This is a genomic window from Pseudoalteromonas sp. T1lg24, from assembly GCF_002964745.1.
Classification (GTDB): Bacteria; Pseudomonadota; Gammaproteobacteria; order Enterobacterales; family Alteromonadaceae; genus Pseudoalteromonas; species Pseudoalteromonas spongiae.
Map to the genome: position 1 here is coordinate 738,152 of NZ_PQCB01000006.1, position 115,343 is coordinate 853,494.

Sequence of the window (115,343 nt, forward strand, 5' to 3'; positions counted from 1 at the left end):
AATCGCATGCGCGATAGCTTGATAGCGATCATGCTCAACCACAGCTCGTTCAGCAGCTGCAAATCCAGCTAAAATGTCTGCGGTAATTGCTTTTTCATCCTCTGTACGCGGATTATCATTAGTAACAATTACTTTATTTGCATACTTTTCAGCTATTTGCGCCATAAGTGGGCGTTTACCTTTGTCTCTGTCACCACCACAGCCAAACACACACGTGATATTGCTGCCAACATGTTCCGACAATGCAATCAATGCTTGTTCAAGGGCATCTGGTGTATGGGCATAATCGACAATACAGGTAGGTTTATTATCTGCGCTGAAAGCTTGCATTCTTCCGACTACCGCATCTAATTGGTCAATTTTATCAATTAACCAATTAAAGTCATATGTTAAATTCAGTAATGTCGCGAGTGCTGCGGTTAAGTTATATAAATTAAACTTACCAAACAAAGGTACAGTAACTTTGTGGCTTCCCCAGCTCGAGCGAATATCACAACATAAGCCTTGTTTTGAATACTTTGCATTATCAAATGAGACAAACGGATAGCTAATATCGGTTGGCAGGTTTTCACCAAATAGAACCGGGTTAGGAATACGACCTTCTGCCAGCCATTGCTTTACTTGCGCATCGTCAAAATTAACGACATTACATCTCGTTGAGAAATTGGTTAGTAGTGATAATTTTGCCTCGCCATACGCGAGCATAGTGCCATGATAATCAAGATGATCACGACTTAAATTAGTAAACACCGCAATATCAAATGCACTATGCGCCACTCGCTTTTGCACTAAACCATGAGACGACACTTCCATTGCCACTAATTCATAGTCGCGCATTTGCCAAAATAAATCTTGTAGGTCAATGGCTGAAGGCGTGGTGTTAGCCAGTGGCGTAAGCTTTTCGGTTTGACCCCAGCCAAGTGTACCAATAACACCTGTTTTTTGCTCGGGTGCACTGGCCAGATTTGCGATCATACTCGTTACGGTAGATTTACCATTAGTGCCTGTAACGCCAACTAATTTAAATTGCGTACTCGGCACGCCATAAAAAGCACTCGCAAAAAGACTCAGTTTGTTCGCTAAGTCATCAATAACGTATACATTCGCTAGATTTGGTTGATATTGACATTCGCTATCAACAAGCACTAGCGCAGCGCCAGCTGCCAAAGCGTTATCGATAAAACGTGAACCATCGAGTTGATGACCTTTAATCGCAATAAACGCAGTACCGGGCGCTATGGCCCGGCTGTCTAAAGTCAGTTTATGTGTTTTAATGCCGCAGCTAGGTTCACCTATTGCGAGCAATGCGCGATCAATAGGTAACATAGTCCCGCCGTTGATTTAGTTGCGCGACAGCTTCAAGATCTGGTGCAACATTTAAGATTCGCAGCGATCCCGACATAATCTCAGAAAACGCAGGGCCGGCAACATCACCACCATAATAAACGTCACCGCCCGGTTCATTGATCATCACAACAACCGCTAAACGCGGATCAGATACTGGCGCAATACCTGCGAAGTAACCGACATATTCATCACCATAGCCGCCAAATGCAGCTTTTTTCGAAGTACCTGTTTTGCCACCAACGCGATAACCATCTAGTTTTACACGTGTAGCAGTTCCGCCTCGCTCAAAAACGCTTTCCATCATTTCTAGTACAGCAAAAGCATTACGCTCTTCAAACACACGTTCACCGTGTACTTTGCCTTCTTGTTTTAAAATCGTCAGCGGACGGTTAATACCACCAGAACCGATAGCTGCATAAGCACGTGCCATTTGCGCAGTACTTACTGAAATTCGGTAGCCATATGCTAATGTTGCCACCTCAAAATCAGACCAACGGCCGTGCGGTGTAAATAAACCATCACTTTCACCAACCATACCTGTGCCAGTTTCCTCGCCAAACCCTAAACGTTGGAAGAAACCAATAAAGTCTTGCTTAGGCATAGTTTGCGCTATTTTTGATACACCCACATTTGACGATTTTTGCAATATTGTACGCAGATCCATTGGACCATTGTTCTTACCGTCAGTAACAATACTACCGCCAACACGCATCCACCCTTTGGTTTTTATCACGGTATCAAAATCGATGGTGCCATATTCTAGTCCAGCTAAAACTGAAATAGGCTTTAACGTTGAGCCTGGCTCAAATAGGTCGGTAATTGCGCGGTTACGGCGTTTATGTGGCGCCGCATCTTTTAAATTATTTGGATTGAACGACGGGCTATTCACCATCGCCAAAACTTCACCGGTCGTTACATCAACAACCATAGCGCTACCCGATGTTGCTTTATAACTCAGCACCGCTGATTTTAAAGAACGATAAGCCAGTGATTGAATGCGCTGATCAATGCTCAGTTGGATATTTTCAGGTTCAATACGCGCGCGTTCATCAAGAATTTCAATTTCTCGACCTTGTGCGTCTTTGCGAATGGTACGTTTACCCGCTTCACCGGTTAACGCTTCATTATAGAGTTTTTCTATGCCTTCGATGCCTTCACCATCGATGTTAGTAAAGCCAAGTATGTGGGCAGTGACTTCACCCGCTGGGTAGAAGCGTTTTGATTCGTCGAGTAAGTAAATTCCTGGCAATTTCAATTCTGAAATATAGCGTGCTACCGGCGGAGTCACCTGACGCTTTAAATACACAAAGCGACGAGTATTGTCGCTTGTTAGTTTTCCATCAATTAACGGCTTTTGCAGGCGTAATACTTCAGCGAGATCCTGCCAGCGTGAATCGCTGTTATAGATTTCAATTTTTTCTTTTGCGACGCGCGCGGGATCACTATCTAATGCTTTGACCGCTTGTTTAATATCAAGTTGATTTTCTCTCGCATGCTTGCGCGCAAGACTATAAACCTTGGCTGTTAAGGCCTTATCAAGTTGTTTTGGGTCACCATAAACACTTACAACCGGTACGCTAATCGCTAGTTCGTTACCATGGCGATCTAAAATTAAACCACGCTGTACATTAACCTTTTCTACGCGTACCGTACGTTTATCATTTTCAGACACGGCAAAATCAGGTTCGATAACCTGAATATAAGCGGCACGTGCAACCAGTGTTGCAAATACGGCAAAAATCGTGGCACATACCAATAAGTATCGCCAGCGGATTAAGCTGCCTTGTTTTGGTTTAGTACTATGTCGTTTCATGGTAATACCACCAGCTTTTCATCCTTGCGTTCTGGTCGTTTCATATCAAGTTTTTTCTTGGCAATATCTTCAACTCGGGCATGCTGTGCGTAGAATTCACTTTCTACAACCAAGTAGCCCCACGCCAAATCTAATTCATCTTTTTGTTGTAACAACGTGTCTTGTTTGATCACTTCTGCGCGTGATGCATCGGTAACCATCACTACGGCAAATGCCGAAGCAAAAATAGAAAAAAGCAGCCCCAAAGTGACTTTCTCCCTAAAAAGTCCCTTAGTGATCTCGATAAACAGGTTTGGCTGACGTGTATTATTTTTACTAGCCACTACAACCTCTTAGCGATCCTAAGTACGGAGCTGCGCGCACGGCTATTACGAGCTATTTCTTGCTCGCTCGGTTTAATAGCCTTACCTATCGCTTTTAACGTTAGGTTTTGTTTTAACTGTTCATCAGTAAGCGGAAGGCCTCGCGGTACTGCTTCGCCTTTGCTTTGCTTTTTAATAAATTGCTTAACAATGCGATCTTCGAGTGAATGGAACGAAATTACCGCTAAACGGCCATCTTGCTTGAGTACATCAAGCGAGCCTTGTAATGCTGTGGTGATTTCTTCAAGCTCACTGTTGATATAAATTCGAATTGCCTGAAACGTACGCGTTGCTGGGTGCTTGTGCTTATCTTTTACCGGTACTGCTTCATCAACTAACTTTGCTAATTGCTTAGTCGTTGTGATTGGATGCTCATCGCGCGTTTCAATAATTTTGGTCGCAATACGGCGGCCAAATTTTTCTTCGCCATATTTCTTAATTACAAAAGTGATGTCTTCTAGTTCCGCTTCTGCCAACCACTGCGCTGCACTGCGGCCAGAACTCGGGTCCATACGCATATCCAGTGGACCATCATGCATAAAGCTAAAACCACGGTCCGCTTCATCAAGCTGCGGACTTGAAACACCAATATCTAGCAAAATACCATCAACCTGATTTAACAAATTGAGGTTTTCAGCTACCTGACGGATATTTGAAAAGCGATCATGCACAATCTGAAAACGCGCATCATCGGCAAATTTTTTCGCCGCTTCAATTGCCGTTGGGTCGCGATCTATCGCAACTAGTCGCCCTTGCTCACCTAGGCGTTTTAAAATTTCGCCCGAATGACCGCCACGACCAAAGGTACCATCGATGTAAATACCGTTTGGCTTAATATCTAAAGCCTCGATCGTTTCGTCGAGTAACACGGAAATATGCTGTTGGCTTTGAGACATAGGGCGCCTATTATTAAAAATTGAAATCTTGTAGTCGTTCGCTAACGGTCAGATCTTTTTGCTGTTCCTGGGCGATATCTTGTTGTAGTTTTTCATTCCAAGTATCTTCATCCCAAAGCTCAAACTTATTGAGTTGACCAACTAACATTAATTTTTTATTGAGCCCTGCATGTGCTCGAAGTGGAGATGACAATAAAATTCTGCCGTTTTTATCAAGCTGACATTCCATCGCACTACCAAGTAAAATACGTTTAACGCGGCGTTCCGCTTCAACCATATTCGATAACTGACTCAGTTTTTGCTCAACTTCTTGCCATTCACTTAGCGGATACAACAAAAGACAGGGATCTTTTAAGTCAATCGTGCACACTAACTGGCCTTCGCAATCTGCCTGCAATAAAGCACGAAACTTGGTTGGTATTGCCAAGCGCCCTTTATCGTCGAGGTTAATTGCATGTGCGCCACGAAACATGTAAGCGTTCCCATTTTGTTATTAGTGCCGATCCACTGAGATCCATTTTTTACCACTTTTCTCCACAACGTTAGAGTCTAGGGCTTGACACAGGTATTTGTCAAGAATTGTAACAATAATATTTTTCTCGCTAGCCCTTTGTTGATAAGGGCTAGAGCAAAGTTAATGAATTTAGTGGAAAAATGTGGAGAGAGATCTTAGATCAAGCCTTTACTAGCCTAGCATTGAAACTTTTTGCACAAAAAGCGATCAAATATTTATGGTTTAAGAAAATAAAGCATACGTATAACAGATCGTGCTTTTACAAACTTTAACTGTAAACAGTTGTTGTTATTTTGACCCTCTGATATTTTGTTACGATAAATTGCGATCTTATTTAAGGAAATATTTATGAAGTTCAGCAAATTGCAAAAAGGAATTACCTTAGCGTTATCAATGTCGATGTTAGTAGCCTGTAATGGTGATTCAGACTCAGATAATGATATTGGTAGCGGCGATAATTCATGGGTTGCCGGTGAATTTAAAGCAAAAGAGATATTTGCGAATAAATGTGCCGTTGTTCGTACAGGGTCTGATCCTTATACCAATGAAGTATATAAAGATCGTGCTGGTACACTCACAGATGAAAAAATGTGGTTACGTTCATGGAACCATGAATCATACCTCTGGTTCGATGAAGTGGAAGATGTCGATCCTGCCGATTACAGTACACCACTGGCTTATTTCGACGTACTTAAAACGTTTGCCAAAACTAGCTCAGGTGCAGATAAAGATAATTTCCACTTCGCGCAAGATACCGCTGAATACCGTAAACGCACGCAAGGCAGTGCATCTTCAGGATATGGTATTCGCTGGCAAGCGCGTAACCTCGATGCAGACGGTCGTTTCACGCTTCCACGCACATTGTATGTGGCAACTATTGAGCCAGGTTCACCTGCAGATACAGCAGGCTTTATACGTGGCGATCAGATCATCAAAGTGGATGGTGCTGATTTCTTAAATGGCAATGATGTTGAGACGCTTAATGCCGGTTTATTTCCGACAAATAATGGTCAAAGCCATGACATCACAGTAAAAGATGTATTTGGCGCAGAAAGAACCATTACAGTTACATCTGGCAGTTATGATCTTTCGCCAGTTAAAGCGACCAATACCTTTGTCCATGCAGGTAAAACGGTTGGCTATATTCAATTCGATACTTTTAATATCAGCGACGCGCAAGATGATTTAATCAACAAGTTCACCCAGTTTAGGAACCAAAATGTTAGCGAGCTGGTAGTTGATTTAAGATACAACGGCGGTGGTTTGCTCGCGCTTTCTTCACAGCTGGCTTATATGATTGCCGGTGATGTGAATACGCAAAACCGAGACTATTATACACTTAAGTATAATGGCAAATGGTCTAACGATGAAACTATCGGCTTCTATGATAAAAAAATTGATTGGCAAAACGGTAATTTAACTAACATCGATTTACCAACCGTAGGCCTAAATAAGGTATACGTGTTATCGAGTGATTCAACTTGTTCAGCGAGTGAAGCACTAATTAACGGATTAAAAGGTATTGATCTCGATGTTGTGTTAATTGGTGGCCAAACTTGTGGTAAGCCTTATGGCTTTGTTCCAACCGATAATTGCAGCACAACTTATTTCACAATTCAGTTTAGCGGTGTAAATGATAAAGGTTTTGGTGAGTACTCTGATGGACTAATCCCTAAGCAAAATCCTAACTTCCAAAACGAAGTGCGCGGCTGTACGGTAAGTGATGACTTAACTCGTCCACTCGGTGATATTTCAGAAGGCATGCTATCAGCTGCGCTTTACCACATCGAACGTGGCAGCTGCCCGCCAATTGCTGCAAACTATGCACCGAAGACATCAACAACGGCTAAACAAGTTGTTGGAGAGCCTCTTAAAATGCCACAAGATCGTACGCAACAAATGATTGAAAATAATGCGATCTTTACGCCTCTTGAGACTACAAATAAATAAACGGCGGTTTATTTATTAACGCTAGAAAAAGGTGGCCATGCCACCTTTTTTATTCATATATCTTCTTCACAGCATTTGTTTTCATACCAATTACCGGAAAATAAAAAACAACGAAATCCCGCCAACCGCAAGCACAGTGCCAAACAGCGTTTTTCCAGAAGGGATTTGCCCTTTTAAAATTGAAAACAACAAAATAAATAAAGGTGATGTGGCAATTAACGTTTGCGCTACAGCCGGATTCGCATATTTAAGTGCAATTTGCTGCAACCAAAGCGTTAAAAAGGTCCCTACCACAATGGCAAGTAACAGTAATACAAACTCACGCTGCGCCATTTTTGAAAAACCTGTAACTAGCTGGGCCAACTGTTGTCGTTTAATCAGTACAAGGGTTAAGAGCAGCACGCCCACACCTGCAAGTAGTCTAAGCACTGCTCCTAGTAACGGCTCAATATCGCCAGCGACAAGGGCATAATGAGAAATCACCACGCCCGAGGCTTGGCAAACACTGGCTAGTAAACCAAACCCTATGCCAGCTGCATTCACTTTTTGGGTATGGGTTTCAGGCTGCATTACCACCAAGGCTACCGCAAAGGTCGTTACCAACACTCCTAACCAACTCTGCCAACTTAATAAACTACCAAGTATTAATACCGCTAAAATACCGGAAAGTGGCGGAGCGATAGATTCAAGCAAGAGAGTTTTATTTACGCCTATGCGCTTTAATGATGCAAAATAAGCACTATCACCAATAGCAATACCTATCACACCTGAAAATAACAAAATCCCTATATGCTCAGGCGATAAAGAAAATTCCACATTTGGCAGTAAAGGCAGCGTAAGCAACATTAATGATGCAGCAATAACACCTTTAACCAAATTAAGCTGCAAAGCACTAAAGTGATGACTAAAGCGACCATACAGCAGGCTTGCTAAAGCCCAAAAAAAAGCCGCTGCTAACGCTGCCACTTCACCTAACATACTATTTCCTCAATAAAATTCTTTCCACTAGATTGAAATTCTCAGCGCAGCTGCCACAGTTAAAGTAGCCCCAAATAAACGTTGAGAGCAAATTATGGCAAATTGGATTGATGGACAAGTTACTCATATCAAGTGGTGGAACGACAAGCTATTTAGTTTAACCGTGTCTGCATCATTACCAAGTTATAAAGCAGGGCAATTTACTAAACTTGCAATGACAATTGAAGATAAAAAAATCTCCCGTGCATATTCTTTCGTCAATACCCCCTCAAATAACAACCTTCATGAGTTTTTACTGGTTACTGTGGAAGACGGATTACTTTCACCGCCGCTTTCGGATTTAAAAAAAGGGGATACATTGCAAATCGCTGAGCAAGCCTCTGGTTTTTTTACGTTAGATGAGGTGCCAGAATCTGACACATTATGGCTATTAGCGACAGGCACGGCGATTGGGCCTTTTTTATCTATGCTAGGTGATGATGCGATTTGGCAAAAATATAAACATGTTGTGCTTGTTCACGGGGTACGTAAACACACAGACTTGGTTTATCAGCAGCAAATTTGCGATCTGTGTAACAATCATCCACTGACGTTTGTGCCCGTTATCAGTCAAGAGAAGTGGCCCGATGGGCTGCAAGGTCGCATTACTAATGCGATAACCTCAGATGAGTTGTTTAGCCATGTTGAAATAACGCCAACACCACAAAACAGTCAGTTTATGCTTTGTGGAAATCCAGAAATGGTCAAAGAAACAACGCAATTACTATTAGATTTAGGCTTTACGCGAAATCGCCGTGCAAAGCCTGGAAATATTACCGTGGAGCAATATTGGTAAGGTGTCGTAATTAAGGCCGACTACTCACCGGCAATAGACATACTCTCAATCAAAATTGAGCCTGTTTGAATGCTGCCGCGCACATCAACATCACCGCCAATTGCCGCCACTTTTAAGAACATATCTTTTAGGTTTCCGGCAATGGTAACTTCACTTACCGGGTATTGAATTTCACCATTCTCTACCCAAAAGCCAGCTGCACCGCGTGAATAATCGCCGGTAACAATATTAACACCTTGCCCCATAACTTCAGTTACTAACAAACCTGTGCCCATTTCATTAAGCACATTTTTTAAATCTTGATGTGAAGCTTCTACTAACCAGTTGTGAATACCACCAGCATGACCTGTTGCCTGCATACCAAGTTTGCGTGATGCATAACTTGCTAATAAGTAAGTTTGTAACTCACCACCTTTAATGATTTCACGATCTATGGTTTTTACCCCTTCACTGTCAACAGCTGAAGACGCTAAGCCACCTAAAATATGCGGACGCTCTTGAATATTCACTTTATCGCTAAACACTTGGCTACCTAAGCTATCGAGCAAGAAACTCGATTTGCGATAAAGTGCACCACCACCAATGGCTGAAACTAAATGACCAAATAGCGAGCTGGCGATATCAGCGCGAAACACAACTGGATACTTACCCGTTGGAATACGACGACAATTTAAACGTGCGATTGTTTCTTCTGCCGCTTCAATACCAACACTTTCAGCGCTACTTAACCCTTCTTGTTTACGTGCGATGGTATACGCTGAATCGCGTTGCATCATGCCATTTTCTTCGCCAATAACCATACAGCTAATGCTATGACGACTGCGCGGAAACCCCACTAATTGACCATAACTATTGCCATATACACGCAGGCCATTGTGGCTAGAAAAACTAGCGCCATCTGAATTACTAATACGACTATCAAACTGCATTGCCGCCGCTTCAGCTTGTTTACACAAGTCAATTCCTTGTTCAGCGGTTACTTGCCATGGGTGATACAAATCAAGATCTTGCGGAGCAAAATCAAGCAGCTCTTTATCTGCGATGCCATTACATGGATCTTCTGAAGTATATTTGGCAATCTCAACTGCTTTCGATACAACCGTTTTTAGCGCTTCAGGGCTTAAATCTGCAGTTGACGCTGAGCCTTTTTTATTTCCTACATAAACACTAATGCCAAGGGCACCATCTTGGTTATATTCAATCGTTTCAAGTTCGCCTAAACGGGTTGAAACAGATAAACCTGAGGTACTCGACATTGCCGCTTCAGCAGAGCTTGCGCCTAACTGTTTTGCGTAATCGAGCGCTTCGCTCACCGCTTGCTTAACTTCATTAAGGCGCTGAAAAATTGGATCGTTAGAGTCTGCTTGCATAGGAAAATGAGTTTAAATTTAAATATTTTTTTAAGCATATCAAAAATACCGCCATAAGGCAGAGCATCGAAACAGATTTTTCACGTATAATATAAAGAAATTACGCAATTAGACTTGGGTAGATTGACCCAAAACAGACTAACAATGCGTGACATTACTAATTTGTGGAGAAACCATGGCCAAAAAGAACAAAGTTGATTTCGATACGCCAGAGGAAGAAATTATTTACGTATCACGTGCAGAACTTAAACGTGATGCCAAAGAGTTACATGGACTTGGTGCCGATATTGCTGGACTAAGCAAAAAGCAACGTAAAACAATTCCATTAAACGATGAATTGATTGAAGCTATGGAGCTTGCAGATCGCCTTAAAGAGAAAACAGAAGCTTACCGCAGACATTTAAACTACATTGCTAAATGTTTACGCTTAGCGGCAAATATTGAAGAGATCACCAAAGCGGTAGATATTCTGAAAAACAAGCATGCGCAAGGCAATGTGTTGTTTCATAAACTTGAACATATTCGCGATGAGTTAATTGAAGTTGGCGACAATAAGATCAATGAGTTAGTATCAGAATATCCCGAACTTGATAGACAGCGATTACGTCAATTAACACGCCAAGCAAAAAAAGAAAAAGAAGCAAATAAGCCAGCTAAAGCTTATCGCGAAATTTTTCAGTGTTTAAAACAAGTAATCACGCACTAATAAAACAAACAGCAACGGTTAAGGATAAGCATGAGAACAATAAGGCAACTTGGTATTTTACTCACTGCATCTGCGCTTGCAGCGTGTAATGGCTCATCGGGTAAAAACGATGAAGTGACACCGCCAGACCCAAATGCGCCAACGCTATTGACGCTTTCGGTACTTGATGAAAACTGCCAAGCACTTACCACACCTTCTCTCGTTGCTGGATCAACATTTTGTGTACAGGCTTTTCTAAGTAAAAATAGCGAAGCCATAAGCAATACCAGTGTTAGTTTTGAAACCGCGCTAGGCACATTGTCGCCAAGTAGTAAATTAACCAATGTTGATGGCATTGCACAAGTATTACTCAGCAGTACCCCTTCTGATATTGGCGCAGCGGACATCACAGCAACATCGCAAGATGCGAGCGCTAGCACAAGCTTTGAGTTTTTACGTGACACTAGTCAAACAACGCTTCTTCCTGTTGTAACACTTACCAGCTTAGTTGGCGATTTAGCGGTAAACAATGCTAAGCAAGGCGAAGTTATCACCTTAAAAGCCAACTTACTCGACAACCTCAACAACCCAATTAGCCAAGTACCGATTAGTTTTTCTGCTGAGATTGGTGAACTTAATGCCGCATCTTGGTTAACCGACGCAAATGGTAATGCCAGTGTACAGCTAACGCTCGCTTCCGACAGTCCTATCGGTGCGGCCACAGCCGTAGCAACGTACCAAATTGATGAAAGTAATAGCGTAAGTTCGCAAATAAACTATCAAGTATTAAGTGCCGATGATATTGATACACCAGTTGTACAAGCCGGTTACTTTGATAGCAATGGTAATTTTGTTGCTAACCAATTGAAACTAAGCGTTGCGCGCCAAAGCGATGGCTCGGTAGATTTAGCGGCAGGCGGTACTCTCGGCCTATCACTAGTATTAGTAGACGAAAACCAGCAAGTAATCACTACGCCAACGGCTGTTAATTTTAGCTCCAGCTGTGTAATTAATGGCACAGCTAGCATTGACCAGCAAGTTCTCACAATAAACGGTGAAGCTAATTCAACGTACAGAGATATTAATTGCGCTGGAGCTAATGGTAATCAAGATCAAATAATCGCAAGCGTTACCGTAAACGGCGAAAATATTATTTTAACGCAAGATGTAAACCTCTCTGGCGAAGCACTCGGTGCCATTGAGTTTGTATCAGCAGATCCGACGTCAATCGTGATTAAAGGTACTGGCGGCGTAGGCAAACAAGAAATTTCAACCATCACTTTCCGCGTGAAAGGCAAACAGGGTAATTTACTGGCTCAACAGCTAGTTAATTTTAGAGCAAGTACCTATGTTGGTGGTCTAGAAATATCTCCCACTTCCGCAATTACTAACTCACAAGGTGAAGTGAGTACCAAAGTAATCTCGGGGACTGTGCCAACACCGGTTCGCGTTACCGCAAGTGCCACAACAACTAACGATGCAGACGAAAGCGTCGAGATTATCAGTCAATCTGACTTGCTCTCGGTGAATACCGGTCTTGCCGATCAAAACAGTATTTCTTTATCCGCAGAAATTCTTAACCCTGAAAGTCACAATACAAATGGCGTAACAAGTGAGATTACTGCATGGCTAGCAGACAGTTTCAATAACCCCGTGCCCGATGGCACTACAGTGAACTTTACCACTGAAGGCGGTCAAATAGAGCCAAGCTGTCAAACTACCAATGGTTCATGTTCAGTTACTTGGCAAAGTAGCAACCCTCGCGTGTTTAACCACAGATCTACCATTCTGGCTACCGCCATTGGCCATGAAACCTTTTTCGATACCAATGGTAATAACCTATTTGATAATCAAGATGGTAACGCTGTAACAGATGCAGCTGTATCAAGCGGGTTTGGTCGTGCAGAATATTTACCTTCAGGTTTTATCGATATGTCTGAAGCCTGGCGCGATGACAATGAAAACGACCAATACGACCAAGGCGAAACCTTTATCGACTTTGATAACAATAAAATATTTGCCAGCGCTGACGGCATGTTTAACGGCCCACAATGTTCTGGCGATTTATGCTCAACAAAAAGCTTAATTAATGTGCGTAAGTCATTGGTGCTAATTATGGCAAGTGGCACAAGTAAATGGGCATTATATGAAACAGTGGAAACAGACCCCGGCCAATTTAGTGAAACGATTGTTGCCAGTAATCGGGATGCTGTTAGTCAATTTAGAACCCCAATTGCACGTGGTGAAAGCCAATCTTATTCACTAAGCTTTGCTGACACTGCATTACAAACCTTACCCCAAGGCAGCACAGTGAGTGTAAGTACCGATGTTGGCGAGCTCGTTGGACAAACAAGCTTTACTGTAGGGAATACTAATGGTGGCGCCAGAACACCTATCAGCCAAGCAGAGTTAAATTCAAATACAGGAATTACAATATCAGAAGCAAAGATAAGAAAGGTGTTCGGCGGCGATACTATAGGCTTTACGCTAAAAAATACGCTCGCTGAAGGTGATGATGCAACTACCGCGAACTTAACGATTGAAATAACAAGCTCCGGTGGCGTGGTCACATCGCAGTTTATTACGGTCGACTTACAATAAAGCGAATAAAAAAACGCTGCAATTGCAGCGTTTTTTGTTTTCTAAAATCAGTGTAACAATTTAAGCAGCTGTACCGCCAACTGTAAGTTCATCAATTTTAAGACTTGGCTGACCCACGCCAACTGGCACACTTTGACCATCTTTGCCGCACACGCCAACGCCATTATCAAGTGATAAGTCATTACCTACCATTGAAATTTTATGCATTACGTCTGGGCCGTTACCAATTAGGGTAGCCCCTTTGATTGGTTGCGTTACTTTACCATCTTTAATCAAATACGCTTCTGATGCAGAGAACACAAACTTGCCTGATGTAATATCAACTTGACCACCTGCAAAGTTCGTCGCGAAAATACCGTTTTCAACACTTTCTAAAATTTCTTGTTGCGTACTTTCACCCGCTAGCATGTACGTATTCGTCATACGCGGCATAGGTAAATGAGCATATGATTCGCGGCGACCGTTACCTGTAGGCGCTACGCCCATTAAACGCGCATTAAGCTTATCTTGCATATACCCTTTCAGCACACCGTTTTCAATCAGCACGTTGTAACCCGCAGCAACACCTTCATCATCAACGTTTAATGAACCACGGCGGTTGTCCAGTGTACCGTCATCAACCACAGTACATAAGCTAGAAGCCACTTGCTGGCCTACTTTACCACTGAAGGCCGAAGACCCTTTACGGTTAAAATCGCCCTCTAAGCCATGACCTACGGCTTCGTGTAGCAGCACACCAGGCCAGCCACCACCGAGTACCACAGGCATAGTGCCCGCAGGCGCTTCAATTGCGGCAAGGTTAACATTTGCTAAACGCACTGCTTCGTCGGCATAAGTCATCCAACGTGGTTTGCCATCAACCATTTCATAAAAATAACCATAATCTAAACGCGCACCGCCACCAGCACTGCCACGCTCACGCTTGCCATCTTGCTCAAGTAGTACCGATGCGTTTAAACGAATAAGCGGGCGCACATCTGTTGCAAATGTGCCGTCACTCGCGGCAATAAGCACCTCTTCATAAACCGCTGCCATTGAACACACAACTTGCGATGCATTTGGCGCAATTTTGCGGATGTACGCATCAATTTGTTTTAACAAATCAATTTTTTCGCCATCCGTTAAGCTGCTAATTGGCATAATCGGCTGAATAATATTCTTATCAAGCTCCACTACCTGGATTTTGCTGGTGCTTAGGGCTGCACTATTTTTATCAGCAACACTTCGTGCTGCCAAAGCCGCCTGTGTAATAGCATTTTTATTAATTGCATCAGAATACGAGAAACCAGTCTTTTCACCAGATACAGCTCTTACACCAACCCCACGCTCAATGTTGTAGCTACCATCTTTAACAATGCCGTCTTCGAGTACCCAAGATTCATGATGACTTGATTGAAAATACAGATCAGCATAATCAATTTGGTGTTCTTGAATTAAAGACAAACTATCGAGCAAATCTTGGCGTGAAAGGCCGCTTTGCGCTAGTAAATGCTGTTCTACGTTATTGCTCATGTTTAAACTCATAATTAAATTGGTTATGTGACAACAGTGGCATTTTTTGCCTTACGTCTGTCAATTTATCCATATTGGGTAAGTATACGATATTGTTAGCTTCATCACCTAACATCGCCTCTATCTCACCCCAAGGTGAGATAATCACGCTATGGCCATACGTTTGTCTGCCATTGTCATGTGTGCCTGTGGTAGCAGCAGCAACTAGGTATACTTGATTTTCAATCGCTCGCGCTTGTAGCAACGGCAGCCAATGTGCTTTGCCAGTAGGTACGGTAAATGCCGATGGCACTAAAATAATCTCTGCACCTAAAGCTCTAAGTGCGCCAAACAAGCCCGGAAAACGCATATCATAACAAACCGTTAAGCCGATTTTACCAAACGGTGTGTCAACTACGACTAAGTCTTTGCCGGCGATTGTGGTGTTAGATTCACGATAATTTGCTTTGCATCATCAACATCTACATCGAATAAATGGATTTTGTTATAGCGTGCAACCACTTCACCTAACTGGTTAACCATTAAAGAGGCTGCGTAATATTTTGTCCCTTCGGCGATTGGGATAGTGCCGGCGCTTATCCAAACGTTAAACTGTTTTGCCAGCTGACATACTTCATCAATAAATGGCACACTATTATTGGCAAACGCCATTAAGTCATGGGCTTTGGCATCAAAACAAGCAAACCCTTCTGGCAAACAAACCAGCAAAGGATCATTTACATGCTCGTCGCGCAAGGCAATTAACTGCTGGCGCAAATAATCCAAGTTGCTACGTGGTTTAGCGCTTACCGTCCATTGCAAAACAACAATCATTGATTTTGACCTTCTGTTTTATCAACTTTAGATTGCTCATTTGGCATAGTTGCATCACTTAGCGGCACTATTTTCTTTTCAGCTGGCAACACATCTTGTTTGGGTGTACCAGGCAAAGTCGATTGTGGAATTTCAATTTCACGGCTCTTCTTGCCTTTTTCTGTAACAACTGGTTGCTCAAAGGTGCCGGTAATGGTGTATTCAATTTCAGAAATAACGCGCGCTGAATGCAGTACTTTATCTATCGCGAGTGCAGCTAAACCTGTTACTGGGTTTACCATCCATGCAACAATTACTGGAATGCTTGAAGTCACCTCTGGCGCAACCCACATGGTGTAATCAATTTTTTGCGTATTGAGGTCTGCATAACCTTTAATGGTTAAATCTGCAGGCACACCATTTAGCTCAGTATCTTTGGTATACGCCACGCCCTTATCAACCTGCATACTGCCTTGCATGCTGTTGTAGAAAAATCCTTTGGCAAATACATCTCGAAAATCCAGCTTTAACTTACGCACTAACGAATCTAAGCTTAACAATGAAAATACACGTGCCCCGCCATCGCTAATATCGGTAATATAGCCATCGCCTAAGCGCCACTTTAAATCACCAGAAAGCGACTGCGTATTAAACTGATAAGGCGTACCATACCAGTACAAATCAATATCAATTTCGGCGTTAGATTCTTTAATTGAGCTGGTGAGATCGAATTCGTCGGTTAGCTCACCGATATCCTTACTTACTAGTTTACCGCTTAAGTTAGTTTTTTGCTTTTGCCAGCTGCCTTCACCGATAAATAAGTGCTTACCTTTATCGACAGTCAACTTACTGATCAGCAAACCGTTGTCAGCCGGATCTAAATCGAGCGCAAGCTTATCTAACTGATAGCTATCCACTTTACAATCGGCACAGTTAAATCGAATCGCCGGTAAATGGGTTAACCATTCATTGTCTTGTGGGCTACCAAAGTCATCAATTGGCTTTAAACTAACACTAGGTTGTGGCTCTGTTTCTTCAGGTTTAAAGTTAAGCCGTAAATAATCCGCTTCAATAAACACAGGTCGCTGCGCAAGAATACGTGGAATACTCACTTCTGCGCGTACTTCTTTACCATTAATTTTCAGCTGGGTAGACTGCGCTAATGCGCTAAGGTTTATCTCAAGATCATTAAATTCAATTTCCGATAGTGTCGCATAATCGATATTGGCATTTACTTCTTTTAACTTAGGAAATACTTGATTATCCGAAGTCGACTCGGTTGGTGTAGCAACCAAGTGATCAATAAACGGGATCCATTCCACGATATCGGCTTTTGCAAGGGCTACCGTCACATCGAAACCACTGGCGTTAATACCAAGGTCATTTTCACCGACGATCAAGTGTGCATTACTTACCTTACCCAAGCGATTATCAACAATACTATTAAAATAGAGTTGCTGATTAATATTGGCGGTGATCAAGTTCGAGATTTCATCGCCTCTTACATTTAAGGTAAGTGGCCATACTTGATCACGCTTTTTACTGTATGGCGTTGGTAATGCTGTACTTAAGCCAATTAAATCTGACGATGCACTGGCAGTATAATTAAACCCTTGCGGCTTTAGCTGCATATTAAACGCAATATCAAACGGCACAACACCACTCATGTAACCACTCATAATGCCTTGCGTATGCTTAACAATGTCACTCACTTGCCAGCTGGCATCACCTGTCACTGACAGGTCGTAGTTTTCGCCCTGCTGCTTGCCTTGCAAATTAAACTTAAACGGCATATCGAGCCAACTAGCCGTCGCATTTTTGAGCTGAATATCGCTGTTGTTAAAGGTTAAAGTACCAGTAACCTTATCGAAAGGAATACCCGGCTTTGCAATAAAAATCGGGGTGTTTTTAAGGTCAACAGAACCGCTAACGCTCACTTCGCCTTTACTTAACGGTACTTGAATGCGTGTTCTACCAATTACCTTACCCTGCCCTTGCACGGTTTCAAGTACCGCACCAATAGAGTCTTTTAGTGGTGTGGCTGCAAAGAAAGGCTGTAATTCTTGTGCTTTTTGCTGTGTTTCAATATCAACATTTAGCGTACTTGCGTGTGATAAGTCGTCAATACTAACAACAACACCGTTACCTAACTGCAATCCAGCAAGTACACCTTGCTGCGACACAATGTCCATGCGTTCATTTGAAAAAATTAAATCAGCTTCAAGGTTAGTAATATCTGGCCACGATTGATTAAAGTTAAATGTTGCGTCGGTCACTTTAGCGTCAACTAAAAAGCGGCCGTTGTGCTCTTGATATGGGAAGTCGCTTAATTTGCCTTGCCACAACACTTTTGCCATATCTATTTTACCGCCTCGCAGTGAGCGATTGAGGTAATCAATTGTGCCCTGCGGCATATAACCGCGTGGAAAATAATGACGCGCTTTAAGTACTTCTGGCCCCTGCATCTCTGCATATAAACTAAGTTCGCTTTGCTCAAATAAATTAAGAGAAAACTCTGCGGCGAAGGTCAGCTCATCATTATCTAACCAAATAGTGTCACTTTCGAGTCTCCAGCCTTGCGCTTGTTTAAGAAAATCAAGGTTAATGGTTAACTGCTTGTACGGAATAGCACGCGTAAACAGCTCGCCTGTCATGATGTAGTCTTCATTACCTTGAACTGACAACTTAGCTGCTGACTGATCACCTACCAGCGTGAGCGATAAGTTTTGCACCCCAGGAATGCCGTTATAGTGCTGCCATGACAAATCGCGCACTGAGGTAGTAAAGAAATAATCTTCTGAGTTGTGATATTGCACATAAAGGTCTGAAACTGAGCCTTTTAGCAATAGCTGTTCAACAATTTTAGTTTGCTCAAATGGGAGCAAAGGCGCTACATCACTTAATAATGCCAGTGGAAAGTCACGCCATTGCGTCGTAATACGGCCATTGTTGTAGTCAATTTTACCACCAAAGCTTGGCCATTGATTTTGATTAGCACCAATATCAAGTTCAGACGTTTCAAATCGCCAACCATCGTTGTGCGGTCGCACTCTTAACGTACCTGCATTGATTTGTAACGACTCTCTTTCGTTTTCTTGTTGCCAGCTAATCTCGCTTGGTTGCCAATCTAGTTGAATGTTTTCAACTTTAAACTCTTTAAATCGCGCCCATGCTTTAAAGTTAATATCGCTTTTAACTTGGGTCACATCATCCGAAAGCACATCTCGCAACCAACTGCTCGCATTTAGCTGCTTACTTTCAACAAATAAAGAACCAAACGATTCAGAGAAATGTTCACCGTATAAATCGAGAATAATCTCTAATCGATTATCAGAAATACCCGGCAAGGTGATGTAACCTACGCCTTGATGCTGATTGTTACGGTTTTGCCAAGTTACACGCTCAATCGCAATAACGCGCTTTTCATTGCGCTTGGTGTTAACTAAAAATTGGCTATCTTCTACAGCAAAGTGACCGCTTTGCGCTAAAAATAAGGTTTCGAGTACATCGATTAAATTAGCACCGTCGGTGCTTTCATCACTGCTTGGGAAAGGCTGGGTTAAATCAACTTTGGCATTAAGCCCTGACAACACAAAATAATTTGATACTAACCTGCGCTGCAGCACAGATTGCCACACATTAACATGCAAACGCGATTGTTCAACATAGAGTCCAAGAGCTAGTGGCTGGTTTTTGCCGAACGATACCTGATTAAGTACCAATGCGGGGCCTGTGTGCTCCCAACCAGCAGAAATAGAACCAATAGCGATATTAGTGCCAACTTGTTCGGTAATCAGTGCTTCAATTTCAGCTTTGTAATCATTGGCATAGGGCAGGCTATATTTTAGCAACGACACAAGCACAGCGACCAGCACAAGGCTGATCGCGAATATTTGCCAAACTTTACGTAAACACCAAAAACAGGTGTGCCTTACTTTTTGCACTACATCATCACCACATCAAACTGCTCTTGATTATACAAGCTTTCCGTTTGAATACTGACTTGTTTCTTAATAAAAAGTTCAAGTTCAGCTAAGTTGTGATACTCATCATTTATCAGTGCCTCGCTCACAGCTGGCGAAGCGTAAACAACAAATTTAGTCGCATCGTAAGCACGATTAACACGCACAATTTCACGTAAAATTTCATAGCAAACAGTTTCAACTGTTTTAAGTGCGCCTCGCCCTTTACACACTGGGCACTCGCCACACAGAATATGCTCTAAACTCTCTCGCGTACGCTTACGCGTCATTTCTACTAAGCCAAGTGCTGAAAAGCCGTTGATATTGGTTTTGGCACGATCTGGCGCCATAGCAACTTCTAAGCAATGAAGCACACGACGTTTATGCTCGGCACTGGCCATATCAATAAAGTCGATAATGATAATGCCGCCTAAATTACGCAAACGTAGCTGACGAGCAATCGCTTGAGTTGCTTCAATATTGGTATTAAAGATGGTTTCTTCAAGGTTGCGATGGCCAACAAACGCACCGGTGTTAACATCCACCGTTGTCATTGCTTCGGTTTGGTCAAATATTAAGTAACCACCCGATTTAAGCTCAACCTTACGTTCAAGAGCTCGTTGAATTTCATGTTCAACGCTAAACAAATCAAAAATTGGGCGTTCACCTGGGTAATATTCCAATGCTTTGGCAAGCTCTGGCACAAACTCTTCGGTAAACGCAGTGAGCTGCTGATAAGTGAGCTTTGAATCAACACGAATACGCTCCATATCTTCACCGACATAATCACGCAGTGTGCGAAAAGCAAGTGTTAAGTCTTCGTGTAGAATCGACTCTTTACGCGTTTTTTTGCGTTTTTTTGCTATTTTGTGCCACAATTTTTTTAAGAATTTAGCATCGTGCTCTAATTCAGCTTCGGTTGCGCCTTCAGCTGCAGTGCGCACAATAAAGCCACCTTCCTGATCATGAAATGGTGCAACGATCTTTTTTAAGCGCTCGCGCTCTTCTTCACTTTCAATACGCTGTGATACACCAACATGGGTGGCATCTGGCATAAATACTAAATAACGCGATGGAATAGTGATATCTGTTGTTAAGCGCGCACCTTTAGTGCCCAGTGGATCTTTAACCACTTGCACCATAATAAACTGACCCTGCCTCACTAGTTCTCGAATATCCTGAACTTTTTTGATTGGCTGATCATCCACACCTTCGGCAATGGAGGTGCTATTTACAATATCAGATGCGTGTAAAAACGCGGCTTTTTCAAGGCCAATATCAACAAACGCAGCTTGCATACCCGGCAACACGCGGCTCACTTTGCCAAGATAAATATTGCCGACAATACCAAGATTGCCTTCACGCTCTAGCTGCACTTCTTGCAGCACGCCGTTTTCAATTAATGCAACGCGACTTTCACTAGGTGTGACGTTAATTAATAACTCTGAGCTCATGCAAATTCCTTTAAAAATTGCGCTAATAATTGCTCGGTTTCATACAGTGGCAATCCCATAACAGCAAAGTAACTGCCATTAAGCTTAGTAACAAATCTACCTGCCCCGCCTTGAATACCGTAGCTTCCTGCTTTATCAAATGGCTCGTTTGTTGCGCAATAATCGTTAATTTCTTGTTGTGACAACTGTTTAAATGTAACGTCAGTAACGACTAACTGCGACATTACCCCTTGCTGATTAGCAAATGCAATGGCGGTCATCACTTGATGGGTTTGACCTGACAATGACGAAAGGGTTGCAATTGCATCTGCCAAATCTGCTGGCTTACCCAATACCTTGTCGTTTAATACCACGACAGTGTCAGAACCCAGTACAGGGTAATTATGAGCAGCTATTTCAACACCTGCTAACGCTTTTTCTTCAGCAAGGCGACAAACAAACTGTTCAGCTGACTCGCCTGTTTGTTGTGTTTCATCAATATCTGTTGCGAACTGTTCAAACTCAACATTCAGTTGAGCAAGCAATTGTTTGCGTCTGGGAGAAGCAGACGCTAAATAAATTTTAGTCAAAATTAGCGTATCCTAAAGTGACGTCGATATTTTCTTAGCAGTAAAAACAACCATGGCCACGCCAATGCGCCCGTTAATACCGGCCATAAATATTGTGGTAAAAAATAAATATCGAGTAAAAAGTGATTCAGCCAAAACACCAAAAGATAATAAAGCGCTAAAAACAACGCCACTAACATCGCTTGCTGCCAAACACTAAAATTACGAATTTTCTGGTAATTACTCGCCGTAATATAAATCACTATTGAGTAAGTAAGTGATCGCACACCAAGTGGAGATCCAAGCGCTAAGTCAATAATCAAGCCGGCCATCCAAGCAAAGCCTATGTTTACCCTATGGGGTAAGGCGATAGACCAATACATAATTACCAACAACACTAAGTCAGGGCGATACATTTCAAATGCAATTGGCAATGGCATTAATGCAAGTACTAAAGAGACAAATACCGAGAGTAAAATAAATCCTAAATGCCTAGTCATTGGCTACCTCGTTGCGCCAAAGCAAAATCAGCAAACGAATGCGGTCGAGCTCGGCAATTGGACTGGCATAGACTTCAGAAAAAGGCCTACCCTCGTTACGATTAATACTCGTGACAGTGGCAACCGGATAACCTTCAGGAAACACGCCGCCCAAACCCGAACTTACCAGCACATCGCCAATACGAATATCCATGCTATGCGGCACATGAGATAGTTTAAGCTGATCAATTTTACCAATACCTTCCACCACAGTACGCACATTATTGCGCAATACACGCACAGGCGTAGCGTGTTGTGTATCGGTGATTAATAACACTCGACTCGTTGTGCTGCCAACCTGAGTGACTTGACCAACAATGCCTTTGTCATCAATCACTGCAAGGCTTTCTTTTACATCATCAAGTAAACCGCGATTAATTAACACCTGATGGCTGTACGGGTTGGAATGAACTGATAAAACCTGAGCAACCAACTTACGTTCTTCAAGCTTATTTGAAGAACCGAGCAAGGCTCTTAGCTTTTGGTTTTCGAGCTGTAAGAACTCATATTGCTGCAATTTTTGATTTTGCACCAATTGCGCTTCGCGTAAGGCATCGTTCTCAACCATTAAACGCTGGTGAGAAGAAAGGTTTTTACTGCCTTCGCGGAACATTTCATAAGGGAGGTTTGCAAGGTAAAACAAAGGGCTAACTATGGTGTTTAAGCTAGCCCTTACTTTGGAACCGCCATCCGTGTAGCGATCGCCGATAATCAGCACCACACTCAATACGATGGCAATTACCAAACGTAATTGCAACGAGGTATTTCTACCAAAAATTAAATTCATTGCGCCCTCAAAGAGCAGTAAAACAAGTGTATTTAGCTACTTAATCGTAGCTAAATACATCACCACCATGCATATCAATCATTTCAAGTGCTTTACCACCGCCACGCGCTACGCAGGTTAATGGATCTTCCGCAACAACAACCGGAATGCCCGTCTCTTCCATCAATAAACGGTCAAGATCTTTTAGCAATGCACCACCACCGGTTAATACCATACCGTGTGCTGAAATATCGGAAGCCAGCTCAGGCGGTGATTGCTCTAACGCAACCATTACCGCACTTACAATACCTTGTAACGGTTCTTGCAGTGCTTCTAGAATTTCACTTGAATTTAGCGTGAATGAGCGCGGCACACCTTCAGCAAGATTGCGACCACGTACTTCAATTTCTTTTACTTCTTCGCCATTAAATGCAGAACCAATTTCATGTTTAATGCGCTCAGCAGTTGCTTCACCAATTAAACTACCGAAATTACGACGTACATAGTTAATAATTGCTTCATCGAACTTATCACCACCAATGCGAACTGATGATGAGTAAACAATACCGTTTAAAGAGATAATAGCGACTTCAGTTGTACCACCACCAATATCAACAACCATTGAACCAGTTGCTTCAGATACCGGTAAACCAGCACCAATCGCAGCGGCCATTGGTTCTTCAATTAGGTAAACTTCGCGCGCACCTGCACCCATTGCTGATTCACGAATCGCACGTTTTTCAACTTGTGTTGCACCACACGGTACACACACTAAAACACGTGGACTTGGACGTAAGAAGTTATTGTTGTGCACTTGTTTAATAAAGTGCTGTAACATTTTTTCGGTTACGTAAAAGTCGGCAATAACGCCGTCTTTCATTGGGCGAATTGCTTTGATATTACCAGGTGTACGGCCAAGCATTTGTTTTGCTTCTTGACCTACTGATGCAACACTTTTAGGGCCACCTGGTTTGTCGTGGCGAATTGCCACAACCGATGGTTCATTTAAAACAATGCCCTGATCTTTCACATAGATAAGTGTATTGGCAGTTCCGAGATCGATTGATAAATCGTTAGAAAAAAGACCACGTAATTTTTTAAACATGGAACTGGGGTATCCTTGTAACGTATGAGGCTCAGTTTTATTTTTAATCGAATAACTAAACGCTCAAATAATAAATATAAAGTGTCTAGCGCTCGCGCACTAGACGAAAACCGATGTAATTAGCACGAAAATCCGTTGCTAAAATTAGGCGTGTCGACGCACGCGCTAAGGTAGGTGCAAAATTCCATGCACCGCCACGAATCGCAACATCAGAACGACCAGCCGTTTTTTGGGTCCACTCCCACACATTACCAACGGTGTCATAAACGCCAAAACGGTTAGCGCTAAACGACCCTACAGGTGCGGGGCTCTGATTTGACCACTCACTACCACACCAACCACAATTAGCTAAGTTATTGCCAATATCATTACCCCAAGGGTAATCGGTTTTTGTGCCGGCACGTGCCGCATATTCCCACTCCACCTCAGTTGGCAGGCGATATTCGTTGCCTGTTTTCTCACTTAACCAATCAGCATACGCTTTAGCATCTGAGTAAGTTAAGCACACAACTGGAAAATTATCTTTTTGCTCGTAGCCTGGGTTTTGCCAATTAAGCGACGCTTCCCACACTGGCTCACCATTTAAATAGTAAGCACAGCCTTGGCCACTTTCTGCTTCTGTTTTATAAGCAGTATCGGCAACAAATTCGTTGTATTCGCCTACTGTTACTTCTTTCTCGTTCATCGCGTACGAATCACTCAGAATCTTTTTAACAATAGGTTGCTCGTTTGCTAAACCGTTACCGGTTAAATCACCCATTTCAAACTCGCCTGCTGGGATCACAATCATGCCAGCTGAATTTGCAATCGTGCTGCGAGTTGAAAGGCTTGGTGTAGTCGTTGTTTGGCGAGTGCGCGTTTGATTATAGTTAGACTGGGTAATCGTCTCTTTTCTTAAATTTGCGCGTAATGTTTGCGAGCGTTTTAAATTAATATTTCGCGTATAGGTTTGATAACCTTGTTTGCGAATTTCAATGTCATAGCTACCTGATGGCAATGACACATCTAAACGAGTTGAGCCGTAGCTTACACCATTAATAAACACTTCATCATCGCGCACGTTAGAGCGCAATGTGAGCTGGAACAATCGCTCCTTTTTTGGCGTATTTACCTCTACCGTATCACGGTTAGTTACCATGCTTGCTGATGAGGGTGCGCTTTTATTATCTTTAAAACGCACTACTGGTTCATCGTAGCTTGCACTTATAACTGGCTGATACACATTAGGAATTGCTGAGCCATAATCAGAACAGAAGCTGTTATCTAGATTAAGCAAGTTACATAAACGGCTGGCGTTTACTTCTCCGCGCATGGTTACGCTTAGGTTGGTATTGTAATTACCTTGCCCGCTAAATGAGCTGTTAACCACATGACTGCTTAGTACTTGAACCTGCGCACCTGACATATTGCGCTTTGGTTCAACCACTCTCTGCTCGGTAATATTGGCAAAAATTTGGTCCATAAAGCGTTTTGTGGCTTTTTGTAAACCTTGTGATTGACCACGTTGCTCACACGCCGCCAGCGTTTCTGTGCGCTTACAGTTTACTGTGTGATTCACTTCAACAGTGCCTTCACGGGTAAACTCATTACGTAAACGCTCAACACGTGCGGTATTTTTTTGCTGCTTTAAGCTTTCGAGGGTGTTAACTAAGGTATGTTTTGAAACGCGGATTGCTTCAATATCTTTGCGATGAGATGAAATCGCTACAAGCTGTAGGTCTATATCATCTTTATTTTGCTTTAGATCCGCAATCGCTTTTTGGTAGCGCGTTTGCGCCGCACTAATATCCAATGTTGGGTCTTCAATTAAACGGCGATACAAATCATTCATCGCGTCTAATGATTGGTTGCGTTCTTTCTCTAGCGAAATAGAACGTGAACGAAGTAATTCCAATTGCTCTTGCAATTGTTTTTCTTGTTTTAGATGTTTATCTAAAACACCAGATAACTCTTTGAATTCAGACTGCTTAATATCTATTTCAGCTTGAATGCTTGATACTGTATTAGTGTCTTGTCCATGCGCTTGCCATGTAAATAGGCTAAGCGAGATCACCAATGACAAAGGTGCTAGTCGCATATAATTATTCCCAAAACGGCCGATTTTTGGTTTTCTTGTTTTCGTTTTTATCGTAAGGGCACTTGCCCTAATGCTTTATGCTATTTTTTTGTCATGCAAAACACAAGCTTTGTCTTACCTTAAATGGCAAATTTTCAATTAAATAGTAAAACTAAAGGTTGTTGTTGTTTGTTGATATAAAGATATATTAAAAATAACCTGATTTAATCCGGCGAAATTACAGTATTAAAGTAAGCTACAGAATTACATTTTTTGCTGACTGTAACTCTTTCTATCCCTTGGTTCTCAAAATCGTTATTGACTGTGAGGGTATTTTTTGTTGCTATAGCGCGCACAATAGATGTTTCTTTTACTTAGGAATAGACAGAAACACTCATATTATTTTTGTATCAATGGACTGATATAACACACCTCACTGCGCGCTTGGGCATGTTTTAGTGCTCCAATTTCTCATAGCCAGTTAATCTGTTCCTTGATGCTCATTTCTCTACCACTAGAGCTCAGTTAACAGGAACATAAAATGAAGCCCCCACTTTTAATTACAACCTTATTGCTTTCATCCGCAGTATTCGCTTCAAAGCCGGCAAAGGTTTATCACGCAATAAAAGCAGAGCATTATGGGGAAATTATCGTTGCACCAGCAGAAAACCCCGAGCACTATTACATTAACTTTGCAGGCTTTAATAGCGGTTACGATGGGCAAACCCTGCTTTACAAAAAACAAAAGAATGACATCGGTGAGCTATTCCATTTTAAACAACTTGGAACAGGCTATATTAATTTAATTAATGAAGGCGGGAGTACGTTAATTTCCGGCACTTATGTTCCGTATCAAACCGTTAAACTAACAGGCATAGCAAACTCTAAAGTGACTTTTTCTGGCTATGCTGAAGAACGGAATGTAACTAAGCTAATAGAAAAATATAAAGAGTTACAAGGTTTAACCGAAAGCAAAGTTTCAACAATTAAGCATATTGAAAACGCCAAAGAAGTATTGATTAAAAAATGTAACCAGCCAATTACTATCGAAATTGATTGGCCGCAATTCGAGCAAGCTCAGCAAAAAACCACTCCAGGAATGCTGGGTTCTTACCTCACGTCACTAAGTAAAATCTGTGAAATTGATGATGATTATTTAGCCGCTGTTAATGAAATCTCAACCATCAAACTATCGCTCTCTAAAAAAGCAGGGACCGCCGATATTAAACTGAATGGAGCGACTCTTTACATTGGTTTGAATAGCTCCGTACCAAATGTGTTTGCGTCCAGCTATGACACAATCTTAAATATTTTATAACCCCAAAAACAAGGAAAGAAAATGAAACCGACATTAATTACAGCAATCGTACTAGCAAAATTATCAACGGGTGCTGTTGCTGGCGTAAAAGAAAAAAAAGCAATGCGTGCGGCAGATGCAAAAGTAGCAGAGCAAATCGTTACGACTAAGCAAGCATGTGGTAATAGTCAGCTAGATGTCACTATTGACTGGGAAAAATTCAACATAATGATCGCCGAAAACGAGACAACTCTTAAAGAAAAGCGCTATCAAGAGCAATGGGTGCTAAGCCATGCTGGTGATCGCACGGCGAGTGTAATTGAAGCTCTTGGTAAAATTTGTAACAGCGATGCTGACTACAAAGAAGAACTGGCTAAACTGACTAAGGTAGTTGTTCAGCCTTTACCTAAATTTAGCGATTACAGAAGTAGCTTTAAGCTTGACGGAACGACAATTCAGGTTGCATCAGGTCATTATATGACACGTAATGCCGATGATTACACTAAACCAATTAAAGCACTGTTTTAATCTTTTAACCTTTAGGCTTAGCTAATGATTCATGCTAAGCCTTAGTTTTCTCGCCAGTAAATTACGCGGTCATTTCCTCTAAAACGGCCAAACTGTAGCACGGCATTAGGATTATCGTTGACATCGTTATAGTTGCCATCGTTATTCCAATCAAACTGCAACCACTTTTCTGGGCTTACGTAATCAACATTATAAGTACGCTGCTCTGTTGGCGTTGGCGCAGTCAAAAATAACTCTCGACCCGATTTATAGATACCTGCGGCAAAACTATCACTTACATTAACTTTAAGCGGTTGGTTATCTTCAATCACTAAATTAGCAAAGCTATATGCGCTACAAGAGTCTGACGTATTAACTACAAAGTTAGTGCCATCCCAATATTCAACTTTCATTGGAATTTGTAGCGGTTCATATTCACTGCCATAGTTATTGCTAAGTGTTAACCGACCATAGCGCATTTCCATCGGCGAAATAATTTCAACACCGCCAATTACATTAGTGTTAATAGCGCGACTATCGGCTGTACCAGCAAGTTGATTAGCATTTTGATTTAAATCGTTGAGTACTTTGCCATCCGAGTCGGTTAAACGCACTAATGGAATCACTTGCGTCATTGGAATTGACGGCGCACTATCACGCTCTAACGTGGCATTGTTTACATTCACCACATACAAACCTTGCTGCCAGTCGACACCATCATCAGCACTCAAACTGTAACGCGGCGCAAGTTGTGTTGCCGATTTATAATTCGCAGCATCATCATTTTCAATTAAGTTTTCAATGCGCGCTTTGGCAAAATTAAGCGTACTAGTTGCATTATAAGTGTAATTGTATAAGCGGTTACCTAATACATCTTGCGCTGTAATGGTGTAACTTAATTCATCAAACGGCTGGCTGTAATAGGTAAAACTATTGCAAGCACTTGTCATTGATTGCTCTGTCATTTCAAATTGCGCTGGGATAAAGCGCCCTACATTGGCTTTACTGCCAGAGATAGCTCCACCATCACTATGGTTTAAGTAATTACTGCTCGAAAGGTTAGCAAGTAGCTCAATAATCCCAACTTCATTAAATTTTGCATCAGTGATTGTCGCGACACCCGAGACAAAACCATTAGCCGGCACAGCATTAGGCGATAATACACCGTCAATACCCCCTTGCGGCGCCTGTAAGTTATGCGTTAACGCAACTGTTCCTGTGATATCAGCACTTCGAAAATTACGCGTTATCGCCCCATTGGCATTGTGAGCCTCGACTTGAATATTGAAATCTTCCGACGCCATTTTAAATACAGGGTCTTCCGCATCAGACGCGTTCGGATCGCCGGCTACAATGACGTTAAACCTTTCAGGACGCACCACATAATTATTACTGGTGTCAGTTAAACTCGCTCCATTAGGTGCTGATGCAAATGCCGACAAACTAATTCTACCGGCATCAAGATAATTTAACGCCAAATTCGCTTTATAGTTATTAGTTGGATCAAAATTAACGGTTACAGGTGTGTTGTTTGTTACTGGCGTATTATTTACAGTAAACGCCATCGATGATGGGTTACTTGGTTGTACAAAATTATTGGTAAAGTTGACTGTTTGTGGGCCACTAAAAATGTTTTCACACGCGCCTGTATTATCGTTTTTTCTTACCGCCATTAATTCCGCGCTATATGGCACACCAGATATTTGATCGCTAATGGCACTGATTTTAAATCCCGTATCCACAAATTGGGTATAACAATTAGCAAGCGACACTTCGTTTGCACCGACAAAACATCTAAACCCTGAACTTGGATTCGTTACATTAGTGTTTAACGCGTAATTAATGGTACTTGCTTGGGTATTATTTAAGCTAATATTTGCTCGACCATTTACCGTAAATGGGTTACTTGGCGACCAACTTAACGCGCCACCACCTGAGGTGGAAAGCGATACAGTAGCTGGGTTTGGATAATAACTACTGCAAGTATCGTCAGCACATGCCTCAATTGTCATGGTTTCAGCTTCGCATGTTAACCCTGTATTATCACTTAGCGTAAGGCGATAATGGTCAACACTCGGCGCATTGTCACACGTACGTACCGTATTCATATCACTTAAAATTTCAGACTGTTGTAACGCACGTGAATAAATTCTTACTTCATCAAGCTTACCTTTAAAATAACGATCGCTGCGAATGCCGCCACACTGTGTTGAAGTATTCGTGCCTACATCAACGCCAATAAAAAACTTACACGGTGAATCAGCTAACCCATCGCTGTAACTACGTGAGGCATCGGCAATTCCATTAATGTACATAATTTGCGAACCTGATCTGTACACAACGGCAACATGAGTCCATTGATTAAGCGGTATAGTGCGCGAGCTGGTAAATGAACGCGTTTGTCGAGCGGCGTTTTGCCACCACCAAAATAATCGATTATTTGAATCTAAATGGAATTCAAAATGCTCATCTTTAGATACTAAACTTCGCAGGCCACCGCGATTTTCGGTGGGATAAACCCACGTACTTACGGTTAGCTCTTGATAATTAAAATCACCACTGTCATCAACTGATGCGTAGTTGGTTCCATCAAATTCTGCATATTCACATGTACTTTGGCTGCCTATGGTGTTTGCCGGGCCAGGTGAGCTTATTGAAAATGTGGGACTTCCCGAAGGGGTTAAATCATGGGGATCAGTTAAATTGGCGTCTAAAAAATCACGATCAAGTTGCCACCAACCATTGGCGTCACAATATTGTTCGCGCGCGGCTCCATCCCAGCCTAAGCCTTGGTTTTGGTTTTGATAGATGGTTTGAATTTGTGTATCACCAATCGCTTTATCAAAAATAAGTAGTTCATCAACTAAGCCTCGAAAGCGCTGGCTAGCATCAAACCCACCACCTAAATTATCTTGTTCTTGCCCTAACATTAGGTAGTTAATGTTTAATGAACCACTATCGTGATTTGATACACAGCCTTGTTGTTGCCCATTAACAAAGAAGCACGATGTTGAACCGTCACGACGCCAAACAAAATGTCGCCAAACATTATCTGAAAAGTTTGGAATGCTAATGCGTGAGGCGCGATCTTGTTTGATCCAAGGCTCAAATAATGTACTGCTTGGATGCCACCAAATTAATTCATTAGCATTATTATTGTTACGCGCCCCTGAAATTAGTACTTGGCTACCTGAAAAACTACTTTTAACCCACGCCGAAATCGTAAACTCTCTGCCACTGAGTAAATCCTCATCAATATCAATTCGCCCATTGCTAACACCGTAATCAAAAAATGCGGCATTACAAATTTTTCCTTCTGCGGGTTGAATATTAAAAGGCGTGCCATGTTCACTGTTAATTGATTCTATGACTTGGTTATTTACACCGCTTAACCATGAAAATTCATCAAAACGAAATTCCGCGATAGGTGACGCATTTGGGTCTACCGTTGTCGCACCACAAATACCCGTAAAATTATTTAATATACTTGGTGCTACGTAGCTTACTTCGGCACTGTTGCCCACACTAACCGACGCGCCTGATGTAAGCGCACCTTCGAATTCAGCACCAAATGCAAGATCTATTTGGCTTTGTGAATAAACAAATCCGCCAAACTCAACATTATTGGCAGTTGCAACACTGCCAGCTACGTAAATAATTAAATCATCCGGGCGCGGTACATCAATATCACTAAAAATAGATAAAGATCCTCTTACAACTATGCGTGTTGGCCCGGTAACACGTAAGTTTGGACGGTTAAGTGATAAAGAACCTGTAAATAAATAATCGCCAGAGAGCTTACCGTTCCTTGGAATACTGGTTTGAGGGTTAAATAAACTTGGTTCTTGAATGGTTTCAGCATTCGTGCCCGAAGCGATACACTTTGAACCACACGCATCGGGGTTACTATCTACCAAATTGGTCGTAACAATTACACTATTAGCTTGGCCGCTAATTTCTGCATTATTTAAAATAATTGCACTGCCGTTATTAAACGTTGCAATTCCTGAAGGAAATACATCTTCACAGGCAGGTAAATTTGCCCAAACTAAATTAGGAAGCAACAGCAATAGATAGAAAAAGCTAGTTAAGTGTTTTTGCTTCAACATTGATACTTCTCTGCGTTGTCCACTGGCCAGAATCACAACTTACTGTACTGGTTATCCGATACACAGTCACCTTAGAGGTTGGAGAATTTGCATCCGCCACATTATTTACCGAGCTACATGAGAGCTCTACAAATTGGCAATTTTCCATATACTTAGTTGCATTAAAATGGTTTGGCGGCACATCAGCATTACATACGCCGTTTGGCGCATTCAGCGGAAACAACTGTGTGAGTTTCCATTCAACACCACTTTGCGCTGACAAAAACGCTTTAGAGCCATAGTACTCTACCGCATTTGATTGCGCGCCCCCTTCAATCACACGGGTAAGCGCTAATCCAAGTGCCAACAATACAATAGCAACAAATAACGATGTAATTAATAAACTGCCTTGCTGTTTAAACCTTAACGTCATACATTTCTCTAGGGCACGTTTGGAATATGCACTTCATGGTTAAATACCAAGGATTCAGAGCTATTAAATCCCATCGCCAGCCTTATATTAACAATAGCATTTCGCGTTAAGCTTGCGTCATTAAACTCAAAAGCTAAATGATCTGAAATGTATTTTGCTAATAACTGGCCCTTCACTCCATCAAGCACATGCAAAACCGAAGGTGTTGGCTGATTCACTTCAAAATCATAACCTTGATAATAATACAAACTATCACCTTCAACACAAAAGCTAATTGGGCTGTTATTCAATACAAACAATCGCTGCGTGGGTGAGGCAACTGCAAAGCCATTATCAAATGACCAACGCTGTGTTTTATTTGTCTCTTCTTCAACCGGGTCTGCCGATAACAAGCGAACGCGATTATTACTCAAATCATAAATATCGGCAGGGCTTTGTGGATACAAGGTGACACGATCATTTTCAAACGCTTTATCTTCATTATTAAACGCCACAACAATTAAATCACCTGCACTTGAGGTATCAAGCGGTGGGTTATTGACATAAATACTGCTAGCTTTAAACGGCGTAAACTCTAAACACTGGAACGCTTGACCTGAAACATTACCAGCTTGAACTCGAATCGAATTAGGCGTTGCTTGGCGTAACTCTTTACTTAACCGCAGTAAGGCAAAACGCGCTTGTGCAACCACTTCATCACGCTCTGTGCCCGTTGCATAAATTTGTGCACCAAACTTTATAAACTGCATCGTGCTAATGCTCACAATGCCGATAATAACAATCACAATTATCAGCTCGACCAAGCTAAAACCCTTTCGTTTAGCGCGGTTCATTAGTAATTACCTTTGTAGGCAGAAAAACCATATACATCGCCTGTTGGCGCTGTCACAGTTACCGTGATTAGTTTTAAGGTATTAAAATCGCCAGATGTATCTGCTACACCATTAGCATCATCATCGTAAACCACAGTAACTGACAGGCTAAAGCCAGGATATAGATCTTCAACTGGTTGACCTAAGCTATTTTGTAAATCTGCCGCTTGGTAATTGCCAATAAAGTCATCTACATCGTTAAGTTTGTTACGAATACATTTTCCGTTAATATCTTTTTCTTCGGGGTCATTACAACCCAAATCACTTGGCAAAGTACATGAACTTGATGCTATACCACATTGAGTATAAGGAGGACTGCGTCGTGATTTCTCGTCAAATGAACGCCCCAAAATCTCGTTCATCATCGCCTGACCTAGTTCATTAGCTTTGACTTGAATTACGGGATCGGCGCTTTGCTTTGCTTGTGGTGCTAACAGGCCTGTTACTATGGTAAGCACAATCGCCATTAACACTATGCCAAAAATCACTTCAACTAAGGTAAAGCCCTTAAGCCTATTCACATGCATAAATGCCACCTTGTGCAGAAATGCAAATATCCGCCTCACCAAAATCGATTTTGCAATTTGCGGCGCAATTTAAATTTGGTCTACCAAAATCATCAAACTCTAGCTCAGTAAAACTGGCACTATTTGAATCAAGAGTTTGAATACGTGTTGCTGTGCTATTAGTTGGAATATTGACAACAAGATAGGCAAAGTCGAGCGCTAAGTTAGCGCAATTATTGGTCATTGCAGGTGCTATTTGAGCGCTACTAAAACACACTTTGTGGGATAAAGTATTATTAGTATTTTGCATTGCGCGAAGTTGCATAGTGCGCAATACAGTAAGGGTTCTGTCGCGGAACTCAAAGCTATCAAAACTTTCGTTTGTAAAAAATTTAGGCACCACGGTTACCGCCAAGGTGCCTAAAATTACCAAGGTTATAATTAGCTCGACAAGACTAAAACCTTGTTGTTTCATTTAAAATCACAAAGTCGATTAACAATCGTTTGTTTGAACCGTTGTAGTTGCGGCATTATAAACAAAGTTAGGTGTAGTACCAGTACGCGTAGCTGGTGCATACCAAACAAAACAACCAGCATCAGTCACAGCTGTTGGCTCTGTTGAACCATTAGCATAAAAAACACCTGCACCACTAACCACATTAAAATTAAAATCAGCAGAGTTTGCAGTTCCACCATTGTTTAAATCAGCAACATTCACGTCCATTGCTACTACAATGCCCGACGCCGCACTACCTGTTAGGTCAACGTCTGGATAACCATATACCAAGCCGATCGATTCACCTGTGTCAGCCGTGATAGTACCTGTAGCTTGCTTCTGTAAGCCTGCAATCACAGATTTACCGTAAACGATTGAGCTTGCACTGTCTGCTGCACCTGCAACACCTTGAATAGTCGAAGCATTAGCATCGCCTTGTAAATCTAAAAATTTAGGTGCAGCTGTTACTGCTAAAATACCTAAAATTACAATAACGATAATTAATTCGACTAATGTAAAACCTGTTTGCTTTTTCATATTACTTACCTCTTTAAAGCCTATAATTAGTTACCAAAAACTCGCACTACGCCAGTTGCTGGAGAGTATTCAATACCACGTAAATTAGTGTCTAACGCGTTACCAGGTAAGGCTGTTAAGTCTAACGCACTAACCAAGTAATATAGGCAAGTATCACTTGCACCATCAACCGAGCCATTATTAACAAAACGCACTAAATACGTATTTTCTTCAACTGTCGCAGCGGCCGCAGATGTTGTACTTGACGGCGCACTTTGCAGTACAGAATTAAATACTGCTTGGCATTTTGCTGTATTTAACGCAGTTACTTCAGTTGAACCTGCAACTTCATTATTTGCAGCGTCCACACCTGATGTTGGGTAGCCAATATCTGGGTCAATACCGACACGCGTTGTATCATAATCAATAAAGTTGATGGTGGTGTTATTGTCAGGACGACCTAACACTTCCCATTGACCACGTACTAGGCCAACTGCAGCGGCTAAACCACCAGCAACGCCTTCAACCGTTGAGCGCTCCGCTTCTTCTTGAATATCAATAAAGCGCGGCAATGCCGTCACGGCCAATAAGCCTAAAATTATCACTACAATAATCATTTCGATTAATGTAAAACCTGTGTTCTTTGCTAGATTTTTCTTCATTTGACGCCTCGACGACTTAATTGTAACCAAAGTTTACATTTATGCTCTAACTATTGCTCACTATGCCATTTAAGAACATGTACTTAAATAGTAAAACTGAATTTTTATAGTATTTACAGCCAATTATTTGACCGTGATCTAATATTTCTACACTGTTAACATCCGACAACGCAATCGACTGTAAGTTTTCGAACAAACCATCACATTGCGCTTTGGATGATGTAACTACATGGGTTACAAATCCATTACGGTTAACACGAGCTTTTAACACCCCTTCGCGACTTAGCGATGACTGTGCGACCAACGACATTTCAACTTCGCTTTGCTTATCTCGCATCCATTGATGCCTAATATGATTGATGCTAGTTACAAACTCATCTTTAGATTTCTTTGCAACTACTTGTTCTACTTCATCATATAAGCCTAGCATTTTTCCTGCCAACACCCAGTAAAGCAGGCAAAAAACAATCAGTATGATAATAAAGCGATATAACCCTGTGCTAGATTCCTGCGTATCTGCCACATTTATCGTCCTTTAATTGCCGACATCATATCCCACATTGGCGTAAAGATACCTAAGGCTAAAACAAGCACCATACCGGCCACAATTGAAATTAAAATTGGCTCAATTTTGGCGGTTAAACTCTTTAAATCAAAATCCACTTCACGCTCGTAAAATTCCGCGGCTTCTTGCAATAACTCCTCGACTCGCCCGGTTTCTTCACCTACAGCAACCATTTGCAATACCAATTGAGTAAACAGTTCGCTGTTTTTCGATGCTCGCAGTAAACTTTCACCTTTTTCAATACTGCGTCGCATATCAATTACTTTCTCTTCCATGAAGGCATTATCAATCGCTTCTGCGACAAGTGAAAGGCCTGTTGTCATGGGGACGCCTGCGCGCAAAATCATAGCGAAAGAGCGGCTATAGCGCGCCAGTAATGAGCGTTCTATAATACCGCCCACAATGGGAATTCTAAGCTTTACTCTGTCCCATTTCAGCCTACCTACCGGTGTTTTTAGGTAACTTCTAACGCCTATAAAAACACCTAAAATACCAAGTAAAAGCACATGCCAATACGTTACAAAAAAGTTAGATGTGCCAATTAAAATTCGCGTCATTAATGGCAGCTCGGCATTAAATTTTGCAAACATTTCAGCAAAGGTTGGAATAACGAAAATATTTAGAATAAACATCGCAATTGCCAACGCAATAACCACAAACGTTGGATAGCGCATAGCTGCTTTAATGCGTTTACGAGTTTCGTGCTCTTGTTCAAAATACGTCGCAAGTTGCAAAAACGCATCTTCTAACTTACCTGTGCTTTCACCCACTACCACTATCGATACCATTAAGCGGTTAAATATCTTTTTGTGACTGGCAAATGCCGCGGATAAATTGCGACCTTGTTCAAGTTGTTTTGCGACATCGAGCAAAGCATCGCGAAAAACGGGGTGTGTAGTGGTTTCAGCAAGGCCAACAATTGCCCGAATAATCGGAATACCGGCTTTCATTAACGAGTACATTTGCCTTGAAAAAACAATCAACTCATCAAGGGTTACTTTAGGCTGGAAAAACGCCATTATCGGCGAGTTTTCGCCCTCTTTTTCACCAGTGCTAGGTTTAATAGACAGCGGTATTAACCCACGCCTCAATAGTACATCTGCAGCCGCATTATCATCATGCGCCTCAAGCTCACCGTTAACCGGTTTGCCCTGTTTATCTTTTGCTTGATAGGCAAAAAACGGCATCGGCTTAACCTACTAACTCAGGCAAACTTTCAGCCACTCTAAACACCTCTTCAAGTGAGGTAATGCCTTGACTTGCATAATCCAATGCCATCACTGATAAAGGTTCAAACTCTGGGTTTGCGCGTGCCGCTTCTGAGAATGCTTGTGTATCAGCTAAACGCAGAGCGTCCATCATAGGCTCGTTCATTTCTAGTAATTCGAACACACCAATCCGGCCACGATAGCCAGTTTGGTTACAACTGTTACAACCTTTGCCTAATTTAAACTGAGCACCGCTAAAGCGAGGATTGATATGATTTACCCAAGCAAGTTCTTGTGCATCAGGCGTATAATCGCTGGCACATTTATCACATACACGACGCACTAGGCGCTGCGCTAAAATCGCACGTAAAGAGCTTGCTACCAAATAACTCGGCGCTCCCATATCAATTAAACGCATGGCGCTGGTAATCGCATCATTGGTGTGCAATGTTGATAACACTAAGTGACCGGTTAACGCACCGCGCAAACCGATTTCAACCGTTTCTTGATCCCGCATCTCACCTACCATCAAAATATCAGGGTCTTGACGAAGTGTGGTACGTAATACAGATGCAAAACTTAGCCCAATTTTACTATTTACCTGAACTTGGTTAATGCGTGGTAATCGATATTCCACAGGATCTTCAACGGTAATGATTTTTTTGCTTGATTGGTTTAACTCACTTAATGCACCGTAAAGTGTTGTGGTTTTACCCGAGCCCGTTGGTCCTGTAACTAAAATCATGCCGTGCGGTCGCTTTAGCGCAGTACGCATTTTATTGAGCACTTTTAAAGGCATACCGGTTTCATCTAAGGTTAATAGGCCCGCTGACTGATCGAGCAAACGCATTACTACTGACTCACCATGCTGCACCGGCATGGTTGAAACACGCACATCAATATTGTGACCCTTGATGGTGATATTAAAGCGACCATCTTGCGGTAAACGCTTCTCTGAAATATCAAGGCCCGACATTAACTTAAGGCGCAGTACCAATGCCGCTGAAATAGCCACTTGATCAAGGGTGTTTTCATGCAAAATGCCATCTATGCGCTGACGAATGCGTAAAATGCCTTCATCAGGTTCAATATGAATATCCGACGCACGCATTTGCACCGCATCTTCAAAAATCGACTGCAGTAATTTTACAACCGTGGCATCTGAGGTGTTTTCGTCTAGCGCATTAAGCTCAAACTCTTCGGTCTCTTGATACTCTTCTTGCAGCTGTGATGCAAAGCTTTCTATGTCTTGGGTACGGCGATATAAATTATCGAATGCATTAAGAATTTGCTGCTCTTGTGCAACAACGATTTCAATTTGTTTTGGCGCAATAATAGGTGCCAACTGATCTAAACTCGATAAATCAGCCGGATCACTCATTGCAATTTGAATCGACTCACCAAGGTCTGCTAATGCCAGCGCTCTAAAGCGACGAGCGTAAACCTCAGGGATCAGTTTAACCACCTTTGGATCGAGCTTTTCATTGTCTAAGTTTACAAACGCAACATTAAGTTGCTGTGCTAAAAAGCGTAGTAACTGAGTTTCTTCAATCACTTGCTGCTCAATCAATGTAGCACCAAGCTTTCGCCCCGTTATTTTTTGTGCTTGAAGCGCATCGTTGAGTTGTTGTTCCGAGATGATATGTTCATGAACCAACAAATCACCTAATCGCATTTTTAACCTAGGACGCATCGAGTCGACCTCTTATAAACTGTAAACGCTCAACAGCATAACGCTGTGATGCAGGCGACAAATTGCCAATTTGCGTCGCTGTTGTGTAATATTGCATCGCATTTTGCCACTGTTGTAAAAATTCAGCGGAACGCGCCATTGCTAACCACCACTTGCCTTGCTCAGGCTGCGATAGCGTTAATTTTTTAAAACTGCGCAAAGCCACTTCGTGTTGCTTTAATTGCTGCGCAGCTAAGCCTTTTAATATCCAAAAATCGTTATCACCTTGGCTTTCATAGCGCTGCGGCAATACACTCAGTACTTCGTTATATTGTTTGTTATCCGCGTAAATGCGCGCCAGTAGAGTGCGCCACTCCATACTGTCGGGTTTTAAACTTAAACCTTGCTCAAGTACATTACTGGCTTTCACGGTTTCTTGGCGGCCATAAAACGCTGCGGCCAATAAGCTACGACACTCAATATGTTCATTAAGTACCGCAATACATTGCTCTAACGCAGCAATTGCCTCGCTCACCAAACCAAACGTGAAGGCTTTTTTTCCGGCTTGAAAATGTTCATTTGCCTGTTGCGTTGCTGTTATCTTAGTAACTTGCTTCATCGTCGTTTGACGTTCAGTTGGTCGCACTTTTTCGCGTTCTACAAGCTGAACGGGCGGTGTTTCCTCCTCAGCAGGCACCACTTTTTGTGACGCTACGCGGGGAGCTTGTGTGGCAGTTGTATCATTACTCACGTCGATAGTTTGCGTTACTTGCTCTGCTTGCGGTAATGATTGAGCTGTTAGCGATTTAGATTGCTCAGCTACTTGCTCATTTCTTTGTTGATTTGCTTGTTCATTTTCCTGTTCAAGCATGCGATTTGGCGTTTCGCTTATGGGCTCACTTACAGCTGGCTTTTCGTTGCTAGCAGTAACCACAGGAGTACTTTCAGCAGCATTTGGCGATTTTACAAAAAAATGCTGAACCAGATCTTTTTTATAAACTACATAACCAACGAGCGATAATGCCACCACAGCTAATACTGGAATTGCTAACTTATGCAGTTTTTCTCCAATATCTGAAATTGGTGTTACATTTACTGTTTGTTCTCGCTCTGCGCTCGATGCGGCTTCGGTTTGCCTTTGCTCTAACCCCTTGAGCGTTTTATTCAGTACACTCATAGTTGTTCCTTAACAATTAACCATGTCGCCGTACCTATTACTAGCAACAAAGCTAAGTACATTGGCCAAATACGTGAGCGGCTTAAGCGACAATCTTCTGTGTCTTGCGCGGCGCTATACACATAGCCTACTTTGGCTTTTTGTGTACCCTCACCATAACCCTGAATAAGCACTTTATGACTTAACAAATTAACCAAACGTGGAATACCGCGACTCGCTTTTGCAATCAGCAAACACACTTTATTAGAAAAAAGCTCTTTCGCTTGCTCGGCTCCCGCAACTTCTAACCGATGTCGAATGTAATAAGCCACTTCAGCATTGGTCATAGCGCGTAAGGTATATGAAAAGCTAATACGCTGTCGTAACTGACGCACTTTTTGATTCGCTAAACGGCTATCGAGCTCAGGCTGGCCAAATAACACAACTTGAATCAATTTGCGTGTTTCGGTTTCTAAATTAGTAAATAGCCGCACCGCTTCCAACGCATCCCAACTTAAGCACTGTGCTTCATCAATAATCAAAACAACGCGTTTGCCTTGATGATTTAATGCTAACAGTTGGTCTTGAATTTTCTGGCTAAGCGATTGCTGATCTAAATCACTGCTAATATCAATTTGTAATTCGTTGGCAATCGCATAACGCAGCTCATCAGGGCTTAAATACGAATTGGCGATATACGCTACTATGGTTGAATCATCAAAGCTATTGAGCAGCTTTCGACATAACAGAGTTTTTCCGGTACCAACCTCACCCGTAACTTTAATAAAGCCCTCACCCATATTGAGTGCGGTAATCAGTACATCCATGGCTTCATTATGAGGAGCTAACGCGCAATAAAACTGCGTATTGGGCGTTAGCGAAAACGGTAACTCGGTCAAACCGAAGTGCGATAGATACATTACTTACCGTACCAAGAATTCAACAACTTAAGGCTACGTTGCTGCTGTTGTTGCCAAGTATCTGCCATCACCACGGTTGGGCGAATAAGAATGACAAGCTCTTTTTTATTTTGTACGCGACGCACGCTTTTGAATAGATTTCCTAAAATCGGCATATCGCCTAAAACTGGCGTTTTCGATTCTTGATCTGTGGTTAAAGTTTGCATTAAGCCACCAATAATCACTATTTCGCCACTGCCTGCGCGGATCACGGTATCGGATTCACGAATGTTACTTTGCGCTAGCGGTAAAACGTAGTCTTGATCGTTTAATGTCACCACTTTGTTTTGCTCTTCGGTCTCGGTCACCGATGGGTGCACATGTAAAATAACCGAACCAAACTCATCAATTTGCGGTGTTACATCAAGTGCAATACCTGAAAAAAACGGCGTTAGTTCAATTTCTGGTGACGTAGTTGTCGCATTGCCCGTTACTGTGGTGCTCGATACTTCTGTAACAAAATACTCATCTTCACCCACTTTAATCACAGCTTTTTGATTGTTTGTTGCAGTTACACGTGGGTTAGAGAGCATTTGCACATCGCCCTGTGTCTCAAGCAAGTTAATCACACCGCTGAAATCAGCATTTTTAAAGACTAAGTTAGTCACACCACCTAATTGCGATGAAATAGTATTGCCAACTTGCGCTGCAGCAGTGGTTGAAAAAGTTAAATCAGTCGCACCAATATGGCCTAACACTTCTGACCAATTAACCCCTTGCTGATATTCATCGTTTAAGGTTACTTCAATAATTTTAGCTTCAAGCACAACTTGGCGCTGCAAGCTATCTTCACTGGCTTTTAAAAACTCTTTTAGCGCTGCAATTTCACTTGGTAACGCGTTGACAGTCACTAAACTTGCTTGCGGACTAACAATAACAAAACGACCACTGCCCTTACCAATTAAAGATTCCATCGCCAGCTTCAGATCTTTCCAAAAATCAGTTTCACTGCTGGTTTGAATGCTTGCACCGTTAATTTGCATATTAGAGCCACCACCAAAGGTGTTATTACCACCCATATTTTGGTTGTTGCTCGAATTATTGCTGCCTGAATTACCATTACCGCCTGAGCCGCCTTGATCAAACTGGCTCACGCCACCAGCAACAACGCTTACCGTAGATAAGCCGCTGCGCTTCATCATTAAATAGTTTACCGGAATCGACTCTGTACGCATTTTTGCTGGCAATACTTGCACTACTTTGCCTTCACGAAATACATCAATGCCGTATAAACGCGATACAATTTTTGTCACTTCATCCATAGTGACGTCTTTTAAAGTAAGTGAAATCTCACCTTCCACCTCTGGATGTAGCGCAACACTATACGGCGTATCGGCAACCAACCCCGCGAAGAATTCATTAATAGACACTTTATTGGCATTTACATCAAAGCGCGTCATTTCAAACTCTTTCGGTAATGAAACACTGGTTCCTACAGAAGCTAGTAACTCTTCTTCAAAACCTTCTGGCGCTTGTTCGGTAGGTAACTGCTCGTTTGCAGTATTTTGTGGTTTCGCATTGAGTTCTTGTTGAATATGCGGCTTTAATGTTGGCTCTGACGTAAGCTCACAACCAGACACCATTAACGCTGAAACTGCCAGCCAACTTTTTAGAATGTTATTTTTTAATTTCATGCTGATAAAGTCTCAATACCTTGTTAGTTTGACCTTGCTCTAGTGTCACCGAGTCCGGTGTTATTTTAATCACTTTATAGCCTTGAACTTGGTCGCCAATTCTTACCATTTGCCCAGCAACAACCGCTAAGTTGCCTGATTTTTTTACAAACACCGATTGCAGCACCAGTGCGTTATCTGCTTGCGTACTGTTAGCAACCACACTACTCGCTTCGTGTGTTTTTGGTCGTGTTGGATCTTGCAGGCTTTTTGCCGACAGCGAAAAGCCACAACACATGCAGATTAAAATAAGGTTATAACGCAATAAATTTATCATTCGCACTTACAGTAGCAATGGTTAATGTCAATTTACCTGTCGGATACTCGTCCACTTGGTAATCAAATTCTTGAATAAATAACTTTTCTTCAATCTTCTTAATTTGTTTTAAATAACTTAATAGCGCGAAATACTCACCCTCTAGCTCTATCAACATAGTGTGTTGATAAAACGCGACTTCTCGCGGTGCTAGAGGTTCTTCACCCTGAGGGTCTTGTGCCGTAGCAGGAGTGCTTGAAGTGACATAAATCGCTTCTACTGGGTTTATTTTAAAACGCGAAAGTTGAATATTTTTATGCTTACGCAGAATTTTTTGCAATACCAATGCCATATCTTCAGGCGAGATGTACGTAAGGCTAAAATCAGCCAGTTGCTGATTAATTTGCTGCAATTCACTCTCAAGAGATTGCTCTTGTTGCAACAACTCTTGCACATAACTTTTGCTCAGCGCGTCTTTCAGCACCACTAATTGTCGCTCACTGTTTTGCTGTTGATTAGTTAAATTAGTGATTCGCTGCTGATTGTTTGAATATGCAGTTTGCAGCGGCGAAATTACAAACCAAATGGTTAAGTAACCAATCAAAAACAAGCCAACTGAAAATACCAGTAATTTTTCACGTTGCTCTAGCGTGCTGAGTTTTTCTGACCACTGCTGCCAAGTATCCTTCATTATTGCACTCCTTGACCGCTATATTGGGTGGCAATTTGAAACTCAACACCGGTTTCTTGCTTATCAAATTCAAGTAACGAGAAGGTTTTTGCCTCAAAATATTCTGAGCGCTTCAGGCCATTCAACCATTCAGGAATAGCCGAGCCATGTGTCGCCTCGCCTACTAATTGAATATCGTTACCAACAAAATGGAACGATTTAAGCCATATTTCGTTGTGCGTATTACTAGCCAAATCAACCATCACTTGTGCGTAGTCAAATTCAGCTTGCTTTGATTTCGCTTGCATAAATTGTAGTAACTTTTGCATTTCAAGCATGTCGTGTTTTTTCTTATCAATGCGGCGTAATACTGGCGATTTATCTTGTTTTCGTTCTAATTCACGTTGCACTTGAGTTAGCTCAGCTTTAGTGCGGTCTAATTTGCTTTGTAGCGATAACAGCTGTTGTTTCGATGTATGTTCAAAACGCGCGAATAATATACTAACAAGCACCAACACAATAATTAGAGCACCCCAACACATCACAATATTATTAAGCGTAAAAAACTCACGCTTCGGTTTTAGCTCATCTAAGTATAAGTTAATGCGAGTCTTCATTGTCACCTCGCAAGTCCTGAGATAATGCCGCCACAATCGCTAGCTGCACTTCAGTGTTTTGCTGTAAACAGAGCGCTAAGCGTGGTTCAAACGCGAGTACTTTTGCTGGAAAAAACTGACTCAACTCTTGCGCTATGCCGTTAATTTCAAAATTTGGAATTGCCAACTGCAAACTTTTGATTGGAGGTTGCTTTAGCTGGCTTTCAAAATAATCGAGTGAGCGCTGTAATTCCAACCCTAGTGCATCAAGTAGCCCGAGTTTCAATTGGTTTAATGGTTGCTCAGCCAGTGGAATTAAGCCACGCAGCTTACGCGATAACAATAGCTCGCCATCACGAATAATATGAATGCTTGGCTCGTTGCCAAATTGCTGCGAAACCAACATATGCGCAGCATTATCTTGCGTCACTAAGTCGCAAAACATCATTTCTTGGGTAGTAATGGTTTGTAGGTCAATATCGTTGTCGTTAATTAATTTAAGCACTGGCATTAACAAGGTACGGCTTGTTACCACCACATTAATTTTATTTTGCCCACCTTGTTTTAACGATGCGTCATAATAATCCGCGATAATATCGGAAGGTTCTAAGCTTACTAATTCTTTAATCGTCCAAGGTAACGATGTCACGATATCTTGTTCTGGTAAGTTGGGCTTTTCAATTTGCACCCATTGATATGCGCTTTCGGGCATAACTAAACACGCTTGTGCACCCGCGGGAAGTTTCGCTAACACTCGATTAAATGCTGGTAGTTTTTCCGTTTCACTTTGAAACGCTTCAACTACCGTATGCTTAATTTCGAAACTATCTGAAACGCGATGCAGAATAACAGATACAACTTTATCGCTCGCAATATAGATGCCAGCTAACAGTGAGCCATCATTATTCTTGTTAAACCACGGAATTCGAGCCAATAAATTCTTCATATTTGTTATTATTTAATATGTTATCTATCAAACGCGCTATTGCTCTTAGTGTAGCAAGCAAACCAACCTAAGCAAGGAGTTTCGTGCTTTGAGCATTGATTTCCAACTAAATATTGATCAAACACCAGTGCAAAAAATTGCGCATCCCATATTAGCTGAAAATAACATCACCCTATTTGTGAAGCGCGATGACCTGACACATCCGTTAATAAGCGGTAATAAATGGCGCAAACTTAAATACAACCTGCACTATGCGCATAAAAACAAAATAACCAACTTGCTGAGTTTTTCAGGCGCTTTTTCAAATCATTTATATGCGTTAGCGGGCGCGTCGCGCTTGTTTGGGTTTAATACAGAAGTAATTGTACGCGGGCCAGAACTTGATGCTAACAACCCCTGTTTAAAATTCGCCAGCGCTTGCGGCGTAAAACTAACGCCAGTTAATCGCATTACTTACCGAAAGCGTTATGATCAAGATTATTTATCTGAGTTACAAACACAGCGCCCAGACAGCCTAATCATTCCAGAAGGTGGTAGCAACCAACTCGCAATGAAAGGTGTAATAGAACTCGCACAAAGCTTGCCACCCACTGATCAAGTTTGGTGTGCTGTGGGTAGTAGCGGCACCTTAGCAGGGTTGATTGAAGGCCTTCCCAACAGTACTCAAATTTATGGTGTTGCGGTATTGAAACAAGCAAATTATTTAAACGATGAAATCCGAAAGCTCAGTCTAAAAGCTAAACAACAAGATAATTGGCATTTATTCACCGAATATCACTATGGCGGCTACGGTAAATTTACAGATGAATTGTGGCAGTTTTGCCAAAGCATGCGCGCGCAGTTGCCACTTGAGCCCATTTACACTGGAAAATTACTATTCACAATTTTCAGCCAAATAAAGCTAGGTATTATTAAACCAAACACCCGTATCATGGCGATTCATACCGGTGGCTTACAAGGATTAACAGGACTGAAATACCGAAAGCTAATTTAACAACCTCAATTGGAGGGATTTAGTTTAATCCCAGTGCAATATTGCTTTCGCCTTGCTGAAAGTAGCGCCCACTAGCACCAGAAAAATGATGTTCTGCAAGCAAGTTAAGTTGGTATTTATTTGCTACGCCATTTGCGTATAACTGCAACTGGTATTGATTGGCAAAATGAGCAACGGCGGTCAGTAAGCTCTCTTGTTGTTCATGAGGCAGCTGAAAGCAATCGCTATCTAAACTTATCCCTGTTAAATAATTCACGCCTTTTTGCACTGCTAATAATGCACCATGACAATGCTCGAGCAAAATAGCAATATTATGCTTTTTAACAAATTTAAGTTGTGCTGAGATTTTATCAAATTCGTTAACGAATACGCTTTCAGGCAATGAAAAACGGATCACTTGGGTATGCCCCACTTGCTCTACCAATTTCACTAGCTCATTTATTGCATTAGCACTTTGCCAAGTAGAAAGATCTAAACACAAAGAGACAGGTTCGCTACCAGGGTCTTGTGCAAGTGTTTTAATTAGCTGGTGCATTAAATGTGAATCGAGCGCAATTAACTTATCTGGCTCAATACAGCCCAACAAACACTGTTTGGCATCACACAATCCAATTTTTTGATGGCGAATCGTAATGCCAACTTGATGAAATAACAAAGCCTCACCATGCACACTAAACACCGGCTCAAAAACCAGTAAAAACTGCTTATTTAACAAGTCACTCAGCATATCTGGCAGCGAATATTGCAATAGCGCAAGATTAGTTTGATTTAGCTTTAGGGTGTGGCAAGGGTCATGCTGTTTTGTTTTCGCAATAGCTAATGCAAGCTCTGCAAGCTGATATACATTCAACTGCTGACACGGCTCGCGATACAAACAAGCACCAAATGCAATGTCGCTATACTGCGCCATAACGTCACTAAAAAGTGTATTAAATCGGCTTTCATCGCACACATTTGGGCATTTAATAGTAATGCTTATACGCTCGCCTTTAAGTTGCTTGCAAGATACAAAGTCACTGGCGAATGCGTTTTTTAAGCGCTCACCTAACTCCTGCAAATTATTAATAGATGCACCACTAACCAATACAAACACATCAAACGCATTGCTGTTTAATGCATAAACAGGGGAAGCTTGGCGTTTAAATGAAATTTGCGGAGGCAGTTTTAATAGCGCGCCGGATGACGCGCGGTGGATAAATAACAGAAGTAATATGGCGGCAATTGCACCGCACACAATAACAGCGGTGAGACTTTCTAAGAACCAATAGGCAACAAAACACGCCCATAGCGCACAAACAACGTAGAGTATATTAAGAATACGACTAAAGTTGTTCCACATTGCACATCCGCCACACCTGCTCACTATACATAAGTGTTAACGAGGTTAGCGAGATGCGCAAGTGAGCAGCAGCGGTTACTTCAAGCGTTCACTGAGTAATTTATTAAGCTCTAGAATTTGCGCTTTTAACTCAAGCACTTCACCTTTGGTGGCTGGCTCATCTAATTCGTCAGTATTTTCTTTTACAAAGTTATCGTGCTCTTGGGTCATTACTTCAAGCACCACACCCACCATCATATTTAAGAAAATAAACGCAGTTAAAAAGATAAACGACAAATAGTAAATCCAACTTAGCGGGTGCACCGCCATGGTTTCGTACATTACATCTGTCCAGTCTTCAAAGGTGGCTACACGGAACAGCGTCAGCATTGAAATCGATACATCGCGCCAAAGGGTTGGGTTAATTTCACTGAACATCATGCTACCAACAGCGGCATAAATGTAGAAAATTACAAACATTAACAGTGCGATGTAACCCATGCGCGGAATCGCTTTAATCAGCGCATTCACTAGCATTCGTAACTCAGGCACCATAGAAACCAAACGCAGTACACGGAAAATACGCAGTAACGCGCAATAAACACCGTTGACCCCGCAACAGGTAACAAGCTACCAATTACAATAATGGTGTCGAAAATATTCCAACCCTTTGAGAAAAACGCTTTAGGCCCTTTTGAAGCAATAAAACGAATTGCTATTTCTACCGCGAAAAATACTGTGATGCCTTTATCTAACAGCAATAAAAGATTTTCCATCCACACAGGCAAGGCATACGTATGCGCACCAACACTCAGTGCCGATACCACAATGACAAAAATAACAAAGGCTTGAAACGCTTTACTGTCGTCGATTCGTTGAAATTGGCTTTGCATGGCCGTGAACATACTGAATTTCTCTTACTGGTTAGCAAAATAAAAAACGCATTATAACCATCCATTAAGCGAAGATCTAACGGATAAATTAACGCACTGCAACAACATGTTATGCGCTAAAAGCAGCAGTTAAAAAATTATGCTTTATGCAGCTTGTTGCCCTTTATGGGTTTTATTAAAAAGTGATAAAGTGAGTTTTTTTGCTATCAAGAACTCTTATGCGCATTATTCACACATCTGACTGGCACCTCGGCCAGAGCTTTTTTAATCAGTCTCGGCAAAAAGAGCACCATTTATTAATCAAATGGCTAGCTGAGCAAATTAAAACGCAGCAAGTAGATGCGGTGATTATCGCAGGAGATATTTTTGATACTGGCACGCCGCCAAGTTATGCGCGCAGCCTTTACAGCGAACTTATTTTGGCGATGCAAGCGGCAAATTGTCAGTTGATTGTTACCGCAGGCAATCACGATTCGGTAGCAACTCTTAACGAGATTAAAAGCTTAGTAAAAGCGCTTAACTGCCATGTGGTATCGCAAGCCAGTGAAAATGTAGCAGAGCAAATCGTCGCTATCACTCAAGCTGAAAAAACACTAGGTTATGTCTGTGCCATTCCATTTTTACGCAGTAAAGACATTATTACCAGCCGCGCCGACGAAAGCATAAAAGAAAAACAAGACAACCTTGCCAAAGGCATTTACGAGCACTTTGAAAATACCTTTAAGGCCGCGCAAACATTAAAAGCAGATCAAGATATACCGATTATTATGACGGGCCATTTAACTGCGGTAGGCGCATCTAGTTCAGAGTCAGTGCGCGATATTTATATCGGCCACCTGTCAGGTATAAACGCCCATCAACTGCCAAACGCCGATTACATCGCCCTTGGTCATATTCATGGCGCCCAACAGGTTGGTAAAGAAGGTAATATGTTTTATAGCGGCTCGCCAATCGCCCTTAGTTTTGATGAATTAAAACACGCAAAATCGGTCAACTTAGTTGAGTTTAACGGGCAAAATGTTTCGCAAATAAGCCAACTTGAAATCCCGCGCTTTCAAGCAATGCAAACCATAAAAGGCAACCTCGCCGAAATTAAAAACGCATTAACCGTATTTGCAGAGCAAACTGAAACAACCTGGCTCAGTATTGAAGTTACCACCGACGACTATATTAGCGACCTGCAAAATACCGTGTTAGATCTCACCAAAGACCTGCCCGTGGAAGTATTACAACTAAAACGTGCGCGCAAACATGTGGCTAAACTTAGCCAACAAAAGCAAGAAAACCTGTCTGAAATAACCCCTTTAGAGGTTTTTGAGAAACGCATCGCACTTGAAGAGTTTACAACAGAGGACGAGCTTGCCCGTAAAGAGCGCCTAACCCAGCACTTTATTTCACTGCTTAATACGGCAAAAGGAGCACAGTCATGAAAATATTGTCACTGCGTTTTGCCAATTTAAACTCGTTAAAAGGCGAATGGAAAATCGACTTTAACAAAGCGCCATTTGCCGAAAGCGGTATTTTTGCTATCACAGGGCCAACTGGCGCCGGTAAAACCACCATTTTAGATGCCATTTGCTTAGCACTTTACAACAGCACACCAAGGCTTGGTGCAATCAGCGCAAGCAATAATGAAATAATGACCCGTGGTACCAGCTACTGTTTAGCTGAAGTTGAATTTGCCGTAAATCAAGGTGTGTATCGTGCTTTTTGGTCAATGCGCCGTGCCCGCAATAAGCCCGATGGTAACTTACAACCAGCGGAAGTAGAGCTGGTTGAAGTGGCGAGCAACAAACCCATTGCCGCGCAAATTAAAAAGAAAGATCAGCTAATCGAGTCACTCACTGGCCTTAACTTTGCCCGCTTCACAAAATCGATGATGTTGTCACAGGGACAATTCGCCGCATTTTTACAAGCCAAAGAAGCCGACCGCGCCGAATTATTAGAAGAACTCACAGGCACCGAAATTTATGGCCAAATTTCGCAATTAGTACACCAACGCTTTGGTGAAGCACGCGATGCACTTAATGTACTAAACGCTAAAACAGAGTCACTCGAACTGTTACCTGAAGAGCGCATAAATGAAATAAACCAGCAATTTAGTGAGCTACAAACACAACAAACTAATTTAAAAAGCGAGCTTACAAGCCTGCAAGCAAAACGCGATTGGCATAACCAAGTCACACAAAACCAACAGCGTTTAGAAAAACTGCAACAGCAAAAAATTCAGCTTGAAAATGAACTTGCTGAAAAACAGCCAGAACTAACACGTCTTGAAACTGCCCTGCCCGCACAAAAGCTCGCAGTTGATTTAGATAAACTCGCATCCTTAAACGTTGCCAAACAAAACCAAATTGCCAGTATTGAAAGTTATCAACAACAAGCAAACACTCACGCAAACGAGCAAGCAAAGGTAGTTGAGTTAACTCACTCATTAGCCACTAAATTCGATACTGCCAAGCAAGCGCAAAAAGAGTTATTTGAGCTTATTGATAACCGAGTAACCCCACTCGATAACCAACTTGCGCATAGCAAAAGCAAATTAAGCGAGTTAAATCAACAGCTAGAAAGCTTGTATATACAAGAGAAAGAATTAACTGAAGCGCTGCAACAAAGTGAAAGTAACATTCATAACCTTGAAGCTGAAAAGCAGCAACTTGCCGCTAGTTTTGATCAAACCGTCGATATAGAGCAATTTGAACACAAGCTTGCAGAGTGGCTTGATGAGCATGCCAAACTGCAACTAAACGCACAGTCTTTGCAGCAGCAACAAAACCAGCTAACCGAGTTAGCCGAAAGCAAAACCACTTTAAAACAAGCAATTGGCGAGCAACAAACAGGTATCGCAAAAGAGCAAACAAAGCGTGAACAGCATCAGCTACAAGTTACGCAGTTACAAACACAGTTAAGTGAATTTTGTGATAACAGTGATATTAATGTTTCTGAAGACACAATTGAATCGCTAAAACAGGCGCTAGATAAAGCCAAAACTGCAAAACAACAGCAAACTCAATGGCAACAAATAACAAACGAAATCTTTGCGGATAAAACGCAAATTAAAACATTACAGAGTGCCCAACCTGAACTGGAAACGCAGCTTGCTTCACAAAATGCACTACTGAAAGCTCAGCAACAAAGTTTAGATACCTCACTTCGCTTACAAGATGCAGAGGCCCAATTAGCACTGCTACGACAAGATTTAGAAGAAGATACTCCCTGCCCACTTTGTGGCAGTGCTCAGCATGACTTAAGTCATTTTGAGGTTGGTAACACGTCAGGTGATGAAAACACACACATCGCAACGCTTAAACAAGAGATAAGTGACTTACAACAAAACATAATTGAGCTTTCCGCAGCACTTAGTAGCAACGCCCAACAAATTGATGCACTCAATACTGCAATCACCAGAAAAACCAAGCAACTAGATTCAATTGCCACAACTTGGGAGATTGAACAAATTGCGATTAGCGATGAAACCGCTTTGCTGACGTTTATTGCAAAAACTGAGCAACACCTTGCAACCGCGTTACAAAACCATGAACAAGTTAAAGCAATAAATACTCAGTTAACTGAGGCGCAACAAGCAGAACGCGAGTTAAGCTATCAAATACAATTACTGGCTGAAAAACTTAATAGCACGACTGAGCAATTACAAAATGTAACGGTCAAAGAGCAAAAGCTATTAACAACCTTTAATGAGCAGCAAAAGGCTTACGGCTCAGCACTTGCAGAGCTTGTATATACAATCAATAAGTGTGGATACCCCTGCCAAGAAGGCGACTTAGCCAACTGGTTTAACGAACAGAAACAACAATTAAATACACTTAAAACACAGCATAAAAAATACCAACATGTGCAACAGCAGCTCGCTCTAGCACAGCAGGCACGCAACCATTTAACACAGCAGCAAATGGATGTTGCAAAGCAAAAAAGTGAATTAAAAAATCAACACGAAACCACGCAGCAAAAAATTGCAGAGCAAGCACACACTCGCCACGAGCTGTTTGGCGATAAATCGACTACAACTGAAAAGCAGTTATCACAAGCACACTTAGAGGCGCTTCACACTGAAGTAAAAGCCGCTGAAACACACGCCCAACAAATTAATGCTGCGCTCACCAAGCTCAACGGTCAGCTGAGCGAAAAACAAGATCAACTTAATGATACCAATGTACAATTAAATGAGGTGCAAACCAAGCTCATAAAATTACTGGAGCAAACCCCTTATGCGACCATTGAAGCGGCGCAACAAGCACGTTTGCCAGCAGATGAGTTTGATAAACTAGCCGAGCTTAAACGCCAATTAGATGCTGCGCTTACACTTAATAGTGAGCAAATAAATACTGTTGAAAATGAATTAAAAACCCAACAAGCACACGAATTTAATACGCTAAACCTAAATAGCCAGCAACTACAAAGTGCCTTTGACGAACTAAACGAAACCCTTGGTCAAACCAACCAACAACTGGGGTTACTAAGCAACCAAATAAATGAAAATGCAGCGCGGCAAGACAAACTTAAAGATTTAAAACACGAGCTCGATATACTTAACCGCGAGTATCAAGATTGGCATTATTTACACGGTTTAATTGGCTCGCAAAAAGGCGATAAATTTAGAAAATTTGCCCAAGGGCTAACGCTTGATAATTTGATTTACCTTGCCAATCGACAACTTGAAAAGCTCACAGGCCGCTACCTATTAAAACGCAAAGAAGATCAGTCGTTAGAAATGCAAACTATCGACCTTTGGCAGGGCGAGCAAGTACGCGATACCAACACCCTATCTGGCGGTGAAAGCTTTTTAGTAAGCCTTGCTTTGGCGCTCGCGCTTTCTGATTTGGTTAGTCATAAAGTGAGTATTGACTCACTGTTTCTAGATGAAGGTTTTGGCACACTCGATAAAGAAACCCTCGATATCGCCCTTGATGCGCTCGATAACCTGCATGCCAGCGGCAAAACCATTGGCGTAATAAGTCATATCGATGCGATGAAAGAGCGCATACCAGTGCAAATTAAAGTGCGTAAAAAGTCAGGTTTAGGCATCAGCGAACTCGACCGCACCTATAAGTTTGATACAATAGCCAGCGAAACCAGTTAAGAGATTTATCCATGTCACAAGCTTTTGTTGTAGAACTTGAAGAGCAACCGATTGAATTATGTAACTTATTAAAGCTACTCGACCTTGTTGAGTCTGGCGGCCAAGCAAAAATGCTAATTGCCGACGGCTATGTTGCTCTTAATGGTGAAATTTGCCTACAAAAACGCAAAAAAGTATACGCTGGTGACACGGTAGAATTCGACGGCCAACTATTCCAAGTAGCCGAATTTTCAGGCGAAAGCGCTGAGAGTGACTACCAAGATAACGAGTCATTTGAAGACGACTATCAGGATGATGACGCAGTTGAACATCAGCCAGTCACTGAATCACCAAAAGCGGCAACACCCGCGAATAATCTGTCGCCATCAAAAGCGAAAAAAGCAGATAAAAAACCAGCCGCTAAAAACGCAAAAGCCAAAGATAAAAAAACGGGTAGAAAACCGATATCGTTTGGGTAAAGGGTTGGGGTTAGCTAATTTTTAATTTTAGCCTCAACCGCAGCATTTAAATCAACTTCAACATTTCCATTTGAATAACTGACGCCATCCATGGCGTCCTCTTGTTCATTTTTGTTACACGACAAAAACGAACCAAAAAACGTGCCCCTAAATCAAACTAATCTTCAAAAGACATTTAAATGTGAACATAAACGCCATGAAGCAACATCCCTGTTGTACATGGCTTGCTCGACCGCTTCGCTCCCTGTCTCGCATTATTCATTTAAATCCCTTTTTCAGGTTTGATTAAAGGGGGAGTATGGACAGACTTAACTAATTTAAAGAAAATGAGTTCGTTGACAGCCAATATAGTCATGTTAATCATCATTAAGTTTGATTGATTAAAAGTCGACTTTAAAAAACTTCATAGGTGAAAGGGAATGCTAGGTTTTGTTAGAGAGTCAAGATTAATAAAAGAACAAAAGCGGGTTAACTCACTTGAAAAGGAACTTCAGCACTCAAAGTCTGAGCTACAAGCCATAAAAAATGAAATTGCAACTACAGAACACCTCCGTGGCTTTGAATTAAAGGATTTAGATGAAAAGTTAGCCACAAATCGTTCAAAAATAGATTCAGCTAAATTAGAGTTTGAAGAAATTATAGCCGCGACTTCAAAAGAAAGGGATAAGATTCTTACATCAGCCTCGCGGGAAGCAACCCTAGTTTTAACTGCCGCTAAAGAGAGCGCTTCGACTATGATCGACAAGGCCCAGGGTAGTGCCAAAGAGATAATAGATAAAACAAATCAAGAATGTGATAACACTAAACTAATTGCAGATAGAGAAAACGAAAAGCTTATTACCACTGCAAAAAGCAAAGCTGTGCAGCTATCACTCAAAGCAATATTGTTTATAACTAAGGCTAAAGAAAACGCCGCCATTATTATCAATAAGGCCGAAGATAGCGCTAATGAACTAATAAATAAAACAGCTAAAGAATGTAAAAAAATTATTGCCTCTGCCAAAAGTAAGGCTGAACAACAGTCACAAGAAGCTCAAGCCAAACTCAGCAGGCTTGAAATTGAAATTAAGACATTGGAAGAGTCTAAATTAAAAGCGTCTGAAGCAATATCAAGACTGGAAAAAAGGCAACAAGAACTTAAAACCGAATCAGAAAACCTAGAAATCGCAGAAACGATTACACCATACAAATATTTAATAGATGGCCCTGTTAGCGACCAAATAAAAGCCAAGTTAGAGAAAGTTAAAGAAAAACAAAAGTCATTAATACTAAAAGGAAAAGGCTTTAGAATTAAAGAATTTATCCGTTGGAATGACAACCTTGCTAGTGGTAAGGCAATGCAGAAACGGCACGGAAAATTTTTGATAACAGCATTTAATGCTGAGGTGGATAACATCATCTCTAACACAACTGCCCGCAACTTTGCGAACAGCGCCAAAAAGATTGAGAAATGGTTTGATCGAGTAAATAAAGATGGGCAAGACAGTTTTATTGAATTGAGTAGAGATTTACTAGCTTTAAGACTAGAAGAACAACGCCACTTTTTTGAATTTAAATACAAAAAGGAAATGGAGCTTGAAGAGCAGCGTTATATGAGAGAAACCTTGAGAGAAGAGGCTAAAGTAAAAAAAGAGATAGAAAAATTTATCGCTGATCGTGAAAAAGAAGAAGTGACATATCACAAAAGCCTAAATGCTGCTCTAAGTAAGATAAAAACTGCTAATCAAGAAGAAATTGAAAAGCTCAACACTCATATTGAAGAGCTTAAATTAAAACTAGAGCGTGCAACAAGTGAAAAAGAAAGAGCGCTTAGTATGGCACAGTTAACTCGCTCAGGTTATGTATATGTAATCTCGAACAAAGGATCTTTTGGAGAGAATGTATATAAAATAGGCATGACCAGAAGACTAGAGCCGTTAGATCGAGTTAGGGAGTTGAGTGGTGCATCAGTGCCGTTCCACTTTGATGTCCACGCCTTCATACCATCTGATGACGCACCTTCTTTAGAAAGTAAATTGCATACCAAGTTTGCTTCAAAAAGAGTGAACAAAGTTAACCAACGAAGAGAATTTTTTAAACTAACAATCAAAGAAATAGAAGAAGCTTTAACTGAATTTGTGGATACGGATTTCAACATATTGAGTGATGTAACTTCAGAACAGTACGAGGAGTCGATGCTTCTGGAAGAGGAGCTGACAGAATAATGGCTAAGATAACTAACGACCTAAAGCGTATTCAACGCATTTCCTCAGTAATAACTAGAGCAATAGAGAATTGCTTTTCAAATGCAGAAATATCGTGTTTATTATGTAAATTCGAGTATGAAGAGTTTACCTTTGAGCTAACATCAACCATTTTTGATTATACAGAGATAAATATCGATGTATCAGATAAAAGCTCTGAAAAGTGTATGTCGCGATCCATTAAACAGTTATTAGATCAAATTAATAAAATCATAAATAACTTAGAAAGTGATGAAAAGGAACTTAGGCGAGACTTAAAAAAATATGGACAGGCATTCAGTGAAAGTCCAGCAGTGCTTTTGTCTTCAATTCAAATGTTCAAGCAAATTATAGAAAGTATCAGATGAATTACTTCAGATAAATCGAGAGCTACTGTTGAAATACATCGTTTAGTTTCACGTCCTACCCCCTTAAATCAAACCCGAAAAGATTGAATTGAAGAGCAATTGCCAGCATGGATGCTGGCAAAAGTATGCTTGAGCCATGGATGGCGATTGCATACTGTTTGCGTTCATTTCAATTTATTCTTTGAGGATTCAGTTTGATTTCGGGGCACGTTTTTTGGTTCGTTTTTGTCGTGTAACAAAAATGAACAAGAGTGCGCCATGGATGGCGCAAGATAAATGCAAGGAGGCAAAGCTAAATAATAATGATCAACTCACTTACTCAATGCCATCCCCAATGGCTTAAAATACGCTAGCAACGCCTCATAAATTCTTTGCCGATGGGTTAAGTCAGGAAACACTGGCATTACATCTGGGTTTGTTGTGCCCGCAACCAAATAGCTGTTTTCAATATCAGGGCAAGTCTCTACTGCAGCTTCAAAAGCCCGAGCCATCATTTCGGTGGGTAATGAAAAGTAGTTTCTTGATAAGGCTAAGTCGGCTTTTACACTGCGTGCAACAAAGTCATTTTTATCTTGGCCGTCGTCGCTTAACAGCATGGCGCTAAAAATATTTATTAGGCGATCATTTAGTGGGTGGGCAATTTGTGTTTTGTTTTTCAGCCAGCAGTCACTGGCGAATAAAATACGGTTTGGAAAGAGTTCAGTATCATTAATATCAAAGGCTTTGTCGGCAATATAATGATCAAAGGCGTGCCAAAACTCATGGGCAAGTGCCCCAGCTCCCGCATTTTTAGCCAGTGCTAGTTCGCGATAATGGGGCGCATAATGCGCTTGCACGCCCTTTCGCCCGCCACTACCAAAGGCAAGATTTAAGTTGCCACGCAGCCCCATAGCTTGTGGCGGCAATGCCAATATGTAAGCTAAATCAGCCAGTGCATCGAATACTAAATTAGCGGCAAGGTCTTTTTCTTCGCGCGTTACCCAGCTACCCACACGAATATTCCCCATGCCAAAAGTGTGTTTAATGTCTAAAAACGACACTTGTTCGCCATGACGATAATCTGGCCCTTTGCGGGTTTTGTATTTAAAGCTGGTTAACTTCAAGTTGGCTCAGTTAGGTTTAGTTGATGCTGGCATTATCCAATAAAAAAGGGTAACTCAGTTACCCTTTTTCACGTTTATGTATTGGCTTGCTTATGCAAGTAGCGGCTCTAATACATCAAAGAAGCGCTCTAGCTCTTCGATTGTGTTGTAGTGCATACAACCAATGCGAATCACACCGCCGTTGTCTAACACGTTAAGCTGTTGGCATAAGCCTTTGGCGTAGAAGTTACCGTCCCACACACATATATGCTCTTTACCTAAGTGCTCAGACACTTGGCGTGGCGTTACACCTGCAACAGTAATTGCAAAGGTAGGTGTACGCTCAGCTAAACGAGACAGATCAGAAATACCGTATAAGGTTACTGATTTATACTTTGCGATGCGTTCAAGGAAGTACTTAGAAAGCGTATCTTCATGCTGCTTAGCATTAGCAAAAGCCACCTCTAAACGCGTGCGCAGTGGCTCGCTTTCAGCCAGCTCGCTTAAGCTTGCTATGTATTCAACGGCTTGAATAAAACCAGCCATAGCTTCAAAGCTTTGCGTACCCGTTTCCCAACGACCAGGAATTAGATCAGTTGCTGGTTCCACTTTGTATGGTGTAAAACCTTCTAGGTGTTCACGTTTACCATAAACCATGCCTAAGTGTGGGCCAAAGAATTTATATGCAGAACACGCTAAAAAGTCACAATCAAGTGCTTGTACATCCACCAGCATGTGCGGCGCATAATGCACAGCATCAACATACACTAGCGCACCTGCTTGGTGTGCCATTTCAACAATCGCTTTAATATCGTTGATAGTACCTGTGGTGTTTGACGCATAAGTAACGGCAACAAGCTTAGTGTTTTCATTGAGTAATGATTTTAACTGCACTAAATCAAGGCTACAGTCTGCGGTATCCACTTCTAATGCGTGAACTTTTACGCCTTTATCGTCTGCCGCTTGCTGCCAGCTAGATACGTTTGAGAAGTGATCTGCATTAGTTACGATAATTTCGTCACCCGCTTGCCAATCGCGGCTAATAGCACGGCTAAAGCTAAAGGTTAGGCTGGTCATATTCGGACCAAACACAATTTGCTCTTTGCTTGGTGCATTTAACAATGTTGCCGCACTTTCACGTGCTTTGTTTACTAGGTCAACCGTTTGGTGGCTTGAGAAAAATGCGCCACCTAAGTTTGAATTATAACGACCTAAATAAGCTGACATGGCAGTTAAAACACTTTGCGGTACTTGTGAGCCACCAGGGCCATCTAAAAACACCGGTGATTTACCTGCTACTTCCTGCATTAACGCTGGAAACTGCTTACGGATTTTAGTTAATTGCATTATCAGTTCCTACGCTGTTAATACAAAGCAGTCTAGGTAGCCTACTTTATCGTTGTCGATTTTGTTCATTGGTGTTGCGTTGTGCCATACCTGACGGTCATTCACCATGGCAAACATGCCATCTTTAATTTCCATTTTGAAACATGGCTCTGCATCGCGTGATTCGTAAACTAGTAGCTCACCACCTTCAATATTGCTGTGTGACACGCCAGCAACACAAACATGGTCAAAACCATCTTGATGAACACCTTCTGGTGCAGGTGGTGTATCTGCATCAATCGCTAACATGCGGAACTGATGAATTTCGATATCAGTATCGCTAGCAATGCCTGACATTTCGATAAATTGGTTAACTAAATGCTGCATACCGTCAGTCGCTAACAGCGACTCTTCAAGGTTTTCGTAAGTACGCTCAATGTTGCCTTGGAATTGGTTAATTGAGTCATCTTGAACAAATGCTTTAGTTGGTTGCAGGCTTAATTTGCCATCAACAAGTTTAATTACAGAGTAACGGCGTAAACGAAATGCACCGTCGGCATATGGGTTTGCCGGTAAGTTATCAAAAGAAGGTTTTAGCTGCTCGATAAATGCTTGCTCAATAAAACGCAATTGCAGCAGATTCTTGGTTGTTTACTTTCGTCATAACACGCTCGCAGATGATGAATTATAAATCGCGGAGATCTTAGACGGTTTTAACAGGTTTTTTGTGGTTTATATTTCACGAATGCAGGACTAATTAGATTAAAAAATCCAATTTAAACGTAGAAATTAAATATTACATTCAATTTAAAATTTAACTACTGAAAACGCTTATTAAGCGAAGCGTTAAATATAGGGTAACAGCGACCATCAATACAAAAATTAGAGTAAGAATTCTAATAAAAATCTTAGCTAATTTATGTTTAACACGTGAGAGCCATGATGCATCGGCGGAAATATGCCCATCATACAAACTAAAGCTGGCGATAAAAAAGTAACCGAGCAAACTCCAGCCAAGTAGCAAAATAAAGCCCACTTGGTAGTTGTTCATTTGTGGATTATTTAGTAGCAGCGAAGCACCTAACAAGGCACCGCCAATAATGGCAAATAAAACCATAATGCCTCGCCAAGCATTTAAACGCTTAGCGAGGTTTACAAAATGATGTTTTAGCTTAGTTACACTCATCGCTGAGCGACTTTTTGTCAACTACAGGAGATTTGCTCTCTACACCATGTTCATCATTTTTAATCAGGTTTTCATGATTATCAACGCGTTGCTGCCATTTTTCCTTAGCCATGGTCTGCATGTTAAAGGTTTGATCGCGTTCATCCACAATTTCCATACCCATTAGGCTTTCAATCATGTCTTCTAGCGTAACAATACCTTGTACATCACCGTATTCATCTACGATCAGGCTAATATGAATGCGTTTTTCTAATAACGTATGAAGCAAAGTGTGAACATGCAAGGTTTCAGGCACGGTATAAATTGGCTTAACTAGCTTGGCAATTTTGTAGTCTTCACCTAACCGATGATACGCCAGCATGATGTCATTTTTGTGCACAAAACCAATGATGTCGTCAGAATCTTGGTCAAACACGAGTACGCGTGAAAATGCCACGCTACCGTGTTGTTTAAGATACTCATCTACCGTTAAGTCTTTGTGTACTTTAAACAGTACTGTGCGCGGAGTTAATAAAGTATCTAACTTTAAATGGCGGAATTTTAAAAGACTGCGAATAAGCTCGCTTTCTTCTTGATGAAGTGCACCTGCTTCGCTGCCCATTTCAGCCATCGCTTCAATTTCAGCACGAATATAATGGCTTTCGCTTTGCTTGCTGCCGAGCATTTTGGTAATTATGTCTGAAAGCCAAATAAACGGCTTTAATAAGCGAACCATTACTACAAGTGACGACGATACAATTGGCGTAAGCTGACGCCAATAGTTTGCACCTAACGTTTTAGGAATAATTTCAGACAGCACCAACACCAGTAGTGTCATTACCGCAGACGCAATACCAATTGCCGCATCACCAAATACCGCTGCAGCTTGTGCACCTACACCTGCAGCACCGGCTGTGTGTGCAACCGTATTTAAAGTAAGAATCGCCGCTAACGGCTGATCTACTTTTTCTTTTAATGAGTTAATGCGCGCAGCAAGTTTTGGTTTTTGCTTTTTTAAACTGGCGACATAGCTTGGGGTAATACTTAGTAATACCGCTTCCATTATTGAACATACAAACGAAATGCCTATAGCTAACAGCATATAGGTAATTAACAAAGCCACAGTAACCTCTCGAATCATGGCGAATAATAATTTCAGTCACTAGTTTACCCAATTAAACCAGTGCTGCGTATAACAACCGCATTTTAATTGTATTAATTTATAAACAGCGATAAACCATAACAATTAAAGCCCGTTACAAAATCGATTAACAATCGTTTTCGTTGTTCACCATAATTGGGCTGCAACTCAACGAGTTCAAGCATACATTCATACTTTTTTTCGCTATGATTTCGTCACGCATTTTCATAAGGACTTACAATGAAAAAATCATTTTTAGCAGCAATGCTCGGCGCTTATTTTATTTCTCCTGTAGCGCATGCTGAAGCAATTGATGCAAGCAAGATTAACTACTTAGGCCCAATTGCGCCGCAAAACGCACTCAAGCCATTTGAAACAAACCGTAAAAACGCCATTTTAACCAACCTAAAGCAAAGCTTAACAGCCGACCAAAAGTCAGTTTCGTTTTTTGGTAATACACTAAAATGGCAAAGCTTAAGCAAGGTAAATGCATTAACTGAACCTGGCCTACAAGCCCTTAAGTTCACATTAACAACAACGCGCTTTACACCTGCAACACTTAAGTTAGATGGTGTTAAAGAGGCGAGTTTTTATCTTAATGGCGAGTTGCTCTCTAAAAAAGGCGACGCTTATAAACTACCGCTAACAACAGGACAACACCAAGTAATCATTATTACTGAAAGTGTTGAAGATTGGGGCAAGGTAGCTTTAGATTTAACCAGCGAAATTGAAGAGAGCACAATCAGTGTTTCTAGTGATGCGCCAAATACACTAAGCGCAAAACAATTATTTGATAGCAAAACCGTAAGCAACCTAAGTATTTCACCAAATGGTAAGCACTTAATTTGGCAAACGCGCAGCTATAACGATAAAAACGCCAATAAGGCAATTAGAGAGACTGTTATCAAGTCGGTTAAAGACAACGAGATTGTTTACTCATTACCAGCTAACGCCAGCAATTTTGCTTGGTCAGATGATAACACTCACCTTGTATACACAAGCAATAAAGTGCTTTATAAACTAAACCTTAAAACGCTAACCACCAGCGCATTAAGTGAAGATCTATCTGGTATCAGCAATGTCGATTTTTATGATAACGACACGCTTATTTTTACTTGGGTTAAACGCCCTGAAAAGTCGACATCGCTTACTAAGTATTATCATGGTTTAGAAGATCGCTGGTCGTATGCACGCAATAAAACCAGTGTTTACTTATACGATGTAAATTCAGGCTTAATGCGCCAAGTGAGCCCAGCTGAATTTAGCGTTAGCTTACAAGATTTTGATAACGAGCGTGGTACGTTGTTATTAAGCCGTTCTATTTCAGATTATGCTGCACCGCCACATATGCTAACAGAACTGCTGGAATACAACTTAAAAGACAATAGCCAAACCACTGTTGGAAAGTACCGTACTTTTAATAGTGCGCAGTATTCTAGTGATGGTTTATACATTACCGCTGGCCCTGAATTCGGTGAAAAAGCAGGAAAAACGGTTGCTGATTCTCAGTTTAGCAACAATTACGACACGCAACTGTATTCAGTAAGCTACGATGGTAAAAACATCACCGCGTTATCAAAAACATTTGATCCAAGCATTGGCCAATTTAGCGTATTAAAAAATGACAATGTGATTTTAAATGTCGGTGAAGAAGACAAACGCCAGCTATATGTATTTGATGAAAGTAAAAAACGCTTTAATAAAGTAAAAACGAATCTTGACGTAATTGAACGCTTTAGCGTTTCTAATGAGAAGTCACCTACCCTTGTTTTCGCTGGAACTGGCGCACAATTGCCACAACAAGTGCAGTTAAAAACTAAACTCTCTAATACTAAGTCAAAAACCTTATTTAATAGCAAAAAAGCATTCTACGCTAATACCCAATTGCCAAGTTTGGAAGAATTTAATTTCACTAACGATCACGGTACTGAAATTAAAGGGCGCGTTTACCTACCAAGTAACCTTGATAAACAAAAGCAATACCCTGCGTTAGTTTACTACTATGGCGGTACTTCACCTGTAAATCGCGCATTTACCGGCCGCTACCCATTTAATTTATGGGCAGAAAATGGCTATGTGGTTTACGTATTACAACCTACCGGTGCAACTGGATTTGGCCAGGATTTCTCGGCTAAACACGTAAATGCATGGGGTGAATATACAGCCAATGACATTATTAAAGGTACTCAGGCATTCCTAGATAAATACAGCTTTGTTGATAAAACTAAAGTAGGTAATTTAGGTGCCTCTTACGGTGGCTTTATGACTATGTTGTTGGCAACCAAAACAGATATGTTTAGCGCGTCTATTTCCCATGCAGGTATTTCAAATATTACCTCTTATTGGGGCCAAGGTTGGTGGGGTTATTTATATTCGGGTGAAGCCTCTAAAAACAGCTTTCCTTGGAATAACACTAAGCTTTATTCAAAGCACAGCCCTGTATTTAACGCTGATAAGGTAAAAACACCGTTATTACTTATTCATGGTGATGCTGATACCAATGTACCTGTAGGCGAGAGCCACACTATGTACACTGCTTTAAAGCTACTAGGTCAAGATGTTGAATTAGTGGAATATAAAGGCGCAGACCACCAGATTTTTGCGCGCGATAAACGCTTCCATTGGTGGAATACCATGCTTGCATATTTCGACAAACATCTAAAAGAACAACCACAATGGTGGAACGACTTATATGCACAAAAATAAGATTTAAGTATTACTAAATAATAACGGCCCACAATGGGCCGTTATTATTTCTGTACACATGCATTTTGTGACATAACATTTCTATTTTTCATTCAGTGCAAAATTGGTGATAATATTGCTTCGGGCAGAAAAACACATTAACGAGCATTATGACAATACAAGTACTTCTAGTTGAAGATGACTCCTTGCTAGTAAGGCGCATTCAATCACATTTTAGCAATAGTGATTTTAGTTTTGTGGTAGACGAAACCGGCGCAAATGCAGCTGAAATCATTCGTTCAAACCACGAAATCAAACTAGCGATTGTTGATATTGTACTGCCGCAGGTAGACGGCCTAGTGCTCGCTAAAGAGATAAATCTAGTTTCCGATATCGGTGTGGTTGTACTTTCAAGCCGCGATTCGCAAGAAGATCGCATTTTAGGGTTAGCACAAGGTGTAGATGACTACATTTGTAAGCCAGTTGATTTACTTGAGCTAGAGCTAAGATTAAAAGCCCTTGCTAAGCGTCTCAACTTGTTTCAAACCAATGACGAATACATTGAATATTCAGATATCAAAGTGCACCCAGAACATCGCACACTTATCATTGCCAGTGGCGATGAAATACGATTAACTGAAGCAGAGCATAAAGTACTGATTTCATTAATAGGTAATGCTGGTAAACCAACTAGCCGTGAAAAGCTATCGGAAGAAATCGGTCAATCTGACTGGAGCCCATCAGACAGAACCGTTGATGTATTAGTTGGTCGCCTACGCAAAAAACTCGGTGATGAAAAAGAACAAAAGCGTATTGTTACAGTACGTGGCAAAGGCTATATGATTGCCCTAGGTTAATGATAACAATTTACTTAACTAGCTAATAAAATAAAAAAGGCCGCTTTTGCGGCCTTTTTTAATTGATTAATATTAGCTTTTTACCAAGTGCCAAGTTTTGAATTTTCGTAAGCTGCTAATCGCGCTTTCGCTGCATCAACAAAGTAATCTTTGTCCCACGCCTCTTTAACTGCTTTTTCTTGCATATCAATGGCTTCTTCAAATTGACCTAATTTTGCATAGGCCGCTGCCATGTATTCATATGCCCATGGGTCATCTTTCTCATCAACCACTTTTTTGGTTAATTCAATCGCGTAATTTAGCTCACCTTGATTATGTGAATCGCGCGCATAAACACCAGCAAGTTCACGCATTGCAATATAATCACCCTGCTCAGAAGCGGCGGTTAGCCACTCTTTCGCTTGATTAAGCTGGTCTTTGTTTGCGTTCGTTTTTTGTAAAACACATTTTGCAGCCAAGGTTTGTGCTGGTGTATGACCAAGGTCCGCTGCAGTACCTAAAATACGCAAATTACAACCCGAGCCTAACAACATAAGTGACGCAAAATCACCGCCTTGCGCTGCTTTTAAACGCCAGTAGCTCGGCATTTCTTCACGCGGTTTGGCAATAATCTTTTTCAGTTTTACATTTTGGCGATTAAGGTAATTTGAGTAGGTATTATTTCGCGTTTCATTGTTGTAGAAAAACTCAGCTAAAAATGGACCGTATTCAGCTTGTTCATCGCCGCTTACCAATACGTGCCAGTTATTCATAGTTTTAACTGCTAGTTCATCGAGTTCTTTCGGTGCTTTATAATCACCTGTTGCCTCAAAGCGAAGCGTATTACCTTGCTTATCTAACCATACTAAATATGCAAAGTTATAAAAATCTTCCTCGAGCTGAGTGTTATTAGAAAAGTTATCGGCATTGCTCGCGAGTAAGTTCGCCTCACCTTGTGAACTTGAAACCGTATCGTCTGGTAAATAAGCCACCTTCAACATGTTGTCGTCGCTCATTAACTCTAACATATCAGCTAATTCTGCTTGCGCTTTGCTGTTACCACGCTTTGCTTTAGCAAGTAATTGTTTGTGTTTGATCGCTAGCTTTTTACGCGTTTCTTCTGGAATATCTGTACGTTTAAACATGCCGCTAAACTGCGCTTGGCTAAACTTTCGTAATGTGCCGCCCACTTTTAAGATTTGGTAACGTGAATTTTCAAGTTTTTCACGCACACTCTGTGCAAATTCATCAGTAGGATAGCTTTGTAACAACTGCATATCTCGCACAATACCATTGCGGTCGATATCAAATAGATATCTCGCCATACCCGGAATACCCTCTTTAAATAAACTACCTGGGTACTTAGCTTCTGGATTTTCAGTGCGTTTAGGTGGCGGGTTATACGCACGGCCAAATGGCAATGCATAACGAATATTCTTGCTACCAGCCTTACCATAAAAACCAATTAATTCATCTGCTTTAGCTTTTGCTGCTTTGGTTTGCGCTGGGGTTAAACGGCGTTCAACGGTTTTTAATGCTTGCCTTGCTGTTAGAAAGCCATTTTCAATGGCTACCGCTAAGTATGCGTATGCTAAAACTGGGTCTTGCGGTACGCCCTGTCCGCGTAAGTATTGAACACCCAAATTAAATTGGCTTTTACCATGACCGAGGTGAGCTGTTTTTTGAAAAAGTTTAAAGGCTTGCGCGTAGTCTTGATTGAGATAGAGATCCATCGCGCGATCAGCATTTGCGCTTGCTGAAAAGCTTTGACCCACCAATAAAATGCCGGCTATTACACTCGCTAACTTTTTCATTTCAACTCCTGTCAATTGCACCAAACTTCATGTTAACAGCTGGTTAATAGTGGTGCAACTGAGGAAACGCCTAAGCTGCAGTATTTATACACGTGTGAGCGTATTTAATAGTCGCTCGAAGGCACGGTAACTAATCGCCTCTTTAATATGAGTGAGCGCAACCGTTTTTTCAGCGGCTAAATCAGCAATGGTGCGCGCTACTTTTAGCACACGATGATACGACCGCGGCGATAAATCGAGCTTATCAGTAACAAGTGCCATAAACGCTAAGCTTTCATTATCAAGGGTAACAACTTGATCAAGTTCGCTATTGCTAAGTAATGCATTTAACTTACCCTGACGTTGGTATTGTCGCTGTTGCGCGGCAACAACCCGATTACGAATAACCTCGGAGCTTTCGCCTTGCTGTGTTGACTGTAATTCGTGGGTTTTTAGTTTAGGAAGCTCTACCTGCAAATCGATTCGGTCAAGAAATGGTCCTGATACACGACTTAAGTATTTAAGAATTTGTTCTGGCGATGCGCGATTATCACGATGACACCCTGTGGGGCTGGGGTTTAACGCACAAATTAGCTGAAAATTAGCTGGGAACTCTGACTGCCTTGCGGCGCGCGATATAGTGACTTTTCGTGTTTCTAATGGTTCACGCAAACTGTCTAATACTTTGCGTTCAAATTCAGTAAGCTCATCTAAAAAAAGTACGCCATTATGGGCAAGGCTGATTTCACCTGGCTTGGGATTAGAAGAACCACCAACCAAAGCAACCGCAGAGCAAGTATGATGCGGTGCACGAAACGGCCTTACTTGCCACTCACTGTTGTTGATGGTTTTACCGATAATAGAATAGACAGTTGCGGTTTCAAGCGCTTCAGATTCAGTAAGTGGCGGCATAATGGTCGCCATTCGAGCTGCCAACATGGATTTTCCTGTACCAGGCGGACCAAGAAACATTACGTTGTGTTTTCCCGCTGCGGCTATTTCAAGTGCGCGCTTGGCCTGAGCTTGGCCTTTTACTTCTGCCATATCAATTGTGTAGCGTGAAATTAACGCTTCAGCTTGTGGGATGTTTAAAGTAAATTCGATCGCTTGCTGGCCCGTTAAGTCTTGGCAAACCTGATTTAAACTACTGGCATGCTTGGTATTGCAGTTTGTTACCAACGCCGCTTCACTAGCGTTGAACGCTGAAATATAAACCGTTTTGCCACTATTAACGTTTGCGATTAACGACGATAGCAGCCCCAACACCGGACGAATTTCCCCACTTAAAGACAGTTCGCCAAAAAATTCAAGTTGTCGCAAATCGAGCTGGCCCAATTGATTAGAAGCCAACAAAATACCAACTGCTATGGCTAAATCGAAACGGCCACCTTCCTTCGGTAAATCGGCAGGCGCTAAATTTACAGTAATGCGTTCCTGCGGAAATTTAAATTGGCTGTTGATAATTGCGCTGCGCACACGATCTTTAGCTTCTTTAACTGATGTCTCAGGCAAACCGACTATGGTAAATTTAGGTAGGCCACTGGTGATATGTATTTCAATGGTAACAAGCGGGGCATCCATCGCGACTTGTGCGCGAGAATAAACACAGGCAAAAGACATTCCATTGTCCTTAATTTATTTCTTTCTTTTAGTGTAGCGTATATTTAACGCTCAGCTGCTTACTTTTCTTTATTGTATTTGAACACGTGTAGGCTCCAACCCCACTTTATTGCGCCCATACGTAAGCTTAATGTACCTAGCATTCCCACCAACATGGCAATATTTGTTGATACGCCTAAGTTCAAACTTTGAGTATACAAAATACCACCAAAAATACAGGTAGTTGCATACAGCTCACTTTTTAAAACCATAGGTGTGGTACGCGCAAGTACGTCACGGATCATGCCACCAAAACAGCCGGTGATTGTGCCCATTACAATTGCGGTTAAGTCTGGCATGCCTAAACTTAACGCTTTTTGCACCCCCATCACCACAAAAAATGCCAACCCTAACGCGTCAGCTATTTCAAGCAATACCTGTGGAAAGCCGCGTTGACGATTAAGCCATACAATGGTGATGGCGCTAGCGATAAAAATCGAAATCAAATATGTGGGATCTTTTAACCAAAAAACCGGCACATCTAAAATCACATCGCGCGTTGTACCACCGCCTATTGCAGTCGCGGATGCTAAAACCACTACACCAAAGCCATCTAGTTTCTTTTTATAAGCGACAAGCGCACCAGAAATCGCAAAAACAGCAACGCCAAATAAGTCAATCCAGTGGAATAATGAATCCATAATTAACCTGCTTGCTGCGCTAACGTTTCAAGCACATCGATAGCTTTGTTTGCATCGTGCTTGGCAACTAAAATATGGTCGTGATAAAAGCCTGCAATCACATTTGCGCTAATCCCATGCTTTGCTAACGCACTTGAAAATGCCGCCGTTAAGCCTACCGCATCAAGGCTTGAGTGAATTTGCAGGGTTATTAACGAAAACTCTGAAGCATATTCTAACTGCCATTCAACTGCTTGTTGTTTGGTGAGAATTAACGTCACCCCTTCTGGCTCGTTGATGCGCGCAAATACCTTATTCATATCAAACGCTTCAACATTTGATACAGATACAAATACATAGCTTTGCGGCTGTAACAGCGGTCGCATATTTTTTATCAGTAGTTGTAAGTTCGTTTCGCCAAACATAATTATTTTCCTGTATAAAAAAAGGCTGTAAACACAGCCTTTTTCATTCTAATTTCATCTGGCAGTTATTGCCAAGCCCTTTGGCTTGTAAGTTGTTGTTCAAAGGCATCAATCTTATCGTTTAGTGTTTCTGTTACGCCAATAAAATCTAACCCTGATAACAAGCGCTGTTTAATATCGGGACGAATATCAAACTTAATATCATCAAAGTGATCGCTTTTAATAACTTGATTTTGCAAATCAATTTCAACATTTACTTGAGAAGTTTGCTCTGTTACGTGAAATAGATGATCCAGTGTTTCGCTCGGTAATGCAATAGCAAGCATCTGATTATTAGCACAGTTATTAAAGAATATATCGGCAAAGCTCTCAGCTAAGATTACCGTAAAACCATACTGCTTTAATGCCCATGGCGCATGCTCACGCGATGAACCACAACCAAAATTATCGCGTGTTAACAATACGCTAGCGCCTTGATATCGCGCTTCATTTAAAATGAACTCAGGGTTCGCATCACCATTATCTAAATAACGCCAATCGTAAAAAAGCGCCTTATCAAAACCATCACGACTTGTTGATGTTAAGAACTGCTTCGGAATAATTTGGTCTGTATCGACATTATTTTTATCAAGCGGTGCCATTAAGCCGGTGTGATAATTACTCATTAGATACCTCCTCGAATATCAACAAATCGACCATGAATAGCCGCGGCTGCTGCCATTGCTGGACTGACTAAGTGAGTGCGACCACCTCGGCCTTGGCGACCTTCAAAATTACGGTTAGATGTCGACGCACAGCGTTTGCCCGCGCCTAAGCGATCATCATTCATAGCTAAGCACATTGAACATCCAGGCTCTCGCCATTCAAAGCCTGCTTGCTTGAAAATATCAGCAAGGCCTTCGTCTTCCGCTTGTTTTTTAACTAAGCCTGAGCCTGGCACCACTAACGCTTCAACGCCGACCGCAACTTGCTTACCTTTAACGAGCGAGGCTGCAGCGCGCAAATCTTCAATACGACTATTTGTGCAACTGCCAATAAATACCGTGTCGACCGAGAGATCTGAAATCTTTTGGCCCGGCTTTAAGTCCATATAAGCTAGCGCACGACGAATCGCATCAGCTTTAATCAAGTCACTTTGTGCATCTGGATCTGGGACTAATTGGTCAATGCCAATCACTTGCTCTGGACTTGTACCCCAAGTAACCTGTGGCTGAATATCCGCAGCATTCAATACAACAGTGTGATCAAACACGGCATCATCATCGCTCTTTAGGGTTTGCCAATACGCAACTGCTTGCTGCCAATCATCGCCTTTTGGTGCAAACGGACGCCCCTCTAAGTAGTCGTAAGTTGCTTTATCCGGTGCAATTAAGCCTGCTTTTGCACCCATTTCAATGCTCATATTACATAGCGTCATGCGCGCTTCCATTGAAAGCGCACTGATTGCTTCACCGCAAAACTCTGCAACATAACCTGTACCACCTGCGGTACCTAATTTACCAATGACCGCTAAAATAATGTCTTTTGCGGTAACACCAAGGTTAATTTTGCCATCAATTTGGATTTTTAAACTCTTGGCTTTTTTCTGCTGTAATGTTTGTGTTGCTAGTACATGCTCTACTTCTGAAGTACCAATGCCATGCGCTAACGCACCAAACGCACCATGGGTCGAAGTATGGCTATCACCACATACAATAGTTGTGCCCGGTAAGGTAATACCTTGTTCAGGCCCCATTACATGCACAATACCTTGGTTAATTGAATTAAGGTCGTAAAGTACAATGCCAAACTCTTCACAGTTTTGCTTTAGTGCAATTAATTGGTTTTTTGAAACTTCGCTTGCAGCATCTAATGAGCGACTTTTTGTCGATACGTTATGGTCCATTGTTGCAAACGTCTTTTCAGGACAACGGACTTTACGGTTTGCTTCACGCAGGCCTGCAAATGCCTGTGGTGATGTAACTTCGTGTACTAAGTGTCGATCAATGTAAAGTAAATCACTTTCTTCATTAATGGCAGTCACTTTATGTGCCTGCCAAATTTTATCGTATAAGGTCTGAGCCACGTCATTCCCCTTGCTATTATCGGTGACGGAGGCCTGTTAAATTCAGGCCTAAAATTTAAAATTAAATACGCGCAATAATTTCTTTTGCAACGTCCAACGTGGTGTAACCCGCGGTAGGGAAAATATCTGGTGTTCCCACTCCGGCTGCAACGGCTTCAGCCACTGCCTTTTCAATCGTGCGTGCGGCTTCATCTTGCTTAAGTGAGTAACGCAGCATTAAGGCCGCACTTAGAATTTGTGCGATTGGGTTAGCAATGCCTTTGCCAGCAATATCCGGCGCAGAGCCACCAGCAGGTTCATACAAGCCAAAACCAGTTTGATTTAAGCTTGCCGATGGCAATAACCCCATCGATCCTGTGATCATTGCGCATTCATCCGATAAAATATCGCCAAACAAGTTATCGCATAGCAACACATCAAACTGGCTTGGTTCTTTTACAAGCTGCATCGTTGCGTTATCGATATAAATATAATCAAGCGCCACATCTGGATAATCTTTGCTTACTTCGGTTACCACTTCACGCCACAGTACGCTTGATGCCAGCACATTTGCTTTATCAACCGAAGTAACTTTATTTGCACGTAACTTAGCGGCTTCAAACGCAAAGCGTGCAATACGTTCAATTTCTTTACGTGAATACCTTTGCGTATCGAATGCGTATTCATCAGCACCTTCTCCACTGCGGCCTTTATCGCCAAAATAAATGCCACCGGTAAGTTCACGTACACATAAAATATCAAAGCCTTTTGAGCTAATATCTGCACGCAGTGGCGATGCAGCACTCAATGCTGGTAATAATTGTGCTGGGCGCAAGTTGCAGAACAAGCCAAAATGTTTACGAAGCGGCAATAACGACGCACGCTCAGGCTGCTCTGATGGTGGTAAGCCTTCCCATTTCGGCCCCCCAACTGAACCGAACAAAATAGCATCGGCTTGTTCGCACGCAGCTAGCGTAGTATCTGGCAATGCCTTGCCAAATTGATCAATCGCTGCACCACCAATAGCGTGATGATTTAAGCTCAATGAAAAATTAAACTTTTCACTAACCGCATTTAATACGTCGATTGCGGCGGTCATCACCTCTGGTCCAATGCCGTCACCGGCTAATACTGCGATGTCGTAATTTGACTGGCTGCTCATACTGCTTTCCTTTGTAGTTTTAGATCAGACACTTGCTGCGCCCGATAAATTAAATTGTGAACTCGAACCAAAGCGCGTACCGACGCTTCTACTATATCTGCTGCTAAACCTGCGCCGTGATACTGACGACCGTCAAACTTAGCGATAATATCAACCTGACCAAGCGACCCCTCGCCTTGCCCTGTTGCGTCTAAATTATATTCAATTATTTCAACATCCATATTAGTCATACGTTTAATAGCTTTGAATGATGCTTCAACCGGACCGTTACCCGTAGCAGCTTCAGTTACTTCTTTACCGCCTATGGTCATGCCAATACTGCTGCTAGCAATTGACTGAGAATTTGATGTTGAATGAACAAATGACAATTGATAGAAATCGCTTTCATCCGATTGATTATTAAAATAAATCATTGCTTCAAGATCATAGTCATAAACGGTGCCTTTCTGATCGGCTAACGCTAAGAAGCTTTTGTACAACGCATCCATATCGTAATCTTCAGCTTGATACCCTAATTCGCTTAAACGATGCTGGATAACATGACGACCTGAACGCGAAGTCATATTTAATTGGTTGTTTGGCACACCAACTGTTTCTGGCGCCATAATTTCGTAAGTGTTTTGTGCCTTTAATACGCCGTCTTGGTGAATGCCCGAACTGTGAGCAAACGCATTTTCACCAACAATGGCTTTATTTGGTTGCACAGGCATATTGCAAATTTGACTGACTTGTCTTGATGCGCGATAAATTTCTTCGCTGACAATATCGGTATGTAATTTAAGGTGATCTTCACGCATTTTTAAGATCATCGACACTTCTTCAAGTGAGCAGTTACCCGCGCGCTCACCTATACCATTAACCGTACACTCGATTTGACGTGCGCCCGCTTGCACTGCGGCAATTGAGTTAGCAACGGCTAAACCTAAGTCATTGTGACAATGCACACTTAAACGTGCTTTATCGATATTAGGCACGTTATTCATTAAATGTGTGATCATTGCGGCATATTCATCTGGCGTTACATAACCAACGGTATCAGGCAAGTTAATAGTTGACGCTCCTGCATTAATCGCAGCTTCAACAATGCGGCATAAATCGCTATGCGGTGTACGCCCTGCATCTTCACAAGAAAACTCTACGTCATCAGTGTAGTTTCGCGCTTGCTTAATCGAACGCACCGCCATTGCTGTTGCGTCATCAAGACTCATGCGTAATTTATGCTCAAGATGTAATGGACTGGTTGCGATAAAGGTATGAATACGACTTTTTTCAGCTGGTCTTAATGCTAAACCGCATGCTTCAATGTCTTTTTCAACGGCACGTGCTAAACCACAAATTGATGGCCCTTTAACTTCACGGGCGATGCGTTCTACTGCTCTAAAATCAGCTGGACTAGAAACCGGAAACCCAACTTCCATAACATCAACGTTTAGTCGGCTAATTGCATGAGCCAGCTGAAGCTTATCGTCCTCTGTAAGGCTTGCTTTTAATGCTTGCTCACCATCGCGTAACGTCGTATCAAATATCCAAATTTTATCGCTCATACCTGCACCTTTGCCCTAATATAAAAAAACCCCGCATTTAGCGGGGTTTTTGCAAACTTTTCAGTCAAATACACTAAGCCCCGCTTCTGCAATTACGCAGTAAGAGGTTGTTTAGAAGTAGGCTAATCGTGTTTTTTGACATTTTTATTTAGTTTCCATCATTAACTAAGGCAATTTAACCATTAGCAAAAGAACAAAACAAGCATAAAAAATCCAAAAAATCGGTGTCAAAGGCAACTTAAAAGGAATTTAAATACCAAAAACCAACATTTATTGAAATATCTTTTCATTTTTGACAGATTTAGAAAAATATTAGTCAATCGTGATAAGTGTTATGCATAAAAAATAAAATTAAAAATGAGCAAATTAAATACGATTATTTTTTAACATCTCAAAAACTTGGTTTACAGGGATCGGTGGCGCTAAATAATATCCTTGCATAAAACTACATGAGAAATTGTTTTGCACGAGCTTCTGCTGCTGGTAATTTTCAATGCGCGCAAATATGTAATTAATTGAATGGTAGTGATAGGCTTGCGATACCTTATCCATTTGCTGCTTGTCTAAATGCTGAAGTTGCGCAACCGGTACTTTGACTTCATCAATCACTAATGGCAACTTTTCAATATTGCTAAGCACATCATCATCGCCATCAATCGCTAAACTAAAACCCAGTTCTTTAAGCCCAGTTAATAATTCAATGACCTTAGTATTTGAGCTATAGAATGCGTCCAAAGGGAACTCAAAAACGATTTGTTCAGGGTTAATTCCCGCGATATCTAGGTGCTGGCTCATCACTTTAAGTAAGTCATACTGTTCAAGATCGATAAGCGATAGATTAATCGAAAGACGTACGCTGCTAAATGCGGGTAATACTTCGGCAATGCGCTTAAAGAATACCTCGCTAAAGGTCGCGATCATCTGATGATTTTCGATAGCGTTCATTACTTCGCGAGTACTGAGTTTAATCCCGTTTTCTTGAAAACGCACAAGACATTCAAACCCTGATAGTTTTTCATTTTGGCTGCGAAATTCCGGCTGAAAATCGAGATTAATACAATCCCGTCGTGAGAGAAGTGAAGCCAGTTTGTCTTTATCGATGATTTTTTCAGTCACCGAACGCTGACTAAATACTTGGTTAAAATCACTTAATTTTACCGGTTTATTAATTTGTGCGACGAGTTCGCAAGGTAAGAATAATGGCACCGCATCTTCATCATTTAGCAGTAAGACTAAACGGCCTTTAAAACCTGTGCCAAGCAACCAGCTCGACATATCAACATCAGTAAACGCGCTTACCGCGATAACTAATGTGTCGTCACTGGTACCCTGTACCACTTCACTTTGTAAACTAGCGAGATTGCCCGTAGTGAAAATTCTGCCAGCCCATAAGTATTCTATACACTTTTGTGTAGTAGCCCTTTGCTCTTCACTACTATCAAATATGTATACGGTTTGTTCTTTTAATTCCATGATAAAAACCATTTAAATGTGTAATTTAAGTCAAGCATAAATAAATTAATTTACCAGTTGCGCGACGTCAGCAAATTGAGCGAATTAATCTCAACCGCAACTTAAAATACTGCTTACTCGTACTCTTATTTAAGCTTAAATTACTGAGTGAAAATTATGGTTTATGCAACCATCCCTGAGATAAAGTAAAATTTAAACACAAAAAAAGCGCCTAAACAGCGCTTTTTTACTAATTGCTTAAATTATTTTTGAGCAAGGTAATTGATAAGATTCGCCATATCTTCAGCACTTGAAATGCCTGACTTACGGCCAAAGTTAACTTTGTACTTACCATTAACAATAAAGGTTGGTACTGAACCCAATGCGCCTTTGCTCTTAAAGAACTCTTGCTCTTTGCTCATTTTCTTCGCTTTTGTGCGCACGCCGAAGCTCTTGTAATATTTATCGAATGTTGCAGCCTCAACACCTTTAGCTACAAATACATCTTTTACGTCTGCAACTTCATTAAAGCTTTTACGCTCACCGTGAATATGGTTAAAAATACCTGCAATCACTTGGTCTTTTTGCGGCAGCGCTTCGGCTGTTGCTAACGCTTGTGACAACATTTCTTGATTTTCTTTTGAACGACCGCCCATAAAGTTAACGTGCGCTTTTTTAAATGCCACGCCGTCTTTTAGTAAAGGTTTAATGTCGTAAATCACGTTTTCCATGTTGTTACATGCAGGGCAGTAGAATGAGAAAAACTCGGTGACTTCTGGCTTTTTAGTTGCACGATCTGAGATCACTTCGTAGTGCACGCCTTCTTCAAACTGGTTGGCAATTGCCACAACAGGCAGTGCTAAAGCTAAAAGAGCAGCTTTAAAAAATGCTTTCATTATTACTCCGTTATTTTTCTAATAGATAGTCAACGAGCGCTTTTAGCTCATCGTATGATTTAATACTGGTTAATTCGATACGGTAAATATCGTTAACAATAAATGTTGGTACGCCAGTCAACGCGCGCAGGTCTGAAAAACGCTTTTGCTGTTCAACCATGTACTGTTCTTGCGCAGCAATTGCCATGCTGCCAGCTAGCTGGTCAAATTTTTCTTCTGTCACAATATCGTTTAATACAAATAAGCGACGAACATCACCGATTGTTGCGAAGCTACCGCGATTGCGATGAATAAATGAGAAGATAGCATCGCTCGCTTCACTCGCTTTACCTGCTTGTTTTGCAACTAAGTAACCAACAGAAAGTAACGATTGAGTTTTTGGGTCAATGCCGTTTAAAAAATTTACATGACTTTTAACAAAAGTATCTGCTGGTAGTTCTTTATTTAATCGCTGGGCGATCATTTCAAAATTGTAGCAATGCGGACAGTAATATGAGAAAAACTCAGTTACTTGTGGTTTTTCAGATTTTTCAGTTTTAATACGTGAAAAGTGTTTTCCCTCTTCAAACGTAAACTCCTTAGCAAATAGTGCTAACGGAAAAATTAATGCAACAATTAAAAATAACTTCTTAGTCATAGGGTTCTCTTATGGCAAAAGCTTTAACGGTGCTTCGTGCAACGCAGCCAATTGCTCCTTTAAACTTAATATTTGTTGTTCCCAGTATTTGTCTGATGCAAACCACGAAAAGTTCCGTTGAAATGCTAAATCATTCCAACGTTTTGCAAGCCAGCCCATATAATTAATCATACGTAAGGCGCGCAAAGGTTCGATCAGCCTCAGTTCTTGTAAATCCAGTGATGAGAATTCGTCATATGCACACAACAATGTATCCATTTGCATGCGTTGTTCACTTTCATCACCGCTTAACATCATCCATAAGTCTTGAACTGCTGGCCCCTGACGTGCGTCATCTAAATCAACGAAAGTCAGTTCATTGCCTGTCCACAGAATATTGCCAATATGGCAATCACCATGCAAGCGGATCTCGTTAATTGGCGAATATTTCTCTTCAGTTAACGTGATAACCTGTTGCAAAACAGTCATAAACGGTGTTTCTAAACTTGGCGATATTAAATTACTATCTATTAGAGAACGTTTAGCGTCGTGCAAAAACTCTTGGCAACTAATTGTTGGCCTAACTGCAAACTGTTTAGTTTTAGCCACATTATGTAAACGACCGATAAAACGACCTAAAACTTCCAGGTGATCGTAATTATCTGCTTCAAACGTTCTACCACCTACGCTCGGAAACAGCGCAAAACGGTAGCCTTGGTATTCAAATAAACTGGTATTGTCGCGTTTTATTGGCGCGACAACAGGCACTTCACCGTCAACCAGTTCATAACTAAAATCATGCTCTTCTTGTATTTGCAAAGAGCTCCAACGCTCTGGGCGATAAAACTTCACTACATAACGTTTGTTATCTTCAGCCACAAACTGATAAACGCGGTTTTCATAGCTGTTGAGCGGTAAAAGCCCCGATATAGGGTAAACGCCAATGCTTTCAACCGCGTCTAAAATACGTTCAGGCGTTAAATCACTAAAATCAAAAGTCGACATTTAACGTCCTTTAAAGAACTTACTTGGCTGTGCAAGTTGCGTCTGCGTTTGATCTGCACGCTGCAATACAAAATTAAATTCGGTAATTGGCGATTTCAAATCATACGGATCAATTGCGATTGACAACGGCAGGCTATACGACTCACCGGAACGAATATGCACTTGTGTTTTACCAATAATATTAAAATTATTTAGCCCCTCAACTGCGATGGTGTATTCGTGATCTTGCTGTGATTTATTGAGAATTTTTAAGGTGTATGTGTTTTCAACTAAACCTTCATTAGTTACGCGGTAAAGCTGATTTCGGTCGCGAATAATATCAAGGTCCATAGGAATACGAGTCATCACATCCGCAACAAAAATACCGCAAATAACAAGCATTACGACCAAGTAACCAATAATTTTCGGACGAAATGCGTGGGTCTTTTTATCAGATGTTAAGTTACGCTCTGTGGTGTATGAAATAAGCCCTTTGTCATAATTCATTTTATCCATCACTTCGTCACACGCATCGATACATGCACCACAGTTAATGCATTCGTACTGTAATCCATTACGGATATCAATGCCTGTCGGGCAGACATGCACACACATTTTACAATCAATACAATCGCCTAAACCAAGCTCTTTTGGATCTTGTTTTCTGCCGCGCGGACCACGGTTTTCACCACGCTTTTCGTCATAGCTAACAGTGAAGGTATCTTGGTCGAACATCGCTGATTGAAAACGCGAATAAGGACACATATGTAAACACATGATTTCGCGCATCCAGCCTGCATTGCCATAGGTACAAAACGTAAAAAACAACACGCCACCAACGGCATATGCCGTTGCTTCAAAGGTGAAAAAATCCACCATGAGTTCACGAATAGGTGTGAAATAACCAACAAAGGTTAACGAGGTAAAAAGTGAGAAACCAACCCAACTTAAATGTTTCGCTGATTTTCGCCAAAACTTATCAAAGTCCATTTTACGCTGATCGAGTTTTTTACGCTGATTCGCGCTGCCTTCGATTTTTTCTTCAAACCAAATAAAGATAAAAGTCCAAACAGTTTGTGGACACATATAGCCACACCAAACTCGACCATAAAAAGTCGTTACTAAAAACAGAGCGAAAGCGCCAATCATAAAAATCCAGGCAAGAATGGTTAAATCTTGCGGCCATAATGTCATGCCGAAAATATTGAATTTTTGATTGAAGATATCGAAAAGAACCGCTTGATGACCATTGAAACTCACCCATGGCAGTAACATAAAACTAAGCATGGCAATAAAACCAAGGTACTTACGCAACTTTTGATGTAAGCCTTTTACAGCGCGAACATAAATGCGGTTTCGCGGATTAAAACGGTCAAATTTTTCCGCGTCAGGCTTATGTACCTTTACTTCGGTTGGGATATTTTTTACTTTAATTTGCTTGTCCATGGCGCCCCTAGATGTGCAAACTTGTAGATAAGTTGCTTAATTATAACAATTGTCTTTGCTAGTGCGATGCATTTTATTAAACTAAATACACAGCAAATTAGTGCTAAATCAAAAAAAAGAAAAGTTTATGAAAAATTACTTCTTATTTGTATTGGTCATTCTTATCTTAGCCAGTGTTGATCACCCAAGCATCGCTAAGCCGCGACAAGAACTTTATGACAAAATTATGGGCGTACTGAGTGATTCGAGCAAAGTAAAAACAGATCAAGAAGCTGCTCGCTCATTAGAACGTGCTAAAGAAAAACTTCGTTTATCACAAACTGCTGAAGACTATTTAACTAAGCAGCTTGCCACTAATCAAAAGATGTCATCGTTTAAAACCCGGTACTGTGTACAAAAAGAGCTTAACTCTTACTTCTACGGGGATGACTTAAGACAAATTTGTAAAATTATTGCGGAAGAATCTAAACGTTAATTATGGATTTTTCACAGCTTAATAAAAAGTTTGCAAAAAACTTTAATGATCAAAAAGCCGTTTTAAAAAAGCTCTTAAAAGGCGGCACAGTTAATTGCAATACGTGTAATAAGCCCCTTAGCGTAGCACTTAACGATAAAGACGGTGAGTTTATTGTAAGTTGCGGATCTGGCTGCACTCGGCTCACTCTTGAGATAGATTAGTTAACTCAAGCTAAGAAAAGCGAACTTTAGTTGTGAGTATTTAGATGATCTCATTCGAGATCATCTAAATCATCTTCTTCAATAAGCCCTGCATCCAGTACACATGCTTCGATAAGCTCAGCATAGCCCTCAGCAAATGGTTCAAGCAAGCTGATAACATCATCACACAATGAAGCCTCGTTAGTTAGATCTGCAAAAAAGCATAAATAACCTAACGTCATTGCCAGTGCTTCGCTTAGTTCCCCATTGAGATTATTCGCCGATACAATTGGCTCTATGTAATGCTTAATGCCTTGCGTAAAACCTAGCGCCCATAAATGAAGCTCACTGTCTTTTGATAAATTAGCAGCGCTCGGTTGCATCATATTAATGCGAGAAGAAAGCGCATAGCCTTTTTCAAAAACATGATCGCTAACATCATTGTGAAAGGCCATTAACGCAAACAGTTTATCGTCGGCTAATTGCTCGCTTTTATTACCAAGCGCTTCACTTACCCAAATATCTTCAATGATCGGAGCTGGCGCCGCTATAAGCGCAAATAAATACCCTTCAAGTTGGGGGAATGGCATCGCAGAAGGTGCCATTTCATTGCTTGCTAACCAGCTCGCCAACGCGTGCTTATCTGTTTGTGTAAATTCAATCATGTTTTGTACTTAGAACTTAAACGGGTAGCGCCCGTTATTATCAGGCTTACCCAAAAACTTAACGGCATCATGAACTTGTTTTGGCAAACTTGCATCTGGTTTAACAAAGCCATAACACTCATTAAGCGCATGCCATATTGCGCTTCTAGCTGCAGCCCAAGTTGGTTCTCTTCGCTAATATTTAAAGTTAGCGACCCATTATCACACCCAAGCTTACCCTTGATGGTGTCAAACTCAATCCAACCTTGTAAACCTTGCACCGATAAATTGTGCGTTTCAGCATTACCAGCTAAAACATGACACAACTTATCTTTTGCTACTAATGGCAATTCAGCATTGCTCACTTTTACTTTTAAATTACCTTTAGTTGGCAGCGCCATTGGCAATTTAACATTATCCATAATACTTGATGTCGCAACTCGGATATTAGCACGGCTTAACTGCACCGTTTCCGCCGAAAATGGCAAAGTAACTGACGCTTTACCGTACGGCGTATCAAAACCGCGTAAGCTACCAAATTTAATATCAGCACTCACCTTGCCAGTTAACAGACTAGCTGGTTTTAACTGCCACTCTAGCTTATCGATAAGTTGTTGATTAATTTGAGCCTGAGCGATGCGACCTTGCCAAATTGTGCCAGACACACCTACAATTTTAATATTTTTTGGTAAGTAGCTTTGTGCAAAGCCAAGCACAACCGAGGCTGGAGCAAGGTACATAACAAACGCAATAAATGCGATAATAAATAACAAGATAAGAGATATCGTTTTTTTCATATTACTTCTCAACCACCAAACGACTTATGCTTACCATGCCGGGCTCGGCACCTCGATTAATATCAATCGCAGAGATCGTTAAACCACTATCTTCAACCAGTGATTCAAGCCAAATAAGTAGTTTATTAAATTCAACTGATTCGATGGTAAGACGCAGTGTCTCGTCTTTTGGCTGCATTTTGCTGATGCTGATTTGCGCGCGACGGCTTGAAACATTAATAATCTGACTTAAGCTGCCACTCACTGCGCGTTTGCCTTGTCCGCTGCCATTAATTTTTGCTGCACTTTGTTTTACAAATTGCGCTAATTCCTGCTGTTGCTGCAAGGTTTTTTCCGCTTTTTCAATTTTATTATTTAATGGACGAATAATTAACATCACAATAATAAACAAGGTAAAAATTACCGCAGCGCATTTTAGCAGTAGTTGTTCATTTGGTTTAAGATTCTGCCAATATGTTTCTAACTGGTTCATGAACCCGCCTTAATTTTTATTTCGCCTACCACCAGATTACCTGAGTTGCTAAGTGATCCTTGCTCGACTTGCAACGCTGAACGTTCCAATCGTTGTTTTACAACATTAAAGCTCTGGAAATCTTTTGCACTGGCGCGTAAGCGTAGCTCACCGCGCTTACTGTCAAAACGTAATGTTTCAGGTGTAAAACCTTCAACATCTTTAAATACAGGCGTTAGATGGTGTAGTAAGAACAAAAAGCCCGTTTCACCACCAGACGATACTTGTGACAATTTAGACTGAATTTGACGGCGAATTAGGTTTGGTCGCACTTTTGAACCAGGAAACGCTTGTTGATACGCTTCAATTGTCTCAGCTTTTGCAACAGCAACTTTCTGCTCCAATTGATACGCAGTTACCGCTTTCAAAACAAGGCCAAACATTAAAGCTACACCTGCGGCAATAGCAGGCACTTGCCATACAGGCCACACACCTTTACTTTGTTTTTTAACCTGAAATGCACCTTGCAACATATTAAATGGTTGCGTCACAAGCTGTTTGGCGAAGATCGCTAACGGTAAGTCATAGTGTTCTAATTTTTTTACCGCGTTGTCATATTCAAACTCTAAATCGCTAAGATGTGCGAGCGATTGTGCATCTAAGGTCGCAGTAAATTCGTTTATCCAACTTGTTTCCACCTCGGCAATGCGCCAAGCATCAAGTCTAAACAACCAGTTGTTTTCAAGCGCCGTAACGGTTACATCGGCGTCATCAAATTGTGGTAGTAACAGTGCATCAGGCAGCGCACGCGTTGGCGATAGCTCTGCTATTTTTAAAATATCCAACCAGTTTTCAAACCACGCTCGCTGACATACAGCCACTTGCAATGCATGCTTTTCGCCTAACATGCAAGGTTCACCGATGCTAATCAAAACATCATCAAGTTCACACGCCAGTTCTTCTTCTAGCATAAATGGCAATGCTGACTCTAACTTACGGTTATATTTAGTCGGTAAAACTACTGTTTTAAGCTGCACTTTGCTGGCAGGAAATAGCGCGATAACTTCCCGTGATTGCGCTTTTTCAGCTAACTCTTCAAGTACCAAGCTATTATCAATTCGGCCACTTGCTATGGTTTCATTCGCATTGCTAATAAGCCAATGGATTGGATCATTAACCGATTGCCCTAAGCGAATAATTAAGGTTTCTTTCACTGTACGCCTCCAAATCTACGCGCCAGTACACTAACTTTTTGATTATCTGTTATATGTATTATGGATTTCATCGCAAAATTCGTTTCAAAGAAGCTTGCCTTTATTTGCGCTTCAAAATAATTACTGTTTATTACAAAGCGTTTATCTTTATCGTCTAACGATTTAGCGCCATTTTGTTTGGCATCATTAATGAACTTATTAAGGTCATCCCAGCCCTCATTCGGGCGCTGACTTATTATTGTTTCTGCTTGGCTCTCTGAAATATCCAGCATTGCAGCCAATAACAAACTCTGTTCAGGTTGCAGTGTGTTCACATTCACTTTAAATTCATCGTATTGGGGAATAACGCAAACATAAGGCTTTAATTTTTCCACGATGATCGGGTTAAAGCCACGAATTAATCTCAGCTCAGATACGCTAGCAAATAAGTTATTGGCTGTCATATAGGGAATACTGTAAGACATGTACTCACCCTCTTCGACACCCTGCCTTTTTGGCATGCTATCTTCATCCAGCCAATCAAATACACTATCTGCAAGTGCTTCTTTCGATTCTTCCATCGGTAAATCAGGAATCAGATCAAGTAACGCCTCTAATGTTTTATGTGCTTCATTAAAGTTTCGAGTGCTAGCATTGTTTGGGTCAACAAACCGCAGTGCATTAAGGTTTAAACACGCCTGTAAATCAATGATTTTACCTGCAACTGTACCGTCTTCTACAGGGTAAGGTGGCGTTTCAACAGCCCACTTTTGTGATAAGTCGATACGATCTTTATCTTGTTTTTTTACTTCAATCAGCAATTGCTTAGCCAGAGCTTCACCTGCCATGGCATACCAACGTGCCTGCTGCTGTAATACGAGATTACTTGAACGCTGTACTTCTACCATCAAGCGCGCATTCATTTTAACTGCCAAAGAGGCTGCCAACGCCACCACAAATAAAACAATAATTAACGCTGCACCCGTTTGCTTTAGCCTCATCAGGTTGCCTCATTCTCTGGCAGCAGTAAAATGCGACTTACGATAATCTCATCGGCTAACGCGATTTCTACTTTGATAGCTTTAGGCAAGCTAGGATTTGTCCAATTTTCTTCCCATTTATCGTTGTCGCCACGAAAACTAATGGTGAAGTCTTTAATGTCTTCCAGTAATACTTGGCTTTTCGGTTCAGTGCCGTCGAGCGAATCGACATAAATGCGATATTTACGCACTAAGTTATCTTCTTCTACAACATAACTGAATAACTGTAATTCACTGCGCGGCAATAAGTTAACTGGGTTACTCCAACCATCGCGCACGCCTGCAACACCGTGATATTGACTATCAAATAAAAAACGATCAGCCATTAAAAACAGCTCTAAACTATCACCCGATTCATTGCGTGTGTTACGTAGTGCTAATTGGGTAAAATCTTGCTGCATCATACGGAAAACCGTATTCATAGCGCCTATTTCCGCTACTTTTTCTTTTGAGTTTTGATTGGCATTAATCGCGGTCGATAAAATTTGATGACTTGCCAGCGTTACCATTGCTAATACCGCGAGTGCCACCAGCACCTCAATTAGCGTAAATCCTAAATAGCTATTGCGCTGAGTGACCACTTACTTACCCTCACTTTTGGCAATGTAAGTAATAAGCTCATAAACATCGTGTTTACGTGCTTCATCTGAATATACTAACACTCTTGCTTCAAGTAGGTCGGGGCTTTCTGTTTTGGTAATTTTGTGACGCCAATAAAACTTAATTCCCGCTTGCTCTTCATCACCGGTTTTATTATCCGCTGGCGGCCAACTGGTAGTAAGCGTTAATTCTGCTAATTGATTCTCAGCAACCCAGCTTGCTAGCTGTTGCTCTTCAATATTTGATAGGTGATTAATGTGATCACCAACCGCTTTCATTGCGGCAATGCCTGCAAGTGCACAAATGGCCATTGCAATCATCACTTCTAATAACGTAAAACCGCGCACTCTAAGCATCGTCGTCTAATTCCTGCGACAATTCAACCGGTGCCATTAACTCACCTTTAATGTAATAAGGACGCGCTTTTTCGTTATCAGTTAGCGTTAGTACTAGCTGAAAAGGGCTCACTTCACCGGAAGACAGCAACAAAACCTGTGGAATTTTCATTTTCTCAAGTTCCAATAAGCTTTCTTCATCTTCACTGTTGAGAAGCTGGCGCCAGTCAACTTGTTGCAACAAGTTTTCCTCGCCCCACGGCAAATCTTCAAGTGCCATTTCAACACTAATAAATTCACTGAACTGATGTGGTTTAAATACTTCAGGTTCTGTAATTGCAACCCACTTTTCGCTATCAAACGCCAGCAGCTCAAACGTATTAGTATTTTTATCAATATGAAAGCCCAGCTCAAGCTGGTTCATAACGGCAAATTCAGAGGCAAGATTAATCATGGTGTGAAGCTTAAGTGCTTCGGTTTCAAGTTGTTCTTCTTGCTGATCATTAAGCGTAAGAACAACAAGGTTCATGGCAAAGCCGATAATTACCAATACCGCTAAAATTTCGAGTAAGCTAAATCCGCTTTGCCACTTTTTCATAATTTAAACTAACGTTAACGATTAACGCTCGTCTTCGTCATCCCAATTACCAATATCATCTTCTGTACCAGCAACACCGTCTGGACCCATTGAGAAAATATCAATTTTGCTAAACTCACCAGGGCTTACTAGCTGATATGGGCTTTCCCATGGATCAACGGGTAGCTTTTCAATAAAACCACCTTCAGGAAAGCGTTTTGGTAACGGCTCAATCGTTGTTTCTTCAACTAACGCCTCAAGGCCTTGTTCTGTTGTTGGGTAACGATTGTTACGTAGCTTGTACATATTCATTGCATCTTCTAATGCGCTGATATCGATACGTGCTTTGTCAATTTTTGCTTCTTCTTGTTGACCCATAATGTTCGGCGCAACTATGGCCATGATCATGCCAATAATTACCAGAACTACCATGATTTCAAGTAATGAAAATCCACTTTGCTTTTTCATTTAACACCTCTATAAAACTTAACGCTTATCCGATCGCGTTATTCATCGCCATAATTGGCTGTAAAATTGCCATTACAATAAACATGACAATGATTGCCATAAGCGCAATCATTAATGGCTCTAGTAGCTTTAGTGAAATATTCACTAACGCTTCAAACTCTTTATCTTGGTTATCTGCCGAGCGCTCTAACATTTGTTCAAGCTCTCCTGACTTTTCACCACTGGCTATCATATGCAGCATCATAGGTGGAAACAGTTTAGTTTGATCAAGTGACGCTTTCAGGCTGGCGCCTTCACTGACTTTTACTGCTGCCTCAGCGACTGCTGCTTTCATTTTTTCATTTGCTAAAACTTCGCCCGAAATTCGCATGCCTTCTAACAGCGGCACAGAGCTCGATGACAAAATACTTAGCGTTCTTGCAAATCGTGCTGTATTAAGACCCCGTGCTACTTTACCGATAAACGGAAACTGCAATACGCGAGCATCGAACCAAAAACGTATTTTCGGTTTTTTTAACGCATTCTTTATGGCAAAGATACTGCCAAAAATGGCGATTAATGAAAACAGCCAATAATTTTGAATAAAGTTACTTGCCGCAATTACTGTTTCAGTGGTCCAAGGCAATGCCAGCTTTGAGCTTTGAAACGACTTAACGATGGTCGGTACCACAGTGCCCAGCAAAATAGATACAATTGCGACAGCAAATACCACAAGAATAATGGGATAGACCATAGCTTGCGTTATTTGACTGCGCATATGCTGTCTTTGTTCAGTGTAATCAGCTAAACGCACCAGTACTTGATCAAGGTGCCCCGACTTTTCGCCCGCGGCAACCATAGCGCGATATAAATGATCAAAAATATGCGGAAACTCAGCTAGGCCTTCAGCCAAACTATAACCTTCTACCACTTTTGAACGCACTGACATCAACATGCTTTTTAAACGTGGCTTTTCACATTGCTCTGCCACAGCAAGGACCGCTGCTTCCACAGGCAACGCCGATTGCACAAGTGTTGCTAATTGACGCGTGATCAGTGATAACTCATGCGCAGATATTTTTGCTTTAAACAATCCGCCACGATTTTTAACTTGCTGCTTTTCTTTATCTGCAGCTTGCACCACCTCTAGCGGCGTAAGCCCTTTTTCGCGAAGCATTTGGCGAATTTGTTTTGCGGTATCAGCCTCTAAAATACCTTTTTTATTTTTACCGCGACCATCGAGCGCTTTATATTCAAACGCAGCCACGATTAACTTTCCTCACGCGTCACGCGAAGCACTTCTTCAAGTGACGTTTGCCCCGCAAGCACTCGGTTACAACCGTCTTGGCGAATACTTGGCGTGGTTTTACGTACGTATTTTTCAACGGCTTGCTCGCCTTTGCCATCGTGAATAAGTTCGCGTACTGCTTCATCAACCACCAGCAACTCATGAATACCAGTACGGCCTTTATAACCGTTGTGATTACATTCGCTACAGCCGACAGGGCGACAAATTTCTACACCTTTACCGTGTTCTATACCAAGCAATTCACATTCTCTTTCATCAGCTACATGCGACTCTTTACAGTCACATAAAGTACGTACTAAGCGTTGCGATAGTACGCCAAGTAGTGACGAAGAAAGTAAGAATGGTTCAACACCCATATCTTCCATACGAGTAATCGCACCGGCTGCCGTGTTAGTGTGCAGCGTTGATAATACTAAGTGACCGGTTAATGACGCTTGTACACCAATTTGTGCAGTTTCTAAATCTCGAATTTCACCAACCATCACCACATCAGGGTCTTGACGTAAGATTGCGCGTAAGCCGCGGGCAAAAGTCATATCTACTTTAGGGTTAACCTGCGTTTGACCTATACCAGGGATTTCATATTCAATTGGATCTTCAACCGTTAGGATATTACGGTCTCGGGTATTAATTTCGGTCATACCTGCATACAAGGTGGTACTTTTACCTGAACCTGTTGGGCCGGTAACCAAAATAATGCCATGCGGTTTACGAATTAATTCGGCGAATGTTTTACGGTTACCCTCAGACATGCCGAGATCTTCCAAATCCAAACGTGCATTGTTTTTATCAAGAAGACGTAATACGACACGTTCACCAAAGCTTGATGGCATCGTTGAAACACGCACATCAACTGCACGGCCTGCGATACGCAAACTAATACGACCATCTTGCGGAACACGTTTTTCTGCGATGTCGAGCTTTGCCATTACTTTAATACGTGAGACAAGTAATGATGCAAGTTTACGATTTGGCTCTAATACTTCTTTTAAAACACCATCAACACGGAAACGAATTACCAAGTTTTGCTCGAACGTTTCAATGTGGATATCCGATGCACCTTCTTTAATCGCTTCACCTAACATGGCGTTGATTAGTTTGATAATTGGCGCATCATCTTCTGAGGCAAGTAAGTCTTCTGTTTGCGGTAACTCTTCTGCCAGCGAGAACAAATCGACCTCATTGCCGATATCTTCCATAATCTGCTGTGTTTCTGAGCTATCGCGTTGATAAGCCACCTCTAACAGTAACTCAAACTCATCTTTAGTCACTTGCTTAAGCGAAAAGGTACTTGCAGCGACACGCCTTACTTCAAGTAATGCCTGCTGGTTTAAGTCGCCTGCGTAACTTACTACTAACTCGTTGTTTTGTGTTTGCATCAAGATGCTGTAGCGCTTAGCAAAACTGAATGGTAAACGCTTAACAGGCACTACGGGTGCAACACTAACCTCAGAAACTATCTCAGTCATCTTGCTGATTCTTTTTGTTTTCGCCGTGTAAGAACTCTTGATACGTCGGTGGTAACACAAGCGCATCGTTCCACTCAGGTAGTACTGGTGGTACTTCGTTTGGCATTAAGTTAATGCCATCGTCTTTGCGTTTTACCTGCTCACCACGAATAAAGTTATACTTACCATGACTTAGCTTGTTCATGCTTACACTGTCACGCAGAATAGTCGGGCGAATAAATACCAATAAGTTACGTTTTTGCTTGGTTGATGACGTTGATTTAAATAAGTGACCAAGCACTGGAATATCACCTAGCAATGGCACTTTTTGCACGCTTTCTTGTACATTTTCGTCAATTAAGCCACCGAGAATTACCATGCTACCGTCATCGGCCAGTACAGTGTTGCTAATCGAACGCTTGTTAATTGAGATATCAACCGCAGTTGCACCTGATACACTTGATACTTCTTGTTCGATTTTTAATTGAACCGCTGTACCTTCGTTGATTTGTGGTGTTACTTTCAGTTTTACACCCACTTCTTTACGCTCTACCGTTTGGAATGGGTTAGTATTGTTACTGCTTGACGTTGAGCCAGTAAGAATTGGCACTTCTTGACCAACTAGCATCGACGCTTCTTCGTTATCCATAGTGGTTACAGAAGGTGTTGCTAGAATATTTGAGTTAGTATCTGATGATACGGCCTGCACAATCGCAGCCCAATCGTTTTTCGCGATACCCACTGCTAAGCCGCTAATACTGCTAAGTAGACCAGCTAATGGTTCAAGGTTACCCTCAACAGTTTCATCGTACTGTGTACCTGTGCCCGTTTCTGAACCAATTACATTTTTCTTAACGGTTTTATCACGAGCTAACTCTGCCGCCGCGGCAATAGAACCAATTGGTGCACTACTACCGTTGTTAAACTGTACCATGCCGCCTTGTTCTGAAATCCACTGCAGACCAAAGTTAACGCCATCACCCTCAAGTACTTCAACAATAATTGCTTCAACCAGTACTTGTGCACGGCGCACGTCGAGATCTTTGATTACTTTTTCAAGCGAACGCATCACATCAGGATTTGCTGTTATTACAACTGAGTTTGTGTCTTCGTGCGCTTCTATACTAATTTGATCTTTATTAGCTGAACGACCAGATGTTTTACCTTGGTTTTTTTCGTCGTTAATCGACTTACTCACACCTTGTAGCACTTTCACTAAGTCTTCTGCTTTGGCGTAACTTAGATAAAATACTTTGGTGTTACCTTGCGTTTCGAGCTCGTTATCAAGGCGCTTAATTAGGGCTATCGCTCTGTCACGCGCCTCACCTTCGCCACTTACGATGACACTGTTGGTGCGCTCATCAGCAACCACTTTAGGAATTAAGAACGCTGGAATGTCGTTTTTACCTGTGGTGGGCTTATAAATGGTCTCGACAACTGATACAACATCGGTGGCTGTCGCGTAGTTAAGCTTCACAATATCAACCGATTGGTCACCGGCTTTATCAACTTGTTTAATTACCTGTACCAGGCGATTAACCGTTGCCGCGTGACCCGTTAACATCATTACGTTTGATGCGGTGTATTGTGCCACGTGGCTGCCGCCTTTTTGGTCACTAAACTGACGAACAACTGGACCAAGCTCTTGTACGCTGACGTTTTTTACACGCACAACGCGGGTGATCATCACATCACCCGTCACTTCTTCATCGTCATCCAGTACAGGAACATTCTTTTTACGGCCATCGGCACTTTTATCAATTTTGATAAAACCGGTTTCCATTTCAATTGCGGTATAGCCGTATACTTCTAATACATTTAAAAAGAACTCGTAATACAGCTCTTCGTCCATCGCCTCGTAACTGCGCACATTAATTTTGCCACGCACATTAGGGTTAATGATGATGGTTTTTTTTAAGTCTTTACCAACAACATTAATGAATTCAGTGATTTCTGTATTTTTGAAACTAGGTGAATACTCCACCGCAAGTGCAGAATAGGAAACACCTACAGCAACTAATAATGCTGCATATTTACGTAATCCTTTGTAAACCTTGCTTAGGTTTAACACGCTTTTCATTTAGTTACTCCGAGTCGTATTCTTATTCTAGGCTAAATAGCACGTCGAGAGTTTGCCCTTGACGCTCGATAACTATTGTCGCTGATGATGCATTTCTAAGTTCACCAATCGCTGCCATAGCCTGTTTCATATCGGTTAGCTGATAGCCATTAATTGAAGTCGCGAGGTCCCCACTTTTAAGCCCCATTTGTGAAAACAGCTTAGGGTCTTTGCCTGGGCTAAGGTTATATCCAACAATTTGTCCATCAACCCGTTTAGGTGAGATGCGAATATAATCAAAAAGTTTCCCAGGTTCTTCAAGTAATTCTCTGCGCTTAGCTTTTAGTTCTTGTTTAAGGTCTGAATTTTTCGTTGCATTTATTGCAGGAGCCGGAGACTCATTTGCTGAACGAAGTTGGTTAAATGACCTGCCTTGTTTTTTGGTAGGCTGCTTAACGGTTTTTGAGTAATCAATACCATCGAGCATTAAGGTTTCGAAACGACCGCTTACTTTAATAATTACGCGATCCGCAAAAATGGTTTCGATTTGTGCACGAGTACCTTTAACTAACTCGCCTACTGAATAGGTTTCTTGCATATTTTGGCTTTCAATAATGGCATGACCAGCTTTCTCATCGCCAGCAATCGCCACTACACCCGTTAATTTAATATTTAACGTTGTTTCAGGTGCATCACTGATAATTTCTTCTGTTTTCTGCTCTGCTTGTTGCGTTGCATTACCAAAAATATTTTGCGATACCAGCTCTTTACTACTGTAGTTGAATGCGCTACCCGAATCACTGTTATTCACAGTAATAAATGCAGCTTGCTGAGTCGGCTTTGGCCATAACATCCACGTTAATTGCGCAGCTAAAAATGCGACATAAATAACCACAACAATAAGTACAATATTGCTTGCTTTTTTATGTGGAAATTTTGCTATAACCTGTTCGATTTGCGCTTGGTTTATCTGCATTATTATAATTTGTTTGCTTATTTTTGAACGACCATCTTAACCTGTCAGCTTTTCTACAACAAGCAGGTAATCTGGAAAGTGGCTGGAATTTACACTGTAAATATGACAATTCTGTGTCAGGGCTTGATTCCCTTTGTCTCTATTTTTGGTAAATAAATGTATCAACTTTGTCTATATTGGCATTTATGGTATATTTCACGTACTTTTCAGTGCAATTATTCACTCACTCCATGAGTAAAAAGCAGAATTCAACACACACTTCAGATCACGACGACAGTCTAAGCGTAAGATTAGACAAGTGGCTTTGGGCTGCACGCTTTTACAAAACACGTGCGATTGCTCGCGAAATGATTCTTGGGGGCAAAGTTCATTACAATGGCCAACGATGCAAACCTAGCAAAACCGTTGAGTTAGGTGCGACAATTAAATTCTCGCAAGGATTTGATGAAAAAATTGTCACCATCGAAAAAATTAGCGATCAAAGACGCGGTGCGCCAATTGCGCAAACGTTGTATCAGGAAACACAAGAGAGCGAGAAAAAGCGTGAAGAAAACGCTTGGGCACGTAAAAATAATGCCTTTTTCTCTCCAAGCCCTGAACAACGCCCTGATAAAAAGCAGCGTCGTGAGCTTATTAAATTTAAACATAGTTAACATTTATCAAGCAGTACGCTTGAAACAAGGTATCTGACCAATGCAGCAAGATTTATTACACAGATATATTTTTGAAAACCATGATGTACGTGGTGAGTTAGTACAACTTGATCAAACGTTTTCAGAGATAATCGAAAACCACAATTACCCAACTGAAGTGAAACAGTTGATCGGTGAGCTATTAGTTGCAACCTGTTTACTTACAGCAACGTTGAAATTTGAAGGCGAAATTGCCGTTCAGCTACAAGGTGATGGGCCTGTAAAATATGCCGTGATTAATGGTAACCACCAGCAAACTATGCGTGGTATTGCCCGTATTCAAGGTGAAATTACAGATACTGGCGTGTTAAACCTAATTGGTAAAGGTCATATGGTTATTACCATCACCCCACTAAAAGGTGAGCGCTACCAAGGTATTGTACCTTTAGTGTCAAACAGCCTTGCAGAATGCTTAGAGCAATATTTCCAACAGTCTGAACAGTTGCGTACACGTATGTGGATTAGCACTGATGCTGAGCAAGAAAAGTGTTCAGGCATGTTGCTACAAGTATTACCTGTAAACAAAGAAAAAGCGGTAGAAGACTTTACGCATTTAGAAGCGTTAACAAATACCATTAAAGATGAAGAGTTATTAAATCTTGATGGTCATACAGTGTTAACGCGCCTTTATCATGAAGATAACCCGCGTTTATTTGATCCTCAGCCAGTAAGTTTCCGCTGTGGTTGTAGCCGCGATAAAATTGCAGATGCAATTGTTAATGTTGGTAAAGATGCATTGCTTGAAGATGCTAAAGAACAAGGCGCTATTAAAATTAACTGCCAATATTGTTTAAAAGAATACCAATTTAACAAACGTGATATTGAAAACATTTTTAACTAATACAAAAAATGTTTTTTATTGAAAAAGCAGGCTAAATGCCTGCTTTTTTGTTATCTAAATTAGTTTAGCGTTTAACCAATCCTAAGAACATCAGAATTGCAATTAACTTGCCGCAAATTCCCTGCATAAAAAGTCTATAAAAAGTACAAAAACAAAATGACAGCGATGTCATTATTTTAATGCATATTGGGTATTTTGAAATGACACCGGTATCATGAAAAAAAATACATAAATCCTAGAAAAATCGGGGGTTTCAGCTTTGGTTTTACTCTAGTATTAAGATAGAATTGACGCTCGAATTTTATTCGATTTTATTTTACTACCCGTTCAAAACCCCTAGGAGTGTTTAAACTATGTCAGCTTTAGAAAACTCGATTGATTTGTCGCAATATGGCATTCACGATGTTTCAGAAATTGTTCACAATCCATCTTACGAGTTACTTTTTGCGGAAGAAACTAAAGCGGGCCTTGAAGGTTATGACAAAGGTGTCGAAACTGAATTAGGCGCAGTTAACGTGAAAACTGGTATCTTTACCGGTCGCTCACCAAAAGATAAGTACATCGTACGTGATGAAACCTCAGCTGACACTGTGTGGTGGTCTGATCAAGGTAAAAACGACAACAAACCAATGACTCCTGAAACTTGGTCACACCTAAAAGGTTTAGTGACTAAGCAGCTTTCAGGCAAGCGTCTTTTCGTAGTTGACACATTCTGTGGTGCGAACGAAGACACACGCCTTAAAGTACGTTTTGTTACTGAAGTAGCATGGCAAGCACATTTCGTTAAAAACATGTTCATTCGCCCTTCTGAAGAAGAACTAAAAGATTACGAGCCTGACTTCATCGTAATGAATGGTGCGAAAACTACTAACGACAAGTGGCAAGAACAGGGTCTTAACTCTGAAAACTTCGTTGCATTTAACCTAACTGAGAAAATCCAATTAATTGGTGGTACTTGGTACGGCGGTGAAATGAAAAAAGGTATGTTCTCAATGATGAACTACTACCTACCACTTAAAGGCATCGCATCAATGCACTGTAGTGCAAACGTTGGTAAAGATGGCGACGTTGCAATTTTCTTTGGTCTTTCTGGTACTGGTAAAACAACACTTTCAACCGATCCTAAGCGCGAGCTAATTGGTGATGACGAGCACGGTTGGGATGACAACGGCGTATTTAACTTTGAAGGTGGTTGTTACGCAAAAACAATTAACCTAAGCAAAGAAAATGAGCCAGACATCTACAATGCAATCCGTCGCGATGCATTATTAGAAAACGTATCAGTTGATGAAAACGGCAAAATTGATTTTGACGATAACTCAACAACTGAAAACACGCGTGTTTCTTACCCAATTCACCACATTGACAACATTGTTAAGCCAGTATCGAAAGCAGGTCACGCGAAGAAAGTTATCTTCCTAACTGCTGACGCGTTTGGTGTACTACCACCAGTTGCTAAATTAACGCCTGAGCAAACTCAGTACTACTTCCTATCAGGTTTCACTGCGAAATTAGCAGGTACTGAGCGTGGTATTACTGAACCTACACCTACTTTCTCAAGCTGTTTTGGTGCTGCGTTCTTATCACTTCACCCAACGCAGTACGCTGAAGTACTACAAAAGCGTATGGAAGCTGCTGGCGCTGAAGCTTACCTAGTAAACACAGGTTGGAACGGCACAGGCAAACGTATTTCAATTAAAGCAACGCGTGCAATCATTGACGCTATCCTAGATGGCTCTATCGATAACGCTGAAACTGAAATTGTGCCACTATTTAACCTTGAAGTACCTAAGTCACTTGAAGGTGTTGAAGGTGATATTCTTGATCCTCGTAACACTTACGAAGATCCAAGCGTATGGACTGACAAAGCAACAGACCTAGCTAAGCGTTTTGTTGATAACTTTGATAAGTTCACTGACACAGAAAACGGCAAGGCGCTCGTAGCGGCAGGCCCAAAACTTTAATTAAGTCATTCTCCTTAATTAAAAAAGCCAGCGTTTAGCTGGCTTTTTGTTTTATATGCATATCTGTTATGACTGTAAAAACTGAAGAATAAATAGCAGCGTTTGAAGTAATATTAAAACAACTGTCTTTAGCTTTTCCATCAATTACTCCAACTTACTTGTTGAAACTTTTAATTCGCTAATCGCGACTTCAAGGCGCTTTATTTCACGTATTAAACTACTTCGATTCATTTCGTTATAAAGCCAACTTTTAGCTGCAATATGAAATTGAAAACTGAAAATTGCGAGTACCCCCCAAAATAGTTGCGTATCTGCTGTTTGCGTAAAAAATTGGTAGACAAGGTAAACGAGCCCGAGAAAATTTATTAGTACTAAAACATTTACTAATATAAACCAAGGTCGCATCGCGCCTTTTAAACCCGCATTTAGCAATGCACCTAGCCCATTATTTTGTTCCGCTAAAATGCGGTCGATTTCAGCTGAATCCGCATCGAGTTGTTTAACAATTCTTTCGTCAATATTCATCCTGTTTATCCTCTACACTCTTTTGTAACGCTTTTCTGGCACGATATAGCCTCGATTTAACAGTACCTAGTGGTACTTCTAATACCTCGGCTATTTGTGTCAATTGCATTTCTTCCAAATAGAACAAATGTATAACCTGCTTATCTATATCTGGAAGCCGCTCTATCAAGGACCCGAGATCTAAACTTTCAGGTTTAGTTGACGCGACAATATCAAGCACATCTATATCGTTTGCGATAGTCTCTTTATCTCGCTTTGCTGCGCGCATTAAGTCATACACGCTCCAGCGGACGGTTTTAAACAACCAACTTTTAAATGCTCTAGGGTCATTTAATTTGTGAAGATTATTAGCGATTTTTAACCATGCATTTTGCACCGCATCATGAACTATTTGCGGGTCGCTCGATAGTTTATACGCAAAGCGAGTTACGGCTTTTTGGTAGTGACGACACAGATAGGTGAACGCTTTATTGTTCCCTGATTGAGCCGCTAAGACCAGTAACTCTTCCTGCGCTTGATGCATTTACACTTCCAAAGTAGATTGTTTGATTATCAAGACGTGAGCGCTCGAGCAAAGGTTCACGCAGATAGAATTAAATTTTCCCTTGAGGTACATAAATGACGATACACCAATTTTATTGGTGCATGTGATCAGATATAACGCTAAATAAGCATTTAGCTCGCCATTGACACTTATCCTACATAGATAAATGTAGCGCAATGAACGATATACTTAGTCAGCAAAATGGTGAGTAATTAATTGAATTGGTACTAGGTTATACTAGGTATTAACATCAATCTTGAAAATTAAATAAGATTGTCGCTAAAGCTAATCAGGCTCTTTTACACCAAAGGCGTCTAGTAAGATCTCAAATACATTTTCAATTAGTGACATTTGCTGCTCTGCCGTCTGTATTTCTCTTTTCTCGTTTAGACACTCTTTATACTGGGCTTCTATTACTGCCATAGGCAGTGTTTGGTTTTGAAACGCATTTTCTCGACACTCTCTTATGTCACGCTGCTTCAAACCAGTTGAACAACCAGCACTTATTAGCAGCAAGAAAATACATACACAATTTTTCACGCGTATCCCTTATTTTTTCTTTAAATACTTATTCAACGAATTTTTCAGCAATATTTCATTATCTGATTTTTCTCCAGGGCATGGAAAGCCAGATGATGACGGCATGTCCATACTACCCATTTCCGAAATACTATCAACAAGATAACACTTACCTTTATATTTTATTGTCTTACGTGATGAGGCTACACTTCCAGTAACAACCTCAGTTTGCCCGTTTACTAAGTCTTGATATTTTTGCGAAGGCTTAATTTTGACTTTAGGTTGGCTTATCTGATTATTGAATTGTTGCGATTTGAAATAAGCCTGTTGTTCTTTTGCTATTACACTCTCAATGCTCTTATAACGATTAAACTTTATCACTTTAGCCTTGGTTTCATTCGATTTTTTCTGAGTTTTAGGTGCGATTTCCAACGGTTTTTCAGTGCTTTTTGGTACTGGTAATTCTGCAACTTTTGGGGTTTTATTTTCCTGCCCAACAACTACTTTTTTTATAACTTTTTCAGGGACGTTTTGTTGTTTAGCTTCAGGCTTTTGCTCGTCTTTAGGTTTCACCATTTCAGCTAGTATTTTGCGCTGCTGCGCGACAGGTATGATGTACGTTTTAAGAGAAGCTTCCTGTTTTGAACTTGGCTGTTTGAATGTTTGAGTCAGCAGTAAGTAGCCTAGAACAAAGTGTACGGTAATAGAGGTCAGCAATGCCATTTGCTTGGAACGCACAGCAACACCTTTTAGAAATTTATAATTATTATTAATATGTTAGGAGTCTTGCAAGGGGTTAAAGTTCAGCGAATAAAATCTAAACAATGTAAGAAATCGTAAGTAAGCAGGCTTACCCAAAGAGCCAGTTAATACTAAACATTGACGAATAGTAACTGTGGTGCCACCTTTAGAAGGTGTCTTCTTATCATGCGTGTAGCTTAGTAGTGCACTAAATAAATTTACCGTAGATTGGGGGCTTCGCCTACAACTGAATTTACTTTATTCGAAACGTAAAAAACCCCGACCAAGGCCGGGGTTTTTAGCGTTTACTTAATTAATAAGAATTAAGCAATAACGTCTACTAAAGTCCAAGATTTGTTCTTAGAGATAGGAGCACATTCACGAATAGTAACTGTGTTGCCACCTTTAGAAGTAATCTTCTCAACATGTAATTTAGTCATATTAAAATAAAAGTGTATAGCCCAGATACTTCCCAACACTAATATCGAGGATTACTTCTCTGTCCATAGCCATAATACGGAGAAATCCCCCAACAAGCTAAACCATAATCGTCTACTGCACAAGGTACATTCTTTGATAAACGACTTGGATTAAATAATGTCATCGAAGGGTAATACTTTAAAGGGCTTGAAGCGTATTCTCCTGCTTGCCAACAGCTGACGCCATTATCATCTAGAGCACAAATTAATTCCATATAACCGCCATGTTCTCCATCATACCCTTCAATTTGCTTCACATTCTTGGCTAATTCAATATTAAATTCATTATCATACCTTAGATCTAAGCAAAGGGCTGAGTTTGGCAGCGCATGACAAAGTAAAGCTTGTGAGTTTGCGATGCCAACTGCATTTGAATTATAGAAACTTTTTGCCTCGCCATTTCCTTTATCCGTCCCACATGATGTATGACCATTGTCGGTTAGTACACAACCAGTATAGCTATTCATTGCAATACTTTTTATAGTTTCAACTTGATAACTTGAGTACCCTAAAAGTCCCACACAGCTTGTTCCAAGTTCAAAAAGAGTGCAGCCCCCGGAGCCAAACATGTCTAAGTATATTTCTTTTGCACTGCCCATAGTTTCATCAAAAGCAATCTCCTTTACTTCCATGATTTCTTTTCCATATACAACATCAAAGCAGCTAATTAAACCACCTTCTATGACACAGATAGTATTCCTCTCTACATCAATATCACTTGCCACAAAATTTTTACCTAAATTAATCTGTTTTCCATAGTGATAACAAGTTAACCCAGAAGTTGATACGTAGCATTCTAGTTTCTCAGATTGATCTAGGTCCATTTCAACTAAATCACTACTATTTGGCATATTATTTGAAACCGCCTCAGGATAGCCCCAACATTGAAGCCCTTCAGTATCTGCCGAGCAATAATACTGATCATCACCAAAGAGACTTCTTGGATTATTTAACTCTGGAGGCTGAACTGGGCTTAAAGGATCATCATCTAAACAATTAACACCGTTATCATCTAGAACGCAAGGCGGTAAGTTTGTTACGACAACTTGAGAGGGGTTTTCAAATCCTTCGGTTTCTTGAATACCTTCAATCCCCCCCCAGCAAACAAGTTTATTATTATCGAGCAAGCACGCTCTTGAATTACTAATATCAAGGGAATGAGGATTTTTAACCTTAGGCAGCTCTGTAAATAACTGACCACTATTGTTCCAACATACAACACCGGTATCATCTAATGCACAATTCTGAGAGTAATCATTAATAACTATTTCTTTGGGGTTTTTTAAAGAAATACCATTATGAACCTCTGAAAGTTCCCCCCAACATCTATGTCCAGAGTTATCTATCGCACAAGCTGTGCTTCCTTCTATATTTATAAAAAATGGGTTTACTAACTCAGGAATATTATTAGCTAAATCATCACCCCAGCACTTCAACTCATTGGAATCAATTACGCAAGTATCAACCGAACCAACCGCTAGTTGTGATGGATTAGAAAGAATTATAGGGTCCTTAGCGGCTTCTATGTCTCTTTCCTGATTATCATACCGTCCCCAGCAGATAACTGTACTAGCCTCAACTACACACGCTCTATTCCAGTTACTAACCCCTAACCTATGGCTTGTGTTTACTTCATTACTCAACAATGTAGTATTTAATAATTCTTTTTCCAAAACAAAAAATGTATTTTGGTACTCATTCCATGAACTTGGGATTTCATAAGGTAGCGAGATATCTCTTATCACCTTTCCGCCTGCTAGACTGGAATAGTTATCCGGTCTCACACCTGCTTGTTTAGCGTAGAAGAGGTTGTATTTAGCTCCTGAGTCTATCTGATTATCGCCTTTAACATTTAATTTTATTCTACCTGGATATCCTAAACGAGTTACAACAAGCTCGGGGGTAGTAGGAGTAATTTTTTGCACCGTTACTTTTATAGAGTCAACAGCTTGGCCACCTCGGTTATCAGTCACTTCAACCTGAAAGGTAAAATAGCTACCGAGTGCCACCTCTGGTATGTCAAAACTTGGGGTAAGTGTGTTGTAATCAACTAAATCCACTTCCTTTCCCTCTAGTTGTTTCCATATTACTGTATCTATTTGGCCATCAATATCACTTGCAACCCCTAACAAATTTACTTTACCTCCAGGGTTCGCGATAATGTCCTCTCCAGCAGAAACAATTGGTAATGAGTTCTCTTTATTTACGAGCACAGTAATATTGTCTTTTGTGGTTGCCGCATCATCATCTGTTACGGTAAGTTCAAATTTTAGCTCGATGGCTTCTGTAACCTGTGGTGCAATAAAACTTGCTTCTGGGGTATCAGCATTAGATATTACTACTGTACTCCCTGCTATTTGAGTCCATAAAACGTTAGAGATATCCCCATCAAGATCATTTATCGAGGCGTTTAAATTTACTATAGAACCTGAAATTACATCTATTCGATCGACTAAATTAATTACTGGGGCTTGGTTTAGTTTCTCTTCGACTGTGACCGTAATAGAGTCTCGAGCAGTTGCGCCTTGATCATCTTTAACGACTATCTCAAATATCAAATCTTTAGGTGTATCTACTTCAGGGGAAGTAAAAGTTGTAACTAATTCAGAAGCACTTGACAAATCAACTGGGTCACCCTCAATTTGACGCCATGCAACAGAACTAATATTACCATCTGAATCTGAAGCTGAAGCTGATAACGTTACTTGCTCATTTTCAAAAGCAAATATATCCTGCCCAGCATCAACTACAGGCAATACATTCTGGACGTGGTTACTGGAAGTTTTGGTATTCGTATTGGCCTCCCCTCCCCCTCCACAAGCTGTAATTAAAATCATACACAAGACAGCCGAAAGCTTACCAATATCAAACTTCATTAACATTTCCTTATTGTTATATCTATTTAAGCATCTGTAACAGCGCGAAATATAACAAAAAAAAAAGTAATGCATTAAGGATTTATGTAAACAGAAAAAACAATCCTTTAACTTTCCTAATAAAATAAATCGATGAATATAAAAACAGTAGTGATGCAACAGACGGTCGAAATTAGTCAAAATAGAAATCTGCAATGATGATTTAAGCTATAAGTATTTTCTCATCCATTATTCACTAACTATTCAAACTCATAATTTAATCATGTGACGGCGCTTCGCCTACAACTTAATTTGCTTTATTCCAAACGTAAAAAACCCCGACCAAGGCCGGGGTTTTTAGCGTTTGCTTAATTAATAAAAATTAAGCAATAACGTCTACTAAAGTCCAAGATTTGTTCTTAGAAATAGGAGCACATTCACGAATAGTAACTGTGTTGCCTACTTTAGCAGTGTTGTTCTCATCGTGTGCGTGTAGCTTAGTAGTACGCTTGATGAATTTACCATAGATTGGGTGCTTCACCTGACGTTCAATAGCAACAACGATAGACTTGTCCATCTTGTCACTAACTACGCGACCTTGTAGAGTACGGATTTTATCGCTCATTATGCACCTGCCTTCTGGTTGATAACCGTTTTAACACGCGCGATATCGCGACGTACTTTACGTAGTAAATGAGACTGAGCTAGCTGACCAGTGCTCGCTTGCATGCGCAGGTTAAACTGCTCACGAAGAAGCTCTAGAAGTTCAGTGTTTAGCTCTTCTACGCTCTTGTCTTTTAATTCGCTAGCTTTCATTACATTACCGTCCGAGTTACGAATGTTGTCTTGAATGGTAGTTTACGAGCTGCAAGGTCAAATGCTTCACGAGCAAGCTCTTCAGAAACACCTTCCATTTCGTAAAGTACTTTACCAGGCTGAATTTCAGCAACCCAGTATTCTACGCTACCTTTACCTTTACCCATACGAACTTCAAGCGGTTTGTTTGTAATTGGCTTATCTGGGAACACACGGATCCAGATTTTACCTTGACGCTTGATGTGACGAGTCATAGCACGACGAGCTGCTTCGATTTGACGAGCAGTCATACGGCCACGGCCAGTCGCTTTAAGGCCGAATGAGCCGAAGCTAACTTTGTTACCGTTTTGCGCTAAACCGCGGTTGCGGCCTTTGTGCATTTTACGGAATTTTGTACGTTTTGGCTGTAACATTGATCGCTACCCCTTACTTAGCTTTACGAGCTTTTTTCGGTGCACGCTTAGCTGGCTTCTCAGCTTCTTGTTTCAGTGGAAGACCACCGATAACTTCGCCTTTGAAGATCCAAACTTTAACACCGATGATGCCGTAAGTAGTTAAAGCTTCTGAAGTTGCGTAATCGATATCAGCACGTAGAGTGTGTAGAGGTACACGACCTTCACGGTACCACTCAGAACGTGCGATTTCAGCGCCGCCTAAACGACCGCTAACTTCAACCTTAATACCTTTAGCGCCTAGACGCATTGCGTTTTGTACCGCGCGCTTCATAGCACGACGGAACATTACACGGCGCTCAAGCTGTGAAGAGATGCTGTCAGCTACAAGCTGTGCGTCTAACTCTGGCTTACGAACTTCAGAAATATTGATCTGAGCCGGAACACCTGCAAGTTTAGTCACTGCTTGACGTAGCTTCTCAACGTCTTCGCCTTTTTTACCGATAACAACACCAGGACGAGCTGTGTGGATTGTTACACGGATTGATTTCGCTGGACGTTCGATAACGATTTTAGACACAGAAGCCGCTTTTAATTCCTTTGTAAGGAAAGTACGAACTTTGTGATCGCCAAATAGCGTCTCAGAGTAGTCTTTTGTATTCGCGTACCAAGTAGATACCCAAGGTTTTGAGATACCTAGGCGAATACCAGTAGGGTGTACTTTTTGTCCCATTAGTTAATCTCCTAGTTATCTGAAACCACAACAGTGATGTGGCTAGTACGCTTAAGGATGCGATCCGCACGACCTTTAGCACGTGGACGAATACGTTTCATTGTAGGACCTTCGTCTACAAAAACTTTCGCCACTTTAAGCTCATCAATGTCAGCACCTTCGTTATGCTCTGCATTCGCAATAGCAGACTCTAGTACTTTCTTAACTAAAACAGCCGCTGATTTCGGGCTGTACGCCAGTATTTCTAGCGCGCGATCAACAGGTAGTCCACGGACTTGATCTGCAACTAAACGTGCTTTTTGCGCTGAACCAGAGGCGAATTTGTGTTTAGCTAATGCTTCCATCATATTCCCCTATTAACGCTTTTTAGCTTTCTTATCAGCAGCATGGCCGCGATAAGTACGTGTAGGTGCAAATTCACCTAGTTTGTGACCGATCATTTCGTCCGAAACAAATACAGGGACGTGCTGACGACCATTATGGACAGCGATGGTCAATCCGATCATATTAGGGATGATCATTGAACGACGGCTCCAAGTCTTTATAGGCTTCTTGTCACCGCTTTCCAACGCCTTCTCTACCTTCTTCAGCAAGTGTAGGTCAATAAAAGGACCCTTCTTGAGAGAACGTGGCATGGCAATTCCTCAACTATTACTTAGTACGACGACGTACGATAAATTTATCAGTACGCTTGTTCTTACGTGTCTTAGCACCTTTGGTAGGCTTACCCCATGGAGACACAGGATGACGACCACCAGAAGTACGACCTTCACCACCACCGTGTGGGTGGTCTACTGGGTTCATGGCAACACCACGAACTGTAGGACGAACACCACGCCAACGGTTAGCACCAGCTTTACCTAGTGAACGAAGCATGTGTTCTGCGTTACCTACTTCACCTAAAGTTGCGCGACAATCCGCTTCAACTTTACGCATCTCGCCTGAACGTAGACGAAGTGTTACGTACTGACCTTCACGAGCAAGGATCTGAACGTATGCACCCGCTGAACGAGCGATTTGAGCACCTTTACCAGGCTTAAGCTCAACGTTGTGAACAGTAGAACCTACAGGCATGTTACGCATTGGCAATGTGTTACCAACCTTGATCGGTGCATCAACACCAGATTGGATTGAATCACCAGCTTTAAGGCCTTTAGGTGCGATGATGTAACGACGCTCACCGTCTGCATATAATACAAGAGCGATGTTTGCGCTACGGTTTGGATCGTATTCTAAACGCTCAACTTTAGCCGGAATACCGTCTTTAGTGCGTTTGAAATCGATTACACGGTAATGATGCTTATGACCACCACCAATGTGACGAACCGTGATACGACCGTTGTTGTTACGACCACCTGATTTAGAGTTTTTCTCTAGTAGCGGAGCGTATGGCTTACCCTTGTGTAGATCAGGGTTAACCACTTTAACGACGTGACGACGACCCGCAGAAGTTGGTTTACACTTTTGAAGTGCCATAATTCTAACTCCTTAAATTACTCGGCGCCGCCGACAAAGTCTAATTCGCTGCCTTCTTTAAGAGTAACGTAAGCTTTTTTCCAATCAGAACGCTGACCGAAACGCATACCAGTGCGCTTTTTCTTACCCTTAACAACAAGCGAACGAACACCCGTTACTTCAACTTCGAAAAGTTTTTCTACAGCTGCTTTAATTTCAGCTTTAGTTGCATCTTTAGCTACTTTGAACACAATAGTGTTGCTAGTTTCAGCATTGATAGTACTTTTCTCAGAGATGTGCGGAGCACGTAGAACTTTTAATAAACGTTCTTCAGAGATCATGCTAATGCCTCCTCAAGTTGCTTAACAGCTGCAGCTGTAATAAGAACCTTATCGAAAGCAATTAAGCTTACTGGGTCAATGCCCGCAACGTCACGTACGTCTACTTTATATAGGTTACGTGCAGATAAGAATAGGTTCTCATCAACTTCTTCAGTTACGATTAGAACATCTTTAAGCTCTAGCTCTTTAAGCTTGCTTACTAGTTCTTTAGTCTTTGGTGCTTCTAGACCAAAGTTTTCAACAACTACTAAACGCTCTTGACGAACTAGTTCAGATAGGATGCTTTGAATCGCACCGCGATACATCTTACGGTTAACTTTTTGGCTGTGATCTTGCGGCTTAGCTGCAAAGCTCACACCACCGCTGCGCCAGATTGGGCTGCGGATTGTACCAGCACGTGCACGGCCAGTACCTTTTTGACGAAATGGTTTCTTACCGCCACCACTTACTTCAGAACGTGTCTTCTGAGCTTTAGTACCTTGACGAGCACCTGCTGCGTAAGCAACAACTACTTGGTGTACTAATGCTTCGTTAAACTCACGACCAAAAGTAGCTTCGGAAACCTCAAGAGCGCCTGATGCGTCTTTTAACGTTAATTCCATCACTAAATCTCCAGGACTTAAGCTTTAACAGCTGGTTTAACGATTACGTCGCCATTTACTGCGCCAGGTACTGCACCTTTAACAAGTAATAGACCACGTTCTGCGTCAACACGAACAACTTCTAGGTTTTGAGTCGTTACACGCTCAGCACCCATGTGACCGGCCATTTTCTTACCTTTAAATACTTTACCAGGTGATTGGTTTTGACCAATTGAACCCGGAGCACGGTGAGATAATGAGTTACCGTGAGTAGCGTCTTGCATGCTGAAGTTCCAGCGCTTAACACCACCTTGGAAGCCTTTACCTTTAGAAGTACCAGTTACGTCAACTTTCTTAACGTCGTTGAATACTTCAACAGTAATTTCGTTACCAACTTCGAAGTCACCCTCGTCGCCAGATAGACGGAATTCCCACAGACCACGACCAGCCTCAACACCAGCTTTAGCGAAGTGACCCGCTTCTGGTTTGTTTACACGGCTAGCTTTCTTCTCGCCTGCAGTCACTTGAAGCGCGTTATAACCGTCAGTAGCTTCAGATTTAACCTGAGTTACACGGTTTGGCGTCGCTTCGATAACGGTTACTGGGATTGAAACGCCATCTTCAGTGAAGATACGAGTCATGCCCACTTTACGACCGATTAGACCTAATGCCATTTTCCTAAAACCTCTCTAATCTTCCGATTAACCCAGGCTGATTTGAACATCAACACCAGCAGCAAGGTCTAAACGCATTAGTGCGTCTACAGTCTTGTCAGTTGGCTCTACGATGTCGATCAGACGTTTGTGGGTGCGGATTTCGTACTGATCACGCGCGTCTTTGTTAACGTGCGGAGAAACAAGTACAGTGAAACGCTCTTTGCGTGTAGGAAGTGGGATTGGACCACGAACCTGAGCACCAGTGCGCTTAGCAGTTTCCACGATTTCCAAAGTTGATTGGTCAATCAAACGATGGTCAAAAGCTTTTAGGCGAATACGAATGCGTTGATTAGACATTCAATTAAACCTCAATAAAAAGAGCATTTTAAAAAGAGCATAAAAAAACCGTCAACTCATCCAAAAAAATTGGAAAGCGACAATCTTCTTATATCTTACCTTTGAACTCCAAATCGGAGTTCCTGTTCATGGGCTTGAAATCCAAGCCTCTATCTTTAACTTTCAAAGCTTGTAAGCGGACTCACAATTTTGAAAGTTTGCGTATTATAGTGATATTGATGATAAATGCAACAGTTTTTTTGAGGCAGGGTTTAGGGTTTAGGGTTTAGGGTTTAGGGTTTAGGGTTTAGGGTTTAGGGTTTAGGGTTTAGGGTTTAGGGTTTAGGGTTTAGGGTTTAGCAGACATTCTGAATATCTGGAATCCTAACACTCAAGAGTCTTTGTGAGTAAAATAAAATGGGGGGTGGATAAATCCCCCATTTGGTCCAAAGAAAATCGCAATGTTAAATATCAATGCGATGAGCCTAGACTACTGACTGAGCGCCCTATTCTCTAGGCTAAAGTGATAATACGAACAAATTTGGTGACAAACGGCGAAGCTATTACAATTTGAAATAAAGATTCTTATCTTTCACCGAGATAAGGTTGCTCATTTGTAACGAATAGCTACAAAACGATTTGTTCTGGCATTTTCTATCAAGGACTTTAGCTTGGGACAAAAGCCTAATTACTCATCAGCTACAACAAAAAAAATAGGAGCCTAGGGCTCCTATTCAAATATCATGCTAAGTTTTATTAGAAGGCAATCGAGTAGTTTGCATATACAACACGACCAATGATGTCATGGAAAGCATCATTGAAACCATCACGTAACTCATCATTTAAGTCCGCAATATTATCAGTTAGGTTACGAGCACCAACTGTAAGCTTGCCATACTGATCTGTTGTGTAAGATGCAGACAAGTCAATTGTATTCCAGCTTGAGAAGTCTTGACGCGGAATGTTAGCTAACTCATCTTCTGGTGTTTGGCCTTTAAACGCAGCTGTATAACGATATGTAAGGTTTGCGTCAAAATCACCGATGCTATAACCAAAACCTGTGTTGAAACGATACTCCGGGGTATCTTGATAACCGACTTCATCAAAACGAGGAGATGTCGGTGTATCTTGCGTTTCATACTCTAGCGTATATGAGCCTTCAAAGCTGTAGCGAAGCTCACCGTAATTACCTAAGTCAAAACGGCTTTTCACACTTAAGTCAATACCGCTTGTTGTAATACCAGCCATGTTAATAGAGCTTGTATTTACATTTGTTAGCGTACCATCTGCATCACGTGTAATGTTAATACGATTAGGATCAAAGTTACTTAGTAAACCAGCCGCTTCTAAGTCAACTACTGATTGTGCGCTAAGAAACTGTACTTGCTCATTGATTTCAATATTGTAGTAATCGACAGTCATTGATGTACCATCAACGATATCCCAAACTAAACCTAATGAGTACTGATCAGATTCCTCAGGATTTAGACCTTCATTACCAGCACTTCGGCGCTCAATTTGTTGCGGTTCACACACATCAGCACCTTCACGGTCCGCCGGCGGCAATGCTTGACAACTAGTTGTATCAATTACACGGTTAAAGCTTAATGCTTCATCACCTAGCAAGTCATCTAAACTAGGAGCACGGAAACCTTGACCATATGACGCGCGAAGCACTAGGCTATCAAGCGCTTGATAACGCGCATTAATTGCTGACGAAAGTTTACCTTTGTCCGGCACACTATACTGGTCATAACGTGTTGCGACTTTTAGTGTTAGGCTTTCTAAAACAGGTAAATCAACTTCAGCAAACGCCGCTTTATAACTGCGCTCACCAGCACTGTCACCACCAAATGCACCTAGCACTTCACCATTTGCAGTCTGGCGGTCCATTTGATCTACATACGTGTCATCTCGATACTCTGCACCAATAGAGTATGCAAGTGTACCACCACCAAGTTCTAGGTTTGTATCAGATGCCCAACTGATTAATGCCGCTTTTGATACAGTTTCCGCTTCACGCGTAAAAGTATGCTGGAAAAGAGCCATATCTTCTGCCGATGCATTACCACCAAGAACGAACGGATTCCAACGCCCATCGGCTACCGCTTCTCTAAATCTATCTTCGAAAACGTAGTGCTCAGTTTTGATATTCACTTTTTGCGTACTGTGTTGAAGGTCAACTTTAAGTGAACCCATATCAGTGTTGTACGTTAGTGATGTTGAAAAATCTAAAACATTACTATCAAACGTTGTTTCACGATCAGCAGCACCATTCATACGGCTCCAGTATTGGATACGCTGAGGGTTTGCTGTACCAAAAGTTGGGTTATTTGGATTATCAGCTTCCATGTAGAAGTTAGCTGTACCAAATCCTGTATTAATACTTGTCGAAGCCGTTTCAGAGCTATCAAAAAGTACCATTACTTGAGAATCCCATACTAGGTTATCTGTAATGTCATATCCTAGGTGGCCAAATATAGAGTCTTTCTTACGATCTGGTAAAAAGTCTTTACCATCTAAGTAATTGAAACCACAGCGTGAATCTGTAGGACTATTTACAACAACCTTATCTGCTGGACAGTTAGGGCCTGGCACACGGTCACCAATAGCATTACCTTCCGCATCAACTGGACGATAAGTTCCGTATGGAGAATAAAGTGAACTGCGGTTGTAACCAGTTTCCCAGTCAGCTTCTAGTTGAGGTCGGCCACTGCCGCCACCAGCTAGACCTTCCCACTGCTTATGCTCCATTACAACTGTTGAGCGAGCTCGCTCACCTTGAGAACCGAATGTAAGTGAAACGCCTGCTTCATCACGTTGACCACGTGTTGGGTTTGCAAATGAACCTTTAACTAATAACCCTTCAAAGTCTTTTTTCAGAATAATATTGATTACACCACCAATTGCATCTGAACCATAAATAGCCGATGCACCATCACGAAGGATATCGATACGCTCAACTGCTTCAATTGGCACAAAGTTTAAGTTAGTACTTGTACCACCAAACGTTGCAGAAGGGGCAATACGGCGACCATTGATAAGTGTTAATGTTCTTTCTGAACCTAAACCACGCATACCTGAACTTGAGTGGTTTTGCGCAGAACTACCGCCCGCACTTACAAAGCTACCTTGTGTGTTGTACGGCATTTGAGCAATAACTGCTGATAAATCTGTTAAACCTGTTGCCGAAATATCTGCTGATGTAAGCGTTGTAACAGGAAGTGCCGATTCCATATCTGTTCTTTGTATACGTGAACCTGTTACTTCAATGCGTTCTACTTCTTCTGACGAAGCATTTTCTTCTGCCGCATTTACTGAAAAGTTGATAGATGATAGCAATGCTGAGGTAATCGCAACCTTTAACACTGACTTATTGAATTTTTTCATTTATTTTATCTCCCTGGAATAATATTGCGTTGAACTAGTCAAACGCAAAGCTCAACCTAATTACATTAAGAAGGCATTTCCATTTGTATTATTCAAGAGGATCCAATTTAAGGACAAGCGGCGAGACTTGAATTCAAAAACTATAAATCTGACATAAAAAGACACATGTATTAACTTTCTGTTTATCTATATTTAAAGAATCACACCAGTAATATTTGAAATAGTAAAATAATCCCTTAATTTAAGGCATAAAAAAGCCAACGACAATGTCGCTGGCTTTGAGTTACTAAACTACTAATTAAAATGAATATTTAACGCCGAGTGTAAATACTCGTCCATCTAGTGAATACAAATCTCGTGAAGTTGCTGCGGAATCCTGCACCCAACCACCAACAGTATCAATTGCCGGATCTTCGTCTGTTAAGTTACGTACACCAAAAGCAAGGTCTAACCCATCCATCGCAGAATAAATCGCATTAATTGAATGAGTATCCCAAGCTTCAAACTTACCGCCTGTGTCCGAATCTGTTTCAGCAATCCACTGATACATATAGTTCACGCGTAAGTCACCAATTTCATATAAGAAATTAAAATTAGCTCGATTCGCTGGATAACCTTGTGTACCTGGTTGATCAAATAATACACCTAAGATTTCTTCTTCATAAGTTGCAATATGAGACCATTGTAGTTCAGGCCTAAAATCACCAAAGCTAGTTTCATGCAAATACTGGATCTTTAAATCAACACCTTCAACAGTTCGTGATGCAAGGTTAGCAACAGGATTAATTAGGCCACAGTCTGGGTATTTTTTAACTGCGCATCGCGTTATCGCTCCTGGTATACCATTTTGCGAAGGAGCACGATTAACAATTACACCTGCGGGAAGATTGTTCGCTTGCTCAAGCTCAAATACATCTTTAAATTCAATTTGAGTAACAACATCTTCAAGCTCAACACTATAGTAATCCGCTGTAATTAAGAAATTATCTACCGGTTCTAAAATGATACCAAAGTTATATGATTCTGAAGTTTCAGCTTTCAAGTCTGGGTTGCCCGCTGAATATGTCTCTTGCTGACCTGCAGGGCAATCTTTATCTGCAATACCTTGTGCACGACAACGAGTCGTATCGACAATACCATCAAAACTCTGCTGTGGTTGCGCATATAAGTCCGTTAGGTTTGGTGCTTTAAAACCTTGACCATATGAAGCTCGTAATTTAAGCCAGTCAGTCGCAACATAAGATGCTGAAATTGATGGTGAGACTTCTGAGCCAAAATCATCGTAGTCATCATAACGCACCGCCATATTGATATCTAAACCTTCAATAATCGGTACATAAAGTTCGCCAAATACTGCGGAACGTTTACGCTCGCCAGCCGCGCTGTTACCTGATGAACCTAATACATTGCGTGCTTCACGATATGCATCATAAATATCTTTATAATCTTCACTTACATATTCTGCACCAGCAGACCATTGAAGTCCGTCGCCACCTAGTCCAAGTTCAATATCCGTTGAACCATTCAACACAACTTGGAATGAAGATGTTTCATTGCCTAGGTCACGAGAGAGCGTAGCGTTACTATTTGCTATCGCAGCTTTGTGCTCAGAATCTTCAGAATATGGGTCTAAGTAATTATATGCCCCGCTAGCCACTAACGCTTCTATGTTAGATTTTAGAATGTAATTTTCGCCTCGGCTATTCGCATCATATCGGTATTTACGGAAACTAACATCATATTCAATATCAGTTGACCCTATTACACCATTAAAGCCAAGTACTGCATCAATTTCAGTCGCATCAATACTATCGTTTCGAGTTCCGTGACCTTTAAATCGGTGATAAAGAATAAAGTTTTCACCTACTGGATTAATAGGCGCGTCTGCCGAAACCGCAAACCCACCAATGGCTGGTGCAAAACGACCATATGACTCAACTTTAGAAATTCGACTCTCAAAATAGATCTGATGATCATCACCAAGATCTCTTCTAGCATCAACAAACGTAGAAAAGCGCTCAACATCCATTGTGTTATACGACACTTCACTAAAGATGTAGCCACAACCTTCACCAGAGTAACCGAAAGGGTCGCGAACAAGTAACGAGGTATCATCATTACAAGGACCAACAGCGAAACCTTCTGTAAAATCTAAATCAAAGCCGGTATTACCGCCAGCATTCGCGCCAGTAATATCGATTGCATCACGCGGGATACCAGTACCTGTTTGCACAAAACCTGTATAGTCACGATCTTTATCTGCGATGTGATCTTTCTTTGAATACTCAAACGAGAAAAGAACGCTTGAAACATCACTTGAAGTACCTGTAGTGATCTTGAAAGACTCTCTATCACCACCGTCTTGACTAGGAATATCACTGTTGTACTCAACAACTGTGCCATCGAAGTTTTTCTTCATAATGATGTTAATAACACCACCAATCGCATCCGCACCATAAACAGCGGATGCACTATCTGTAAGGATTTGAATACTTTCAACTGCAGACATTGGGATTGTGTTGATATCCACCGCCGAACTACCAGTGAAGGCATTGCCCGGCACACGGCGACCATTTATTAGAACTGCAGTGCGATCTTCACCTAAACCTCTAAGATTGACTAGCGCGGCACCGCCAAAACTGCTACCCGATTGTTCACGGTAAGAACCCAAAGTGTTAAATGATGTATTTCGTAAAACATCGGCTACACTGTCAAAACCTTGTTCTTTAATAGATTCTGCTGAAATTACTGTAACTGGTGTAGCTGTTTCAAGGTCTGAACGTTTTATACGTGAACCTGTAATTTCAATACGTTCTACGTCTTCAGCTGAACGTTCTTCAGCTGCATTTGCGTTTAAGTTAACCCCTGTTAACAACGCGGATGTCATTGCTATTTTTAGCGCTGACTTTTTAAATGTATTCATTATGATAATCTCCCTGGAAAAATTGCGCGACTTAGTCAAACGCAAATTGCAACCTAATTACATTGGAAGACTATTGCTATTTATATTACTTAAAAGGAATGAAGTGAGTGGTAAACGGCTCAAGGTTAGTTAAAAAGCCATAAGCCGGAAACAAACAGATACAAACATTTACTTTATAGTGTTCGGTATTTAGAGAAAGTTGGGGCTGCTCTTGCTAAGTGAAGCTCCTTAGCATTTACTGTCCACGCGTAATTTCAGGTTTATTCATACGCTTGAGTGTATTTTGTGCCACTTCTTCATCACGCTTAATTTGCTCAATTGTACGACACACTTTAGTTTTTCGATTGCTACCTGTACGAGACATCATTTCACATCTCACTCCATTAACGTCGGTATCAGCTTCTTTTTTCTGTACACTAGCAAGTTGATCTCGCTTAAACATATCTTGTGACGATTCACAACCAACTATAAATAACAGTGAAACACTCAAAATTATTAGAGATTTATACATTTTATTGTCCTTAAATAAAAAAGGGGTGAATAAACACCCCTACCAGGGTTATAGTCCGTTAAAAGTTAACAACAGCACGTAAGTACATATAACGGCCAATAATGTCGTAAGTTGCTACGTCAGTATTTGCACCGAATGCTGAGAATACGAATGGCGGTTCTTCATCAAATAAGTTATCAATACCAGCAGTAACTGTTAAGTGATCTGTCACTAAATAGCTACCCTGTAAGTCAACGACTACATTTGATTCAACACTGCGATCAAACGGGTCTGTCCACCAACCATTTTCTGTTTCAGTAACGCCATCAATGTAACGCGTGGTAAGTGTTGCATCCCAATCATCTTTTGACCAACCCACTGTAAAGTAGTTTTTAACTCTGCAAAGTGACCATCATGATTTACTTCAAAGCGGCCAACATGATCAATTGTTTCAGATGCTAAGTGCTTATCATATTCAAGTAAGTAAGTACCATCTAGAGACAGGCGCCATTCACCAAAGTTCGAATCAAAAGTATAGCGAATATCAAAGTCAATACCTGCAGTATCGATACCACCTACGTTTACCGCATAATCATCTACCGTAATAATACCGCCATATGCAGCACTGTCTGCGCCAAATCGAGTAATACGGTCACAGTATTCACCTCGCTCGAAACATCCTGTTAAAGTACTTTGAGTACCTACTGTAGATAGCGCATTATCAAGTTGAATTTCCCAGTAATCGACACTGAAAGATAGATTTTCAATAAAGTCCGGTGTGTACACCATACCCACAGTTAAAACATCAGCTTCTTCAGGCTCTAACTCAATCGAACCGCCCCAGTTTTCTGCACCACCGGTGTTTGATGGAATTTGCTCAACGCCATCTGAATCATATCCATTCGCTGGAACACCTGTTGCAATACAATTTGCAAAATTCGGTGAGTTCTTAACTGCTTCATATGCTGCATCTGACCCATACGTGTTCGCATCACATGGATCTGCAGCCTCTGGGAAGCCTATAGCTGCGCCGCCTACTAAGTCATCAATTGTTGGTGCTCGAAATGCAGTTGAAACAGTTGAACGAAGTAACAACGCATCTGTAGGCATCCATTTAAGACCAATTTTACCCGATGTATTGTCACCAAAAGAACTATAATCCGAATAACGGAATGCTGCACTCAACTCGAGCATGTGAGCAAATGGTGCGTCGTCCAAAATTGGCACAATCGCTTCACCAAACACTTCTTGTACATCATATCCACCTTCCGTACTTACTGCGTTACCAGCTGTAGTTGTACCTTGAAGGATTAGCGAGTCAGGCTTGTAATATCCTGATTCTTTACGGTATTCATATCCCGCTGCAAACCCTACAGGGCCCGCTGGTAAATCAAATAAGTCACCAGAAACAATAGCAGAAAGAGTCTCTTGACGGTTTTGACCTAACTCTGTTGTGTTATAGTCTCCCGAAATATACTGTAACATTTCAGGAGTAATTGCAGTATCAGTACCAGGTTGGCCAAATATGTTAAGTGGTACACACCCATCAATTACAGCCCCTTCAGCATTCAAACATACAAGCTGAGCGCCATTCGCAGCATCTACAATTGCGTTACCGTCAGCATCGGTAATAAGTGACCCGTTTGCATCTAACCAACCTGTTGGACCGGCAGCATCACCTACTCGAGCTAGGTTGAAATAGCCTTCAGCACGCTCTGTTGCGTCACTTTGACCGAAGTTATACGAGATCTCCCAATCCCAGCCATTTTCAAATACACCATTAAAACCTACTACAGTTCTAAATGTCTTGTAATCTCGTTCATTTTTACGACCGCCCGTTTCTAGCATACGGCGACGCCAATCATCTATCTGGAATGAATTACCGTCTGGATCTTTCGGACCATATTTTACGTTGTAATAGTTGTCTGGCGAATACGGTGCTGCAGTACCGAAGAAAATAAGTGGTGCTAATGGCTCAGGTGCAATTAAGCGTTTACCGACCGTTTGTACATAACTCATCTCAGCAAATGAGTTTACTTCACCTAAAACACCAAACTCACCTAGCAAGTAATTTGCAAACACATTCACATATTTACGTTTACTTGGAGTTTGTAGATAATTCACTGGGTTATAGTTATATGAATCTG

Annotated in this window: 102 protein-coding genes and 4 pseudogenes (2 of these 106 running past the window's edge); 18 read left to right on the forward strand and 88 right to left on the reverse strand. The window is 41.3% G+C overall.

Annotated elements, in window-relative coordinates:
- The 5 genes in view from C2M30_RS06445 to mraZ are tightly spaced (at most 13 nt apart) and all read right to left on the reverse strand, a layout consistent with a single transcriptional unit that may run on beyond the window.
- Window positions 1–1,326: the 5' portion of a UDP-N-acetylmuramoyl-L-alanyl-D-glutamate--2,6-diaminopimelate ligase gene (locus tag C2M30_RS06445; RefSeq protein WP_105171072.1), read on the reverse strand. Its footprint begins 135 nt before the window's first position; only the first 1,326 of its 1,461 coding nucleotides appear in the window; it begins with the start codon at window positions 1,324–1,326; its stop codon lies off the left edge, out of view.
- The gene (locus tag C2M30_RS06450; RefSeq protein WP_105171073.1) at window positions 1,313–3,160 is read right to left on the reverse strand and encodes a peptidoglycan D,D-transpeptidase FtsI family protein; all 1,848 of its coding nucleotides are present in this window, start codon (window positions 3,158–3,160) and stop codon (window positions 1,313–1,315) included. The genes C2M30_RS06445 and C2M30_RS06450 overlap by 14 nt, the downstream gene beginning before the upstream one ends.
- Window positions 3,157–3,483: a cell division protein FtsL gene (ftsL, locus tag C2M30_RS06455; RefSeq protein WP_040641515.1), complete on the reverse strand. Its 327-nt coding sequence runs from the start codon at window positions 3,481–3,483 to the stop codon at window positions 3,157–3,159. Before ftsL ends, C2M30_RS06450 begins: the two co-directional genes overlap by 4 nt.
- Window positions 3,483–4,418 (reverse strand): 16S rRNA (cytosine(1402)-N(4))-methyltransferase RsmH, encoded by a 936-nt coding sequence (gene rsmH, locus C2M30_RS06460; protein WP_054978926.1) that lies wholly within the window; start codon window positions 4,416–4,418, stop codon window positions 3,483–3,485. The genes ftsL and rsmH overlap by 1 nt, the downstream gene beginning before the upstream one ends.
- A 13-nt stretch (window positions 4,419–4,431) precedes the next feature.
- Entirely contained in the window at window positions 4,432–4,890 is a 459-nt protein-coding gene (gene mraZ / locus C2M30_RS06465; protein WP_010561177.1) for a division/cell wall cluster transcriptional repressor MraZ, read from the reverse strand.
- A 390-nt stretch (window positions 4,891–5,280) separates the two neighbouring features.
- On the opposite strand from mraZ, the gene C2M30_RS06470 reads away from it, so the two are divergent.
- Complete coding sequence (locus C2M30_RS06470) at window positions 5,281–6,882, forward strand: S41 family peptidase (RefSeq protein ID WP_105171074.1); 1,602 nt, start codon at window positions 5,281–5,283, stop codon at window positions 6,880–6,882.
- 90 nt (window positions 6,883–6,972) lie between these two features.
- Here the strand turns inward: C2M30_RS06470 and C2M30_RS06475 are convergent, their stop codons facing one another.
- Window positions 6,973–7,860: a DMT family transporter gene (locus tag C2M30_RS06475; protein WP_105171075.1), complete on the reverse strand. Its 888-nt coding sequence runs from the start codon at window positions 7,858–7,860 to the stop codon at window positions 6,973–6,975.
- Between the two features lie 94 nt (window positions 7,861–7,954).
- On the opposite strand from C2M30_RS06475, the gene C2M30_RS06480 reads away from it, so the two are divergent.
- Entirely contained in the window at window positions 7,955–8,695 is a 741-nt protein-coding gene (locus C2M30_RS06480) for a ferredoxin--NADP reductase (protein ID WP_105171076.1), read from the forward strand.
- A 20-nt stretch (window positions 8,696–8,715) separates the two neighbouring features.
- On the opposite strand, the gene pmbA is transcribed toward C2M30_RS06480, so the two are convergent.
- Window positions 8,716–10,065: a metalloprotease PmbA gene (gene pmbA / locus C2M30_RS06485; RefSeq protein WP_010561181.1), complete on the reverse strand. Its 1,350-nt coding sequence runs from the start codon at window positions 10,063–10,065 to the stop codon at window positions 8,716–8,718.
- Between the two features lie 175 nt (window positions 10,066–10,240).
- Here pmbA and yjgA point away from each other — a divergent pair, with 175 nt between their 5' ends.
- Window positions 10,241–10,771, forward strand: coding sequence for a ribosome biogenesis factor YjgA (gene yjgA / locus C2M30_RS06490; RefSeq protein ID WP_010561182.1), 531 nt, complete (start codon window positions 10,241–10,243; stop codon window positions 10,769–10,771).
- A 30-nt stretch (window positions 10,772–10,801) separates the two neighbouring features.
- Window positions 10,802–13,351, forward strand: a complete 2,550-nt coding sequence (locus C2M30_RS06495) for an Ig-like domain-containing protein (RefSeq protein ID WP_105171077.1) — start codon at window positions 10,802–10,804, stop codon at window positions 13,349–13,351.
- A gap of 60 nt (window positions 13,352–13,411) precedes the next feature.
- On the opposite strand, the gene tldD is transcribed toward C2M30_RS06495, so the two are convergent.
- The 9 genes and pseudogenes from tldD to C2M30_RS06540 form a co-directional block, all read right to left on the reverse strand.
- Complete coding sequence (tldD, locus tag C2M30_RS06500; protein ID WP_105171158.1) at window positions 13,412–14,863, reverse strand: metalloprotease TldD; 1,452 nt, start codon at window positions 14,861–14,863, stop codon at window positions 13,412–13,414.
- Window positions 14,853–15,676, reverse strand: a pseudogene (locus tag C2M30_RS22120) (carbon-nitrogen hydrolase family protein). Before C2M30_RS22120 ends, tldD begins: the two are co-directional and overlap by 11 nt.
- The gene (locus C2M30_RS06510) at window positions 15,673–19,599 is read right to left on the reverse strand and encodes a YhdP family protein (protein WP_105171078.1); all 3,927 of its coding nucleotides are present in this window, start codon (window positions 19,597–19,599) and stop codon (window positions 15,673–15,675) included. Before C2M30_RS06510 ends, C2M30_RS22120 begins: the two are co-directional and overlap by 4 nt.
- Complete coding sequence (rng, locus tag C2M30_RS06515; protein WP_010561187.1) at window positions 19,599–21,071, reverse strand: ribonuclease G; 1,473 nt, start codon at window positions 21,069–21,071, stop codon at window positions 19,599–19,601. Before rng ends, C2M30_RS06510 begins: the two co-directional genes overlap by 1 nt.
- Window positions 21,068–21,643, reverse strand: a complete 576-nt coding sequence (locus tag C2M30_RS06520) for a Maf family protein (RefSeq protein WP_325050740.1) — start codon at window positions 21,641–21,643, stop codon at window positions 21,068–21,070. The genes rng and C2M30_RS06520 overlap by 4 nt, the downstream gene beginning before the upstream one ends.
- Window positions 21,643–22,119, reverse strand: a complete 477-nt coding sequence (gene mreD, locus C2M30_RS06525; RefSeq protein ID WP_010561189.1) for a rod shape-determining protein MreD — start codon at window positions 22,117–22,119, stop codon at window positions 21,643–21,645. Before mreD ends, C2M30_RS06520 begins: the two co-directional genes overlap by 1 nt.
- Complete coding sequence (gene mreC / locus C2M30_RS06530; protein ID WP_054978937.1) at window positions 22,112–22,945, reverse strand: rod shape-determining protein MreC; 834 nt, start codon at window positions 22,943–22,945, stop codon at window positions 22,112–22,114. Before mreC ends, mreD begins: the two co-directional genes overlap by 8 nt.
- A 40-nt stretch (window positions 22,946–22,985) precedes the next feature.
- Window positions 22,986–24,029: a rod shape-determining protein gene (locus C2M30_RS06535; RefSeq protein WP_010561191.1), complete on the reverse strand. Its 1,044-nt coding sequence runs from the start codon at window positions 24,027–24,029 to the stop codon at window positions 22,986–22,988.
- 85 nt (window positions 24,030–24,114) lie between these two features.
- On the reverse strand, window positions 24,115–26,106 hold the full coding sequence (locus tag C2M30_RS06540) for an SUMF1/EgtB/PvdO family nonheme iron enzyme (RefSeq protein WP_105171080.1): 1,992 nt from the start codon (window positions 26,104–26,106) through the stop codon (window positions 24,115–24,117).
- Between the two features lie 520 nt (window positions 26,107–26,626).
- Here C2M30_RS06540 and C2M30_RS06545 point away from each other — a divergent pair.
- Together C2M30_RS06545 and C2M30_RS06550 are read left to right on the forward strand one after the other, a co-directional pair.
- On the forward strand, window positions 26,627–27,403 hold the full coding sequence (locus C2M30_RS06545; protein WP_105171081.1) for a hypothetical protein: 777 nt from the start codon (window positions 26,627–26,629) through the stop codon (window positions 27,401–27,403).
- Window positions 27,404–27,424: 21 nt separating this feature from the next.
- A complete protein-coding gene (locus C2M30_RS06550; protein WP_105171082.1) occupies window positions 27,425–27,910 on the forward strand; it encodes a hypothetical protein in 486 nt (161 codons plus the stop codon).
- A gap of 41 nt (window positions 27,911–27,951) precedes the next feature.
- Here C2M30_RS06550 and C2M30_RS06555 read toward each other — a convergent pair whose 3' ends face one another.
- The 17 genes from C2M30_RS06555 to C2M30_RS06635 are packed head-to-tail and all read right to left on the reverse strand — an operon-like array spanning window position 27,952 to window position 45,163.
- Window positions 27,952–31,998, reverse strand: a complete 4,047-nt coding sequence (locus C2M30_RS06555) for a LamG domain-containing protein (RefSeq protein WP_105171083.1) — start codon at window positions 31,996–31,998, stop codon at window positions 27,952–27,954.
- The gene (locus C2M30_RS06560; protein WP_105171084.1) at window positions 31,973–32,410 is read right to left on the reverse strand and encodes an agglutinin biogenesis protein MshP; all 438 of its coding nucleotides are present in this window, start codon (window positions 32,408–32,410) and stop codon (window positions 31,973–31,975) included. Before C2M30_RS06560 ends, C2M30_RS06555 begins: the two co-directional genes overlap by 26 nt.
- Before the next feature lie 8 nt (window positions 32,411–32,418).
- Window positions 32,419–33,243: a prepilin-type N-terminal cleavage/methylation domain-containing protein gene (locus tag C2M30_RS06565; RefSeq protein WP_105171085.1), complete on the reverse strand. Its 825-nt coding sequence runs from the start codon at window positions 33,241–33,243 to the stop codon at window positions 32,419–32,421.
- Window positions 33,243–33,809, reverse strand: coding sequence for a type IV pilus modification PilV family protein (locus C2M30_RS06570; RefSeq protein WP_105171086.1), 567 nt, complete (start codon window positions 33,807–33,809; stop codon window positions 33,243–33,245). The genes C2M30_RS06565 and C2M30_RS06570 overlap by 1 nt, the downstream gene beginning before the upstream one ends.
- Window positions 33,796–34,263: a type II secretion system protein gene (locus C2M30_RS06575; protein WP_105171087.1), complete on the reverse strand. Its 468-nt coding sequence runs from the start codon at window positions 34,261–34,263 to the stop codon at window positions 33,796–33,798. Before C2M30_RS06575 ends, C2M30_RS06570 begins: the two co-directional genes overlap by 14 nt.
- 18 nt (window positions 34,264–34,281) lie before the next feature.
- Window positions 34,282–34,821: a prepilin-type N-terminal cleavage/methylation domain-containing protein gene (locus C2M30_RS22035; protein ID WP_054978944.1), complete on the reverse strand. Its 540-nt coding sequence runs from the start codon at window positions 34,819–34,821 to the stop codon at window positions 34,282–34,284.
- 26 nt (window positions 34,822–34,847) lie between these two features.
- Window positions 34,848–35,462 carry a type II secretion system protein gene (locus C2M30_RS06585; protein ID WP_105171088.1) on the reverse strand — a complete coding sequence of 205 codons (615 nt, stop codon included), beginning with the start codon at window positions 35,460–35,462 and terminating at the stop codon, window positions 34,848–34,850.
- A 46-nt stretch (window positions 35,463–35,508) separates the two neighbouring features.
- Window positions 35,509–35,985, reverse strand: coding sequence for a hypothetical protein (locus C2M30_RS06590; RefSeq protein WP_105171089.1), 477 nt, complete (start codon window positions 35,983–35,985; stop codon window positions 35,509–35,511).
- A 2-nt stretch (window positions 35,986–35,987) separates the two neighbouring features.
- Window positions 35,988–37,214, reverse strand: a complete 1,227-nt coding sequence (locus C2M30_RS06595) for a type II secretion system F family protein (RefSeq protein ID WP_105171090.1) — start codon at window positions 37,212–37,214, stop codon at window positions 35,988–35,990.
- A gap of 4 nt (window positions 37,215–37,218) precedes the next feature.
- The gene (locus tag C2M30_RS06600) at window positions 37,219–38,928 is read right to left on the reverse strand and encodes a GspE/PulE family protein (protein WP_105171091.1); all 1,710 of its coding nucleotides are present in this window, start codon (window positions 38,926–38,928) and stop codon (window positions 37,219–37,221) included.
- The gene (locus C2M30_RS06605) at window positions 38,918–40,084 is read right to left on the reverse strand and encodes a tetratricopeptide repeat protein (RefSeq protein ID WP_105171092.1); all 1,167 of its coding nucleotides are present in this window, start codon (window positions 40,082–40,084) and stop codon (window positions 38,918–38,920) included. The genes C2M30_RS06600 and C2M30_RS06605 overlap by 11 nt, the downstream gene beginning before the upstream one ends.
- Window positions 40,081–40,983, reverse strand: coding sequence for an ExeA family protein (locus tag C2M30_RS06610; protein WP_054978950.1), 903 nt, complete (start codon window positions 40,981–40,983; stop codon window positions 40,081–40,083). Before C2M30_RS06610 ends, C2M30_RS06605 begins: the two co-directional genes overlap by 4 nt.
- Window positions 40,983–42,656 (reverse strand): pilus (MSHA type) biogenesis protein MshL, encoded by a 1,674-nt coding sequence (gene mshL, locus C2M30_RS06615; protein WP_105171093.1) that lies wholly within the window; start codon window positions 42,654–42,656, stop codon window positions 40,983–40,985. Before mshL ends, C2M30_RS06610 begins: the two co-directional genes overlap by 1 nt.
- On the reverse strand, window positions 42,640–42,972 hold the full coding sequence (locus tag C2M30_RS06620) for a hypothetical protein (RefSeq protein ID WP_105171094.1): 333 nt from the start codon (window positions 42,970–42,972) through the stop codon (window positions 42,640–42,642). Before C2M30_RS06620 ends, mshL begins: the two co-directional genes overlap by 17 nt.
- On the reverse strand, window positions 42,950–43,642 hold the full coding sequence (locus C2M30_RS06625; RefSeq protein WP_105171095.1) for a type II secretion system protein M: 693 nt from the start codon (window positions 43,640–43,642) through the stop codon (window positions 42,950–42,952). Before C2M30_RS06625 ends, C2M30_RS06620 begins: the two co-directional genes overlap by 23 nt.
- Window positions 43,642–44,238 carry a PilN domain-containing protein gene (locus C2M30_RS06630; protein WP_105171096.1) on the reverse strand — a complete coding sequence of 199 codons (597 nt, stop codon included), beginning with the start codon at window positions 44,236–44,238 and terminating at the stop codon, window positions 43,642–43,644. Before C2M30_RS06630 ends, C2M30_RS06625 begins: the two co-directional genes overlap by 1 nt.
- Window positions 44,222–45,163: a hypothetical protein gene (locus C2M30_RS06635; protein ID WP_105171097.1), complete on the reverse strand. Its 942-nt coding sequence runs from the start codon at window positions 45,161–45,163 to the stop codon at window positions 44,222–44,224. Before C2M30_RS06635 ends, C2M30_RS06630 begins: the two co-directional genes overlap by 17 nt.
- Before the next feature lie 88 nt (window positions 45,164–45,251).
- Here C2M30_RS06635 and C2M30_RS06640 point away from each other — a divergent pair, with 88 nt between their 5' ends.
- Window positions 45,252–46,157, forward strand: a complete 906-nt coding sequence (locus C2M30_RS06640; protein ID WP_105171098.1) for a 1-aminocyclopropane-1-carboxylate deaminase/D-cysteine desulfhydrase — start codon at window positions 45,252–45,254, stop codon at window positions 46,155–46,157.
- 19 nt (window positions 46,158–46,176) lie between these two features.
- On the opposite strand, the gene C2M30_RS06645 is transcribed toward C2M30_RS06640, so the two are convergent.
- Both C2M30_RS06645 and C2M30_RS06650 read right to left on the reverse strand, forming a co-directional pair.
- On the reverse strand, window positions 46,177–47,496 hold the full coding sequence (locus C2M30_RS06645) for an EAL domain-containing protein (protein ID WP_105171099.1): 1,320 nt from the start codon (window positions 47,494–47,496) through the stop codon (window positions 46,177–46,179).
- Between the two features lie 75 nt (window positions 47,497–47,571).
- Window positions 47,572–48,380, reverse strand: a pseudogene (locus tag C2M30_RS06650) (ion transporter).
- 206 nt (window positions 48,381–48,586) lie between these two features.
- Between C2M30_RS06650 and sbcD the strand changes: the two are divergent.
- From sbcD to C2M30_RS06675, 5 genes are all read left to right on the forward strand, one after another.
- Complete coding sequence (gene sbcD, locus C2M30_RS06655; RefSeq protein WP_105171100.1) at window positions 48,587–49,798, forward strand: exonuclease subunit SbcD; 1,212 nt, start codon at window positions 48,587–48,589, stop codon at window positions 49,796–49,798.
- Window positions 49,795–53,466: an AAA family ATPase gene (locus C2M30_RS06660; RefSeq protein ID WP_105171101.1), complete on the forward strand. Its 3,672-nt coding sequence runs from the start codon at window positions 49,795–49,797 to the stop codon at window positions 53,464–53,466. Before sbcD ends, C2M30_RS06660 begins: the two co-directional genes overlap by 4 nt.
- Before the next feature lie 11 nt (window positions 53,467–53,477).
- Entirely contained in the window at window positions 53,478–53,924 is a 447-nt protein-coding gene (locus tag C2M30_RS06665; RefSeq protein WP_105171102.1) for an RNA-binding S4 domain-containing protein, read from the forward strand.
- Between the two features lie 419 nt (window positions 53,925–54,343).
- Entirely contained in the window at window positions 54,344–56,128 is a 1,785-nt protein-coding gene (locus C2M30_RS06670; RefSeq protein ID WP_105171103.1) for a DUF4041 domain-containing protein, read from the forward strand.
- Window positions 56,128–56,514, forward strand: a complete 387-nt coding sequence (locus C2M30_RS06675; RefSeq protein WP_105171104.1) for a hypothetical protein — start codon at window positions 56,128–56,130, stop codon at window positions 56,512–56,514. Before C2M30_RS06670 ends, C2M30_RS06675 begins: the two co-directional genes overlap by 1 nt.
- Window positions 56,515–56,825: 311 nt before the next feature.
- Here C2M30_RS06675 and C2M30_RS06680 read toward each other — a convergent pair whose 3' ends face one another.
- The 5 genes and pseudogenes from C2M30_RS06680 to C2M30_RS06700 all read right to left on the reverse strand — a co-directional run bounded on the left by C2M30_RS06680 (window position 56,826) and on the right by C2M30_RS06700 (window position 61,210).
- Window positions 56,826–57,617: a CLCA_X family protein gene (locus C2M30_RS06680; protein WP_105171105.1), complete on the reverse strand. Its 792-nt coding sequence runs from the start codon at window positions 57,615–57,617 to the stop codon at window positions 56,826–56,828.
- A 90-nt stretch (window positions 57,618–57,707) separates the two neighbouring features.
- Window positions 57,708–58,943 (reverse strand): cysteine desulfurase-like protein, encoded by a 1,236-nt coding sequence (locus C2M30_RS06685; protein ID WP_105171106.1) that lies wholly within the window; start codon window positions 58,941–58,943, stop codon window positions 57,708–57,710.
- Window positions 58,944–58,952: 9 nt separating this feature from the next.
- Window positions 58,953–59,586 (reverse strand): annotated as a pseudogene (locus tag C2M30_RS06690) (2OG-Fe dioxygenase family protein).
- Between the two features lie 150 nt (window positions 59,587–59,736).
- The gene (locus C2M30_RS06695) at window positions 59,737–60,108 is read right to left on the reverse strand and encodes a hypothetical protein (protein ID WP_105171108.1); all 372 of its coding nucleotides are present in this window, start codon (window positions 60,106–60,108) and stop codon (window positions 59,737–59,739) included.
- Window positions 60,095–61,210, reverse strand: coding sequence for a CNNM domain-containing protein (locus tag C2M30_RS06700; RefSeq protein ID WP_051320889.1), 1,116 nt, complete (start codon window positions 61,208–61,210; stop codon window positions 60,095–60,097). Before C2M30_RS06700 ends, C2M30_RS06695 begins: the two co-directional genes overlap by 14 nt.
- A gap of 258 nt (window positions 61,211–61,468) precedes the next feature.
- Between C2M30_RS06700 and C2M30_RS06705 the strand changes: the two genes are divergently transcribed.
- Both C2M30_RS06705 and C2M30_RS06710 read left to right on the forward strand, forming a co-directional pair.
- Window positions 61,469–63,934 (forward strand): alpha/beta hydrolase family protein, encoded by a 2,466-nt coding sequence (locus C2M30_RS06705; RefSeq protein ID WP_105171109.1) that lies wholly within the window; start codon window positions 61,469–61,471, stop codon window positions 63,932–63,934.
- 149 nt (window positions 63,935–64,083) lie between these two features.
- Window positions 64,084–64,770 (forward strand): response regulator transcription factor, encoded by a 687-nt coding sequence (locus tag C2M30_RS06710; RefSeq protein ID WP_010561224.1) that lies wholly within the window; start codon window positions 64,084–64,086, stop codon window positions 64,768–64,770.
- Between the two features lie 80 nt (window positions 64,771–64,850).
- On the opposite strand, the gene C2M30_RS06715 is transcribed toward C2M30_RS06710, so the two are convergent.
- The 13 genes from C2M30_RS06715 to ccoG all read right to left on the reverse strand — a co-directional run bounded on the left by C2M30_RS06715 (window position 64,851) and on the right by ccoG (window position 79,390).
- Complete coding sequence (locus C2M30_RS06715; RefSeq protein WP_105171110.1) at window positions 64,851–66,563, reverse strand: hypothetical protein; 1,713 nt, start codon at window positions 66,561–66,563, stop codon at window positions 64,851–64,853.
- An 84-nt stretch (window positions 66,564–66,647) separates the two neighbouring features.
- Complete coding sequence (locus C2M30_RS06720) at window positions 66,648–68,162, reverse strand: YifB family Mg chelatase-like AAA ATPase (protein ID WP_105171111.1); 1,515 nt, start codon at window positions 68,160–68,162, stop codon at window positions 66,648–66,650.
- A gap of 59 nt (window positions 68,163–68,221) precedes the next feature.
- Window positions 68,222–68,842, reverse strand: a complete 621-nt coding sequence (locus tag C2M30_RS06725) for a trimeric intracellular cation channel family protein (RefSeq protein WP_010561227.1) — start codon at window positions 68,840–68,842, stop codon at window positions 68,222–68,224.
- A gap of 2 nt (window positions 68,843–68,844) precedes the next feature.
- Complete coding sequence (locus C2M30_RS06730; RefSeq protein WP_105171112.1) at window positions 68,845–69,246, reverse strand: ACT domain-containing protein; 402 nt, start codon at window positions 69,244–69,246, stop codon at window positions 68,845–68,847.
- Between the two features lie 65 nt (window positions 69,247–69,311).
- Window positions 69,312–69,911, reverse strand: coding sequence for a 3-isopropylmalate dehydratase small subunit (gene leuD / locus C2M30_RS06735; RefSeq protein ID WP_105171113.1), 600 nt, complete (start codon window positions 69,909–69,911; stop codon window positions 69,312–69,314).
- Entirely contained in the window at window positions 69,911–71,311 is a 1,401-nt protein-coding gene (gene leuC / locus C2M30_RS06740) for a 3-isopropylmalate dehydratase large subunit (protein ID WP_105171114.1), read from the reverse strand. Before leuC ends, leuD begins: the two co-directional genes overlap by 1 nt.
- Before the next feature lie 61 nt (window positions 71,312–71,372).
- A complete protein-coding gene (gene leuB / locus C2M30_RS06745) occupies window positions 71,373–72,452 on the reverse strand; it encodes a 3-isopropylmalate dehydrogenase (RefSeq protein WP_105171115.1) in 1,080 nt (359 codons plus the stop codon).
- Window positions 72,449–73,996 carry a 2-isopropylmalate synthase gene (gene leuA, locus C2M30_RS06750; RefSeq protein ID WP_105171116.1) on the reverse strand — a complete coding sequence of 516 codons (1,548 nt, stop codon included), beginning with the start codon at window positions 73,994–73,996 and terminating at the stop codon, window positions 72,449–72,451. Before leuA ends, leuB begins: the two co-directional genes overlap by 4 nt.
- A gap of 366 nt (window positions 73,997–74,362) precedes the next feature.
- Window positions 74,363–75,469 carry an EAL domain-containing protein gene (locus C2M30_RS06755; protein ID WP_158683337.1) on the reverse strand — a complete coding sequence of 369 codons (1,107 nt, stop codon included), beginning with the start codon at window positions 75,467–75,469 and terminating at the stop codon, window positions 74,363–74,365.
- Window positions 75,470–75,711: 242 nt separating this feature from the next.
- Window positions 75,712–76,344, reverse strand: coding sequence for a thiol:disulfide interchange protein DsbA/DsbL (locus tag C2M30_RS06760; RefSeq protein ID WP_054978977.1), 633 nt, complete (start codon window positions 76,342–76,344; stop codon window positions 75,712–75,714).
- A gap of 10 nt (window positions 76,345–76,354) precedes the next feature.
- On the reverse strand, window positions 76,355–76,981 hold the full coding sequence (locus C2M30_RS06765; protein WP_010561235.1) for a thiol:disulfide interchange protein DsbA/DsbL: 627 nt from the start codon (window positions 76,979–76,981) through the stop codon (window positions 76,355–76,357).
- Window positions 76,982–76,990: 9 nt separating this feature from the next.
- On the reverse strand, window positions 76,991–77,965 hold the full coding sequence (locus C2M30_RS06770) for a serine/threonine protein kinase (RefSeq protein WP_105171118.1): 975 nt from the start codon (window positions 77,963–77,965) through the stop codon (window positions 76,991–76,993).
- Window positions 77,966–79,390 carry a cytochrome c oxidase accessory protein CcoG gene (gene ccoG, locus C2M30_RS06775; RefSeq protein WP_105171119.1) on the reverse strand — a complete coding sequence of 475 codons (1,425 nt, stop codon included), beginning with the start codon at window positions 79,388–79,390 and terminating at the stop codon, window positions 77,966–77,968.
- A gap of 127 nt (window positions 79,391–79,517) precedes the next feature.
- Between ccoG and C2M30_RS06780 the strand changes: the two genes are divergently transcribed.
- On the forward strand, window positions 79,518–79,865 hold the full coding sequence (locus C2M30_RS06780; RefSeq protein ID WP_158683338.1) for a hypothetical protein: 348 nt from the start codon (window positions 79,518–79,520) through the stop codon (window positions 79,863–79,865).
- 253 nt (window positions 79,866–80,118) lie between these two features.
- Here the strand turns inward: C2M30_RS06780 and C2M30_RS06790 are convergent, their stop codons facing one another.
- Genes C2M30_RS06790 through gspC form a run of 13 tightly spaced genes read right to left on the reverse strand, consistent with a single transcriptional unit; the run spans window position 80,119 to window position 91,923 of the window.
- Window positions 80,119–80,712, reverse strand: a complete 594-nt coding sequence (locus C2M30_RS06790; protein WP_105171121.1) for a UPF0149 family protein — start codon at window positions 80,710–80,712, stop codon at window positions 80,119–80,121.
- Window positions 80,709–81,488 carry a type II secretion system protein N gene (locus tag C2M30_RS06795; protein WP_105171122.1) on the reverse strand — a complete coding sequence of 260 codons (780 nt, stop codon included), beginning with the start codon at window positions 81,486–81,488 and terminating at the stop codon, window positions 80,709–80,711. The genes C2M30_RS06790 and C2M30_RS06795 overlap by 4 nt, the downstream gene beginning before the upstream one ends.
- Window position 81,489: 1 nt before the next feature.
- Window positions 81,490–81,960, reverse strand: a complete 471-nt coding sequence (gene gspM, locus C2M30_RS06800; RefSeq protein ID WP_105171123.1) for a type II secretion system protein GspM — start codon at window positions 81,958–81,960, stop codon at window positions 81,490–81,492.
- Window positions 81,957–83,153, reverse strand: coding sequence for a type II secretion system protein GspL (gene gspL / locus C2M30_RS06805; RefSeq protein WP_105171124.1), 1,197 nt, complete (start codon window positions 83,151–83,153; stop codon window positions 81,957–81,959). The genes gspM and gspL overlap by 4 nt, the downstream gene beginning before the upstream one ends.
- Window positions 83,150–84,133 (reverse strand): type II secretion system minor pseudopilin GspK, encoded by a 984-nt coding sequence (gspK, locus tag C2M30_RS06810; RefSeq protein WP_010561244.1) that lies wholly within the window; start codon window positions 84,131–84,133, stop codon window positions 83,150–83,152. Before gspK ends, gspL begins: the two co-directional genes overlap by 4 nt.
- On the reverse strand, window positions 84,133–84,753 hold the full coding sequence (gspJ, locus tag C2M30_RS06815; RefSeq protein WP_010561245.1) for a type II secretion system minor pseudopilin GspJ: 621 nt from the start codon (window positions 84,751–84,753) through the stop codon (window positions 84,133–84,135). Before gspJ ends, gspK begins: the two co-directional genes overlap by 1 nt.
- Window positions 84,754–85,128, reverse strand: coding sequence for a type II secretion system minor pseudopilin GspI (gene gspI / locus C2M30_RS06820; RefSeq protein ID WP_105171125.1), 375 nt, complete (start codon window positions 85,126–85,128; stop codon window positions 84,754–84,756).
- A complete protein-coding gene (locus C2M30_RS06825; protein ID WP_010561247.1) occupies window positions 85,121–85,705 on the reverse strand; it encodes a prepilin-type N-terminal cleavage/methylation domain-containing protein in 585 nt (194 codons plus the stop codon). Before C2M30_RS06825 ends, gspI begins: the two co-directional genes overlap by 8 nt.
- A 21-nt stretch (window positions 85,706–85,726) precedes the next feature.
- Window positions 85,727–86,152, reverse strand: coding sequence for a type II secretion system major pseudopilin GspG (gene gspG / locus C2M30_RS06830; protein ID WP_010561248.1), 426 nt, complete (start codon window positions 86,150–86,152; stop codon window positions 85,727–85,729).
- A gap of 25 nt (window positions 86,153–86,177) precedes the next feature.
- Entirely contained in the window at window positions 86,178–87,398 is a 1,221-nt protein-coding gene (gene gspF / locus C2M30_RS06835; RefSeq protein WP_100912477.1) for a type II secretion system inner membrane protein GspF, read from the reverse strand.
- A gap of 2 nt (window positions 87,399–87,400) precedes the next feature.
- Window positions 87,401–88,909: a type II secretion system ATPase GspE gene (gspE, locus tag C2M30_RS06840; protein ID WP_105171126.1), complete on the reverse strand. Its 1,509-nt coding sequence runs from the start codon at window positions 88,907–88,909 to the stop codon at window positions 87,401–87,403.
- On the reverse strand, window positions 88,902–90,968 hold the full coding sequence (gspD, locus tag C2M30_RS06845) for a type II secretion system secretin GspD (RefSeq protein ID WP_100912475.1): 2,067 nt from the start codon (window positions 90,966–90,968) through the stop codon (window positions 88,902–88,904). The genes gspE and gspD overlap by 8 nt, the downstream gene beginning before the upstream one ends.
- 22 nt (window positions 90,969–90,990) lie before the next feature.
- On the reverse strand, window positions 90,991–91,923 hold the full coding sequence (gene gspC / locus C2M30_RS06850) for a type II secretion system protein GspC (RefSeq protein ID WP_105171127.1): 933 nt from the start codon (window positions 91,921–91,923) through the stop codon (window positions 90,991–90,993).
- A 230-nt stretch (window positions 91,924–92,153) separates the two neighbouring features.
- Here gspC and hslR point away from each other — a divergent pair, with 230 nt between their 5' ends.
- The 3 genes from hslR (at window position 92,154) to pckA (ending at window position 95,420) form a co-directional block, all read left to right on the forward strand.
- Window positions 92,154–92,576, forward strand: coding sequence for a ribosome-associated heat shock protein Hsp15 (gene hslR, locus C2M30_RS06855; protein WP_010561253.1), 423 nt, complete (start codon window positions 92,154–92,156; stop codon window positions 92,574–92,576).
- Between the two features lie 40 nt (window positions 92,577–92,616).
- A complete protein-coding gene (hslO, locus tag C2M30_RS06860) occupies window positions 92,617–93,456 on the forward strand; it encodes an Hsp33 family molecular chaperone HslO (protein ID WP_105171128.1) in 840 nt (279 codons plus the stop codon).
- Between the two features lie 353 nt (window positions 93,457–93,809).
- Window positions 93,810–95,420, forward strand: coding sequence for a phosphoenolpyruvate carboxykinase (ATP) (pckA, locus tag C2M30_RS06865; protein WP_105171129.1), 1,611 nt, complete (start codon window positions 93,810–93,812; stop codon window positions 95,418–95,420).
- Between the two features lie 144 nt (window positions 95,421–95,564).
- Here the strand turns inward: pckA and C2M30_RS06870 are convergent, their stop codons facing one another.
- The 22 genes and pseudogenes from C2M30_RS06870 to C2M30_RS06970 all read right to left on the reverse strand — a co-directional run.
- On the reverse strand, window positions 95,565–95,945 hold the full coding sequence (locus C2M30_RS06870; RefSeq protein ID WP_105171130.1) for a DUF6768 family protein: 381 nt from the start codon (window positions 95,943–95,945) through the stop codon (window positions 95,565–95,567).
- Entirely contained in the window at window positions 95,935–96,468 is a 534-nt protein-coding gene (locus C2M30_RS06875) for an RNA polymerase sigma factor (RefSeq protein WP_105171131.1), read from the reverse strand. The genes C2M30_RS06870 and C2M30_RS06875 overlap by 11 nt, the downstream gene beginning before the upstream one ends.
- A 306-nt stretch (window positions 96,469–96,774) precedes the next feature.
- The gene (locus C2M30_RS06880) at window positions 96,775–97,029 is read right to left on the reverse strand and encodes a hypothetical protein (RefSeq protein WP_105171132.1); all 255 of its coding nucleotides are present in this window, start codon (window positions 97,027–97,029) and stop codon (window positions 96,775–96,777) included.
- A gap of 9 nt (window positions 97,030–97,038) precedes the next feature.
- Complete coding sequence (locus C2M30_RS06885) at window positions 97,039–97,746, reverse strand: hypothetical protein (RefSeq protein ID WP_158683339.1); 708 nt, start codon at window positions 97,744–97,746, stop codon at window positions 97,039–97,041.
- A 326-nt stretch (window positions 97,747–98,072) separates the two neighbouring features.
- Window positions 98,073–98,201 (reverse strand): annotated as a pseudogene (gene rpsQ / locus C2M30_RS06890) (30S ribosomal protein S17); the annotation flags it as partial.
- A 26-nt stretch (window positions 98,202–98,227) separates the two neighbouring features.
- Entirely contained in the window at window positions 98,228–101,104 is a 2,877-nt protein-coding gene (locus C2M30_RS06895) for a PKD domain-containing protein (protein ID WP_105171134.1), read from the reverse strand.
- A 361-nt stretch (window positions 101,105–101,465) separates the two neighbouring features.
- Complete coding sequence (gene rpsQ, locus C2M30_RS06900; RefSeq protein ID WP_010561264.1) at window positions 101,466–101,708, reverse strand: 30S ribosomal protein S17; 243 nt, start codon at window positions 101,706–101,708, stop codon at window positions 101,466–101,468.
- Window positions 101,708–101,899 (reverse strand): 50S ribosomal protein L29, encoded by a 192-nt coding sequence (gene rpmC, locus C2M30_RS06905; protein ID WP_010561265.1) that lies wholly within the window; start codon window positions 101,897–101,899, stop codon window positions 101,708–101,710. The genes rpsQ (C2M30_RS06900) and rpmC overlap by 1 nt, the downstream gene beginning before the upstream one ends.
- Window positions 101,899–102,312: a 50S ribosomal protein L16 gene (gene rplP, locus C2M30_RS06910; protein WP_010561266.1), complete on the reverse strand. Its 414-nt coding sequence runs from the start codon at window positions 102,310–102,312 to the stop codon at window positions 101,899–101,901. The genes rpmC and rplP overlap by 1 nt, the downstream gene beginning before the upstream one ends.
- Window positions 102,313–102,325: 13 nt before the next feature.
- Window positions 102,326–103,024, reverse strand: a complete 699-nt coding sequence (gene rpsC / locus C2M30_RS06915) for a 30S ribosomal protein S3 (RefSeq protein WP_010561267.1) — start codon at window positions 103,022–103,024, stop codon at window positions 102,326–102,328.
- 11 nt (window positions 103,025–103,035) lie between these two features.
- A complete protein-coding gene (gene rplV / locus C2M30_RS06920) occupies window positions 103,036–103,368 on the reverse strand; it encodes a 50S ribosomal protein L22 (RefSeq protein WP_010561268.1) in 333 nt (110 codons plus the stop codon).
- Between the two features lie 12 nt (window positions 103,369–103,380).
- Window positions 103,381–103,659, reverse strand: coding sequence for a 30S ribosomal protein S19 (gene rpsS, locus C2M30_RS06925; protein WP_010561269.1), 279 nt, complete (start codon window positions 103,657–103,659; stop codon window positions 103,381–103,383).
- A 16-nt stretch (window positions 103,660–103,675) separates the two neighbouring features.
- Window positions 103,676–104,500, reverse strand: coding sequence for a 50S ribosomal protein L2 (rplB, locus tag C2M30_RS06930; protein ID WP_010561270.1), 825 nt, complete (start codon window positions 104,498–104,500; stop codon window positions 103,676–103,678).
- A gap of 17 nt (window positions 104,501–104,517) precedes the next feature.
- On the reverse strand, window positions 104,518–104,820 hold the full coding sequence (gene rplW, locus C2M30_RS06935; RefSeq protein ID WP_054979005.1) for a 50S ribosomal protein L23: 303 nt from the start codon (window positions 104,818–104,820) through the stop codon (window positions 104,518–104,520).
- The gene (rplD, locus tag C2M30_RS06940; RefSeq protein ID WP_010561272.1) at window positions 104,817–105,422 is read right to left on the reverse strand and encodes a 50S ribosomal protein L4; all 606 of its coding nucleotides are present in this window, start codon (window positions 105,420–105,422) and stop codon (window positions 104,817–104,819) included. Before rplD ends, rplW begins: the two co-directional genes overlap by 4 nt.
- Before the next feature lie 17 nt (window positions 105,423–105,439).
- Window positions 105,440–106,075, reverse strand: a complete 636-nt coding sequence (gene rplC, locus C2M30_RS06945) for a 50S ribosomal protein L3 (protein ID WP_010561273.1) — start codon at window positions 106,073–106,075, stop codon at window positions 105,440–105,442.
- A 27-nt stretch (window positions 106,076–106,102) separates the two neighbouring features.
- A complete protein-coding gene (rpsJ, locus tag C2M30_RS06950; RefSeq protein WP_010561274.1) occupies window positions 106,103–106,414 on the reverse strand; it encodes a 30S ribosomal protein S10 in 312 nt (103 codons plus the stop codon).
- Window positions 106,415–107,149: 735 nt separating this feature from the next.
- Window positions 107,150–109,783 carry a TonB-dependent receptor plug domain-containing protein gene (locus tag C2M30_RS06955; protein ID WP_105171135.1) on the reverse strand — a complete coding sequence of 878 codons (2,634 nt, stop codon included), beginning with the start codon at window positions 109,781–109,783 and terminating at the stop codon, window positions 107,150–107,152.
- 298 nt (window positions 109,784–110,081) lie between these two features.
- The gene (locus C2M30_RS06960) at window positions 110,082–112,706 is read right to left on the reverse strand and encodes a TonB-dependent receptor plug domain-containing protein (RefSeq protein WP_100912464.1); all 2,625 of its coding nucleotides are present in this window, start codon (window positions 112,704–112,706) and stop codon (window positions 110,082–110,084) included.
- 235 nt (window positions 112,707–112,941) lie between these two features.
- Window positions 112,942–113,217: a hypothetical protein gene (locus C2M30_RS06965; RefSeq protein ID WP_105171136.1), complete on the reverse strand. Its 276-nt coding sequence runs from the start codon at window positions 113,215–113,217 to the stop codon at window positions 112,942–112,944.
- 58 nt (window positions 113,218–113,275) lie between these two features.
- Entirely contained in the window at window positions 113,276–113,428 is a 153-nt protein-coding gene (locus C2M30_RS22040; RefSeq protein WP_325050739.1) for a hypothetical protein, read from the reverse strand.
- Window positions 113,429–113,454: 26 nt separating this feature from the next.
- Window positions 113,455–115,343, reverse strand: the 3' portion of a protein-coding gene (locus C2M30_RS06970; RefSeq protein WP_267894189.1) for a TonB-dependent receptor plug domain-containing protein. 829 nt of this gene lie beyond the right edge of the window; only the last 1,889 of its 2,718 coding nucleotides appear in the window; its start codon lies off the right edge, out of view; its stop codon occupies window positions 113,455–113,457.

What these genes read in the sequence shown, in the direction of transcription:
- C2M30_RS06480 (WP_105171076.1), top strand. Translation starts at nt 7,955, where the DNA reads ATGGCAAATTGGATTGATGGACAAGTTACTCATATCAAGTGGTGGAAC.
- mreC (WP_054978937.1), bottom strand. Translation starts at nt 22,945, where the DNA reads ATGAATTTAATTTTTGGTAGAAATACCTCGTTGCAATTACGTTTGGTA.
- C2M30_RS06560 (WP_105171084.1), bottom strand. Translation starts at nt 32,410, where the DNA reads ATGACGTTAAGGTTTAAACAGCAAGGCAGTTTATTAATTACATCGTTA.
- C2M30_RS06670 (WP_105171103.1), top strand. Translation starts at nt 54,344, where the DNA reads ATGCTAGGTTTTGTTAGAGAGTCAAGATTAATAAAAGAACAAAAGCGG.
- C2M30_RS06895 (WP_105171134.1), bottom strand. Translation starts at nt 101,104, where the DNA reads ATGAAGTTTGATATTGGTAAGCTTTCGGCTGTCTTGTGTATGATTTTA.
- C2M30_RS06630 (WP_105171096.1), bottom strand. Translation starts at nt 44,238, where the DNA reads ATGAAGACTCGCATTAACTTATACTTAGATGAGCTAAAACCGAAGCGT.
- yjgA (WP_010561182.1), top strand. Translation starts at nt 10,241, where the DNA reads ATGGCCAAAAAGAACAAAGTTGATTTCGATACGCCAGAGGAAGAAATT.
- C2M30_RS06960 (WP_100912464.1), bottom strand. Translation starts at nt 112,706, where the DNA reads ATGAATACATTTAAAAAGTCAGCGCTAAAAATAGCAATGACATCCGCG.
- C2M30_RS06540 (WP_105171080.1), bottom strand. Translation starts at nt 26,106, where the DNA reads ATGCGACTAGCACCTTTGTCATTGGTGATCTCGCTTAGCCTATTTACA.
- pckA (WP_105171129.1), top strand. Translation starts at nt 93,810, where the DNA reads ATGTCAGCTTTAGAAAACTCGATTGATTTGTCGCAATATGGCATTCAC.
- rpsC (WP_010561267.1), bottom strand. Translation starts at nt 103,024, where the DNA reads ATGGGACAAAAAGTACACCCTACTGGTATTCGCCTAGGTATCTCAAAA.
- C2M30_RS06550 (WP_105171082.1), top strand. Translation starts at nt 27,425, where the DNA reads ATGAAACCGACATTAATTACAGCAATCGTACTAGCAAAATTATCAACG.
- C2M30_RS06575 (WP_105171087.1), bottom strand. Translation starts at nt 34,263, where the DNA reads ATGAAACAACAAGGTTTTAGTCTTGTCGAGCTAATTATAACCTTGGTA.
- leuA (WP_105171116.1), bottom strand. Translation starts at nt 73,996, where the DNA reads ATGAGCGATAAAATTTGGATATTTGATACGACGTTACGCGATGGTGAG.
- leuB (WP_105171115.1), bottom strand. Translation starts at nt 72,452, where the DNA reads ATGAGCAGCCAGTCAAATTACGACATCGCAGTATTAGCCGGTGACGGC.
- hslR (WP_010561253.1), top strand. Translation starts at nt 92,154, where the DNA reads ATGAGTAAAAAGCAGAATTCAACACACACTTCAGATCACGACGACAGT.
- C2M30_RS06780 (WP_158683338.1), top strand. Translation starts at nt 79,518, where the DNA reads ATGAAAAATTACTTCTTATTTGTATTGGTCATTCTTATCTTAGCCAGT.
- C2M30_RS06755 (WP_158683337.1), bottom strand. Translation starts at nt 75,469, where the DNA reads ATGGAATTAAAAGAACAAACCGTATACATATTTGATAGTAGTGAAGAG.
- C2M30_RS06620 (WP_105171094.1), bottom strand. Translation starts at nt 42,972, where the DNA reads ATGATAAATTTATTGCGTTATAACCTTATTTTAATCTGCATGTGTTGT.
- C2M30_RS06545 (WP_105171081.1), top strand. Translation starts at nt 26,627, where the DNA reads ATGAAGCCCCCACTTTTAATTACAACCTTATTGCTTTCATCCGCAGTA.
- C2M30_RS06660 (WP_105171101.1), top strand. Translation starts at nt 49,795, where the DNA reads ATGAAAATATTGTCACTGCGTTTTGCCAATTTAAACTCGTTAAAAGGC.
- C2M30_RS06495 (WP_105171077.1), top strand. Translation starts at nt 10,802, where the DNA reads ATGAGAACAATAAGGCAACTTGGTATTTTACTCACTGCATCTGCGCTT.
- hslO (WP_105171128.1), top strand. Translation starts at nt 92,617, where the DNA reads ATGCAGCAAGATTTATTACACAGATATATTTTTGAAAACCATGATGTA.
- rng (WP_010561187.1), bottom strand. Translation starts at nt 21,071, where the DNA reads ATGAGCTCAGAGTTATTAATTAACGTCACACCTAGTGAAAGTCGCGTT.
- C2M30_RS06595 (WP_105171090.1), bottom strand. Translation starts at nt 37,214, where the DNA reads ATGCCGTTTTTTGCCTATCAAGCAAAAGATAAACAGGGCAAACCGGTT.
- C2M30_RS06665 (WP_105171102.1), top strand. Translation starts at nt 53,478, where the DNA reads ATGTCACAAGCTTTTGTTGTAGAACTTGAAGAGCAACCGATTGAATTA.
- mraZ (WP_010561177.1), bottom strand. Translation starts at nt 4,890, where the DNA reads ATGTTTCGTGGCGCACATGCAATTAACCTCGACGATAAAGGGCGCTTG.
- C2M30_RS06725 (WP_010561227.1), bottom strand. Translation starts at nt 68,842, where the DNA reads ATGGATTCATTATTCCACTGGATTGACTTATTTGGCGTTGCTGTTTTT.
- rpsS (WP_010561269.1), bottom strand. Translation starts at nt 103,659, where the DNA reads ATGCCACGTTCTCTCAAGAAGGGTCCTTTTATTGACCTACACTTGCTG.
- C2M30_RS06770 (WP_105171118.1), bottom strand. Translation starts at nt 77,965, where the DNA reads ATGTCGACTTTTGATTTTAGTGATTTAACGCCTGAACGTATTTTAGAC.
- gspK (WP_010561244.1), bottom strand. Translation starts at nt 84,133, where the DNA reads ATGAGGCTAAAGCAAACGGGTGCAGCGTTAATTATTGTTTTATTTGTG.
- C2M30_RS06875 (WP_105171131.1), bottom strand. Translation starts at nt 96,468, where the DNA reads ATGCATCAAGCGCAGGAAGAGTTACTGGTCTTAGCGGCTCAATCAGGG.
- C2M30_RS06535 (WP_010561191.1), bottom strand. Translation starts at nt 24,029, where the DNA reads ATGTTTAAAAAATTACGTGGTCTTTTTTCTAACGATTTATCAATCGAT.
- mshL (WP_105171093.1), bottom strand. Translation starts at nt 42,656, where the DNA reads ATGAAATTAAAAAATAACATTCTAAAAAGTTGGCTGGCAGTTTCAGCG.
- C2M30_RS06760 (WP_054978977.1), bottom strand. Translation starts at nt 76,344, where the DNA reads ATGAAAGCATTTTTTAAAGCTGCTCTTTTAGCTTTAGCACTGCCTGTT.
- C2M30_RS06565 (WP_105171085.1), bottom strand. Translation starts at nt 33,243, where the DNA reads ATGAACCGCGCTAAACGAAAGGGTTTTAGCTTGGTCGAGCTGATAATT.
- ccoG (WP_105171119.1), bottom strand. Translation starts at nt 79,390, where the DNA reads ATGGACAAGCAAATTAAAGTAAAAAATATCCCAACCGAAGTAAAGGTA.
- C2M30_RS06790 (WP_105171121.1), bottom strand. Translation starts at nt 80,712, where the DNA reads ATGATTGAATTTACACAAACAGATAAGCACGCGTTGGCGAGCTGGTTA.
- gspE (WP_105171126.1), bottom strand. Translation starts at nt 88,909, where the DNA reads ATGACTGAGATAGTTTCTGAGGTTAGTGTTGCACCCGTAGTGCCTGTT.
- C2M30_RS22035 (WP_054978944.1), bottom strand. Translation starts at nt 34,821, where the DNA reads ATGAAAAAGCAAACAGGTTTTACATTAGTCGAATTAATTATCGTTATT.
- C2M30_RS06570 (WP_105171086.1), bottom strand. Translation starts at nt 33,809, where the DNA reads ATGCATGTGAATAGGCTTAAGGGCTTTACCTTAGTTGAAGTGATTTTT.
- C2M30_RS06955 (WP_105171135.1), bottom strand. Translation starts at nt 109,783, where the DNA reads ATGAAAAAATTCAATAAGTCAGTGTTAAAGGTTGCGATTACCTCAGCA.
- rpsJ (WP_010561274.1), bottom strand. Translation starts at nt 106,414, where the DNA reads ATGTCTAATCAACGCATTCGTATTCGCCTAAAAGCTTTTGACCATCGT.
- rplW (WP_054979005.1), bottom strand. Translation starts at nt 104,820, where the DNA reads ATGATCTCTGAAGAACGTTTATTAAAAGTTCTACGTGCTCCGCACATC.
- gspC (WP_105171127.1), bottom strand. Translation starts at nt 91,923, where the DNA reads ATGCAGATAAACCAAGCGCAAATCGAACAGGTTATAGCAAAATTTCCA.
- gspI (WP_105171125.1), bottom strand. Translation starts at nt 85,128, where the DNA reads ATGCTTAGAGTGCGCGGTTTTACGTTATTAGAAGTGATGATTGCAATG.
- rpmC (WP_010561265.1), bottom strand. Translation starts at nt 101,899, where the DNA reads ATGAAAGCTAGCGAATTAAAAGACAAGAGCGTAGAAGAGCTAAACACT.
- sbcD (WP_105171100.1), top strand. Translation starts at nt 48,587, where the DNA reads ATGCGCATTATTCACACATCTGACTGGCACCTCGGCCAGAGCTTTTTT.
- tldD (WP_105171158.1), bottom strand. Translation starts at nt 14,863, where the DNA reads ATGAGCAATAACGTAGAACAGCATTTACTAGCGCAAAGCGGCCTTTCA.
- rplB (WP_010561270.1), bottom strand. Translation starts at nt 104,500, where the DNA reads ATGGCACTTCAAAAGTGTAAACCAACTTCTGCGGGTCGTCGTCACGTC.
- C2M30_RS06555 (WP_105171083.1), bottom strand. Translation starts at nt 31,998, where the DNA reads ATGTTGAAGCAAAAACACTTAACTAGCTTTTTCTATCTATTGCTGTTG.
- C2M30_RS06825 (WP_010561247.1), bottom strand. Translation starts at nt 85,705, where the DNA reads ATGAAAAAGTGGCAAAGCGGATTTAGCTTACTCGAAATTTTAGCGGTA.
- rplP (WP_010561266.1), bottom strand. Translation starts at nt 102,312, where the DNA reads ATGTTACAGCCAAAACGTACAAAATTCCGTAAAATGCACAAAGGCCGC.
- C2M30_RS06605 (WP_105171092.1), bottom strand. Translation starts at nt 40,084, where the DNA reads ATGAGTGTACTGAATAAAACGCTCAAGGGGTTAGAGCAAAGGCAAACC.
- C2M30_RS06635 (WP_105171097.1), bottom strand. Translation starts at nt 45,163, where the DNA reads ATGAAGAATTTATTGGCTCGAATTCCGTGGTTTAACAAGAATAATGAT.
- C2M30_RS06965 (WP_105171136.1), bottom strand. Translation starts at nt 113,217, where the DNA reads ATGTATAAATCTCTAATAATTTTGAGTGTTTCACTGTTATTTATAGTT.
- C2M30_RS06600 (WP_105171091.1), bottom strand. Translation starts at nt 38,928, where the DNA reads ATGCGTCCTAGGTTAAAAATGCGATTAGGTGATTTGTTGGTTCATGAA.
- gspD (WP_100912475.1), bottom strand. Translation starts at nt 90,968, where the DNA reads ATGAAAAGCGTGTTAAACCTAAGCAAGGTTTACAAAGGATTACGTAAA.
- C2M30_RS06705 (WP_105171109.1), top strand. Translation starts at nt 61,469, where the DNA reads ATGAAAAAATCATTTTTAGCAGCAATGCTCGGCGCTTATTTTATTTCT.
- C2M30_RS06685 (WP_105171106.1), bottom strand. Translation starts at nt 58,943, where the DNA reads ATGCAATTAACTAAAATCCGTAAGCAGTTTCCAGCGTTAATGCAGGAA.
- C2M30_RS06765 (WP_010561235.1), bottom strand. Translation starts at nt 76,981, where the DNA reads ATGACTAAGAAGTTATTTTTAATTGTTGCATTAATTTTTCCGTTAGCA.
- C2M30_RS06710 (WP_010561224.1), top strand. Translation starts at nt 64,084, where the DNA reads ATGACAATACAAGTACTTCTAGTTGAAGATGACTCCTTGCTAGTAAGG.
- gspM (WP_105171123.1), bottom strand. Translation starts at nt 81,960, where the DNA reads ATGAACCAGTTAGAAACATATTGGCAGAATCTTAAACCAAATGAACAA.
- C2M30_RS06610 (WP_054978950.1), bottom strand. Translation starts at nt 40,983, where the DNA reads ATGTATCTATCGCACTTCGGTTTGACCGAGTTACCGTTTTCGCTAACG.
- C2M30_RS06675 (WP_105171104.1), top strand. Translation starts at nt 56,128, where the DNA reads ATGGCTAAGATAACTAACGACCTAAAGCGTATTCAACGCATTTCCTCA.
- C2M30_RS06645 (WP_105171099.1), bottom strand. Translation starts at nt 47,496, where the DNA reads ATGTGGAACAACTTTAGTCGTATTCTTAATATACTCTACGTTGTTTGT.
- C2M30_RS06730 (WP_105171112.1), bottom strand. Translation starts at nt 69,246, where the DNA reads ATGTTTGGCGAAACGAACTTACAACTACTGATAAAAAATATGCGACCG.
- C2M30_RS06475 (WP_105171075.1), bottom strand. Translation starts at nt 7,860, where the DNA reads ATGTTAGGTGAAGTGGCAGCGTTAGCAGCGGCTTTTTTTTGGGCTTTA.
- rplC (WP_010561273.1), bottom strand. Translation starts at nt 106,075, where the DNA reads ATGGCATTAGGTCTAATCGGTCGTAAAGTGGGCATGACTCGTATCTTC.
- C2M30_RS06715 (WP_105171110.1), bottom strand. Translation starts at nt 66,563, where the DNA reads ATGAAAAAGTTAGCGAGTGTAATAGCCGGCATTTTATTGGTGGGTCAA.
- pmbA (WP_010561181.1), bottom strand. Translation starts at nt 10,065, where the DNA reads ATGCAAGCAGACTCTAACGATCCAATTTTTCAGCGCCTTAATGAAGTT.
- C2M30_RS06450 (WP_105171073.1), bottom strand. Translation starts at nt 3,160, where the DNA reads ATGAAACGACATAGTACTAAACCAAAACAAGGCAGCTTAATCCGCTGG.
- mreD (WP_010561189.1), bottom strand. Translation starts at nt 22,119, where the DNA reads ATGACTAGGCATTTAGGATTTATTTTACTCTCGGTATTTGTCTCTTTA.
- leuD (WP_105171113.1), bottom strand. Translation starts at nt 69,911, where the DNA reads ATGAGTAATTATCACACCGGCTTAATGGCACCGCTTGATAAAAATAAT.
- C2M30_RS06720 (WP_105171111.1), bottom strand. Translation starts at nt 68,162, where the DNA reads ATGTCTTTTGCCTGTGTTTATTCTCGCGCACAAGTCGCGATGGATGCC.
- gspG (WP_010561248.1), bottom strand. Translation starts at nt 86,152, where the DNA reads ATGAAAAAGCAAAGTGGATTTTCATTACTTGAAATCATGGTAGTTCTG.
- C2M30_RS06470 (WP_105171074.1), top strand. Translation starts at nt 5,281, where the DNA reads ATGAAGTTCAGCAAATTGCAAAAAGGAATTACCTTAGCGTTATCAATG.
- rpsQ (WP_010561264.1), bottom strand. Translation starts at nt 101,708, where the DNA reads ATGAGCGATAAAATCCGTACTCTACAAGGTCGCGTAGTTAGTGACAAG.
- C2M30_RS06585 (WP_105171088.1), bottom strand. Translation starts at nt 35,462, where the DNA reads ATGAAGAAAAATCTAGCAAAGAACACAGGTTTTACATTAATCGAAATG.
- rplV (WP_010561268.1), bottom strand. Translation starts at nt 103,368, where the DNA reads ATGGAAGCATTAGCTAAACACAAATTCGCCTCTGGTTCAGCGCAAAAA.
- C2M30_RS06695 (WP_105171108.1), bottom strand. Translation starts at nt 60,108, where the DNA reads ATGAGTGTAACTAAGCTAAAACATCATTTTGTAAACCTCGCTAAGCGT.
- rplD (WP_010561272.1), bottom strand. Translation starts at nt 105,422, where the DNA reads ATGGAATTAACGTTAAAAGACGCATCAGGCGCTCTTGAGGTTTCCGAA.
- C2M30_RS06795 (WP_105171122.1), bottom strand. Translation starts at nt 81,488, where the DNA reads ATGAAAAAAACGATATCTCTTATCTTGTTATTTATTATCGCATTTATT.
- C2M30_RS06625 (WP_105171095.1), bottom strand. Translation starts at nt 43,642, where the DNA reads ATGAAGGATACTTGGCAGCAGTGGTCAGAAAAACTCAGCACGCTAGAG.
- rsmH (WP_054978926.1), bottom strand. Translation starts at nt 4,418, where the DNA reads ATGTCTCAAAGCCAACAGCATATTTCCGTGTTACTCGACGAAACGATC.
- C2M30_RS06870 (WP_105171130.1), bottom strand. Translation starts at nt 95,945, where the DNA reads ATGAATATTGACGAAAGAATTGTTAAACAACTCGATGCGGATTCAGCT.